At 56.9% G+C, this 115,343-nt stretch carries 101 protein-coding genes, 2 tRNA genes and 2 pseudogenes (2 of these 105 only partly in view); 62 read left to right on the forward strand and 43 right to left on the reverse strand.

Annotated elements, in window-relative coordinates; translation table 11 throughout:
- Together EDC27_RS11670 and EDC27_RS11675 are read right to left on the reverse strand one after the other, a co-directional pair.
- Nucleotides 1-56 carry the 5' end (the start) of an IMP cyclohydrolase gene (locus tag EDC27_RS11670; RefSeq protein ID WP_123290784.1) on the reverse strand. It extends 1,234 nt beyond the left edge of the window, so the window shows 56 of its 1,290 coding nt (coding positions 1-56); it begins with the start codon at nt 54-56; the stop codon falls past the left edge of the window.
- 41 nt (nt 57-97) lie between these two features.
- A complete protein-coding gene (locus tag EDC27_RS11675) occupies nt 98-1,087 on the reverse strand; it encodes a hypothetical protein (protein WP_123290785.1) in 990 nt (329 codons plus the stop codon).
- Nucleotides 1,088-1,237: 150 nt separating this feature from the next.
- Here EDC27_RS11675 and EDC27_RS11680 point away from each other — a divergent pair, with 150 nt between their 5' ends.
- Together EDC27_RS11680 and EDC27_RS11685 are read left to right on the forward strand one after the other, a co-directional pair.
- Nucleotides 1,238-2,302, forward strand: a complete 1,065-nt coding sequence (locus EDC27_RS11680) for a uroporphyrinogen decarboxylase/cobalamine-independent methonine synthase family protein (protein WP_148045748.1) — start codon at nt 1,238-1,240, stop codon at nt 2,300-2,302.
- A 527-nt stretch (nt 2,303-2,829) separates the two neighbouring features.
- Nucleotides 2,830-3,327 carry an AbrB/MazE/SpoVT family DNA-binding domain-containing protein gene (locus EDC27_RS11685; protein ID WP_123290787.1) on the forward strand — a complete coding sequence of 166 codons (498 nt, stop codon included), beginning with the start codon at nt 2,830-2,832 and terminating at the stop codon, nt 3,325-3,327.
- An 80-nt stretch (nt 3,328-3,407) separates the two neighbouring features.
- Here EDC27_RS11685 and EDC27_RS11690 read toward each other — a convergent pair whose 3' ends face one another.
- The 6 genes from EDC27_RS11690 to EDC27_RS11720 all read right to left on the reverse strand — a co-directional run bounded on the left by EDC27_RS11690 (nt 3,408) and on the right by EDC27_RS11720 (nt 9,377).
- Nucleotides 3,408-4,085: a CDP-alcohol phosphatidyltransferase family protein gene (locus tag EDC27_RS11690; RefSeq protein ID WP_123290788.1), complete on the reverse strand. Its 678-nt coding sequence runs from the start codon at nt 4,083-4,085 to the stop codon at nt 3,408-3,410.
- 385 nt (nt 4,086-4,470) lie between these two features.
- The gene (locus tag EDC27_RS11700) at nt 4,471-5,754 is read right to left on the reverse strand and encodes a molybdopterin molybdotransferase MoeA (RefSeq protein ID WP_123290790.1); all 1,284 of its coding nucleotides are present in this window, start codon (nt 5,752-5,754) and stop codon (nt 4,471-4,473) included.
- On the reverse strand, nt 5,751-6,380 hold the full coding sequence (gene mobA / locus EDC27_RS11705; protein WP_170161777.1) for a molybdenum cofactor guanylyltransferase: 630 nt from the start codon (nt 6,378-6,380) through the stop codon (nt 5,751-5,753). Before mobA ends, EDC27_RS11700 begins: the two co-directional genes overlap by 4 nt.
- Complete coding sequence (gene mobB, locus EDC27_RS11710; RefSeq protein ID WP_123290792.1) at nt 6,377-7,036, reverse strand: molybdopterin-guanine dinucleotide biosynthesis protein B; 660 nt, start codon at nt 7,034-7,036, stop codon at nt 6,377-6,379. The genes mobA and mobB overlap by 4 nt, the downstream gene beginning before the upstream one ends.
- A gap of 11 nt (nt 7,037-7,047) precedes the next feature.
- Nucleotides 7,048-8,550 (reverse strand): aldehyde dehydrogenase family protein, encoded by a 1,503-nt coding sequence (locus tag EDC27_RS11715; protein WP_123290793.1) that lies wholly within the window; start codon nt 8,548-8,550, stop codon nt 7,048-7,050.
- A gap of 149 nt (nt 8,551-8,699) precedes the next feature.
- Nucleotides 8,700-9,377, reverse strand: a complete 678-nt coding sequence (locus tag EDC27_RS11720) for a hypothetical protein (protein ID WP_123290794.1) — start codon at nt 9,375-9,377, stop codon at nt 8,700-8,702.
- 543 nt (nt 9,378-9,920) lie between these two features.
- Here EDC27_RS11720 and lgt point away from each other — a divergent pair.
- The 4 genes from lgt to EDC27_RS11740 all read left to right on the forward strand — a co-directional run bounded on the left by lgt (nt 9,921) and on the right by EDC27_RS11740 (nt 14,355).
- Nucleotides 9,921-10,730 carry a prolipoprotein diacylglyceryl transferase gene (lgt, locus tag EDC27_RS11725; RefSeq protein WP_123290795.1) on the forward strand — a complete coding sequence of 270 codons (810 nt, stop codon included), beginning with the start codon at nt 9,921-9,923 and terminating at the stop codon, nt 10,728-10,730.
- Nucleotides 10,731-10,735: 5 nt separating this feature from the next.
- Nucleotides 10,736-12,667, forward strand: coding sequence for a GNAT family N-acetyltransferase (locus EDC27_RS11730; RefSeq protein ID WP_123290796.1), 1,932 nt, complete (start codon nt 10,736-10,738; stop codon nt 12,665-12,667).
- Complete coding sequence (locus tag EDC27_RS11735) at nt 12,667-13,590, forward strand: hypothetical protein (RefSeq protein WP_123290797.1); 924 nt, start codon at nt 12,667-12,669, stop codon at nt 13,588-13,590. Before EDC27_RS11730 ends, EDC27_RS11735 begins: the two co-directional genes overlap by 1 nt.
- 78 nt (nt 13,591-13,668) lie before the next feature.
- Nucleotides 13,669-14,355 carry an MBL fold metallo-hydrolase gene (locus EDC27_RS11740; RefSeq protein ID WP_170161778.1) on the forward strand — a complete coding sequence of 229 codons (687 nt, stop codon included), beginning with the start codon at nt 13,669-13,671 and terminating at the stop codon, nt 14,353-14,355.
- A 144-nt stretch (nt 14,356-14,499) separates the two neighbouring features.
- Here the strand turns inward: EDC27_RS11740 and EDC27_RS11745 are convergent, their stop codons facing one another.
- Nucleotides 14,500-15,063 carry a hypothetical protein gene (locus EDC27_RS11745; RefSeq protein WP_123290799.1) on the reverse strand — a complete coding sequence of 188 codons (564 nt, stop codon included), beginning with the start codon at nt 15,061-15,063 and terminating at the stop codon, nt 14,500-14,502.
- Nucleotides 15,064-15,311: 248 nt separating this feature from the next.
- Between EDC27_RS11745 and EDC27_RS11750 the strand changes: the two genes are divergently transcribed.
- The 4 genes from EDC27_RS11750 (at nt 15,312) to EDC27_RS11765 (ending at nt 18,871) form a co-directional block, all read left to right on the forward strand.
- Complete coding sequence (locus EDC27_RS11750) at nt 15,312-16,634, forward strand: S41 family peptidase (RefSeq protein ID WP_123290800.1); 1,323 nt, start codon at nt 15,312-15,314, stop codon at nt 16,632-16,634.
- A 21-nt stretch (nt 16,635-16,655) separates the two neighbouring features.
- Nucleotides 16,656-17,801, forward strand: a complete 1,146-nt coding sequence (locus EDC27_RS11755) for a divergent polysaccharide deacetylase family protein (RefSeq protein WP_123290801.1) — start codon at nt 16,656-16,658, stop codon at nt 17,799-17,801.
- Between the two features lie 14 nt (nt 17,802-17,815).
- Nucleotides 17,816-18,094, forward strand: coding sequence for a DUF1573 domain-containing protein (locus EDC27_RS11760; RefSeq protein ID WP_123290802.1), 279 nt, complete (start codon nt 17,816-17,818; stop codon nt 18,092-18,094).
- Nucleotides 18,095-18,157: 63 nt separating this feature from the next.
- On the forward strand, nt 18,158-18,871 hold the full coding sequence (locus tag EDC27_RS11765) for a hypothetical protein (RefSeq protein WP_123290803.1): 714 nt from the start codon (nt 18,158-18,160) through the stop codon (nt 18,869-18,871).
- A gap of 135 nt (nt 18,872-19,006) precedes the next feature.
- Here the strand turns inward: EDC27_RS11765 and ahbD are convergent, their stop codons facing one another.
- Genes ahbD through EDC27_RS11785 form a run of 4 tightly spaced genes read right to left on the reverse strand, consistent with a single transcriptional unit; the run spans nt 19,007 to nt 24,118 of the window.
- The gene (gene ahbD / locus EDC27_RS11770) at nt 19,007-20,131 is read right to left on the reverse strand and encodes a heme b synthase (protein WP_123290804.1); all 1,125 of its coding nucleotides are present in this window, start codon (nt 20,129-20,131) and stop codon (nt 19,007-19,009) included.
- 13 nt (nt 20,132-20,144) lie between these two features.
- On the reverse strand, nt 20,145-21,119 hold the full coding sequence (hemB, locus tag EDC27_RS11775; RefSeq protein WP_123290805.1) for a porphobilinogen synthase: 975 nt from the start codon (nt 21,117-21,119) through the stop codon (nt 20,145-20,147).
- An 18-nt stretch (nt 21,120-21,137) separates the two neighbouring features.
- Nucleotides 21,138-22,328, reverse strand: coding sequence for a 12,18-didecarboxysiroheme deacetylase (ahbC, locus tag EDC27_RS11780; RefSeq protein ID WP_123290806.1), 1,191 nt, complete (start codon nt 22,326-22,328; stop codon nt 21,138-21,140).
- Complete coding sequence (locus tag EDC27_RS11785; protein WP_123290807.1) at nt 22,325-24,118, reverse strand: AAA family ATPase; 1,794 nt, start codon at nt 24,116-24,118, stop codon at nt 22,325-22,327. The genes ahbC and EDC27_RS11785 overlap by 4 nt, the downstream gene beginning before the upstream one ends.
- 292 nt (nt 24,119-24,410) lie before the next feature.
- Between EDC27_RS11785 and EDC27_RS16060 the strand changes: the two genes are divergently transcribed.
- From EDC27_RS16060 to holA, 6 genes are all read left to right on the forward strand, one after another.
- Complete coding sequence (locus EDC27_RS16060) at nt 24,411-24,833, forward strand: PilZ domain-containing protein (protein ID WP_170161779.1); 423 nt, start codon at nt 24,411-24,413, stop codon at nt 24,831-24,833.
- A 115-nt stretch (nt 24,834-24,948) separates the two neighbouring features.
- Nucleotides 24,949-25,413, forward strand: coding sequence for a hypothetical protein (locus EDC27_RS11795; protein ID WP_148045749.1), 465 nt, complete (start codon nt 24,949-24,951; stop codon nt 25,411-25,413).
- Nucleotides 25,410-26,354, forward strand: a complete 945-nt coding sequence (locus EDC27_RS11800; protein ID WP_123290810.1) for an AAA family ATPase — start codon at nt 25,410-25,412, stop codon at nt 26,352-26,354. The genes EDC27_RS11795 and EDC27_RS11800 overlap by 4 nt, the downstream gene beginning before the upstream one ends.
- 448 nt (nt 26,355-26,802) lie before the next feature.
- Entirely contained in the window at nt 26,803-29,292 is a 2,490-nt protein-coding gene (gene leuS / locus EDC27_RS11805) for a leucine--tRNA ligase (RefSeq protein WP_123290963.1), read from the forward strand.
- Nucleotides 29,293-29,316: 24 nt separating this feature from the next.
- Nucleotides 29,317-29,835 (forward strand): LPS assembly lipoprotein LptE, encoded by a 519-nt coding sequence (gene lptE / locus EDC27_RS11810; RefSeq protein WP_123290811.1) that lies wholly within the window; start codon nt 29,317-29,319, stop codon nt 29,833-29,835.
- A gap of 6 nt (nt 29,836-29,841) precedes the next feature.
- Complete coding sequence (gene holA, locus EDC27_RS11815; RefSeq protein WP_123290812.1) at nt 29,842-30,876, forward strand: DNA polymerase III subunit delta; 1,035 nt, start codon at nt 29,842-29,844, stop codon at nt 30,874-30,876.
- 58 nt (nt 30,877-30,934) lie between these two features.
- Here holA and rpsT read toward each other — a convergent pair whose 3' ends face one another.
- Both rpsT and greA read right to left on the reverse strand, forming a co-directional pair.
- Complete coding sequence (gene rpsT, locus EDC27_RS11820; RefSeq protein ID WP_123290813.1) at nt 30,935-31,213, reverse strand: 30S ribosomal protein S20; 279 nt, start codon at nt 31,211-31,213, stop codon at nt 30,935-30,937.
- A gap of 118 nt (nt 31,214-31,331) precedes the next feature.
- Nucleotides 31,332-31,802 carry a transcription elongation factor GreA gene (greA, locus tag EDC27_RS11825; RefSeq protein ID WP_123290814.1) on the reverse strand — a complete coding sequence of 157 codons (471 nt, stop codon included), beginning with the start codon at nt 31,800-31,802 and terminating at the stop codon, nt 31,332-31,334.
- A gap of 289 nt (nt 31,803-32,091) precedes the next feature.
- Between greA and EDC27_RS11830 the strand changes: the two genes are divergently transcribed.
- The 3 genes from EDC27_RS11830 (at nt 32,092) to EDC27_RS11840 (ending at nt 35,783) form a co-directional block, all read left to right on the forward strand.
- On the forward strand, nt 32,092-33,024 hold the full coding sequence (locus EDC27_RS11830; protein WP_123290815.1) for an aspartate carbamoyltransferase catalytic subunit: 933 nt from the start codon (nt 32,092-32,094) through the stop codon (nt 33,022-33,024).
- 68 nt (nt 33,025-33,092) lie between these two features.
- Nucleotides 33,093-34,349, forward strand: a complete 1,257-nt coding sequence (locus EDC27_RS11835; protein ID WP_123290816.1) for a dihydroorotase — start codon at nt 33,093-33,095, stop codon at nt 34,347-34,349.
- 15 nt (nt 34,350-34,364) lie between these two features.
- The gene (locus EDC27_RS11840) at nt 34,365-35,783 is read left to right on the forward strand and encodes a sigma-54-dependent transcriptional regulator (RefSeq protein WP_123290817.1); all 1,419 of its coding nucleotides are present in this window, start codon (nt 34,365-34,367) and stop codon (nt 35,781-35,783) included.
- Nucleotides 35,784-35,860: 77 nt separating this feature from the next.
- On the opposite strand, the gene EDC27_RS11845 is transcribed toward EDC27_RS11840, so the two are convergent.
- Nucleotides 35,861-36,802 (reverse strand): AEC family transporter, encoded by a 942-nt coding sequence (locus EDC27_RS11845; protein WP_123290818.1) that lies wholly within the window; start codon nt 36,800-36,802, stop codon nt 35,861-35,863.
- A gap of 128 nt (nt 36,803-36,930) precedes the next feature.
- On the opposite strand from EDC27_RS11845, the gene EDC27_RS11850 reads away from it, so the two are divergent.
- On the forward strand, nt 36,931-37,332 hold the full coding sequence (locus tag EDC27_RS11850) for a hypothetical protein (protein ID WP_123290819.1): 402 nt from the start codon (nt 36,931-36,933) through the stop codon (nt 37,330-37,332).
- Nucleotides 37,333-37,372: 40 nt separating this feature from the next.
- Here the strand turns inward: EDC27_RS11850 and EDC27_RS11855 are convergent, their stop codons facing one another.
- Complete coding sequence (locus EDC27_RS11855; protein WP_123290820.1) at nt 37,373-38,311, reverse strand: inositol monophosphatase family protein; 939 nt, start codon at nt 38,309-38,311, stop codon at nt 37,373-37,375.
- A gap of 25 nt (nt 38,312-38,336) precedes the next feature.
- Here EDC27_RS11855 and EDC27_RS11860 point away from each other — a divergent pair, with 25 nt between their 5' ends.
- Nucleotides 38,337-39,212 (forward strand): amidohydrolase family protein, encoded by an 876-nt coding sequence (locus tag EDC27_RS11860; RefSeq protein ID WP_123290821.1) that lies wholly within the window; start codon nt 38,337-38,339, stop codon nt 39,210-39,212.
- A gap of 346 nt (nt 39,213-39,558) precedes the next feature.
- On the opposite strand, the gene EDC27_RS11865 is transcribed toward EDC27_RS11860, so the two are convergent.
- Nucleotides 39,559-40,533: a sigma-70 family RNA polymerase sigma factor gene (locus tag EDC27_RS11865; RefSeq protein ID WP_123290822.1), complete on the reverse strand. Its 975-nt coding sequence runs from the start codon at nt 40,531-40,533 to the stop codon at nt 39,559-39,561.
- A 235-nt stretch (nt 40,534-40,768) separates the two neighbouring features.
- Between EDC27_RS11865 and hisC the strand changes: the two genes are divergently transcribed.
- The 4 genes from hisC to sppA all read left to right on the forward strand — a co-directional run bounded on the left by hisC (nt 40,769) and on the right by sppA (nt 45,413).
- On the forward strand, nt 40,769-41,875 hold the full coding sequence (gene hisC / locus EDC27_RS11870) for a histidinol-phosphate transaminase (protein ID WP_211334881.1): 1,107 nt from the start codon (nt 40,769-40,771) through the stop codon (nt 41,873-41,875).
- Complete coding sequence (cmk, locus tag EDC27_RS11875) at nt 41,872-42,543, forward strand: (d)CMP kinase (protein WP_123290823.1); 672 nt, start codon at nt 41,872-41,874, stop codon at nt 42,541-42,543. The genes hisC and cmk overlap by 4 nt, the downstream gene beginning before the upstream one ends.
- A 110-nt stretch (nt 42,544-42,653) precedes the next feature.
- A complete protein-coding gene (locus tag EDC27_RS11880) occupies nt 42,654-44,423 on the forward strand; it encodes a 30S ribosomal protein S1 (RefSeq protein ID WP_123290824.1) in 1,770 nt (589 codons plus the stop codon).
- A 105-nt stretch (nt 44,424-44,528) separates the two neighbouring features.
- On the forward strand, nt 44,529-45,413 hold the full coding sequence (sppA, locus tag EDC27_RS11885; protein WP_123290825.1) for a signal peptide peptidase SppA: 885 nt from the start codon (nt 44,529-44,531) through the stop codon (nt 45,411-45,413).
- 1 nt (nt 45,414) lies between these two features.
- On the opposite strand, the gene EDC27_RS11890 is transcribed toward sppA, so the two are convergent.
- A complete protein-coding gene (locus EDC27_RS11890) occupies nt 45,415-46,032 on the reverse strand; it encodes an L-threonylcarbamoyladenylate synthase (RefSeq protein ID WP_123290826.1) in 618 nt (205 codons plus the stop codon).
- Between the two features lie 115 nt (nt 46,033-46,147).
- Between EDC27_RS11890 and EDC27_RS11895 the strand changes: the two genes are divergently transcribed.
- The 10 genes from EDC27_RS11895 (at nt 46,148) to EDC27_RS11940 (ending at nt 59,139) form a co-directional block, all read left to right on the forward strand.
- Nucleotides 46,148-47,191 (forward strand): Ppx/GppA phosphatase family protein, encoded by a 1,044-nt coding sequence (locus EDC27_RS11895; RefSeq protein WP_123290827.1) that lies wholly within the window; start codon nt 46,148-46,150, stop codon nt 47,189-47,191.
- A 55-nt stretch (nt 47,192-47,246) separates the two neighbouring features.
- Nucleotides 47,247-48,725: an IMP dehydrogenase gene (guaB, locus tag EDC27_RS11900; protein WP_123290828.1), complete on the forward strand. Its 1,479-nt coding sequence runs from the start codon at nt 47,247-47,249 to the stop codon at nt 48,723-48,725.
- Nucleotides 48,726-48,740: 15 nt separating this feature from the next.
- Nucleotides 48,741-50,297 carry a glutamine-hydrolyzing GMP synthase gene (guaA, locus tag EDC27_RS11905; RefSeq protein ID WP_123290829.1) on the forward strand — a complete coding sequence of 519 codons (1,557 nt, stop codon included), beginning with the start codon at nt 48,741-48,743 and terminating at the stop codon, nt 50,295-50,297.
- A 1-nt stretch (nt 50,298) separates the two neighbouring features.
- Nucleotides 50,299-51,036: a UPF0280 family protein gene (locus EDC27_RS11910; RefSeq protein WP_123290830.1), complete on the forward strand. Its 738-nt coding sequence runs from the start codon at nt 50,299-50,301 to the stop codon at nt 51,034-51,036.
- Nucleotides 51,037-51,132: 96 nt separating this feature from the next.
- A complete protein-coding gene (locus tag EDC27_RS11915) occupies nt 51,133-51,609 on the forward strand; it encodes a metallophosphoesterase family protein (protein ID WP_148045750.1) in 477 nt (158 codons plus the stop codon).
- A gap of 10 nt (nt 51,610-51,619) precedes the next feature.
- On the forward strand, nt 51,620-52,120 hold the full coding sequence (locus EDC27_RS11920; protein ID WP_123290832.1) for an HIT family protein: 501 nt from the start codon (nt 51,620-51,622) through the stop codon (nt 52,118-52,120).
- Nucleotides 52,107-52,487, forward strand: a complete 381-nt coding sequence (locus tag EDC27_RS11925) for a hypothetical protein (protein ID WP_123290833.1) — start codon at nt 52,107-52,109, stop codon at nt 52,485-52,487. The genes EDC27_RS11920 and EDC27_RS11925 overlap by 14 nt, the downstream gene beginning before the upstream one ends.
- A gap of 27 nt (nt 52,488-52,514) precedes the next feature.
- Nucleotides 52,515-55,292, forward strand: a complete 2,778-nt coding sequence (mutS, locus tag EDC27_RS11930; RefSeq protein WP_123290965.1) for a DNA mismatch repair protein MutS — start codon at nt 52,515-52,517, stop codon at nt 55,290-55,292.
- On the forward strand, nt 55,289-57,118 hold the full coding sequence (locus tag EDC27_RS11935; RefSeq protein WP_123290834.1) for an N-acetylmuramoyl-L-alanine amidase: 1,830 nt from the start codon (nt 55,289-55,291) through the stop codon (nt 57,116-57,118). The genes mutS and EDC27_RS11935 overlap by 4 nt, the downstream gene beginning before the upstream one ends.
- On the forward strand, nt 57,115-59,139 hold the full coding sequence (locus EDC27_RS11940) for a ribonuclease catalytic domain-containing protein (protein WP_123290835.1): 2,025 nt from the start codon (nt 57,115-57,117) through the stop codon (nt 59,137-59,139). The genes EDC27_RS11935 and EDC27_RS11940 overlap by 4 nt, the downstream gene beginning before the upstream one ends.
- Nucleotides 59,140-59,406: 267 nt before the next feature.
- On the opposite strand, the gene prfB is transcribed toward EDC27_RS11940, so the two are convergent.
- The 7 genes from prfB to EDC27_RS11975 form a co-directional block, all read right to left on the reverse strand.
- Nucleotides 59,407-60,544 (reverse strand): peptide chain release factor 2 gene (gene prfB / locus EDC27_RS11945; protein ID WP_123290836.1). Its coding sequence is split into 2 segments (ribosomal slippage): nt 59,407-60,465 and nt 60,467-60,544, totalling 1,137 coding nucleotides; the frame shifts between segments, so codons are not numbered across the junction.
- A gap of 25 nt (nt 60,545-60,569) precedes the next feature.
- The gene (gene lnt, locus EDC27_RS11950) at nt 60,570-62,171 is read right to left on the reverse strand and encodes an apolipoprotein N-acyltransferase (protein WP_123290837.1); all 1,602 of its coding nucleotides are present in this window, start codon (nt 62,169-62,171) and stop codon (nt 60,570-60,572) included.
- 17 nt (nt 62,172-62,188) lie between these two features.
- On the reverse strand, nt 62,189-63,061 hold the full coding sequence (locus EDC27_RS11955; protein WP_245994511.1) for a hemolysin family protein: 873 nt from the start codon (nt 63,059-63,061) through the stop codon (nt 62,189-62,191).
- A 94-nt stretch (nt 63,062-63,155) separates the two neighbouring features.
- Nucleotides 63,156-64,070 (reverse strand): agmatinase, encoded by a 915-nt coding sequence (gene speB / locus EDC27_RS11960; RefSeq protein ID WP_123290838.1) that lies wholly within the window; start codon nt 64,068-64,070, stop codon nt 63,156-63,158.
- Nucleotides 64,071-64,076: 6 nt separating this feature from the next.
- A complete protein-coding gene (speD, locus tag EDC27_RS11965) occupies nt 64,077-64,526 on the reverse strand; it encodes an adenosylmethionine decarboxylase (protein WP_123290839.1) in 450 nt (149 codons plus the stop codon).
- Nucleotides 64,527-64,612: 86 nt separating this feature from the next.
- Nucleotides 64,613-65,164, reverse strand: a complete 552-nt coding sequence (locus EDC27_RS11970; protein ID WP_123290840.1) for a helix-turn-helix domain-containing protein — start codon at nt 65,162-65,164, stop codon at nt 64,613-64,615.
- Nucleotides 65,165-65,306: 142 nt separating this feature from the next.
- Nucleotides 65,307-66,281 (reverse strand): GGDEF domain-containing response regulator, encoded by a 975-nt coding sequence (locus EDC27_RS11975; protein ID WP_123290841.1) that lies wholly within the window; start codon nt 66,279-66,281, stop codon nt 65,307-65,309.
- Between the two features lie 135 nt (nt 66,282-66,416).
- Here EDC27_RS11975 and EDC27_RS11980 point away from each other — a divergent pair, with 135 nt between their 5' ends.
- On the forward strand, nt 66,417-67,262 hold the full coding sequence (locus EDC27_RS11980; protein WP_123290842.1) for an NAD(+)/NADH kinase: 846 nt from the start codon (nt 66,417-66,419) through the stop codon (nt 67,260-67,262).
- Between the two features lie 8 nt (nt 67,263-67,270).
- Here the strand turns inward: EDC27_RS11980 and EDC27_RS11985 are convergent, their stop codons facing one another.
- Nucleotides 67,271-68,149 carry a radical SAM protein gene (locus EDC27_RS11985; RefSeq protein ID WP_211334882.1) on the reverse strand — a complete coding sequence of 293 codons (879 nt, stop codon included), beginning with the start codon at nt 68,147-68,149 and terminating at the stop codon, nt 67,271-67,273.
- Nucleotides 68,150-68,281: 132 nt separating this feature from the next.
- On the opposite strand from EDC27_RS11985, the gene speE reads away from it, so the two are divergent.
- A complete protein-coding gene (gene speE / locus EDC27_RS11990) occupies nt 68,282-69,199 on the forward strand; it encodes a polyamine aminopropyltransferase (RefSeq protein WP_123290843.1) in 918 nt (305 codons plus the stop codon).
- 13 nt (nt 69,200-69,212) lie between these two features.
- Nucleotides 69,213-70,154 (forward strand): ATP-binding protein, encoded by a 942-nt coding sequence (locus tag EDC27_RS11995; protein ID WP_123290844.1) that lies wholly within the window; start codon nt 69,213-69,215, stop codon nt 70,152-70,154.
- Nucleotides 70,155-70,212: 58 nt separating this feature from the next.
- Here the strand turns inward: EDC27_RS11995 and EDC27_RS12000 are convergent, their stop codons facing one another.
- Together EDC27_RS12000 and upp are read right to left on the reverse strand one after the other, a co-directional pair.
- A complete protein-coding gene (locus EDC27_RS12000; RefSeq protein ID WP_123290968.1) occupies nt 70,213-71,463 on the reverse strand; it encodes a uracil-xanthine permease family protein in 1,251 nt (416 codons plus the stop codon).
- Between the two features lie 105 nt (nt 71,464-71,568).
- Entirely contained in the window at nt 71,569-72,195 is a 627-nt protein-coding gene (upp, locus tag EDC27_RS12005; RefSeq protein ID WP_123290845.1) for a uracil phosphoribosyltransferase, read from the reverse strand.
- 89 nt (nt 72,196-72,284) lie between these two features.
- Between upp and EDC27_RS12010 the strand changes: the two genes are divergently transcribed.
- Together EDC27_RS12010 and hisF are read left to right on the forward strand one after the other, a co-directional pair.
- Complete coding sequence (locus EDC27_RS12010) at nt 72,285-73,067, forward strand: glycerophosphodiester phosphodiesterase (protein WP_170161780.1); 783 nt, start codon at nt 72,285-72,287, stop codon at nt 73,065-73,067.
- A complete protein-coding gene (hisF, locus tag EDC27_RS12015) occupies nt 73,061-74,644 on the forward strand; it encodes an imidazole glycerol phosphate synthase subunit HisF (RefSeq protein ID WP_123290847.1) in 1,584 nt (527 codons plus the stop codon). The genes EDC27_RS12010 and hisF overlap by 7 nt, the downstream gene beginning before the upstream one ends.
- A gap of 241 nt (nt 74,645-74,885) precedes the next feature.
- Here the strand turns inward: hisF and EDC27_RS12020 are convergent, their stop codons facing one another.
- The 6 genes from EDC27_RS12020 to EDC27_RS12045 all read right to left on the reverse strand — a co-directional run bounded on the left by EDC27_RS12020 (nt 74,886) and on the right by EDC27_RS12045 (nt 83,729).
- The gene (locus EDC27_RS12020) at nt 74,886-75,716 is read right to left on the reverse strand and encodes a PEP-CTERM sorting domain-containing protein (protein WP_123290848.1); all 831 of its coding nucleotides are present in this window, start codon (nt 75,714-75,716) and stop codon (nt 74,886-74,888) included.
- Nucleotides 75,717-76,188: 472 nt separating this feature from the next.
- Nucleotides 76,189-77,442 carry an aldo/keto reductase gene (locus EDC27_RS12025; RefSeq protein WP_170161781.1) on the reverse strand — a complete coding sequence of 418 codons (1,254 nt, stop codon included), beginning with the start codon at nt 77,440-77,442 and terminating at the stop codon, nt 76,189-76,191.
- A gap of 44 nt (nt 77,443-77,486) precedes the next feature.
- Nucleotides 77,487-79,472, reverse strand: coding sequence for a 4Fe-4S binding protein (locus tag EDC27_RS12030; RefSeq protein ID WP_123290850.1), 1,986 nt, complete (start codon nt 79,470-79,472; stop codon nt 77,487-77,489).
- A gap of 236 nt (nt 79,473-79,708) precedes the next feature.
- On the reverse strand, nt 79,709-80,716 hold the full coding sequence (locus EDC27_RS12035; protein WP_170161782.1) for a DUF362 domain-containing protein: 1,008 nt from the start codon (nt 80,714-80,716) through the stop codon (nt 79,709-79,711).
- Between the two features lie 248 nt (nt 80,717-80,964).
- The gene (locus EDC27_RS12040) at nt 80,965-81,993 is read right to left on the reverse strand and encodes a DUF6599 family protein (RefSeq protein WP_123290852.1); all 1,029 of its coding nucleotides are present in this window, start codon (nt 81,991-81,993) and stop codon (nt 80,965-80,967) included.
- 20 nt (nt 81,994-82,013) lie between these two features.
- Entirely contained in the window at nt 82,014-83,729 is a 1,716-nt protein-coding gene (locus tag EDC27_RS12045) for a bifunctional sulfate adenylyltransferase/adenylylsulfate kinase (protein ID WP_123290969.1), read from the reverse strand.
- 539 nt (nt 83,730-84,268) lie between these two features.
- On the opposite strand from EDC27_RS12045, the gene EDC27_RS12050 reads away from it, so the two are divergent.
- Nucleotides 84,269-85,177, forward strand: coding sequence for a LysR family transcriptional regulator (locus EDC27_RS12050; protein ID WP_123290853.1), 909 nt, complete (start codon nt 84,269-84,271; stop codon nt 85,175-85,177).
- A 404-nt stretch (nt 85,178-85,581) separates the two neighbouring features.
- Here the strand turns inward: EDC27_RS12050 and EDC27_RS12055 are convergent, their stop codons facing one another.
- Nucleotides 85,582-86,607 (reverse strand): transposase, encoded by a 1,026-nt coding sequence (locus tag EDC27_RS12055; RefSeq protein ID WP_170161783.1) that lies wholly within the window; start codon nt 86,605-86,607, stop codon nt 85,582-85,584.
- A 493-nt stretch (nt 86,608-87,100) separates the two neighbouring features.
- Here EDC27_RS12055 and EDC27_RS12060 point away from each other — a divergent pair, with 493 nt between their 5' ends.
- The 3 genes and pseudogenes from EDC27_RS12060 to EDC27_RS12070 form a co-directional block, all read left to right on the forward strand.
- The gene (locus tag EDC27_RS12060; RefSeq protein WP_170161784.1) at nt 87,101-87,313 is read left to right on the forward strand and encodes a molecular chaperone TorD family protein; all 213 of its coding nucleotides are present in this window, start codon (nt 87,101-87,103) and stop codon (nt 87,311-87,313) included.
- 151 nt (nt 87,314-87,464) lie between these two features.
- Nucleotides 87,465-87,743, forward strand: coding sequence for a 4Fe-4S dicluster domain-containing protein (locus tag EDC27_RS12065; protein WP_123290856.1), 279 nt, complete (start codon nt 87,465-87,467; stop codon nt 87,741-87,743).
- A pseudogene (locus EDC27_RS12070) lies at nt 87,744-88,061 on the forward strand (4Fe-4S dicluster domain-containing protein); the annotation flags it as partial.
- Nucleotides 88,062-88,252: 191 nt separating this feature from the next.
- On the opposite strand, the gene EDC27_RS12075 reads toward EDC27_RS12070, so the two are convergent.
- The gene (locus tag EDC27_RS12075) at nt 88,253-89,047 is read right to left on the reverse strand and encodes a carbon-nitrogen hydrolase family protein (protein WP_170161785.1); all 795 of its coding nucleotides are present in this window, start codon (nt 89,045-89,047) and stop codon (nt 88,253-88,255) included.
- Between the two features lie 309 nt (nt 89,048-89,356).
- On the opposite strand from EDC27_RS12075, the gene EDC27_RS12080 reads away from it, so the two are divergent.
- The 5 genes from EDC27_RS12080 to EDC27_RS12100 all read left to right on the forward strand — a co-directional run bounded on the left by EDC27_RS12080 (nt 89,357) and on the right by EDC27_RS12100 (nt 94,048).
- Nucleotides 89,357-90,586 carry an ABC transporter substrate-binding protein gene (locus EDC27_RS12080; RefSeq protein ID WP_211334884.1) on the forward strand — a complete coding sequence of 410 codons (1,230 nt, stop codon included), beginning with the start codon at nt 89,357-89,359 and terminating at the stop codon, nt 90,584-90,586.
- 180 nt (nt 90,587-90,766) lie between these two features.
- Nucleotides 90,767-91,627 carry a branched-chain amino acid ABC transporter permease gene (locus tag EDC27_RS12085; protein ID WP_123290859.1) on the forward strand — a complete coding sequence of 287 codons (861 nt, stop codon included), beginning with the start codon at nt 90,767-90,769 and terminating at the stop codon, nt 91,625-91,627.
- 2 nt (nt 91,628-91,629) lie between these two features.
- On the forward strand, nt 91,630-92,592 hold the full coding sequence (locus EDC27_RS12090; RefSeq protein ID WP_123290860.1) for a branched-chain amino acid ABC transporter permease: 963 nt from the start codon (nt 91,630-91,632) through the stop codon (nt 92,590-92,592).
- On the forward strand, nt 92,593-93,357 hold the full coding sequence (locus EDC27_RS12095) for an ABC transporter ATP-binding protein (RefSeq protein WP_123290861.1): 765 nt from the start codon (nt 92,593-92,595) through the stop codon (nt 93,355-93,357).
- Nucleotides 93,347-94,048: an ABC transporter ATP-binding protein gene (locus EDC27_RS12100; protein ID WP_123290862.1), complete on the forward strand. Its 702-nt coding sequence runs from the start codon at nt 93,347-93,349 to the stop codon at nt 94,046-94,048. Before EDC27_RS12095 ends, EDC27_RS12100 begins: the two co-directional genes overlap by 11 nt.
- A gap of 494 nt (nt 94,049-94,542) precedes the next feature.
- Here the strand turns inward: EDC27_RS12100 and EDC27_RS12105 are convergent, their stop codons facing one another.
- From EDC27_RS12105 to EDC27_RS12120, 4 genes are all read right to left on the reverse strand, one after another.
- Nucleotides 94,543-94,728: a response regulator gene (locus EDC27_RS12105; protein WP_123290863.1), complete on the reverse strand. Its 186-nt coding sequence runs from the start codon at nt 94,726-94,728 to the stop codon at nt 94,543-94,545.
- Nucleotides 94,729-94,987: 259 nt separating this feature from the next.
- A tRNA-Lys gene (locus tag EDC27_RS12110) sits at nt 94,988-95,063 on the reverse strand.
- Between the two features lie 11 nt (nt 95,064-95,074).
- Nucleotides 95,075-95,151 (reverse strand) — tRNA-Arg (locus EDC27_RS12115).
- Nucleotides 95,152-95,491: 340 nt separating this feature from the next.
- Nucleotides 95,492-96,703, reverse strand: coding sequence for an MFS transporter (locus tag EDC27_RS12120; protein WP_123290864.1), 1,212 nt, complete (start codon nt 96,701-96,703; stop codon nt 95,492-95,494).
- A gap of 288 nt (nt 96,704-96,991) precedes the next feature.
- Between EDC27_RS12120 and EDC27_RS12125 the strand changes: the two genes are divergently transcribed.
- The 13 genes and pseudogenes from EDC27_RS12125 to EDC27_RS12175 all read left to right on the forward strand — a co-directional run bounded on the left by EDC27_RS12125 (nt 96,992) and on the right by EDC27_RS12175 (nt 110,813).
- A complete protein-coding gene (locus EDC27_RS12125; RefSeq protein ID WP_245994515.1) occupies nt 96,992-97,846 on the forward strand; it encodes an AAA family ATPase in 855 nt (284 codons plus the stop codon).
- 80 nt (nt 97,847-97,926) lie between these two features.
- The gene (locus EDC27_RS12130) at nt 97,927-99,126 is read left to right on the forward strand and encodes a VWA domain-containing protein (protein WP_123290865.1); all 1,200 of its coding nucleotides are present in this window, start codon (nt 97,927-97,929) and stop codon (nt 99,124-99,126) included.
- Nucleotides 99,127-99,128: 2 nt separating this feature from the next.
- The gene (locus tag EDC27_RS12135; RefSeq protein WP_123290866.1) at nt 99,129-99,938 is read left to right on the forward strand and encodes a tRNA lysidine(34) synthetase; all 810 of its coding nucleotides are present in this window, start codon (nt 99,129-99,131) and stop codon (nt 99,936-99,938) included.
- Complete coding sequence (polA, locus tag EDC27_RS12140) at nt 99,904-102,615, forward strand: DNA polymerase I (protein WP_211334885.1); 2,712 nt, start codon at nt 99,904-99,906, stop codon at nt 102,613-102,615. Before EDC27_RS12135 ends, polA begins: the two co-directional genes overlap by 35 nt.
- A 113-nt stretch (nt 102,616-102,728) precedes the next feature.
- On the forward strand, nt 102,729-104,066 hold the full coding sequence (locus EDC27_RS12145) for a KamA family radical SAM protein (protein ID WP_245994518.1): 1,338 nt from the start codon (nt 102,729-102,731) through the stop codon (nt 104,064-104,066).
- Nucleotides 104,067-104,079: 13 nt separating this feature from the next.
- Entirely contained in the window at nt 104,080-104,274 is a 195-nt protein-coding gene (locus EDC27_RS16315) for a hypothetical protein (RefSeq protein ID WP_211334886.1), read from the forward strand.
- 6 nt (nt 104,275-104,280) lie between these two features.
- Nucleotides 104,281-105,129: a D-alanine--D-alanine ligase family protein gene (locus tag EDC27_RS12150; RefSeq protein WP_211334887.1), complete on the forward strand. Its 849-nt coding sequence runs from the start codon at nt 104,281-104,283 to the stop codon at nt 105,127-105,129.
- Nucleotides 105,130-105,454: 325 nt separating this feature from the next.
- On the forward strand, nt 105,455-105,715 hold the full coding sequence (locus EDC27_RS12155) for a GNAT family N-acetyltransferase (RefSeq protein WP_123290867.1): 261 nt from the start codon (nt 105,455-105,457) through the stop codon (nt 105,713-105,715).
- A complete protein-coding gene (locus tag EDC27_RS16065) occupies nt 105,716-105,853 on the forward strand; it encodes a hypothetical protein (RefSeq protein ID WP_170161786.1) in 138 nt (45 codons plus the stop codon).
- A 75-nt stretch (nt 105,854-105,928) separates the two neighbouring features.
- A complete protein-coding gene (locus EDC27_RS12160; RefSeq protein ID WP_123290868.1) occupies nt 105,929-106,816 on the forward strand; it encodes a YitT family protein in 888 nt (295 codons plus the stop codon).
- Between the two features lie 127 nt (nt 106,817-106,943).
- Nucleotides 106,944-107,611 (forward strand): annotated as a pseudogene (locus EDC27_RS16935) (TerC family protein).
- A gap of 42 nt (nt 107,612-107,653) precedes the next feature.
- Nucleotides 107,654-110,233, forward strand: a complete 2,580-nt coding sequence (locus EDC27_RS16330; RefSeq protein ID WP_211334889.1) for a mechanosensitive ion channel family protein — start codon at nt 107,654-107,656, stop codon at nt 110,231-110,233.
- A 7-nt stretch (nt 110,234-110,240) separates the two neighbouring features.
- Nucleotides 110,241-110,813 carry a DUF2062 domain-containing protein gene (locus tag EDC27_RS12175; RefSeq protein ID WP_211334890.1) on the forward strand — a complete coding sequence of 191 codons (573 nt, stop codon included), beginning with the start codon at nt 110,241-110,243 and terminating at the stop codon, nt 110,811-110,813.
- 423 nt (nt 110,814-111,236) lie between these two features.
- Here EDC27_RS12175 and EDC27_RS12180 read toward each other — a convergent pair whose 3' ends face one another.
- Entirely contained in the window at nt 111,237-111,632 is a 396-nt protein-coding gene (locus EDC27_RS12180) for a hypothetical protein (protein WP_123290870.1), read from the reverse strand.
- Nucleotides 111,633-111,737: 105 nt separating this feature from the next.
- A protein-coding gene (locus EDC27_RS12185) for a translocation/assembly module TamB domain-containing protein (protein ID WP_123290871.1) crosses the window boundary here: on the reverse strand, nt 111,738-115,343 show its 3' portion. The gene runs 243 nt beyond the window's last position; 3,606 of the gene's 3,849 nt are visible here — the last part of the coding sequence; the start codon falls outside the window, past its right edge; its stop codon occupies nt 111,738-111,740.

Below are 115,343 nucleotides of genomic sequence, written 5' to 3' on the forward strand. Positions count from 1 at the left end.
TCCGGAAAATGATCGTCCATCACCGTGCGGTACATTTTCTTGAGATCCTGGCTCATGCGTTTTCTCCTTACGAAAACAGTGAACGTCGGGCCGGCTTTTAAGGCTCGCCATGGGGCAAAGGCGGGATGGGCGGTGCCTGAAGATCCTTGCGGTTCAAAAGCACCCTAGACTGGGAAGGGTGCCTGAGTTGCAGAGTTGAGCCGAGGTATCGCAAGGCTTCCAGGTCTTGAACGTTCACCTGATCCAGCGCCGAAAAGACCTCGGAAATGTTAAAGAACACGATGAGGTTGTGGGGCTGAAGCAGATCGATGTTCTCGATGAGGCGGTTGTGTCGCGTGTCGTAGACATGCACCATGCTTTCCAAAAATTTCAAAACGCGTCCCACACCCGTGCTTTGCCCATCGGGTCGAGGTTGGTCGGCGCGAGGTGGCAGTTCAATGCCGCGGCGGGCAAAGTATTCTCGAATCACCCCGTAGTGAATCTTCCACACGTTTTCCCCCGGCCGCACCAACCGAACTCCATAATAAGTGGTCTTTTGGACAGGTGTTTCGGCGGAAGCCGCGGGCATGGGTTTGGGAACATAGCCTCCAAGGGCGATTTTTTCGGCGCCGGGTTCTGTGGGCGCGCCGGATGACTGGGGACTTGGTAAAGCCTGGCCGGCCAGGCGCCGTTGAATCTCCTCCACGGTCCATTGCCGGCCGTGCGCGCTAAAGGGTTCTTGGGCTTGGACCACATGATCCACGCTGGTGTTGAGTCCAAAGGCTTCCTTGCGTTTCTGCTGCGAGGTCTTCGGGGAGACATCCGGGTAGGTAGAAGGGGCAGCTTCCACGGGTTTTGAGGCCGGCGGGACCGCCTCGGCCATGGGCATGGGTTTTCGCACCAGCTCGACGCCCGTGGAGCCGGCACCTTGAGGGGATTCGACAGACCTTTGCGCCGAGGGTGCAGGTCCCTTCAAGGAAAGCCGACCCATGTTCACCAGGACGTAAAGCGCGGCCCCCGTGAGAACGAGCAGCACGATGAGCAGGATCCACAGGAATTTCTTGTTTTCGGCCCTGCGCTGAGAACTTTGGTAAAGGCTTGACCCCATGGTGTCCTCCACAAGCTGCACAACCTTGATTGACGAGGATGCCGCACTGTGCTAGACGACGGGGTGAAGTAAAGACAAAGAAGGATGCCTGCAGCACCCACGGATCCTTAAAGATATACAACACATAAACCTTACACTGTTAGGAATGACATGGCAATGGAACTTTTTGAACCGGCAGGGCGAGCGACCCTCGTGGGGAGTATGCCGCACACGGACCCCGAAAGGGCCGTGAGAGTGGTTTTGGAGACTATGCCGGAAATTCCTGTCTGGCCTCAGTTGCCCAAGTATGCCGCCGAGCAAATGATGCTCCAGTACCTGGAAGGCCTTCCCGGCGTGCGACAAAAAGACGGTCGGGTGTGGGTGGACACGGAGAATTCGGACCAGGAGATTCTGGCGTTTTATGAAGACTATTTGGCGGTGGAAACCACGCCGTCCCTTGTGGATCATTCTCGGTTTGCCATGGGGGAGGCGACGGGGCGAACCTTTCGGCTGTTCTTGGACCGCCTGACCCAGAAACTCGACGCCGTGAAGGCCATCAAGGGACAGATCGTTGGCCCCTTGACGCTCTTGAGCGGCCTCACGGATCAGCACCGGCGCGCCCTGCTCTTTGACGACCGCCTTCGGGACATTGTGGTCAAGCATTTGGCCATGAAGGCCTTATGGCAGGTGCACCAGCTACGTCGGTGCGGTAAGCCCGTGATCCTTTTCCTGGATGAACCGGCGTTGGCGGGTTTTGGCACATCGGCCATGTTGACCGTCTCGGCGGACGACATCAAGAGCTTAATCACGCAGGTGGCGGAGCCATTGCGGCAGGCCGGAGCTTTGGTGGGCGTTCATGTGTGTGCCAACACGGACTGGGGCCTCATGTTTGAGTGCCCTCTGGACATTATTAATATGGATGCCTATCAATTTTTCGACCGTTTTGTTCTGTATCGCCAACAATGCCTTAAATTCCTAAACCAGGGCGGCATCGTGGCCTGGGGCATGGTGCCCACCTCGGAAGAGGCGCTCATCGACACGGTTTCGGCGGAATCTCTGGCCGAGCAGTGGAGAGACAACGTTCGGACCCTGTGCGGATCGGAGCTGTCGGAGGCATCGGTGTTGCGGCAAAGCTTGGTGACGCCGAGCTGCGGCTGCGGCACACTGAGCGAGCGGCATGCGGAGCAAGTGGCGGAGCTGACGCGGGATCTTTCACGAATCCTGCGGGGTTTGTGAAAAAAAGCGGATGAAACCACGTCCTCTGTTCTGAGAAGCCCTTTTCTTGTGCAGTAAAAAAAATTGGGCGCACAGTAGCTTGACATTAGTTTTTGTTATTGACCTTGGAGAGGGCTTCCCCTATAAGATCGCCCGCTGCGCGGCTCGGACGGAATGGCCTCGCGGTTTTTCAGTCGATGTATGATTGAAAAATTCCATGCGCAAGAAGGTTGATTCTTCGATGAGAGTCTGTTAGGAAGACACTGTCGTCTAGGCACTGTCGTCGCATCTCGAAAAATTCCCGACATTTGTGAGCTGACAACATATTTTCAGCGAATCCTTTCCCGGGGAAGGTTTCTGACATCAAAGGCGCCGCATAAGGGCAGAGCGCATCATGACATGGGGGTGTGCCCGCCCTATTCTATCCCCTCGAATACGGTTGAAGTCTGTTTAGGCGATGCGGCTATGAAGAGCGACGTATAGGTTTGTCCCAAAACTGTCCATGTGAGGAAAAGGAACCAAGGATGTTTAACAGAAAGGAACGTGCTATGGATGTCGAGTACAAGAACATTGATCCAAAACTGATCGTCAATGAGATTCGAAACGGCCGCTCCTTGGAGGCGGTGCAGAAGCTCTTTGGACTTCGAATGAAAAGCGAGGTTCAAGACTTGTATCTCAAGGGCCTGATGGAATTGGGCGAAATTCCGCAGATGGGTTTTGGTAAGAGCCGTGCTGCGGAGCCTGCGCCGAACCGCCACACGCGACCTGTGACACAGCCCCGCGTTCGAGAAAAGTTTCAGGAACGACCGGAACCCGAAGTCATCACCAAGCCCATGGTTCGGCGACGTCCCAAGCAGCCGGAAGTTCAGACGCCATCCGTGGTCATTAAGACCACGAACCATCGCACCATTGGACAGAGCGGAAGCATTACGCTGAATAAGGCCCTCCTCATCGATCAACTGGGGTTTTCCATTGGGGATTCGTTTGAAATCTATCGGGAAGATGATCGCGTCGTTTTGCGCAAACTTCCTGAACCGGTGCTTTAGCACGCGCTTTCGGGCACGGCGATGGCTCGGATGTGGCCGTTGGCCGTAGTCGGAAAGCGTCGCCTAGGGCGGCTCGCCGGCTAGGGCTTGATGTCGGTTGCGGAATTTGGCGCTGATTCCTGGCACAAAGCCTTGAAGACGTGCCAGAAGCGCCATAGGGCGGTCAGGTTTGTGCCGACGGCTAAAATAAAAAGCACGACTATTAGAAAAGCGTCTTCGGCGGAAGAGCTGAAAGGGATGCGGGCGAGTTTGTTAAAGGCCGGGTTAGCGATCCCGCCGATGCTGAGCAGAATGACGCGCTCCCCGCGCTGTAGCAAGCCGACCAGGCATTTTTGTCCAAGGCCTTCGGCGCGCGCCCGTGTGTAGCTCACCATTAGAGACCCGAACAGAATGCAGAGCGTGAGCAGGGAAAGCACGGGCTCTAAGGCGCCTTTGCGCCAGAAATAACCCCAGATGCCCAGATAAATAAAAAATTCTGAATAGCGATCTAGAACAGAATCCAAAAAGGCGCCGCTCTTGCAAGCTTGCCTGGTGCTGCGCGCCAGGCTACCGTCCAGGGTATCCACCAGCCCGGCCAGCAAAACGAGAATTCCGCCCCAAAAGGGCTGCATGAGAAAAGCCAGCCCTGCAGCTACGCTTAAGCCAAATCCCAAAACAGAGACCTGGTTGGGTCGAAGCTTGCACCGCACAAGAATGGGAACGAGAAAGGTCTGAAGGAGCTTGTAGTACTGCTTTTCCACATAGGTGCCTTTGAGCATGGACGGTATCCCCTCAGTGCTTGAGAAATTGAGCCCGAATCATACACGTTCTAACCGTTCTTGAATAGAGGTATGTGCACCCAAGGTTTTGGATTTCGAACCAAGCCACCCGAAAAGCACGTTTGGGGGCGAACGGCCCGATTTAATACCGGGCGAAACGTCTGCGCCATCGTGGCAAGGGCAACGATAAAGGCGGAGCAGGAAAGCTTTTCCGAAAAGCCTTTTTGTGGGAGCAGCATATGGCGCACCTTTATCGCGCCCTGCGGCACTCCTATAGGTTGCAAGGAGGGCGCTGCGAGACTGAGGGGAGGGTCACGACGGCGGAGGTTTTCACGGGCTGGCGAAGGCGCCCACGCCGATCAGAGCCACAACCGGCGCACAAGGGTCATTCTAAGGCGTGGTTCTGTGGGGTTTGGAAAGGATCCTGGATGTTCGAGTCCAAAAAAGTGCCCATGAGGCGCCGTGCACAGACCAAAGTTTCCGTCTCAAGGCCGCCTTGTGCAGGCACTAAAATGTAGGAATTGCTTGTGACCATAGCCGGCAGGGTCGAGGAGGATTCATGGGGATGCGGATCAAACCACAGGCCGTCGCGGCGGGATACTAGGCGCCCCGGAACCGCTCGAACCTCGCGCCCTTTTCCTGTGATGGAGCGGCTGAGCCTAGCCCACATTGGAGGAAACCAGGGTTCTTTCATCCCATAGCAACGGTGCAGCATGGGCAAGATAAGTTCGTGAAAAATCACCTGGGCGGCCCAGGGGGATCCAGGCAAAGCCCAATAGAGCACGCCTTTTCGATGCCCCAATGCCACGCTGCCTCCGGGTTTCATGGCAACCCCTTGAAAAACGGGAACAACGCCAAGATCGTTCCACACGTGAAAGATCAAGTCTTTGTTCCCTCCTCCGGTGCCTCCGGTGGTGATGACCACATCCCCTGCCGGCTTGTCGAGAGCGGCGGCGATGCGCGCGGCGTCGTCCGGAATGCATCCCATGTGCACAGGGACGGCACCGGCGCTGAGCACCAAGGCGGCCAAAAGGTATCGCGTGTCCGCGTAGGACATAGCCGACCTGAGAGGGGTTCCGGGATCTTGGATTTCGTCGCCGGTGCTGGCTAAGGCGACCCGACACCGAGCGGCCACGGGAACTATGCTGCAGCCTAAAGCGGCCGCGGCGGCGAGCCGAGCCGGTGTCAGGCGATGCCCGGATGGAACGGCGATGACGCCGCGGGGGATCCGTTCTCCCTGAGGACTCACCCACCGGCCTGGGCTTGTTTCCCTCAAGATACGCAGCGTTTTTTCCACCCTTTGCACGTCCTCGTCGGGCACCACGGCATCGGCCCCTCGAGGCAGCACGGCGCCGGTGAGAATGCGATACGCGGTTCCGGGTTCTACGATCACGGAAGGGTTTGTGCCCGCGGACAGGGTGGGCTCGAGGCACCGCAGGGTTCGGGGCTGTTTTGCCGTGGCCCCTTTGGTGTCATCAGCTCTTACGGCATAGCCGTCCATGCGCGATCGTGCTTCACCGGGTAGGGGAAAAGGGGCGATGAGATCCTGAGCTAGAATGCGATGAAGGGCTTGCGGCAGGGGCACCCATTCGACCGAAGCCGGCCGAATGAATCGAACGGCCAAAGAAGCCGCATCCTTGAGCGCTATGGCTTCACGTGGGGGCGTCATGTCTTGAAGGACTTCCCGCCGGAATGCGCTGATTCAGGCGGGTTTTTGAGTTCCAGCGTGCGTTGCCAATCCTCGGGCGTATTAATGTTCCAAAGACTCATGCCTTCGGGGTCATAAAGGCGCCATTGCGATTCTTCCACGGCATGAACCCGCACGCTTCGGTAAAAACTAATAACTTGTCGTCGATCTGTTTCCAAGCATCGCCGAATATGCGCAAGACAGCGCACATGGTAGAGGGCCATGAGGGGTTCGAAGTTTTCTCCCTTTTTGAGCACGATCACCTCCGCCTGGGGCGTGTGGGTCAAGGCAACCATGGCCTGGGCCAATGAGAGGTCCAGAAAGGGCATGTCCGTGGCCCGCACGAAAACCCAGGGATGAGGAGAAAAGTACAAAGCGGTGAAAATGCCGGCCAGGGGTCCGAAACGAGGCACCACATCGCGCACCAGAGGCACGTCCAGGTCCGCGTAGGGAATAAGATCATTGGCCACCACCATGACCGGATCGCAGAAGGTCGCCAGGTTGGCGATGGCCCGATCAATGAGGCGAACCCCCTGAAAAACCTCCAAGGCCTTGTTGCGTCCAAATCGGCGGCTTTCTCCGCCCGCCAAGACGGCTCCGGCAATCACGCATTGTCTCCCAAAGTAATGGTGACGCGAAGCTGCTTCGGACGCCTCCAACCCCGAAGCTGGCTCACCATGCCCACCAGACCTCCGGCGATAAAGTCCTGGACGAAATCTTTCATGGGCAGTTTTTTCCCGTCCAGTTGCACCAGTACGCGAGGGCGCTTTCGGTTCTTAAGGTAGCGCGATTCCAGGAAATCGGCGACACCTTCCACCTGGTCAAAGCCAAACCGAGGCACTTCCGTGTCCACGGGCGCGTCCGTGACCAGGGCGATGAGATTGTCGGAAGGGGAACACAAAGGCTGCGGCTCGATGGCCGACCGAAAGACTTCGATCTTTGGAAACATGGAGCGTTTGAACCCTTCAGCGAGCACCAGATCCTCGTCCCAGAAATAGCGGGAAACCACGTCTTCCAGGGGAAGTTCGTGAGGGACGGTGCGAATGGAGGCGACGCGCTCGGGGGAGGAAATGGCGATGGTTTGAGCCCCAGCTTGAGCGTGCCGCCAGGTGTCCTTGCCTTCCCGATCCATGTCAAAGCCGTGCACATCGTGCTTGACCGTGCCCACACGGTAACCACGCCGTGTCAGTGCGGGAATGAGCTTTTCCAGAAAGGTGGTTTTTCCAACGTTGGAAGCTCCGACGATACAGACGATGGGAACCATGGTCCGCCTTTCTAGGCATAGGCCAGGTAGAGGGTTTTCAATTCGGTAAAGGCTTCCACACCGAAGCGCGATTTTTCGCGTCCCAGCCCACTTTCCTTCATGCCGCCAAAGGGGGCTTCCGGCAGGGCCTGGTGTACGCCGTTGATCCATACACTGCCGGCTTCCAGCCTGTGAGCCAAGCGCAGTCCTTTGGCCAGGTTTTGGGTGAACACATAAGCCGCCAGGCCATAGGGAGACCGATTGGCTTCGACAATCGCCTGGGCTTCATCGTCAAAAGGGATGAGAAAAGTCACGGGACCGAAGATTTCTTCGTGGAGCTCGGGTGTCTGAGGTTCAATGTTTGTGATAACGGTTGGCGGAAAATAAAACCCTCGATGCAGTTCTTTCGGCAATGGCGCCTGAAAGACGGTGGCCCCTGCCTGCTGCAGCCTCCACACCTGTTCGCGCACGCGCCGGAGAATGCCCTGATGGTTGAGCGGCCCCAGCACGGTTTGGGGGTTTAAGGGATGTCCGACGCGAAGTTCCATCACCCGTGCCATGAATTCATCAAAAAAAGGCTTCCACACGTTTCGAGCCACATAGAAACGGGTGATGCGGTAGCAATACTGGCCTGAGTTTTTGTAGGCTTGCGCCACCATGTGAGGCAGGTGCGTGCGCCAGTCCGCGTCGTGGCATACGATGGCAGGGCACGAGCCGCCCAGTTCCAGAATGAGTCGTTTGACACTGCTGGCCGCCCGCCGTTGAATCTCCTTGCCCACCTCCGTACTGCCGGTAAAGGAAATGCCCCGAACGTTGGGATGATCCACCAGAGCAGCTCCGGTGACGGGCCCGGGTCCGGTCACCACTTGCAGCAGGCCCGAAGGAAGGCCGGCCTCGGTGAAAATCCTTGCTAAGGCCAGGGTGGACAGGGGTGTGTGCTCATCGGGCTTGGCCACCACGGCACAACCCACGGCCAAGGCCGAGGCCGCTTTGCAAGCCAGGGTGCTCAAGGGGTAGTTAAATGGCGTGATGGCGCCCACCACGCCCAGGGGTTCTCGCACAACCAAGGTGTGTCTTTGAGGATCCCCTAGGAGAGGGATAAGTCCTGAAAGGCGGTAGCCTTCTTCGGCGAAATAATCGATCAGGTGGGCTGTGTTGTCCACTTCCGCCACGGCCGCCTGCTTTGGCTTGCCGGTTTCTCGACCAAGAAGATGTGTCAGAGATTCCCGGTGGGTTCGAACCCGTTCGGCGAGGGATCGCAGCACATCGCGCCGATGCTGCGGCGCCGTCTCTTTCCAGAGCTTCTGGGCTTTGGATGCTCCCAGAACGGCTCGATCCACCCAGGCAGCATCGCACACGGGCACTGTGGCCATCGGCTCTTCCGACGCCGGATCCACAACGGCCATCCACGGCTCGGCCCATTGTTCGGCCCCGTCCACCCAAAACCCGAACTTTTCTTTGACGTCCTCGTGTGCCTGGTTGCCGCGCCAATCCACAGTATTTCGTCCCGCCGGGCCTGCGCCCAACCCGCTCACCCACCAGAAAAAGCCTTATCTTCTTCAACCCTTGAAAAAAAAGCTTCAACAGCGTTGACTCTATGCCATAGCGGTCCATGAGTGTCAACGCGCGCCAACTTGGACCGGTAGCCCGTTCCTGCAAAAAAAGGCCGGGTCAAGTTATCTGATCATGAACTCGCTTCCTTCCGTAACGGCACGATAAACCGGTCCTCCTCGACAAGATCGGGTTCGTTTCCATTGAGTTTCCACATGGACTGGATCATCGGCCCGGGCACTCCCATCCCAAAATGCTCGATATAGCCGTACCCACGGAGGATCTCTTTCAGGAGCTTGTTGCAAGCCACTCGAACCACACCCTCTTTCATCTTCTCCGCTGCAACTCCATTGATTTCGGTGTTCGGAAACGGTTTGATCTCGTAACGCGCACGACGAGCTGCCTGGTAGAGCTGTCCCTTCTCGTCGTGCGTTGCCTCTCGAGACCTCCTGCCCACGCGTATGTAGGTGACCCAGGCGTTCCCACGTCGTGCCTTGTAGGGGTTGCCTGGATTGTCTGCAGGGAATTCCAACACACTATTAATCTTGCCGTTTTCCATAGCCATAGAGGTGCAGACGTGGATGATGGCCGGCTGAAGGTTTTGCCGTGCGACGTTCGGCACCCGCATGGGGGCGTCCACCAAGGAACTGGTCAGGGCCGCAATCCGGTCATCATCCTCAACACCGAGCAGCATCACGCCTCGCTCGAGGTTAAGCCACACCGCCATCTCCTTTCTTATGTCTTCCCATTCGGCATGAAATACCCGCCATTCCTCGCCCCGTTCTTTCTCTAAGCAGTGAAGGATCGCCATGCGTGATTCCCGTACTGAACGCACGTCGGCGATGCCCTGATCCGCTCACCTGTAAATGCAGACTTCATTGGGGAGTGACAGAGCGGTTGCAGTTGGATCAGGTTTCGCCCCCATGCGCTTCGTTCCTCAGTGCTTCAGCGAGCGTGATTCACCAAAGCTGTATAAGACGAGAGGGAAAAAGGCTCGCCCTCCTAGGTGGCAAGTCCCCGGAACGAAAAGGACGGTGGGCCACACAAGAGAACCTACTATTGCTGTACTGAGGACGCCAGGCGGGGTCACGGCCACTGCGGGACACATTTGGAGCGGACCCTTTAGCCATGACGCGTTCGAATTCCACGGCGATTTCGTCGTCGTTCCAATCGATAATGTCATGGGAGCCGTTTCGGATGGTCCATAGAGTTCGATCGGTCAAGTGAAGACGTCGCCGTTTAGTCTTTTTAGGAAACCGACAAGGAATACTCAAAGCCCCTGAAAAGGCCACGTGACGTTGACGCTTGCAGCGCCCGTGTGTTTATATGAGGCTGAAAGAAGGAACGGCGCATCATGATCGACTATCCGCAGATTCGACCGGAAATCATTGCCATCGGGCCCATTCGGGTACGCTGGTACGGTTTGATGTACGTGCTGGGGTTCTTGACCACGTACTATCTAGCGCCAAGGCTTCCTAAGGCCAAGGCAATCGGCCTGACGTCCGAACGGATGCAGGACCTAATCGTTTACCTGGCCGTGGGGTTGGTGGTTGGAGCCCGACTGGGCTTTCTCATTTTTTACCAGTATGACAACTGGTCCTTTTACCTGAATCATCCCATAGAAATCATCGCGACATGGCACGGCGGCATGTCCTTTCACGGCGGTTTTATCGGCAGCGTTCTTGCCGGATGGATTTATTGCCGGCGAACCGGACTTCCTTTTTGGGGTGTGGGGGACTGTGTGGCCGTAACGGCTCCCATCGGCCTGGGGTTGGGGCGCCTGGGCAATTTCATCAACGGAGAATTATACGGAAGGCCCAGCACTGTGCCCTGGGCTATGATCTTTCCCGACGGCGGCCCCGTGCCTCGGCATCCCTCCCAGATCTATGAGGCTTTGGGGGAAGGGGCACTGCTTTTTGCCATTCTGTGGTGGATGTCTCGCCGCCCTCGCGAAAACGGAACGCTTGTCATGGCGTTTCTGTTTTTCTACGGAGCCATTCGGTTTGTCTTGGAGTTTTTTCGAGAACCCGATGAAAACCTGGGCTTTCTGTGGGGGCACTGGACCATGGGACAGGTTTTGTGTACAGCGATGATGGTTGTGGCCGCTTTTCTTTATCTGCAGCGTCGCATGCGGCGCACATTGTCGGTTGATGTGAGGAAATAAAGCCCATGAACGACACCCAGAACCATTTGGCGGAATCAGCCCCAAAGGCCACCGATGCCTGGCGGGAACGATGGCCAAAGAAAGTGAAAGACGCGCGCCGAGCCTTTCGAGCCGTGAAAAGAGGCCAGAGAATTTTCATTGGGTCGGCCTGCGGAGAACCTCAGCACTTGGTTCGAGCTCTGGAGGAAAATCTGCCCAACCTGGCAGACATGGAAATTCTTCACATCCTCAGCTTGGGAACCCACACGTTCTTGGAAGAAAACTACCATGGCAAGTGCCGCCTGAAATCATTCTTTGTGGCGGCCGCATCCCGCAAGGCGGTGGCCGAAGGGCGCGCTGACTACACGCCCATCAATCTGGGCGATGTCCCCGGGCTGTTTCGCAGTGGAGCGCTTCCCATTGATGTAGCCCTCATTCAGGTTTCCCCGCCGGACGAGCACGGTTTCTGTTCGCTGGGCATATCGGTGGATATTGTCAAGGCAGCTGCAGAGAGCGCCAAGACGGTCATCGCGCAAGTCAACAGCCACATGCCTCGCACTTTGGGTGATTCATTTATTCACGTGGATGAGATCGACGTGCTGATTCCATGGGATGAGCCGTTGTTGGAAATGCATCCATCGCCCATCACTCCCGAGGCTTCGGCCATCGGCGTCCAAGCGGCCAAGCTCATCGAAGACGGGTCCACCATCCGCGTCGGCGTGGGTTCTATTCCCAGCGCCGTCCTTTATGCCCTGGAAGACAAGAAAGACCTCGGCGTGCATACGGACATGCTCACCGATGCCTACCTGCATCTGGTGGAAAAAGGAGTCATTACCAACGCCAAAAAGACGCTGCACCCGGGAAAGATCGTCGCCAGCTTTTGCATCGGCACACGGGCTCTGTTTAATTTCGTCCACAACAATCCCATGGTGGCCCTGCATCCCGCGGAATATACCAACAACTACCTGGTCATTTCCCAAAACGACAGAATGGTGTCCGTCAATTCCGCCTTGGAAATCGATCTGACCGGCCAGGTGTGTTCGGATTCCATGGGCTATCGGATCTACAGCGGCGTGGGCGGGTCCGTGGATTTTCTGAGAGGTGCTCGAAATTCCAGGGGAGGCAAGACCATCACAGTGCTGACATCCTTGACGCAAGATGGCCGTTCTCGCATCGTCCCCACGCTTACTCCAGGCGGTGGCGTGGTGATCACTCGTGGAGGAGTGCAGTTTGTGGTGACCGAATACGGCATCGCTCAGCTTCAGGGCAAGAGCCTTCGAGAGAGGGCTTTGGCTCTCATCGGGATTGCGCATCCGGATTTTCGCGAAGAATTGACGCGCCATGCCTACAGCATTCAACTGCTCAAGAGAGAACAATTCGCCATTCGAGCCGCCAAAGCGATTTATCCCGAAGAATTGGAAATCACGCAGGTGTTTGACGAGACCACGAAAGTCTTTTTCCGGCCGGCTAAGCCGACGGACGAACGGATGCTTCGGGAGTTCTTTTATTCTCTACCCAAGGACGAAGCCTATATTCGGTTTCTTTCCACCATGAAAGTCTATCCTCAGGTGGACATTCATCGTCTGGTGAACATTGACTACGACAAGGAAATGACCTTGGTGGGCGTGGTGGGCCACATGGAGGAACAGAGGATTGTCGCGGTCGGTCGGTTCATCGCAGACGAGGAGTCCCCGGGGGCGGAAGTGGATTTTGCGGTGCACCCCGACTACGGTCGGCGGGGCATTGCCTCATTCATGATTCAATACCTTTCGGAAATTGCCATTAAAAGCGGTATCCGTCAGTTTCGGGCCTACATTCGACCAGGCAACGAAAGAGTCTTTGGCATCTTTCAACGGTTGGGATACTTCGTGGAGACTTCTAACATGGAAGGCTTCTACGAGATTCGCGTCCATTTTGACAAGCCTGTGGATGTGTGTCTCACCGAGGTGGCGTCGTAATGGGGGACAAGGAATGGGAAGCCATTCGCGAGCTCTCCGAGCGACTGGATCGGTTGCAACACGAACTCTGGGCCCTCAAAGCGTGCCAGGCCGGATGGGTGCACCCTGTGGAAAGGGCTTTGAGCCAGAGAGGGCTTCCCGTGGTGGCGCACGGGGACACGACCCAGGTGATGGTTCCTTCGGAGGCGCCCCAAGAGGCGGTGGACCGGTTTTATGACCTGATGCGCCGTTATTCCTTTCGGTTGTTTCTTCGGGATCTCATTCGCACGTCGCCGAAAGGATCGCTGGAACCCCTCACGCGCTATTGTTCGCTACCCACCGTGCGCCGTTACCTGAAGGAACTGCAACAGATGGGCCTTGTTCGCGTGGACGCTCACTGGCGCTGGCAATGGGTTCGATCTTCAGTGCCTAGTTTCGGGCCCACGCTGGAATGGTACGTGTGGCAGATTTTTCAAAGGGAATTCTTGGCGCCCGCTCTGTTCAACGTGCGGCTGGATCGCACGCGGCATGGCGGGGACTACGATGTGATCGCTCTGGTGAATCAGCGCCTGGTGGTGGTGGAAGTGAAGTCGTCTCCGCCGCGAGGTGTGGAAATGCCAGCTGTAAAGGCTTTCTTGAATCGATTGAAGGACCTGCAGCCGGACGTGGCCGTGTTTCTGGTGGACACCGAATTGCGCATGCGCGACAAGATCGCCGCCCTGTTTCAGGAAGCGCTCGCCGATTTCGGTGAGGCTTTGGGGGTTCGGGAGGTGTCTCGGCTGGTGCACGAACTGTTTCACATCGGCCACACGATTTATCTCATCAACAGCCGAAGAGGGCTCTACAGCAACTTGCGCGCGTGCCTTCGCGATGCCTTTCGATGGCATGCCCAATCCGGCCGATGGCCCGGCCGCCAAGGGCGTGAGCACGCGTTCGGAGTCTAGACAAAACGGATGGAATCGGGTCTTTGCAAGGGACCGTGGATCCGTTGCAGGGAAAGCAAACCGGAGGGTAAACGCCGCATGTCCGTACCGAAGAACTTGTACATCTATCCTTGGGAAAGTTATACGGAAAACAACTGCAACAGCTTCGTGATTGACGGTTCCGTAAGAATTCTCATCGATCCAGGGCACGCTCACCTGTTGCATCACCTGGAAGCTCGCATGGTTCGGGACGGATTCAGCCTCGAAGACATTCACGTCGCTCTGGCCACCCATCCCCATCCCGATCACTGTGAAGGACTGGTGAAACTCAAGGAATTGGGGGCACTCATCGCCATGCATGAGGAGGCTTTGGCGTTCCTGAGCCGTTTTCGTGCCCAATGGGAGCAGATGACCGGGCAGAGAATGCCCGACTTTCCCGTGGACTTTTTCATAAAGGAAGGCCGACTGGAACTCGGTTCAGAAGTGTTGCAGGTGCTGGAAACGCCGGGGCACGCGCCGGGGTCTGTCTGTTTTTACTGGCAGGAACCGGGGGTGCTCTTTTCCGGGGATGTGGTTTTTGTCCAGAGCGTAGGCCGCGTGGACCTGCCCGGCGGCCATGCGGGCTTGCTGGCCCGCAGCCTGGAGAAGATCATGTCTTTAGACAGTCAAGTTCTGTGCCCGGGACATGGGCCCGTGCTGGAAGGCCGTGGCGCCGTGAAAGAGAATTTTTATCTTATTCGCCAATACTTTTTCGCCCATCAGGCATCGCCGTCCTCGCCACAGTGACGTTGTGGCGCTCCCGGGTGAAGCGGCGAAGGGCATTCACCAACAAAGGGATCACTTTCCCGAATCGACCGAATTCATCGGCATGGCCTGCGCTGGCGTGTTTCCGCCAAAGCGTCCACGCCAAAGCGGGGACCAAGACATATTTCAGGATTCCTGGGAGCCAAGCGGTGCGGTTTCGGCAAGGGCGGCGAGCCACTGAGCCTTGAGGGCTTGGAGGGTATGGCCCGAGGCGCTGTAGGATTCCTGCCATTGAGGGTCCAGGGCGGGAGTCACGTGCACGGCGTCGCCGCGAACACCCTTTTCGGCAAGTTGAGCCAGAAGGCGCTGGCGTCGAGTCTCCCAACTCCGGTCGGCGTCGGCATGTTCGGCGGCAAGACGTTCCAGCCGATCGACAAAGGGAGCGTCCGCCGGGGACGCCAGGGCTCGAAAGGCGGAAAGGAACTTTTCCAAGGGTGTTTCCTCGCTCAAGAAGCCCAAAAGCCTTTGAAGCAGGCTTCGGCGCGCCTCTTCTCGATACGGTTCGGGGACGCTCCTCCAGGCTTCCATCATTTGGTCAAGCGTCCAGGCCCCGTCCACAAATCGCTGTACCATGCCCGGAACTTTTTCCAAGTGTTCCCGTTGTTCCATGGCGCGCCGTTCTTCGGGGGTGAGCACCAGATGCTTGGTCTTTTCCAAAACGATGTCCAGCGTGCTCTTGATTTCCGCCATGAGGTCTCCTCTTTTTTCGGTGCCGCATGCCGTTGTTGATCGGCAAACTTTATAGCGCCTTGACAGGACAGACGCAATCTCTTAAAGAGAAGCGGGTTCTTTAAGCGATATCAGATGGATAGACAATGATAAAAAAAGATTCTTCAAGCGCCGACTTCCTTTATAATGACAAAGGCTGAGGACGACCCCTTTAGGGCCCTCATGAGCGGTGGTCTCGATCCCAATTGGAGAGTGAGAAGGAAGAAACCATGCGAAAAGGGAGCAGAAAAGCGAAGTTGGTCATCATGACCGTGTGTGTGGCCTTGGCGGGATGGATGGCGTTGAGGGCCATGGCGACGGGGGCTGAAAAGGGTGTCTACGAGCAGTTGAGGCTCTTTAGCGATGTCCTGAACCTGGTGCAAGATCATTACGTGGAAGAGGTGGATTCCCAGAAGCTCATCTACGGGGCCATCAGCGGCATGTTGCGGGAACTGGACCCGCACTCGTCCTTTCTGCGGCCGGAAGACTACAAGGAGTTGGAAATTGAAACCAAGGGCAAGTTCGGCGGCATTGGCATTGAGATCACCATTCGCAACGGCGTGCTGACGGTGGTGGCGCCCTTGGAAGGCACACCGGCAGACAAGGCCGGCATTCAGGCCAACGATCAGATCATCAGGATCGATGGCGCACCCACCCAGGAAATGAGCCTCATGGAAGCCGTGCAAAAGATGCGGGGCCCCAAGGGCACTAAGGTCAAGCTCACCATCATGCGCGAAGGCCAGCGCAAGCCTCTGGAATTTGAGCTGACCCGGGATATCATTTCGGTCCAGAGTGTTCGAACCCGGTATCTGGAAAAGGGTTATGGGTATGTGCGCATTTCCAGTTTTCAGAGTGGCACAGGGCGGGATTTGCGCAAGGTGTTAGAGAAGCTGGAAACGGAAGAAAAACCGTTGCAGGGTTTGATTCTGGACCTGCGCAACAATCCTGGAGGCCTGCTGGATCAGGCCGTGGCCGTGGCGGATGAGTTCCTGGACTCGGGCCTCATCGTCTACACCGGCGGTCGTCGTGAAAATCAGCAAATGCGTTTCGAAGCCACGAAGAACGCCGTGCCTCACGCCTATCCCATCGTGGTTTTGGTGAACGGAGGTAGCGCCAGTGCATCGGAGATTGTTGCGGGAGCGCTTCAGGACCATCGCCGGGCGGTCGTGATGGGTGAGCCCACCTTTGGCAAAGGTTCCGTGCAGACCGTGATTCCTTTGAATGATGGATCGGCGGTGCGGCTCACCACGGCGCTGTATTACACGCCCAGCGGACGATCCATTCAGGCCAAGGGTATCACCCCGGACATCGTGGTCAAGCGGGTGGTGCCTAATCCGGAAAATGGCAACGAAGAGGTGACGCGACGGCTTCGCGAAAAGGATTTGCCTCGCCACATGGAGGCGCCTTCTGAAGGTTCCGAAGAGCAAGACAAGAGCGCACCGGAAATGCAGTCGACGGAAACGGAAAAATGGCTGGAGGCGGACAATCAGGTGCGCCATGCCTTGGAGTTGCTAAAAAGTTACCGCATCATGGCCGAGACGCGGTACAAGTAGCGTCAAAGGATCGGCATTCGAATGGCCTCAGCCCAAGGTAAGCGGCGATCGACACTGAAGAATCGCACGAGAAGCGGGTCGGGTCAAAGGCCGCGCACGGGCGCCTCTGCCGTCGGCTCTTCGGCTCGAAAGCCCGCTAGGGAAAGCGTCTTTGTTCCCCTGCTGACCGTGTGGATCGTGGCGTTGTTTCTTTTGGTGACCCTTATCCTGTGGGCCAAGGGCAATCCTTTTTACCGGTCCGACCGAAGTGGCAAGGAAACGCGAACGGCTGCGGTCTCCCTTCCTTCTTCCCAGGCGCCGGCTTTGCAAAAAAAAAAGCCTACAGTGTTGAATCGGCCTTCGAAAGAAGACAGATCAAAGCCCACTGGATTCCATGAGGGGGCGAAGGACGCCCCCGCGGTGGCGTCGGTGCCCAAAACTCCCCCCGGCCCTTTGTTACCTTCCCCTGTTCCGAAAAAGCCTGCCGTGGGCCGCGTCGCTTTGGTCATAGACGATTTCGGCCAAGATCTGGCCATGGCGCGAAAATTCATCAACCTCGCGGTGCCCGTGACATTTTCTGTTCTGCCCCATTTGCCACACACGCGTGAAGTGGCGGCTTTGGCGGCGGCCCATGGGCACGAGGTTTTACTGCATATGCCCATGGAACCTTATGGGTATCCAAAGATCAATCCAGGTCAAGGCACCCTGCTGGTGGCCATGACGCCGCAGCAAATAGTGACCGAAATCGACAAGGCTCTAAGGGAAAATCCCTACGCCCGCGGCATCAACAATCACATGGGGTCCAGGTTCACCGAGGACCCCGAGGCCATGAGGGTTGTGCTGCAGCATCTGAAATCAAAGGATTTTTACTTTCTGGACAGCTATACCAGTGGGCAGAGTGCGGCCCTGTCGGTGGCGCGGGAACTGGGCATGGCCTGTGCCCGGCGGGATATTTTTTTGGATCATGAACCGACTGAAGAGTTTGTGCGCCGGCAGGTGCTCAAAGTCATCCGACGCGCCAAGCTGCAAGGGCAGGCCGTGGCCATCGGCCATCCTCATGCCGTCACCTTAAAGGTATTGCAGCAGGAAGCGGACACCTTTGCCAAGGAAGGCCTCGAGGTGGTGCCGTTAAAAAAGCTTCTGGAAGAACCTTCCAGAGAGAACGGCGCCGAGTCGGGAGTGTCTTGAGCGGAATACAAACCATGAAACCGCAAGGCTGGGGGTCGCACCTTTTTTCAGCAGGGAACTTCGGTGGGGTTCTGGTTGCCGTGTTCGTGGTGTTAAAAGCAGCCACTGTCATAGCCGCTTCCGGTCCTTTGGCGGCGGACACGGCTAAGGAGCAGAATGCTCCTCGCATCGCTATTGAAAATCCAACCGTGGATGCCGGCGATGTGATGGAAAACGGCGTTGTTTCCCACGATTTTGTGGTGCGCAACGTTGGTTCGGCCCCCCTGTCCATCCAACAGGTTCGTCCGGGCTGAGGCTGCAGCGTGGCCCGTTTCGACCGGCTCATCCCTCCAGGCGGAGAGGGAAAAATCACATTAATGATCAACCTTACAGGACATCGGGGAAAAGTTACCAAGAGTGCCACCGTGTACTGCAATGATCCCCAAAACCCAAGGGTGGCTCTTGCCCTGAGTGTTAAGGTGGTTCCTTTCATTGATGTGCGGCCCTGGGATACGGTGGTCTTTCGAGGGTCGGCGGCGCAGATCAAGCCACAGGAAGTGGAACTGGAGAGTTCCAAGGTGCCGATGCAGATTGTGCGCGTGGAAAACGGCTTGGAAAAGGAAGTGCGCACTCGTGTGGAAACCCTGGCTAATGGCAAGCGGTACCGCGTGGTTCTCGAAAATCTGGCCGAACAGGGCAGTTACTCTGGCTACGTGCGTGTGATCACCGATCATCCGCAAAAACCCGAGGTGCTTCTTTCGGTACGAGGCATGGTGGAGGGCCCCATTGGGATTCGCCCCACAAGCCTATTGGTGGGAAAAATCAAAGGCAACCCTGAAATCCGCGTGGGCCGTGTGCTGGTGGTGCACCATGGCGGCGCGGCTTTTCGCATCACCAGGCTGGATTACGACGCGCAACTTTTGGAGGTGACGGCGAAACCTCAGGAAGGCCTGACCGGGTATGTGTTGGACGTGGCGGCCAAGCTGGACACCGTTGCGCTGGGGACACAAAAGCGCACGCCCTTAAAGATCGAGACGGACATTCGCCCCGAAGACCGGCTTGAGGTGCAGATTTTTGTGGTGCATCAGTAAATAACTGCCGGCTAGGCTTCCAAGCGCCGGTTCCCGAACGAATTTGCAAGGTGCCTTACTTGAAAAGCCGCTTGCGGTGCAAAGGGAAAATGATGGAAACGCCTACACTGTAGAAACCTCGGCGTTTCCATCACACTAGGTTGCGGATGAGGCTTTGGGTTCGTAAAGGCAAAGGGGCTCTTCGGCCATGTAGTTCCCGGTGGCTTCATAGGCTCGAGCGCGACATCCGCCGCAGACGCGCACGTATTCACAGCGGCCGCACTTTCCTTCCAGGGCTTTGAAGTTGCGAAGCTTCTGAAAGACCTCGGAATCTTTCCAGATTTTTGAAAAGCTTTCCTGTCGCACATTGCCGCAGTTGAGTTCCAGATATCCGCAGGGCTGCACCTGGCCCACGTGGGAGATGAAGCAAAAGCCTGTACCTCCTAGGCAGCCGCGCGTCATGGCGTCTAGGCCGAAGGTTTGCGTGTCCACGCAGCGGCCTTCCTGGCGAGCCCGCTGTCGAAGAATGCGGTAGTAGTGGGGAGCGCACGTGGCTTTGAGCTGCAGAGGAACCTTGTCCCGTTGTTCGTAGAACCAGTGCAGCGTTTGTTCGTATTGTTCCGCGTTGATGGCTTGTTCTTCTAAGTTTTTTCCGCGCCCTACGGGCACAAGAAGAAAGATGTGATGCGCCACGGCGCCGAGGTTCACGGCCAGTTCCTGAATGCGAGGCAGTTCTTTGAGGTTCAAAGCCGTGATGGTGGTGTTGATTTGAAAGGGGAGATCCGCTTCCTTGGCGTGGCGAATTCCCTTCAAGGCGCCTTCAAAGGCCCCCGGCACCTGGCGAAAGGCGTCATGGCTGGCCGCATCCGCTCCATCCAGGCTGATACTGATGCGCTGAATGCCGGCGTCTTTCATGCGCCGAGCCGCCTTCGGGGTCACCAGGGTGCCATTGGGTGCCATGGTCATGCGCAGACCTCGAGCGCGGCCATGGGCGGCCAAATCAAAGATATCCGGCCTGAGCAGGGGTTCTCCGCCGGTGAGAATGACGATGGGCGAGCCCAACGTGGCGATGGTGTCCAGAAGGTGAAGTCCTTCTTCCGTGGTGAGTTCATCGGCATAGGGCTTGTCCATGGCCGCCGCCCGGCAGTGCACACAAGAGAGGTTGCAGCTACGGGTGACTTCCCAGGCCACCAGGCGCAGAGGCCACGCGTGGCCTTCGGCTCGAGGATGCGTGGCGGCATGGAGTGCGCTGGCGGAGGCAGGAGGCAAAGAGCGATTCATGAAAAGTCCTTTCTTACGAGGCCAAAAGCCGTGCGGCATCCTTGGCGAAATAGGTGATGATCTGGTCCGCTCCGGCGCGGTGAATGGCGGTGAGCACTTCCAGCATGGCACGTCGTTCGTCCAGCCAGCCGTTGGCGGCGGCGGCCTTGATCATGGCATATTCTCCGCTCACGTTATAGGCGGCTACGGGCCAATCGAATTCTTCTTTTACACGACGAATGATGTCGAGATAGGCCAAGGCCGGTTTGACCATAACGATGTCGGCCCCTTCCTCGATGTCCAGTTGGATTTCGCGAAGCGCTTCACGGGCGTTGGGCGGATCCATCTGATAGGAGCGCCGGTCGCCGAATTGAGGGGCCGAATCCGCCGCTTCTCGAAAGGGGCCGTAAAAGGCAGAACAGTACTTGGCCGAATAGGCCATGATGGCCGTGTGGTGAAACCCTTCCTCGTCCAGACTTTCGCGTATGGCACCCACGCGGCCGTCCATCATGTCCGAAGGCGCTACCATGTCTGCTCCGGCCTGCGCATGGGAGACGGCGATGCGGGCAAGAACGCCGAGTGTGGGGTCGTTGTCCACCTCCTGACCATGCAGCACGCCGCAGTGGCCGTGGCTAGTGTATTCACAAAGGCACACATCCGTGATGACCACCAGGTCTGGACAGGCGTCCTTGATGGTTCGCACCGCTTCCTGCACCACGCCATGGGAAGCATAGGCTTCAGATCCCGTCTCGTCTTTCTTTTCCGGCAATCCAAACAAAATGACGGCGGGAATGCCCAGCCCCTGGACTTCTTTGACTTCCTGAACCAGTGTGTCTCGAGACCACTGAAAGACTCCGGGCATGGACGGCACGGCCTGCCGTAGACCTCGGCCGCTTCGCACAAACAGAGGATAAATGAACAGGTCCGGGCTCAGCCGTGTTTCCCGAACCAAACGTCGCAAATTTTCCATGCGTCTCAGCCGCCTCGGTCGGTATTCCGGAAACCACATGCGTTCAACCTCCTTGCCTCACGCGGATGCCAGGCCGATTTCTTCGTCCGTCAGGTAACAGGCGGGATCAGGAGCCCAAAGATCCCCCGTAGCCGCTTCGGCGCGCACGCGAAAGTTGCCGCCACACACGGACAGCCATCGGCATCGAGCGCACCGTCCCGTGACATAGTGTTTCTTGTCCTTGAGCCGGGCCATGAGGGGATTGGACAGATCGGTCCAGATGGAGCTGAAGGGGCGCTGCCGCACATTGCCAAAAGAATAGTGCCTCCAGAACTGGTCCGCATGCACCTCGCCATCCCAGCTCACACATCCGATGCCGCGGCCGGAATTGTTGCCTTCGTTCATTTCCAGAAGCTTGAGCACATCCGGGGCTCGAGGTGACCCTTCGCGCACCAGGCGCAGATACACATAGGGACCATCGGCGTGGTTGTCCACCGTGAGCACTTCCTTGGGTTTTGCGCGCCGGTGAAGATCGGCCGTGCGGTCGATGATGAGATCCACCGCTCGGCGCGTTTCTTCGTGGGAAAGATCATCTTCCATGAGTTTGGAGCCCCGGCCGGCATAGACCAGATGATAGAAGCAGACTCTAGGAATATCCCGGGCCTCCAGAAGATCAAAGATGGCGGGAATTTCCGACGCGTTTCGACGATTCATGGTAAATCGCAATCCCACCTTGATACCCGCTTCCTGGCATGCCGCAATGCCTTCCAAGGCTTTTTGAAACGCTCCCTTGACCCCTCGAAACCGGTCGTTGACCGATTCCATACCATCCAAGCTGATGCCCACGTAGGAAAGCCCGATTTGTTTTAATTCCTCAGCCATGCGGGGTGTGATCAGGGTGCCGTTGGTGGAGATGACAGCGCGCATGCCCTTGTGTACAGCATAAGCCGCCAATTCCACGAGATCGGGCCTCATGAGTGGTTCACCGCCCGAAAACAAAACCACAGGGCACCCAAAGGCCGCCAGGTCGTCCAGCAAGAGCTTTCCTTCAACCGTGGTCAGTTCATCGGGAAAAGACCGGTCCTGGGCGTGAGCGTAGCAGTGAACGCATTTGAGGTTGCACCGGCGGGTCACGTTCCAGACCACGACGGGTTTCTTGTCCTCAGAAAATTGCAAAAGGTGGGATGGAAGTTCCCCACTGCGGCGACCGTAGCGCAGGGCGTCCGAGGGCTCCACGGTGCCGCAGTAGAGTTTAGAGATGCCGATCATGTACTGGATCCTTTCTGCGATGGCAAGGCCTCAGAGGGCAGAGGGTGCTTGCGATAGGTGTCTCGAATGAGTTCATCCAGGTAGACTTCCGGATTTTCCACGGCGCCTTTGGGCAAAATGAACTGAATCTGTCCACTCCTCTCGGCCACCAGCCGAAACGCATAATCATAGTCCCGGGAAATGTCCCGGCACACGGCCGTGGCCGTCTTGTCCTCCGCCAGAGCCTTGAACATGATGGCCGTGATGGCGTGGTCGTCAAAGTGAATCTTAAAGCCCTGATGTTCGTAAAATTCTTCTTCAAAGACTTTGACCTGGTTGTAGAGCGTGATCAGGACGTCGAAGAGTCCTTCGATGGGTTCTCCGGTCTTCACGTGCTGTTCCACAAGCAGTTCCAGGCGTTCCGGTGTAAAGACAAAGGGGTAGTTGTGCACGTAGTGCTTCTTTTTCTTGAGTACCTGCTGGCGCACGGCCTCTTTTTCCTCGCGGACCATGCGTTCGTAGAGTTCCCTTTGCTGCGGCGATTCCGGATCCTTGAGAAGGCTTTCCAGGGTTTCGTGCGGATGCAGCACCAAATCCTTGGTCACCACCAAATGGCGAATGGAGGTGGAAGGCAGCCGTTTTTCAAATCCCATGAGCACCCTCTCGATGACACTGACCAGTCCCCGTGCTCCCGTCTTTTCTTCATAGGCCATGTGCGCCAGGGTCCACAGGGCCTCGTCCTGAAACTTGAGGTCGATACCGTAGCAGCGAAAATCTTCTTTCTTGGCTTGAATAACCGGACTGTTGGGATTCTTGAGAATGTGGTAGAGATCTTCCACTTCCAAAGGTTCCAGCACGGCGATGACGGGTATGCGGCCCACAAACTCGCTTTCAAACCCATACTGAATGAGATCTTCCGCCTTGACGTGTTGCAAAAATTTGTGGTCATCGACGCGGCTGTGCACCGCCGCCTTGAACCCCACACCCTGTTGCTGCAGGCGCTTTTTGACGATCTCGGCCAGACCGTTAAAGGCGCCGCTGACGATAAACAGAATGTCCTTGGTGTTGATCGTCTGTTTGTCGCGTTTACCCGTTCGGCGGTATTGTTCGATGGCCTGCATTTGCGAGACGGGATCATGAGGCACGCGCAGATCCACCTCCGTTTCTTCCATGGGTTTTAACAGCGCGCGCTGCACACCCGTTCGCGACACATCGGGTCCGACGAGGTGCGACGAGGAGGCGATCTTGTCGATTTCGTCGATGTAGATGATGCCGTACTGGGCCAGTTCCAGATCGTCATCGGCAGCGCGCACCAAATCGCGCACCAGATCTTCCACGTCCCCGCCCACATAACCCGTCTCACTGAACTTGGTGGCGTCGCCTTTGACGAAGGGAACGCCGATCTTCTGGGCAATGAGCTTGATGAGGTAGGTTTTGCCAACGCCGGTGGGGCCCATCAAGATGATGTTGTTCTTGATACGCCCGATGGAGTGGGCGTAGCGTTCACCCCGTTCCATGCGCCACTTGATGCGATGATAATGGGTGCAGATCTTGGTCGCCAAAATGGCCTTGGCCTGGTCCTGCTTGACCACGTATTGGTCCAGATAGGCTTCCAACTCCTCTGGTTTTATGTCAAACTGGATCTTACGCACCGAGTCCGAGGGCGACTTCTTGGATTCGGCTCCCTTGGGCTGGGCTACCATTAAAGGGGAAATGACCCGGACGGGGCGTCCGTATTTTTTAGAAAGGAACTCACTGAGTTCTCTTTCCAACTCTTCCTGATCGGGGAATTTTGGGGACTGATCATTCATAGGCCACCTAGCCTTCCGCATTGTCGAGTCGAGCCGTTTCTTGTCACGACACGAACAGATGATAAGCTGCCGTCGTCTCTTTTTCAAGAAACGCTCCGAGTTCACCCGGGCAAACCGGCCCGAAGCCACCCATTCAGGGCACCAAAACCGCTGCCATGCCTTCCAACGATTCATACCCAATGCGTGGATGCACGGGGTGGCAAAAATGTTTAATGGGGTGTGCAAAGATGCCGACTATAAAAGTGGTTGGAATGGCACAGGACAAGGCGACCTGGTCACGGAGGAACCTTCGATGGTGAGCAAGGACAATCTCTTGGAAGAACTTAAGGATTTGGAAGAAACGCTGGAACTAACCGGGGTTTTTGATGAGCAGGCAATGGTGCGCAAAACCTTTCGCGTTCCCGTCAACGAACAAACACCGGTAACCTTTTTGATCAACGGCGTTCCTTTTCGCGTGGTCAACATTAGTGAAGGTGGTGTTGGGTTTGTTGCGGATTCCGGCGATGTGGCGGAGGTGGGCCAAGTCCTGGAAGGCCTGGAACTGCACTTCGGAGGTAGGAGCTTTCAGGCCCAGGGTATCGTTCGCCACGTAACCCCGCTCGAAGATTCCGGGTTTTTGTACGGCCTTTCTTTGGAAATGTGCAGCGAAGACGATCGAGCTTTCATGATGGATTTCGTGCAAAAGCTCCGGGAACGGTTTTTTGAACAGCACTGAGGCTCAGGGCCGTGAAGCTCCTAAAGGTGCAAACTCTTTGAAGCTTCTATGGTGTACGAACATGGGTGAATCGTTGTGGGGATTCGAAACGCTGGGGTGTAGAGGAGGAATTTCGGTGGCGCCATCTCGAGATGAGGAACCGATGGACATTATGGGGGCCTTGCTCAAGGGGGAAGTCTCCAAGGTGACCACGGAAGAAAACGACATCGTTGAGCGGTTGGCTTTTTATTTAAGGCGCCTGGAACACCGCAATGCCAACATCGCACCCGAGGAGCGCCCCAGCGCGAGGACTCGGCCCAAGGACGCGCGGCCAAAAAAGAAGGTCACCTACTATTTGACCAAGCTCATCATTCATCACTTGGAAGACGCTCAGCAGGGCTTGCTCAAAGCCTCCGAGGGCGAGCCCAAGCCCAGGATTTCTAAATCCATGATTGTGGAGACGGCTCTTCGAATGGCTCTTCAGGAGTTGGACGCCAAGGGGCCAAAGAGTCGGCTGTTTCGAAGGGTTCATGAAATCTGCCATAAAACCACGAAGTCCCACCGTGTTTCTAAAACACCATCGGGAGAAGAAGTCCAATGATTATCATATGCCCAAGCTGCAATCGACAGCACAAGGTGGACGAAACGCGCCTTTCCGAAAAGGTGAAAGCGGCGAAGTGCGTTTTTTGCGGGCATCGGTTCCCCATATCCAGGCCAGGGGATACGGAATCGGAAGCGGCCAAGCCTGCAGAGGTGGTTCAGCCTGTTCATGGCAAGGAATGGCCTAGACGCCGCATTGCGGTTTCCTTGAGCAAAGGGGGCGTGGGCAAGACGACCACGTCTGTCAATCTCGCGGCCGGTTTAGCCTTGGCCGGCTTCAAGGTGCTCTTGGTGGACACGGATACCCAGGGGCAGGCGGCCTACATGCTGGGCGTGAAACCCAAAGCCGGCTTGACGGAACTGATGACCGGCGAAGTCATTGCCGAGCAATGCCTGGCTGAGGCGCGGGAGCGCCTATGGCTGTTGGCCGGCGGCCGTTCCTTGGCGGGTGTCAAGAGGCTCATCGCGCGCAAGGATTTTCGTGGAGAAATGACCTTGACCGAAGCCTTGACGCCCATTGACGGTCGATTTGATTACGTGATTGTGGACACGTCACCGGGCTGGGATGTGCTGACCATCAACGTGTTATTTTATGTGCAGGAAGTGCTGATTCCGGTGAGCCTTGAGGTGATGTCCATTCAGGGACTGTTGGAATTCAGCCGTAGCCTGGCCTCTGTCCAGAACTACCACAAGGATCTTGCGCTCAAGTACGTGGTGCCCACATTTTTTGACAAGCGGGTCAAGCAGTCAGAAGAGATTCTCAACCAGTTGAAAGCCCATTACAACAGCCGGCTGTGTCCTCCCATTCGCTACAATGTGCGCCTGTCCGAGGCGCCAGGCTACGGTAAGACCATCTACGAGTATGCTCCGGGATCCCCGGGAGCCAAGGACTATCGGGACTTGGTTCGCCGGGTGGCAGGAGATCAGACTCTTTTGAGCTGAGCGGGCGCGGGCCGTTGGAATGTCACGACACCCCCCTCGTGAACGCCCCGCCGATGGAATGCCCAGCCAAAGGGCTTTTGGGCAGAAACCAAGGGCCCTTGCGCCGTCGCATCCGGTGATCAGAATATTTTGGCCAAGCCTTTGTCATGGCGTGCCCACCTTTGCGCTTCCCTTCAACTGTTACCTTTCGGGCCTCCTGATGGGGCGCTGTAGGGAGGACGAGAGTCCTCATCTTTTGCATTTTTCGGCAGAATAACCACGGCGGGCTTTGCCTCGCACGCCGGAAAGCTCCCGGCTTCCATGATATGGTCGGGCTCCCCTAGCTTAGCATGGGCGTCGCCGATATGCCCCATTGCGAACGGTCAGCGCGTATGCTACAAGGCAAGCGCTTTGCTAAGGAAAGTTATCTCGGCGTGAGCCGGTTGAAATGGATGTGAGGAAGAGAGTCATGGACAGCCGATACAATCCCAAAAGCATCGAGAAAAAATGGCAAGAATACTGGGAGCGGGAACGACTTTTTGAAGTCTCTGAAGATCCTGCCAAGAAGAAATACTACCTTTTGGAAATGTTTCCCTACCCTTCAGGCCGCATTCACATGGGCCATGTGCGCAATTATGCCATCGGGGATGTGATGGCCAGATTCCTTTCCATGCGCGGCTATAACGTGCTGCATCCCATGGGATGGGATGCCTTCGGCATGCCGGCCGAAAATGCGGCCATCAAGGCCAAGACCCATCCGGCCAAGTGGACCTATGAAAACATTGATTACATGCGAAACCAACTCAAGCAGTTGGGCTTTTCGTACGACTGGTCTCGAGAATTTGCCACCTGTGATCCGTCTTACTACCGATGGGAACAACTGTTTTTCATTAAGATGTATGAGAGCGGACTGGCCTACAAGAAAAAGTCCTATGTGAATTGGTGCGACACCTGCCAGACGGTGCTGGCCAATGAACAGGTGGAAGACGGCGCGTGCTGGCGCTGCGATCAGCCTGTCGTGCAAAAGGAAATGGAGCAGTGGTTTTTTAAGATCACCCACTATGTGGAAGAGCTCCTGGAGTGGCTGGACAAACTTCCCGGGTGGCCCGAGCGGGTGCTGACCATGCAGCGCCATTGGATCGGCAAGAGCTTCGGCAGCACCATTCGATTTCCTCTGGCTTCGGGCCAAGGTTTTATCGACGTCTTTACCACACGGGCCGACACCTTGTTTGGGGCTACCTTCATGAGCTTGGCTCCGGAACATCCCATGGTGGCGACCCTATGCCGAGGTCATCATGAGGAACAGGCCGTCCTGGACTTTGTGGAAAAAGCTAAGCAGGCCAAGCGGGGCGAACGCGACGTGGGGCTTTTAGAAAAAGAAGGTGTCTTTACAGGATCCTACTGCATCAACCCCATGACCCAGGAGCCCATGCCCATCTATGTGGCCAATTTCGTGGTCATGGAATACGGCACGGGCGCCGTGATGGCGGTGCCGGCCCACGACCAAAGAGACTTTGAGTTTGCCCGCAAGTACGGCTTGCCCATCAAGGTGGTCATCAAGGAAAACGAGGGGGCCGACGTGTTGCATCCGGACCAGCTGACACACGCTTTTGAAGAGGACGGGGTGCTGGTCCATTCCGGCCCCTATTCGGGAATGAGTTCGGCTCAAGCCCGCGAGGCCATCACGCGGGATTTGGAAGCCAGAGGGCAGGGAAGCCTCACCGTCCAGTACCGGCTGCGGGACTGGGGTATTTCACGCCAGCGCTACTGGGGCGCGCCCATTCCCATTGTGTATTGTGATCGGTGCGGCACGGTTCCCGTCAAGGAGGAGGATCTTCCCGTCATTCTTCCCTTGGATTTGGAAATGCCGGAAAACGGCGCGTCACCTCTGCCCTTGAGTGAGGCCTTTGTTCAAACCACGTGCCCTCGATGCGGAGGACCGGGGCGGCGGGAAACGGACACCATGGACACCTTTGTGGAGTCGTCCTGGTATTTTGCAAGGTTTGCCTGCGCGGACTATACCGAAGGGCCTTTGGACCCCGACCGGGTGGACTATTGGATGCCTGTGGATCAATACATCGGGGGTATCGAACACGCCGTGTTGCATCTGCTCTATTCCCGATTTTTCACCAAGGTGCTTCGTGACATGGGGTACCTGCAGGTGGACGAGCCCTTCACGAACCTGCTCACGCAAGGCATGGTGATCAAAGACGGCGCCAAGATGAGCAAATCCAAAGGGAACGTGGTGGACCCTGACGAGATGATTCGCACCTATGGAGCCGATACGGTCCGTTTGTTCTGCCTGTTTGCGGCACCTCCGGAAAAGGAACTGGAATGGAGCGACCAGGGCGTGGAAGGGGCTTACCGGTTTCTAGGGCGCGTGTGGCGCCTTGTGGCGGAAAACCTGGAAAAACTTAAAACCGTCGCTCCCTATGACGGCCATGACCCTTTACCTCAGACCCTTCAAAGCCTGCATCGCAAGACCCACCAGACCATCAAGAAGGTGACCGAAGATATCCAGCAGAGGTTCCATTTCAACACGGCCATTGCCGCCATCATGGAATTGGTCAACGAAATTTACGGCTCTCTGGACAAGGCTAAGGAAGATAGGACGGCCTGGTCTGTGATTCGAGAAGCCATAGAGGCGGTCATTTTGATGCTTTCGCCCATGGCCCCTCATATTGCCGAGGAACTGTGGACTTCATTGGGCATGCCGGCCAGTGTGGCCAAAAGGCCATGGCCAACCTATCGGGAAGAGGCGCTGGCGACGGAAACCGTTCTCGTGGTGGTGCAGGTGAACGGCAAGTTGCGTAGTCGACTCGTGGTTCCGGCGGACATTTCTGAGGAAGCTTTGAAGGAGGCTGCTTTACAAGATGCTAAGATTCAAAGTTTTCTGGCCGGCAAGCCGGTTCGCAAGACCGTGGTGGTGCCCAAGAAATTGGTTAACATTGTGATATGAACGGTTTCGGAACAAGAATGGCTCATGGGCCGATGCCTTCGTAACCTTGTGGCATTAAGTTTTTTTCTGTGCGGTGGTGCGTGCGGGTATCATTTTTCCGGCGACGGTACGCAACTGGACCCGCGTCTTCAAACCGTGGCGGTTCCAGTCTTTGAAAACCTGACGGCGGAGCCAGGCATCGAAGCGGTTTTCACAGGCGCCTTGCGCCAGGAGTTTCTCACGAAGAGTCGGCTTCGCGTGGTCCCGGAATCCGAAGCGGACGCCGTCTTTATCGGTCAGATTCGACGGCTTTCGACCATCGCTGTGGCGCACCGCGAGGCGCAGGACACCGTCCTCACCCGCCTAACAGTCACTCTGGACGTGCGCTGTGTGGATAGAGAAACGGGCAAGATTCTGTGGCAAGATCGAGCCCTAACTTACTTTGAAGACTATGTACAAAACCCGCAGGCCATCGTCTCTTTTCAGAATCGTCAAGGCGCTCTTCAAAGGGCGGCGAAGGAAACGGCCGCCCGCATCTTTGATCGGTTCATGAGCCAATTTTAGCACGCCATGGACAGCCGCCTGTTTTTCAAACACCTGGGCGAGATTCCACCGAAAACTATCTATCTTTTTCGAGGTGACGAAGCGGCCCTTATGGACAAGGCGTGGGAAGCCTTGCTGAAGGCCGTGCGGGGCCTTGAAGGCCCATCGGTTCAGGGAGAAAGCCTGGATGCCAAGGACACGACCGTTCACGAGGTGGTGAACCGGGCGCGCACGGTGCCCATGTTCACTTCCCGTCGCGTACTGCGCGTGCGTCATGTGGATCTGTGGCCCAAAGAGCAGCGGGATGTGCTGGAGCGCTATGCGGCGAACCCGAACCCTCGAACCCATGTGGTCTTGACCCTGGGACTCAAAAAGAGCTGGAAGGGTCTGGAAAAGGCCGTGGAAGCTCATGGCGCCATCGTGGACTTTCAGCCTCTTCAGGAACGCCAGTTGCCGGCCTGGGCTCGAGAAAAGGCGGCGGCATGGGGCAAGACCCTGACCCCATCGGCCGCTTCTTTGCTCGTGGAAGCCGTGGGAACCGATCTGCATGCCCTGGAAAAGGAAATCGAAAAGCTGTGCCTCTACGTGGGGGACGCGTCACAGATTACGGCGGACGACGTGGAAGTTGCCTCCAGTTCCATACGGTCGGAGCATGTTTTCAAGCTCATGGACCATGTGGCCGAAGGCCGGTCCGCAGCCGCCTTTGCCGTTCTTCGACACGTGCTTCAAAGAGGGGATGCGCCGCTGGGGCTTCTTGCGCTGCTGGCGCGCCACGTGCGTTTGCTGTGGCAGGTCAAGGACGGATTGGCTCGAGGGGAGACGGTGTCGAGCTTGGCCAAGAAACTGAAACTTCCTCCCTTTGCCGTGGAAAAAACCGCCCGTTATGCCCACCACTTTTCCGAAGAAGCCCTCCTGCAGCTGCACGCGACCCTCATGGCCACGGACCTTTCCTTAAAGACCACAGCCTTGGATCCGGAAAGGGCCCTGGAGCTCATTCTGTATCGGATGGGTGTTTTCGGGGCGCAAAAGAAGGCGGCTACCCCTTTGGGCCCTCCTTCTTAAGTTTTTGGCAAGCAGGACGGTAAACAGCCGGTTGTCTTAAAAAGATCGAATGGTCACATCAGGCGCTTTGAGCGACCTTGAGCATGTTGACTTTCTTGGTCAGCCTGGAAATCTTGCGCGCTGCCGTGTTGCGGTGAATGGTACCCTTGGCGGCGGTTTTTGCAATGATCGACGTGGCTTCTCGAAGCCGCACCACGGCTTCATCCACAGCATTGGTGCGAATCGCTTCTTCCAGCTTCCTGATTGCCGTTTTCATGCGGCTCTTGCGCGCGCGGTTCCGCATGCGGCGCACTTCACTCTGCCTGGCTCTTTTCAGGGCGGATTTGTGATTGGCCAAAACCTATCCCTCCTTCTATCTTTAACCGTCATGAGGCCCCAAAAGCGCTTGCGGTGCCTTTTCAGAAGCCCCGTTTTTTACCCGCCTAGATGTTTTCTGTCAAGACGCTTTGCGCCTTTCAGGGGCGCACTTCTACGATTTCCAACTGGCGAAGCCCTTTGGGCGTTCGCACCGACACGGTGTCGCCTTCTTCCTTGCCGATCAAGGCCTTGCCCAAAGGCGAACTGACGGACAACGTGCCGGCCTGAATGTCCGCTTCGTAAGGGCCGACGAGCTTGTAGGTGAGTTCTTCGCCGTTGTCCAAGTCTTCCAGGACCACGGTGAATCCAAACATGACCCGTCCTCCGTTGGAGCCGTTGGTTTCCACTATTTCCGAATGGGCCAGTTTTTCCTGAATGTCCGCAATGCGCCCTTCGATGAGTGCCTGCTTTTCTTTGGCAGCTTCGTATTCGGCGTTTTCCGAAAGATCCCCGTGCCCTCGCGCTTCTTCAATGGCTTTGATCACCTTGGGGCGCTCTTCCTTTTGCAACCGCTGCAGTTCCTGGCGCAGCCTTTCATAACCTTCTCGAGTGATGGGAACCCTTTCCATGCCATGCCTCCAGTTCTAATAAGACCCCTTCAAAACCGTGTCGAGGAAATGAAAAAAGCACCCCCCACGCCCTTCGAAGGGCGCTGCGAAGGGCGTCCTCACCAGTCGAAATAATAGAAAGAACACACGGCTCTGAAGTGCCGTTTCATTTATAGGGATTGGCTCCTCGTGTCAAGGATCCTGTCTCCATCGTGGGCGACGGATTTTTTTTCTCACCTTTCCGTACGAATCATGGTAATTTTTTAAAAAAGTCGCATGGGGTCTTGGGAGAAGCATTGAGGATGGGCAGATGGCCTTTTCGAGAAAAGACTTGCTTGGCATGCGGGATTTGGAGGTGGATGAGATTGAAACCATTCTCGACACTGCCGAATCCCTGAAAGAAATCAACACAAGGTCCATCAAAAAGGTTCCCACCCTTCGAGGCAAGACGGTGGTGCATCTCTTTTATGAGCCCAGCACACGAACGCGCACCTCTTTTGACATCGCGGCCAAGAGGCTCAGCGCAGACACCTACAGCATTGCCACTTCCACTAGTTCCATGGTGAAAGGGGAAACCTTTTTGGACACGATCAAGAATCTGGAAGCCATGCGCCCGGATGTGTTCATCATTCGCCATTCGGCTTCGGGCACACCTCACCGCATCGCTCAACGCACCACGGCCTCCGTGATCAACGCCGGAGATGGCATGCATGAACATCCATCCCAAGCCCTCTTGGACATGTTGACCATTCGCCAACACAAAGGGCGGTTGGATGGTCTGACCGTGCTGATTGTGGGGGATATTGCCCACAGCCGGGTGGCTCGATCCAACATTTGGGGCCTGACGAAAATGGGGGCTCGTATTCTGGTCTGTGGCCCTCCCACCCTGCTACCCTCACATATAGAACAGTTTCCCGTGAGGGTGTCCCTCCGTTTGGAACCAGTGATTCCCCTAGCGGACGTCATCATGGTGCTGCGGCTTCAAAAGGAAAGGCAAGGTCAGGGGCTGTTGCCGTCCCTGCGCGAATACGCCACCTATTACGGCATCGATCGCCAAAAGCTAGCCCAGGCCAAACCGGATGTACTCATCATGCATCCAGGCCCCATGAATCGCGGCGTGGAAATCAGTCCGGAAGTGGCCGATGGCCCTCATTCGGTTATTTTGGATCAGGTGAACAACGGTGTGGCGGTGCGTATGGCCCTGCTGTATCTCTTGATGCAACGACATGAATCGGCCGTTTGAAAGGGCTGAAATACCTTAAGACGACATGGGAGGAAGCTGTGGAGATCGTCCTTCGTGGCGGTCGCCTTATGGATCCGCAACGGGGCATGGACAGGATCGGAGACCTGGTCCTTCGAGATGGTGTGATTCAGGATGTGATTTGGGAACCCCAAATTGCAGAGCCTTCTGCGGAACGCCGCGTCATCGATGTGATGGGGAAATGGGTAGTGCCCGCATGGGTGGACATGCACGTACATTTGCGGGAACCCGGCGAAGAATACAAAGAAACCATTGCCACGGGAACCGCCGCGGCGGTGGCTGGAGGATTCGGCGCCGTGGCCTGCATGCCCAACACCAAGCCGGTCAACGATTGTGCTGCGGTCACGCAATTCATTGTGCGGCGCGCTTCTGAAGAGGGCTACTGCCGCGTTTACCCCGTAGCGGCCATCAGCAAGGGACTTCGAGGCGAGGAATTGGCCGAGTTCGGAGAGCTTCGTGAAGCGGGGGCGGTGGCTGTTTCCGACGATGGCCGTCCCGTGATGAACGCGGCTTTAATGCGAAGAGCCCTGGAATACGCCAAGGCGTTTGACCTGCTGGTCATCACTCATGCCGAAGATCTGGCCTTGTCCCAAGGAGGCCACATGCACGAAGGGTTCGTATCCACGAAACTGGGACTGCAGGGCATTCCTGCGGCCGCAGAAGCCGCCATGATCGCCCGCGACGTGCTTTTGGCCGAACTGACGGGCGGCCGGTTGCATGTGGCCCACGTGAGCACGGAAGCTTCGGTGTGGATTCTTCGCGAAGCCAAGCGTCGGGGTATTCCTGTGACCTGTGAAACTGCGCCCCATTATTTCACCCTGACCGACGAGGCCGTGGAAGGCTTTGATACCGTGTACAAAGTGAACCCTCCTTTGAGGACGCGCCGCGATGTGGAAGCCATCAAGGAAGCTCTGGCCGACGGGACCATCGATGTCATTGCCACAGACCATGCGCCGCACAGCCTTCTGGAAAAGGAAACGGAGTTTCAGGACGCCGCCAATGGCATGATCGGCTTGGAATCGGCCCTGCCTCTGGTGCTGAACCTCATTCGAGAAGGGGTTGCCGATCCCTTAACCATTTTGGCCAAAGTCACCTGTAAGCCCATGAAAATCCTTGGTCTTCCCTTTGACGGTTTGGAGCCGGGTTCTCCGGCGAATGTCACGGTCATCGATCCCGATGCAGAGTGGGTCGTGGACCCCGAACGCTTTCAGTCCAAAGGGCGAAATTGCCCGTTTCGAGGGTGGTCGGTGAGAGGGCGGGCGATGATGACCGTGGTGGATGGCGTCGTGCGCTATTCCATGGCTTAAGGAGTGAAAAGCCGCATGCCACATTTTGCCGATGGGCGTCGAATCCTTGTGGTGGACGATGAGCGGAGCATGCGGGAGTTTCTGGAGATCATGCTTCAAAAAGATGGCTACGCCGTGCGCTGTGCGGCCAGCGGCACGGAAGCCTTGAATCTTCTTAGAGAACAGCCTTTTGATTTGGTCATCACCGACATTCGCATGAAACCCGTAGACGGCCTGGAAGTCCTCAGGCAATGCAAACAGCTGTCTCCTCGCACCGTGGTCATCATGATTTCTGCGTATGCCAGCACGGAAACCGCCGTGGCCGCCATGCGCGAAGGGGCCTACGACTATTTGCCCAAGCCCTTTAAAATCGATGAAATGCGCCGGGTCATTCAAAATGCCCTCAAGACTCGAGGCCACGAAGTGCCCCCCCATGTGCGTCAAGGTCCCTTGCATTTCGGATGCATGATTGGGGAAAGCCCGGCCATGAAGAAGATCTACGAACTCATTGAACGAGTGTCGGCCACCCCCAGCAATGTTTTGATCACCGGAGAAAGCGGGACGGGCAAGGAGCTGGTGGCCAAAGCCATTCACAGGAGGAGTCCACGAGCGGAAAAACCTTTTGTGGCCGTCAACTGCGCGGGTGTTCCCGAACCGCTCATCGAAAGTGAACTTTTCGGCTATCGTAAAGGAGCTTTTACGGGCGCCGCCGTGGACCGCAAGGGGCTCGTGGAGGCTGCCCAGGGAGGAACTCTTTTCCTGGACGAAATTGGCGAACTGTCACCCAGCCTGCAAGTGAAGTTGTTGCGCGTGGTGCAGGAAAAAACCATACGCATGCTGGGGGATACCGCTGACATTCCCGTGGATGTGCGCATCATTTCCGCCACCAATCGAGATCTCGAGCGCATGGTCATCGACCATGAGTTTCGGGAAGACTTGTATTATCGGCTCAACGTCATCCAGCTGCGAATACCGCCATTGAGGGAACGGCGGGAAGATATTCCGCTGCTTGCTGATTATTTTCTGGCCAAGTTTTCCAAGGCCTTCGGCAAGGACATTCAAAAGATTTCCTCGTATGCCATGGATATTTTGAAGCAATACGATTTTCCGGGAAATGTTCGGGAACTGGAAAACATCATTGAGCGAGGAGTGGCCCTGGAGTCTTCAAGTATCATTTTGCCAGAGAGTTTGACCATTGCCACGTCGCGTCGAAAGCGCCACGACGACCAAGAACCGCTCTGGCCCATTTTGCCTGCCCAAGGCATGAATCTTCCCAGCTACCTGGCCGGTCTGGAAAAGAATTTGCTCATGCAGGCTTTGGAACGGTCCGGAGGATCCAAATCCAAAGCTGCTCAACTTCTCGGGTTAACCTTGCGATCCTTTCGTTATAGGCTTTTCAAGCACGGCCTCGCCTCCGACGAAAGCGATGACCTGCCGGAACGCAAACCCCTTTGATGTCCGTGTCCAGCCCGGATCCGACCGCCTTTGACGGTTTTTTGGGGTTTCTTGTGACGGCCTCTGGGCCGTGCCTTTTATCCATGTAAGGAAAGCAGCACGGCGTAGGTGAAGCCGGAGAATAAAGTCAAAAAGGACGTGGCCGCGGCGGCCAGTTGTGTGTCGCCACCGAGTTCCGAAGCCATGATATAGGTGATGGTGGCTGGCGGGGCCGCCGTAAGAATGAGCACGGGCGTATGAAACGCTGAAGGCACATGCCACCAGCGCATGAGCCCGTAGGCGATTGAAGGGAAGATAAAAAGTTTGAGAAACCCGATGACGCTCATGGCCGAAAGCAGCTTGGTAAACGCCTGAAAGGAGAGAGAGGTGCCGATGAGCAGGAGGGCCAAAGGAAGCGCCATGCCGGAGAGAATTTTCAAAGACTGAGAAATGGCCGGATGAAGGGAAAGGGAAAGGTACGAAAAGGCGGTGGCCGCCGTGACCGAAACAATGATGGGATTGGTAGCGATGCGCTGCAGGGTATCCCGAAGATTAAAGCGGTCGGTCCCGACGGAGCCGCCATTTTTCGGCTTATAGTAGGCAAAGACGCAGACGGCTAGGAGGTTTTGCGCCACAATGAGAAAGCTGCTCAGAGTGGCGGTTTGCGCAAAGGATTTTTCTCCAAGGGCATAAAAGGCGATGGCATAGGCCATGTAGCCCAGATTGCCATGAAAGCTGCTGTGCACAAAAGTGGCCTTAAAGGACGTCGGGCGGGGGCTGAGGTGGGCCATGCAGAAGCCTGTGGCGGTCACCACGGCAAGCCCGGCCAGCATAGAAAGAACGGCACCTCCATGAAAGTTTTCGGAAAAGGACGAGCGTGCCACTTCGTGAAAAAGCATGGCAGGAACGGCCACGTAGTAGACGAGCCGATTGGCTGACGCGATGAAGTTCTCTTCGATAAATCGCCGGTGCATGAGCAGGTAACCGAGACCGATTATGGAAAAGACGGGCAAGATATGGGTGAGGAAAACCTTGAACATGGGCAACCTCCGGGCTAAGAACAGCGCTTCGAGCTTCACAAGGGAAAAGGCTTGACCTCCACACGACTCGGTTTTAATAGTCTCGTGACCTTACGGGGTAAAGCCCAGAACGACAGTGGAGAACGCCAATGGCCAAGGACATGGACAAAGACGAGTTGATGGAAAATTACGAAGATGACAGCCTAGATTTTGAAGGCGGTGGCGACTTGGATTTTGAGGACGAGGAGGACGGAATTCTCATCGAAGATGAGGACGATGTGATACCGTCCGTGCTTCTCAAGGGAACCCCAAAGCCCAAGACGGAAGACGATTGGCGCGCACGCCTTTTGGAAGCCAGCCGAGAAGGGGTTCCTGAGTACCAGATGACCGATGTGTACAAGGAAGGGGACTTGATTTGGCACCCCGTCTTTGGATTGGGTGTTGTGAGCCACGTGATCACGCCCAAGAAAATGGAAGTGGTGTACGAGACCAGCAAGAAACTAATGGCCATGGGCATGGTTCCTCCCTCTTCACAGGCCAGGGAGACCTAATCGCGCCGCCTAGACCGTTGGGCCAAGCACCTGTAATCTTTCATGGAACCCGCCGTTTTGGCGCCGTGTTGGAAGGCGGGGAAAGCGCCTCACGAAGGGGCGCGACGCTGTCCATGAGAAATCGGTGGACCATCGAAGATCCGGCAACAATATGCCCGTTTTCCAAGTACGCCGGTGAGCCCCAGAAATCCGTTACCACTCCCGCGGTTTCTTGAATGAGCAGGGCGGCGGCGGCCACGTCCCACGGTTTCAGTCCAGTTTCCCAAAATCCTTGAACGCGTCCGGCCGCCACGTAGGCAAGGTCCAAAGCGGCGGAACCGGCGCGCCGAATCCCGCTGACTTTTGAAAACACCGCCTTGAAAACTTCAAGGTACGGGTCCAGAAGATCTTTAGCGCGGAAAGGAAACCCTGTGGCCACAAGAGCTTCCTGCAAGGGCGTCGGGGCCATGGGCGGAAGCGGGCGATCGTTGCACCAGGCTCCAGCGCCTTTGTGCGCTTCAAAGAGTTCACGGCGTAGGGGATCGTAGACCCATCCCATGACCACGGTTCCTTGAATCGAAAAGGCGATGGAAATGGCAATCATGGGAAACCCATGAATGAAGTTGGTGGTGCCATCCAACGGGTCCACAATCCAGACGTGGGATGGAGAGTGGTTTTCCACGGGCCGTTCTTCGGACATCAACGTGTGGTCGGGAAAGGCGCTGCGAAGGCGGTGCAGAATGAGCTCTTCGCACCATCGATCCACTTCCGTGACATAATCAAAAGACCCTTTGCTTTCGACCAACAGGGCGGCCTGGGATTGGAATTTTTCTCGAATATAGGCCCCGGCTTCAAAGATGGCCAATCGAGCGGTGGTGCGGGCCAGGTGAGCTTCTCGGGGTGGAAGCAGTGAGGTTAGTGACGGGGTCTGCTGGGAATTTTTCACCATTGCCTCCTTGAAAGCGTCTGCGTTAATCTCTTGGGCCGTGATGATTGCCATGTCCTTATCTCTAAAGGGGCAGCCTATGACAATAGATTTTCATGTGCACACCTTTCCTTCGGAAATTGTGGCCGATCGGGAGCGCTACTTTGATGGCGAGCCGGCCTTTCGCGCGCTTTACGGCCATCCCAAGGCTCGCCTCGTGGACACGAAAGGGCTCCTTGAAGCCATGGATCAAAACGGCGTGCATGCTGCGGTGATTTTTGGATTTCCCTGGAAAGATGAGGATACGGCCCGCCGCCACAACGATTACGTGCTGGAATCGGCAGCGCGGGTGCCGCAGCGCCTGATCCCCTTGGCCTGTGTTGATCCCCTTGCTCCATGGGCCGAAAAGGAAGCCTCCCGATGCCTGGAACTCGGGGCGGCGGGGTTGGGAGAGTTGGCCGTCTACGAAGAGTGCGACGAAGGCCGAGCTGTGCAGGCCTATGAGGCGCTCATAGCGCTGTGCCGCTCGTCCAGAAGGCTTTTGCTTTTGCACGCCAATGAACCTGTCGGCCACGCCTATCCTGGAAAGGCTCCCTTTGGCTTGCGCTTCTATTACCAGCTTGCTGCCCTGTGCCGGGACCTGCCCCTTATTTTGGCCCATTGGGGTGGAGGCCTTTTCTTGTACGAATTGCTCAAAAAAGAAGCTCCGGAAACCCTGGCCCATGTCTTCTACGACACCGCTGCATCCCCTTTCCTGTATCGCAGCGCCGTGTACCGACAGGCCATCGACATCGTGGGCTGCGAGCGCATCCTTTTGGGCAGTGATTATCCATTGCTGCCCCCAAGCCGGTATGAAAAGGACATGGACGAGGCCGGGTTGAGCGCCGAAGAAAGAGCGGCCATTGCCGGGGGCAATGCAGCGCGGCTGCTAGCCCAAGGAGACCTTGTCTTGCCTTCGCAGTTTGGCTCGGTGTGAACAGTTCCAAAGGAATCTGTCGGCGGCATAGGCAAAGAGCCTTTTAGCCTGTTGTTTTCGGCGCTGCGTCATTTTGTGCGAAGGCCATCTGTCTTTTTGTCAAAGAGCCGCAAGGCTCAGTGCTCCTGGAATACCCGGCTGCCCAATGGTTAGCCTGCTTCGGCTTCGGGGCTTGCGCCGCTTCGACAGATTCCCCTTTCGTGAACCCTATCAATCGGGCGTGGCGTTTCCAGCGCGTAGGGACCGGCTTCTACCGGTCCGAAGGTTTGGGCGCGCGGGACTGTGTTCGGGCTGTCGGTGCCGATGGGTTTCCGGTGGGTCTCAAAGCGAGGCACCGGAAGGTGTGTCATGAAGCGTCGATGAGGCTTTCCTGAAGGAGTTCCAGGTCTTCCACTTCTTCTTCAAGGTACGCTTTAAGTTTTTTCTTCAAGCGGCTCTCGATCTGTCGAATCCGTTCTCGACTGATCCCGAATTGATCTCCGATCTCCTGCAGGGTCATGGGTTCATCGGTCAGCAGCCGATGATCGAAAATGGCGGCTTCTTTGTCCTTGAGGCCTTCTCGAAACCTTTTGAGCTTTTCCTGAAGAATGGCTTTGGCTTCCGCGTCGGCGAGCATGTCATCTACGGGAATGTCTCGAGACGGCAAGAAAGCCTTGTGCGTGTCTGTTGAATCGTGATCGACCGGGGCATCCAGGGAAATCTCGCCGCTGGTCAGGCGCATGTCCATTTCGGTCACTTCCGATTCTTTGACGTCCAGGCGTTGGCTGAGCAGCTTGGGGCTGGCCTCGATGCCTTGCGCTTCCAGGCGCTCCTTTTCTTTGCGCAGATTGAAAAAGAGCTTTCTTTGAGCCTGGGTTGTGCCGATCTTGACCAGCTTCCAGTTGTCCATGATGAACTTGATGATATAGGCCTTGATCCAAAAGGAGGCGTAGTAGGAAAACTTGTAGCCTCGGTAAGGGTCGAATTTTTTAACCGCCTGCATGAGGCCGATGTTGCCTTCCTGAATGAGGTCCATGAGGTTGTGCATCCAGTGCCTTTGAAAATCCATGGCGATTTTCACCACAAGGCGCAGATTGGATGTAACCAGTCTATAGGCTGCATCCAGATCGCCTTTTTCCTTGTACCGAATGGCCAGCTGGGTTTCCTCTTCCCGGCTTAGTAGAGGGTATCTCTTGATTTCCTCAAGGTAAGCCCGCAGAGGGTCATAGACCTGGGGCCAGTCCTTGCTGGGTGTCGCCACGGCCGACTCTTTTTCATGAAAGCTCTCGATTGGTAGGTCTTCCTCGAGCATCAGTTTTGAGCGTTCTTTTTTCTTGACCATCGCCTTGTCCGCCTCCCTTCTGTGCCGGCGTTCGGCGCCATCTGCTGGTTCCCTTCCCTCGTGAAAGGTAGACGAGGCGTCGGAACGCCCCCTCTCTTCTTCGAATGCCTTTTAAAACATATAACTAGAACCGCTTCAAGACGCCATAAAAGCTTGCGTTTCGGGCGTCTCTTTTTTATAAGGTCGAGCGTGCACGGTCCATCAGCCCACGAACTGTGAAAGGAGCCCGACCCTGTTGATCTCGCACCTGGTGCCTTCGCATATCGCTGCCATTATTCCGTACCCTCCCGGAAAGCCCATTGAAGAGCTGGAGCGAGAGCTCGGAATTACCGACTCCATCAAACTGGCCAGCAACGAAAATCCCCTAGGCCCTTCCCCGCGGGCTCTTGCCGCCATTCGAGAAAAGCTTGCTGGTTTGCACCGTTACCCGGACGGCAGTGCGTACTATTTGCGCCGAAGAATTGCCGAAAAGCTGAACGTTCCCATGGAAGGGGTGGTGCTGGGCAACGGATCCAACGAAATCATCGAGTTGGTCATTCGCACACTGATTCGATCCGGTCTTGAAGTGGTCATTCCAAACCCTTCCTTTTTGGTGTATGAGCTGGCTGTTCAAGCGGCCGGAGGCACCGTGGTTTCTGTGCCTTTGAAGGATTTTACCATAGATCTAGACGGCGTGCTGAGGGCGATCACCCATCGCACGCGCCTCATATTTATCAACAATCCCAACAACCCTACCGGCACTGTTTTGTCTGAAGAAGCTTTTCGAAGCTTCTTTCAACAACTGCCCCGCGATGTGGTGGTGGTTATCGACGAGGCCTACATCGAATTTGCTTCCCGGGACGCCACCTTTGCTGGTCTGGACTTCGTGGATTCCCAAGGGCCCTGGGTCGTCACGACGCGCACCTTTTCCAAGGCCTACGGCCTGGCGGGACTTCGCATAGGCTACGGTGTCATGGACCCTCAATTGGCATCCTTTCTGCACCGCGTGCGCCAACCTTTCAATGTGGGCACTTTGGCCCAAGCGGCGGCCCTGGCCGCTCTGGACGACGATGCGTTTCTGGAAAGAAGCCGTGCCGTGGTCCAGGAAGGCTTAGCCTTCTTGTATCGAGAATTGGATGCGCTCGGCGTTCGCTATCTACCCACTCACACCAACTTCTTTCTCATCGCCGTGCCCGTGGATGCCAAAAAGGTCTATGAAGCCATGCTGCGCGAAGGCGTGATTATTCGAGCCATGAACGCCTATGGGCTCGACCGTTACGTTCGCATTAGCGTGGGACTCCCGGAAGAAAACGAAAGATTTCTCAGGGCCTTTGCCAAGGTTTTGAGACAGTTGGACCGATGATCATTGCCATAGACGGGCCGGCAGGTTCCGGAAAGAGCACCATCGCTCGGAGTGTGGCCGAAAGGCTTGGGGGCGTCTATTTGGATTCGGGAGCCATGTACCGTGCCGTGGCGTGGGCTTTGAGCCAAGAAAAACTTCTGGATGCCGACGACACCGTTTTGGACCGTGCCCTGTCGAACCTGCCTCTTGAATTTATGGTGCACGATGCACGCCTGCTGATCCTCTGGCGCGGGGTTCCTTTAGGCTTGGAAATTCGCACTCCGCAAACCGCTCACGGCGCTTCCACCATCGCGCAAAAACCTGTCGTGCGCCGATTCCTCCTTCATCAGCAAAGGCGCTTAGCTCGGGGTGCTGTCGTGGTGGCCGAAGGCCGGGATATGGGCACCGTGGTTTTTCCCGACGCGGCGGTCAAAGTGTTTCTAACGGCAAGCCCTGAAGAAAGGGCTAGGCGGCGCATGGCCCAATACCGTGAGCAGGAAATGGAAGCCGATTTTGAGGCCGTGTTGCAGGCGTTGAAAGAGAGAGACCATGCCGATGCGAGTCGTTCCCTCGCGCCCCTGAAACCTGCAGACGGGGCGGTGGTGGTGGATACTTCGGACATGAGTATCTCACAGGTGGTCGAGGTGGTGATGAATCTCGTGGAGTCCGCGAGAAAAAAACAGGCTTAACCTTATAGGGTTCGTGCAGATTAGCATTGTCAAGGATTTGGGTGTCTGCTATGGTGCGCACCCAGTCAAGGCGGCGTGAGCCGAAATTTGGACAAGGGGGTAGTCGTATAATGATGGCGAAAGACAACTTGGAAAATTTAGAGATGCAGCGCCAAACTCATGAGGCCGATGCGGCACGAGAAGTCGACATAGACGATGCGGACGGCGACAGCTTCGAGAAGCTCTATGCCCAGAGTTTCGGCAACATTCAGGAAGGTGAAGTGGTTCGCGGACGTGTGGTCCAGATTTCGGACGATTATGTCATGGTCGATATCGGCTATAAGTCCGAAGGAGAGATTCCCATCTCCGAATTCAAGGATGAAAATGGGAATCTGGAAGTGGCCCTCGGCGACGAGGTGGACGTGCTTTTGGAATACCACGACGACGAAGAAGGAACTATCTTCCTTTCCAAGGAAAAGGCGGAAAAGATAAAGGTCTGGGACGATATCAGTCGGGTTTACAACGAAGACGGGGTTATTCGGGGCAAGGTGGTGTCCCGAGTCAAGGGGGGCTTATCAGTGGACATTGGCATACACGCCTTTGTGCCGGGTTCCCAGGTGGATCTGCGACCCGTGCGCAACCTGGATGCCCTCATCGGTAAGACTTTTGACTTCAAGATCCTCAAGTACAACAAGAAGCGCCGTAACGTGGTGCTGTCTCGACGCGTGCTTCTGGAAAAGGAACGGGAACGCCAAAAGGTTCAGACCTTGTCGATTTTGGAAGAAGGCAAGGTCATGGAAGGTGTGGTCAAGAACATCACGGATTACGGTGTCTTTGTGGACCTCGGAGGCATTGACGGTTTGCTGCACATCACCGACATGAGCTGGGGCCGAATCGGGCACCCATCAGAACTGTGCCAGATTGGGGACACCATCAAGGTCAAGGTGCTGCATTTTGACCGCGAAAACGAACGCGTCTCCTTGGGCCTCAAGCAGCTGCAACCCGATCCGTGGACCAACGCGGCCGAAAGGTATCCCGTGGGCACAAAGATTCAGGGCAAGGTGGTGAGCCTCACCGATTACGGCGCCTTCGTGGAAATTGAAGAAGGTATCGAAGGGCTCATTCATGTGTCTGAAATGTCCTGGACGCGCAAGATTCGGCATCCGTCCAAGATCTTGAGTGTCGGAGACAAGGTGGAAGCGGTGATTTTGAGCATCGATCCGGACCGCAAGCGCATCTCCCTAGGCATGAAGCAGTTGGAACCCAATCCGTGGAGTGTCATCGCCGAAAAGTATCCCGTGGGCACGATCATTTCCGGCAAAATCAAGAACATTACCGATTTCGGCATCTTCATCGGCATTGACGAAGGTATTGACGGCCTGGTGCACATTTCGGACATTTCCTGGATCAAGCGCATTCGGCATCCTTCAGAAATCTACAAGAAAGGCCAGGAGGTTCAGGCCATTGTTCTTAACATCGACAAAGAAAACGAGAGGTTTTCTTTGGGGATCAAGCAGTTGGAGCCGGATCCGTGGGAGAGTGTGGCCCAGCGCTATCCCGTAGGCAGCGTCATCACGGGACCGGTGACCAATGTGACGGACTTCGGCCTCTTCGTTGAGTTGGAAGAAGGCATCGAAGGGCTGGTGCACGTGTCGGAAATCGGCAAAGAAAAGGCCAAAGGCGCACCGGACGAATACAAGGTCGGGGATCAGGTGACGGCCAAGGTGATTAACATCTCGCCCAAGGACCGAAAGATCGGCTTGTCCATCAAGAAGGCCGAAGAACACGAGGAACGGACCGACTACAAGGAATACCTCAACAGTTCCAAAGCTGCCACCACGAACCTGAGAGAAGTGTTGGAAGCGGCGCGCCGGAACGCGGAAAATATGCAGGGCGAGTAGGACTCGGGAGGCATTTCCGGGGCCTGAGGGTCGTGTTCTCACCTTGAGGTCGTCAAACACCCGGCTGAGTGTGATGCCGGGTGTTTGTTTTTAAGGGATCGGTACATGTTCAAGAAAATCCTCAAACTTTTTCTGATGATCGCCTTCGTGGTGCTTGTGCCCTTTGCGGGGCTGTACTTATGGCTCCTGGCGCCGCAATGGGAATGGACTAAGGAACCCAACCGAATCGGCGTGGTGGAAATCCAAGGGCTTCTGAGCGATGCTCGCCCGGTTCTGGAGTCTTTGAGCGACTTTCGCCGGGATCCTTATGTCCGCGCCTTGGTCTTGCGGGTGGAATCTCCCGGCGGCGGCGTGGGCGCGAGCCAGGAAGTCTATCGAGAGGTTCGGCGAACGGCAATGGAAAAGCCCGTGGTGGCCTCGTTTGGAGGCATCGCCGCTTCGGGCGGCTATTATGCTGCGGCGGCAGCCACTTACATCATCGCCAATCCGGGAACCCTCACCGGAAGCATCGGAGTCGTGGCGCACCTGCCCAACTTGCAGGGCCTTTTTGACAAGGTGGGCTACCGCACTGTGACCATCAAGAGCGGTCAGTTCAAGGACGTGGGTAATCCGGGACGGCCCTTGACCGACGACGAAATGGCCTTGCTCCAGGAAACCATCGAGGGCATGCACGGGCAATTCATTCGCGACGTGGCCGAAGGGCGACGGCTGAGCCCGGACCAGATCCGGGCTATTTCGGACGGTCGAGTGCTCAGCGGCGAAAAAGCCTTGGACCTCAAGCTGGTGGATGCCTTGGGCAACTTCCAAGACGCCGTGAACAAGGCCAAAGAACTAGGTGGCATTGCGGGCGAACCGCGCCTCGTTTATGCCGAAAAGAAACGGCGCGGTTTGTTGCGGCTTCTTCTGGGAGCCACCGGGCTCAAGGTGCTGGATCAGGTGCTGGACCCGGTCTTGTGCCCGGTGCGCTATGAACTGGTCTTGGGGCACTAGTCTAAGGGGTTTGAAAGATTTCCACGTTCCCGCTGCCTTCTCGCAGCACTTCGGGAACGTCTTCGACGAGCGAAATCACGCTGGAGGGTCGTCCGGGAACGGGGCCGCCGTCCACGATGAGATCCAAGGAATGGCCCAGCACATCACGAATTTCTTGAGGCGTCTCCAAAATGTGGCCGGTTTCCGGATCCGTAGCGGTAGTGCTGATGACGGGATGTCCCAGTTCCTTGACGATGGCGATGCAAATGGGATGATCCGGGACGCGAATCCCCACGGCTTTTCGTCTGGTGAGCATGATGCGAGGCACAAGCCGAGACCCTTCTAAGATGAAGGTGTAGGGGCCTGGCAATAGCCGTTTCATGGTTTTGTAGGCGTAGTTGGTCACCTGAGCGTATTCGCTGATGTTTTTGAGGTCGCTGCAGATGAAGCTGAAGGGCTGATGAGGAGACCGCCGTTTGAGCTTGTAGATCTTTTCGATGGACGGCTTGTTGAACAGGTCGCACCCGATTCCGTAATAGGTGTCCGTGGGATAGGCGATGAGACCTCCCTTGGAAAGAATGTCTGCCACTTGTCGAATCTTGCGCGGTTGCGGATTGCGGGGGTTGATTTCCAAGATCATAGGCATCCCTCTCCTTCTTGTGGTGAAGTGCGCTGGAAGCCCTCTGGCGGATATCGTGCCACTCGGCCGATGTCCCTGAAAATTAAGTAAACACAAAGGAAGAAAAAAAACAACGATGTCCCTTGGCTTTTACGCTTTTAATGCTGATGAGACGCCGTTGGGCCTGTACGGCGCCGTGGACATCGGATCTCATACCGTTCGCCTGCTGGTGGCGGAATGGCATGCGGACGGCCGGGTGTGCCCTGTGCACCATGAACGGCATGTGACGCGACTGGCTCAGGGGTTTAAAGACCGTGGGATGCTCGCCACAGAGGCCATGGAGCGAACGGAGGCTGCTTTGTGCAGCATGGCTTCGCGCTTGCGGGCGTTGGCTCCACGGGCAGTGCGCTGCGGCGCCACAGGCGTGGTGCGCAAGGCGGCCAATGGCCCTGACTTTATTCAGCGAGTCCAGGACATGGCCCCGTGGAAGGTATCCATCCTTTCAGAAGCCGAGGAGGCCGCGCTGTCTCTGCGGGGCATGCTTAGTGTTTTGGAACCTGCCCATGACTTGGTGGTGTGTTTCGACCTTGGAGGAAGCTCCACGGAACTGGCCCTCGTCCATCGGCACAACCCTTCGCCTTTGTGGATGGGCAGTGTGTTTGTGGGGGCTGCCACCCTAACGGAGGCCTACCTTCAGAACGCTCCCACGTTCCCTGATCAGTTGCGGCGAGCCGCTCAACATGCACGTCGTGTGTTGAGGCCAGCCGTTGAATCCATTGGCCATGTGTTGCGTCGCCATGCCGGGGCTGCCACGGGGTTCACGGTGGCCGGAACCGCCGGCACCGTCTCCACTCTGGCGGCCATAGAAAGTCGCATGGATCGTTATGTGCCCTACCGCATCGACAACCGAACCCTGACCAAGGCATGGATTGCCGAAACACTTCGGTCCTTGGCGGCCATGGGGCTTGAAGAGCGGCGGGCTATCGTGGGGCTGGAGCCAGGCCGTGAGGACATTATCGTGGGTGGTGCTGTCATTGTGGAAGAGATCTTGAACTGTTTCGGCGTCTCCACACTGCTTGTTTCCGATGCGGGTCTGCTGGAAGGGCTTCTTTGGGATGGCATGCAAAGTCTCGCGGCCCGATGGGGTGTTCCATGGAAATGGAGCGGCCCATGTGCGTAAGGATCGACAACGGCGTTCACGCGCTCGGTGAATGCCCAGGATAGGGAGAGAGTTAATGGACGAAAAAATGATGCACGACATTCCCGAAGCTCTGACCTTTGACGATATCCTCATCGTCCCTGCCTATTCGGAGGTGCTGCCGGCGGAAACGGACGTGAGCACCGTCTTAACGGCTGGTATAACCATGCGCATTCCTCTGCTCAGTGCCGCCATGGATACAGTCACTGAGGCGGAAACGGCTATTAGCATGGCGCGAGAGGGTGGGATCGGGATCATCCATCGAAACATGAGTATCGAGCGCCAGGCTCGGGAGGTGGACAAGGTCAAAAAGTCGGAAAGCGGCATGATTGTCGATCCCATCACGGTCCATCCCGATCAGCCCATTGGCGATGTCATGGAGCTTATGGCGCAATACCGCATTTCCGGCGTTCCCGTGGTCAAAGGCGATCAGTTGGTGGGAATCATCACGAACCGGGACCTGCGCTTTGAAACGGATAAGACCCGGCCGGTCTCCGAACTCATGACCAAGGACAATCTGGTGACGGCGCCCATGGGCATTTCCCTGGAAGATTCCAAAAAGCTTTTGCAGGAAAGGCGCATCGAAAAGCTGCTCGTGGTGGATGACACCGGACGGCTTCGCGGCTTGATTACCATTAAAGACATCATGAAAGTGAAGAAGTACCCCAATTCTTGCAAGGATCATCTGGGCCGACTACGTGTGGGAGCCGCCGTAGGAGCCGGATCGGATACGCCGGACCGGGTTCGAGCTTTGGTCAAGGCAGGTGTGGATGTCATTGTGGTGGACAGTGCGCACGGCCATTCCAAAAACGTTCTGCGCACCGTCCAATGGATCAAGACCGAATACCCTCAGGTGCCGGTGGTGGCCGGAAACGTGGCCACGGCCAGCGGGGCCGAAAGCCTCATTGAAGCGGGTGCCGATGCGGTCAAGGTGGGCGTGGGGCCTGGGTCCATCTGCACCACTCGCGTCATTGCCGGCGTGGGGGTGCCTCAGGTCACTGCCATCATGGATTGTGCTCGCGTGGCTCGGCCGCGCGGGATTCCCGTCATCGCCGACGGCGGCATCAAATACAGCGGCGATATCGTCAAGGCTTTGGTCGCCGGAGCCGACTCGGTCATGATCGGAAGCCTCTTTGCCGGAACCGACGAAAGCCCCGGCGAGACGGTGCTCTACCAAGGCCGCAGCTACAAGGTGTATCGAGGCATGGGATCCTTGGGCGCCATGAGGGAAGGAAGCCGGGATCGGTACTTTCAGGATCAGGTGCAGGAAGCCACCAAACTGGTGCCGGAAGGCATTGAAGGCATGGTGCCTTACCGAGGCCCTCTGGCGTCCACGATTCATCAGTTGGTTGGAGGCCTTCGGGCTGGCATGGGCTATGCCGGATGTCGCACGTTGGAGGAACTGCGCACCAAGGCGCAAGTGGTGCGTATCACCAGTGCGGGGTTAAAGGAAAGCCATGTGCACGACGTGATCATCACCAAGGAAGCGCCCAACTACCAAGTTGATTTGAAATAGAGAAACGGAGCCTACATGGACTGGCATTCTCTGCATCCGGACCGGGTGCTCATCCTGGATTTTGGATCCCAATACACGCAGCTGATCGCCCGCAGAGTGCGGGAAAGCCACGTGTATTGCGAGATTCATCCCTATGCCATGGACCTGGACGCGGTGAGGAGCTACGCCCCCAAGGGCATCATCTTGTCCGGGGGCCCTTCCAGTGTCCATGATGCGGACGCTCCCCTTGCACCTCGGGCCCTTTTTCAGCTGGGCATTCCGGTGCTCGGCGTCTGCTACGGCATGCAGCTCATGGCCCATCTGCTGGGCGGTGAGGTGGAGCGGGCCGAAAACCGGGAATACGGGCCGGCTCTACTGGATGTGGTGGATTCGGCGGCGCTCTTTCAGGACATCGAGGCCACGGATGTGCGGGTGTGGATGAGTCATGGGGACCGCATCGTGCATATGCCCCCGGGTTTTCGCGTTCTGGCCCGCAGCGCCAATTCCCCGGTGGCGGCCATGGCCGATCCGGCTCGAAAACTCTACGGCGTGCAGTTTCACCCGGAAGTGGCCCACACGCCATGCGGTCGCACGCTATTGGACAATTTTTTGTTTCACATTTGTGGCTGCAAGCCCACCTGGACCATGAAGAGTTTTGTGGAATCGGCCATCACGGCCATTCGGGAAAAGGTGGGATCTGATCGAGTGCTGTGCGCCTTGAGCGGCGGCGTGGATTCTTCGGTGGTGGCGGTGCTGTTGCACAAGGCCGTCGGTGAGCAGCTTCAGTGCATCTTTGTCAACAACGGCCTGTTGCGCAAAGGTGAGGCCGAGACCGTGGAACGGGTGTTTCGAGACCATTTTGAAATGCCATTGGTATCCATCAATGCCACGGATCTCTTTCTTAGCCGCCTCAAAGGAGTGACAGACCCTGAGCAGAAACGCAAGATCATCGGTAACCTTTTTATCGAAATCTTTGAACGGGAAGCTTCCAAACTACAGGGCACCCGGTACCTGGCTCAGGGAACCCTTTATCCCGACGTCATCGAAAGTGTGTCCTTTAAAGGGCCGTCGGCGACGATCAAGACCCATCACAACGTGGGCGGCCTTCCCGAACGCATGAAACTGGAACTCATTGAACCGCTGCGAGAACTCTTCAAGGATGAAGTGCGTCAGCTGGGGCGTGAATTGGGATTGCCGGAACGCATCGTTATGCGGCATCCGTTTCCCGGACCGGGTTTGGCCATTCGTATCCTCGGGGAAGTGACCCCTGAAAACCTGCGCATTCTTCGCCAGGCCGACGCCATCGTTTTGGAAGAACTGGAAGCGGCCAATTGGGACAATCGCGTTTGGCAGGCCTTTGCCGTTCTGTTGCCCGTGCGTTCCGTGGGAGTTATGGGCGATGAGCGCACCTACGAGCAGGTGGTGGCCATTCGCGCCGTGGAAAGCGTGGACGCCATGACCGCCGATTGGGCCCGCATGCCCTACCAGCTCTTGGCTCGCCTTTCCAACCGCATCATCAATGAAGTGTCCGGGGTGAATCGGGTGGTCTACGATATTTCTTCCAAACCGCCCAGCACCATTGAATGGGAATAAGATGGACGCCGTCGGTTCGGTGCATCGGTTCTATCGTGAACACCATAGGCCGGGCCCCGGGCACGCCTTTCATGTCCAGGTGGAACAAACGGATCTGTGGGTGCGGGCCGATGCGGACCTTTCGCGCCAAACTCACGATTTGGTGTTGACCTTTCGGCGTCAGATTCTTCAGTACGGGCGTACGTTCCCCGATTTTTTGACGTCCTTGATGCCTCTGCCTGAGGATCCTCTGGCCCCCGAGATTGTGCGCCGAATGTTGCGGGCCGGCCTTCAGGTGGGCGTGGGTCCCATGGCCGCCGTGGCCGGAGCCATCGCCCAAGCCGTGGCCGAAGGGCTGTTGCCTTGGACCACGTCTGTGATCGTCGAAAACGGCGGGGACTGCTACGCAGTGGCCCAAGAAGCCCTGGTGGTGGCCGTGTACCCGGGAAAAAACTCCCCCTTCCGAGACCGATTGGCTCTGAAACTGGCCGCCGAAGACCTGCCCATGGCCGTGTGCACCTCGTCGGGCAGCCTGGGCCATTCCCTGAGTTTCGGTCGAGCGGACGCCGCCACAGTGCTGTCGAAAGACGCCGCTTTGGCCGATGCCTGTGCCACGGCCCTGGGAAACCGCATTCAACACCCCGATGACCTGGAACCGGCTCTGACCTGGATTCAATCCATTCCCGGCGTATTGGGCGCCCTGGCCATCATGCATGATCGGTTGGCTGCCTGGGGGCACATCGCTTTAACGTCACCGTGAAACCTAAAAAGGCCTTGTGTTTCCTTAGTGCGGCTGGTATATGCTCGAATAACCCTTGAAATTAAAAGCATTTTTTATAACGAGCGGGCAAAGGTCATGAACATTGTGGTGCTTTCCGACACGCATCTCACCCGCGTGACGCAGGAACTGCAAGCTGTATGTGCGCACTACTGCGATGCGGCGGACCTGGTGGTGCATCTCGGGGACTGGACGGCGGGGTGTGTGTTGGACTACTTCGAGCAGTACCGTTTGGAAGCGGTCTGCGGCAATATGGACGAGGCGTCGGTGCGTTTGAGGCTGCCCACGAAAAAGACGTTTCGCGTGGGTTCCATTACCATTGGGCTGACCCATGGGTGGGGATACGGTGGGGACGTAACGGCGCAGCTGCTAGAAAAATTTGACGGGGTGGACGTGATTCTTTTTGGGCACACGCATCGGCCTCTTGTGGAAAAAGTGGACGGGCGGTTGCTGATAAATCCGGGTTCGGTGTTTTCGGGTCGAGGTCCCCAGGGGCGAACGCTGGCCGTGTTGAAGATTGGCCCATCGCTGCACGCGAACATCATCGAGCTGTAGGGGCAGAATCATGCGGAATCTGTGGGCGCCGTGGCGTATGGAATACATTTTGGGAAAGAGGGAACCCTACTGCATTTTTTGTCCGGAAGGTGGCGGACTGAGTGATGCGGAACGCCTGATTCTTTATCGGGGCCAATGGACCATGGTGATGATGAACAAGTATCCTTACAATAATGGTCACCTTCTGGTGGCACCGTGGCGTCACGTGGCCGGTCTGGAAGATCTTACGGAAGAGGAAATGACCGACCTCATGAAGAAAATGAAAATGTGTGTGAACATTGTGCGGCGTCTCATGCGTCCCGACGGCTTCAATGTGGGGCTCAATCTGGGAGCGGCGGCCGGCGCCGGGGTAGAAAGCCATTTGCACTTTCACGTGGTGCCACGCTGGGAAGGGGACACCAATTTCATGACGGTTTTTGCCGACGTGCGCAGCATTCCCGAACATCTGAGACAAACCTACGATAAGTTGCGTCCGCATTTCGACAAGGAGAAGGCCCATGAAGCTCTTTAGGCTCGTGACCACCCTGTTGCTTGTGGCCGTGATCGTGCTTTTTGTGCGCCAAAACATGACCACCTTTCAAAGGGATCTAGACTTCAGTCTCTATCTATTCATTCGAGAAGACGTGCGCTGGACTCTCAAGGTGTCCACCGTGATCTTCCTTGCCGGTTTTGTGGGTCTTCTGGTGGGTGTGGTCTTCATGTTTCGACCTTTCTATCATACGCGTAAGGCCTTACAGGCGGAACGGTCCGAAAAGGAAAGGCTGTTGGCGGAAAGAGCCATGACCCTGGACGACAAGCCGGCGCAGCAACTCAACGACCTACAGGCTCAGGCGCGGCCTTTGTCCGAGCCCCAGCCCGACACGGATGCGCCCGCCTAAGGAGCCTTTCTTCGACTGTGGATGTTCATGAACAAGCTCACCCCCATGATGAAACAGTATCTGGAAATCAAGGCGCAGCATCCTGAGGCCTTGCTACTCTACCGCATGGGGGACTTCTACGAGCTCTTCTTTGACGATGCCGTCACGGCATCACGCCTTCTAGACATTGCCCTCACATCCCGGGACAAGAACGCGGTAAACCCCGTGCCCATGTGCGGCGTTCCTTATCATGCCGCCGAAAGCTACATTGCTCGGCTGGTGCAGGCGGGCCACAAGGTGGCCGTCTGTGACCAGGTGGAAGATCCCAAGAAGGCCAGGGGATTGGTCAAGCGGCAGGTGACGCGCGTCATCACGCCGGGATTGGTGCTGGAAAGCCAGAACCTCTCCGCCAAGGACCCCAATTATCTGGCGGCGGTGGCTCGAAAAGGGGACCGGTACGGTCTGGCCTATGTGGATGTTTCCACAGGGGATTTTCAGGTAGTGGAAGTGGAGGGGCGTGAGGCGCTATGGCGGGAACTTTCGCGGGTGAGCCCCAAAGAGGTTCTCGTGGCTGACGAACACGAAACCACGTGGATGTCTCAGGGAATGTCCGGTGTAGCGTTCACGGTGTTGGATGAATCGGCCTTTGATGCGGCTCGATGCCGGGAGAGGCTGCTGGATCATTTTCGCGTGCATTCCCTGGAAAGCTTTGGCATTAAGGACAATCCTTTGATTATTCGAGCTGCGGGAGCCATTTTGGATTACCTGCGGACCAATCACCTGGACGCCTGCGCACATCTTCAAAAAATCACGCCGTATCAACCCGACGATTACATGGCCTTGGACGAAGCCACTCTTAAGAATTTGGACGTCCTTCAGGCCGCTTCCACTCAGAGTCGCAAGGGTTCGCTGCTGCACGCGCTCGATGAGACCCTAACGCCCATGGGCGCTCGGTTGCTTCAGAAATGGGTGCGCTATCCTTTGGTGGATGTTTCGACCATCGTACAGAGGCAGGACGCCGTCTCCGAACTCCTGGACAAGGGCAGCACGCGGGCGCAGCTTCGGGAAATCTTTGGCAACATGGCCGACATGGAGCGTATTGTCGCTCGCGTGAGTGTGGGAACGGCGGGGCCGAGGGATCTTGCGGCGCTACGCCGATCTATGGACCTGTTGCCGACGGTGAAGGAACATCTTGGAAGTCTGTCGTGCCCATTTTTCTCCGACCTCGCGTCCGATTGGGATTCCCTGGAAGATGTGGCGCAACGCATTGCGCACACTCTGGTGGACGATCCCCCTCATGCCTTGAATTCCGGCGGGGTGATTCGCTCCGGCGTCGATGCGGCGCTGGACCATTACACACGCCTAGCTCTGGATGCCAAGGGTTGGATCGCGGAATATGAAGTGAAGGAACGGGCCCGCACCGGCATCAGTTCCCTGAAGGTTCGCTACAACAAAGTCTTCGGGTATTATATCGAAGTGTCCAAAGCTAATCTGGGTCTGGTGCCGAACGATTACATGCGCCGTCAGACCTTGGTCAATGCGGAACGGTTCATCACCGAAGAGCTCAAGAACTTCGAAGACCAGGTGCTGCATGCGGATGAAAAGCGCCGCGAACTGGAAGGACAGCTCTATGAAGCCCTGCGGAGCTGGGTGGCGCAGCATGCCGAAAGGATTCTCAAGGCGGCTTGGCACATCGCGCATCTGGATGTGGTCGCTTCCCTGGCGGAAACGGCAGGCCGCTGGGGGTACTGTCGGCCAGTGGTGGATGACGGCGGCGTGATCGATATTCGAGAGGGCCGGCATCCCGTGGTGGAACGTTTCTTGCCCGACGGCGCTTTCGTGCCCAATGATGTGCACCTGGATTCTCGAGACCACCAGATTCTCGTGATCACCGGGCCCAACATGGCCGGAAAATCCACCATTCTGCGCCAGACGGCTCTCTTGGTGCTCATGGCCCAAACCGGCTCCTTCATTCCGGCTTCCGAAGCGCGCATCGGCATCGTGGATCGCATCTTCACACGCGTGGGGGCATCCGATGACCTGGCTCGAGGTCGATCCACCTTTATGGTGGAAATGCAGGAGACGGCCAACATTTTGCACCAGGCCACACCACGAAGCCTCATCATTTTGGATGAAATCGGCCGCGGCACGTCCACCTTTGACGGCATGAGTCTGGCCTGGGCCGTGGCGGAATACCTTCACGACCTGCACGGCGTGGGCGTCAAGACGCTGTTTGCCACCCATTATCATGAATTGACGGAGTTGGCGGAACGACTGCCTCGCATTAAGAACTACAACGTGGCCGTCAAAGAATTTGAAAGCGACATTGTCTTCTTTCATCGTCTGGTTCCCGGAGGGACGAACAAGAGTTACGGCATTCATGTGGCGCGGCTGGCCGGGCTTCCCAAGGACGTCATCGTGCGGGCTCAAGAGATCCTAAGCCAACTGGAGGCGGGAAGCCATCGTCCTCCCGAGCGGCTAAAAGATGCGGCGCGCCCGACGCCCCGACGCAAATCCCAAACCGGGTTTCAGATGAGTCTGTTTCCACAGGGCGAAGCCTGGCTTCAGGACGCCATCATGGCTCTAGACCTGGACCGCATGACCCCTCTGGCGGCCCTCAAGACCCTCTACGGACTTCAAGAACAAATCAAAGGGCGCCGTGCTGTAGGGCTGCCCAGAAGCAAAGAGACACAGAATAAAATAAGGTCTTTGAACCAACCAACTTTGACGGACGGGCAGGGCCGAGGTCTCCGATTTCAAAGCGAGAAAGATGCCGCGGTTCTGCGCCATGATGCATCTCAGCGGAGTGGTGGAGAAGCACCGTGAGAAAATGGGCTTTGAGAGCCAAAGGCCTTTGGAGTGTGTTGGTTTTAGCGGGAATTTTAGGCGTGATCGGCCCTTTGGCCCATGGAGCGGCGATACCAGATCTGGAAAGCCGCTACGGCGAAGCGCGCCGACAGTACCAGGGGCTGCTCAGCCGTTTGAAGGATTCTCAAGGGCAAGCGCTCTTTCGAAAAAACATCGAAAGATTTCAGGAGATTCTACGCCAAGATGTCAAGCAGCAGCTGGCCGACCGCTGTCTTTTTATGATTGCCCGCTCCTACCACCACCTTCACGATGCGCTCAGAGCCGAACAAGACTACAAAAAGGCTCTCGCCTATTACAAACAGGTGGCCCTTCGTTTCCCCCAGAGCCCTTTGGCGGATGACGCCCTGTTTCTTTCGGGAATTCTTCTAGAAGCCAGGGAGCCTTCGGAAGCCTATCTGGAATTTTTAAGGGTGTGCGTCCTGTTTCCTCAAGGGGATATGACCACAAGGGCTCGGCAGAAAGCCAAAGCCTTAGCCAAGAGGTTGAGTGGAACGGCTTCCGCGGGCCCTATAGCTCAGTCTGTCGTGGCGGAGGACAGTAAGGAAGAGCCAAAAGCCAACGAAGAGAGCCCGGACAAAGGATTCAAGGCTGCATCGAGTGCCTCCGCGGCGCCTCTGTCCCCGCAAGAACCCAGGGTGAGCGTGGAAAAAATCCGGCATTGGTCTGCAGACGAATACACGCGCGTCGTGATCTATCTCAGTGGTCCTGTGCGTTACGGTCGCAGCGAGCGGCCGGCCGACCCGGAAAGAAATCTACCGCAGCGCATTGTTCTTGAACTGAAACGCTGTGTTGTGGGGCCCGACGTCAACTCCACGGTTCCCATCATGGACGGATTGTTACAAGGTGTTCGCCTCAAAGCTTCTTCTGAGGATAAAACCCAGGTCATTCTGGACCTTCAGTCGGTAGAGTTCTATCGCGTTTTTTCGCTGGCTGATCCGTTCCGCGTGGTTATCGACGTGAAGGGTCAGAAGAAGCGACCGTCCCAAGTTGTCGCGCCGCCCAGCCCGACATCTGCCGCACCGCCTGCCGTCCAGGCCAAACCGATCCTTAAAAAAGGTATGCCCAGCGTTATCGAACAGCTTGGCCTTACGGTTCGACGCATCGTGATCGATCCTGGACACGGCGGCAAAGACAAGGGAGCCATCGGACCCGGCGGCGTCTACGAAAAGGACATCACCCTGGCCGTAGCCAAGGAGCTGAAAAAGATTCTGGAAAAGGAAGGCGGCTATGAAGTGATTCTTACGCGAAACACCGACCGGTACTTAAGCCTGGAAGAACGCACGGCCATCGCCAACACCAAGAAAGCCGATCTTTTCATTTCCATTCACACCAACGCCCACGAAGACCGAAATCTGGGTGGCATCGAAACCTATTTTCTAAATTTTTCCAAGGACAAAGAGTCTGCGCGTTTGGCTGCCCTGGAAAATGCCACCTCAGCCAAGCATATCAGCGACCTGGAGGCTATCTTGAACGAGCTGTTGCACAACACCAAGATCAACGAATCGTCGCGCCTGGCCCGTGAGATTCACCAGGGGATGATGCGCAGTCTGAAAGCACACCGAAACCTGCGTGACCTGGGCGTGAAACAGGCACCCTTTTATGTGCTTTTAGGTGCGCAAATGCCCAGTGTCCTGATCGAAGCCTGCTTTATTTCTAACCCTCAGGAAGAGCAGCTGCTCAAGCAAGCCCAGTTCCAGCGTGCTTTGGCCAAAGCCATCTCCAAAGGGATTCGCTCTTACAGGGACCGCCTTGCTCAAGTCAGCCGTTTAGGGGAAGGCGCATGAGTCCGTTCGAGCTAAGTAAAGTGAGTCCTGGAACGGTTGTGGAATTTTTTGAAGCTAAGGAATTGCTGCTCGGCGTCTGCCTGACCGTCAAGGATCAAAAGCTTCATGTGCTCACGGAAGCCAACCGGGAAATGAGCCTGGTGCTTCGGCGCGTGGTGTCGGCTTCGCCCAACAAATTGAATCCGGCTCAGAGCCGCGACGATCTAGTGCGGGCACTCAAAAGCCTTCGAAACGTGCGCGAGACCCTGGCCGCTCAGGTGAACGTGGCGGAATTGTGGTCGGTTCTGGAAGGCGAATCGGAAGCCTATGGCCCGAAGGATTTGGCCGACCTGGTTTTTGCTTCTGGAGTGACCGATGACCATGTGGCGGCCGTGCAAAGGGCCTTGCTGGCGGACCGATTATACTTTCAGTTCAAAGACGGGCTCTTTGCCGCACGAACAGCGGAACAGGTGGAACGCCGCCGCGAAGAAATGGCTCGGGAAGCGGAAAGGGTGCGTCTCTTGGAGGAGGGCGCTCAGTGGGCGCGTCGAGTGTGGCAGGCAAAGTCGGGGGGGCGACACGACATTGTTGATCCAAAGGTTCTAGAAAAGATCAAGGATTTTGGCATCTTTGGGCAGGAATCAGAAAGCGCTGCTTTTGTTAAGGAACTTTTCGGCCGAGCGGGCATTCCCGTGCAACCTGCCAGTGCCTTTCGCCTGCTGGTGCGCTTGGGTGTGTGGTCCGAAGACGAAAATCTCTATTTGCACCAGCAGGGTTTGAGCCTGGAGTTTCCTGAAAAAGCCCTGGATGCGGCCGAGCGGGCCAAGAAGCTTGCGGAGCGGATTTGGACGGGAGAAGATCGCAGCGACTTTCGATCCCTAGACGTTTTCACCATTGACAGTGCGTCCACACGGGACTTTGACGACGCTTTGAGTTTTCGCCCTTTGGGCCAAGGGCTTTGGGAAGTGGGAGTTCACATTGCCGATGCCGCCCATTTTGTGGACCTTCATGATGTGCTGGACCAAGAGGCCGCCTCACGGGTGACGTCCATCTATCTGCCGGATCGGCGCATTCCCATGCTGCCGTCGGCCTTGTCCGAAGAAGCCTGCAGTTTGTGCCTGGGCAAGGATCGAGCGACCCTGAGCTTTATCATGGAAGTGGATGCGGCGGGACAGATCCATCGATGCTCTATTCGGCCCGGGATCGTTCGAGTGACCCGCCGTTTGACCTATGAGCAGGTGGACGGCTTGGTGGAAACCGAGGAGGCATTCAAGGTTCTGTGGCACTTGAGCGAGCGGCTTCGGGAACAACGCCGAGAAAGAGGGGCCGTGCTCTTGCCGTTGCCGGAAATCCACATCAGCGTCAACGACCACGGCATGATTCAGCTGATTCGGTACGATAAGGAACGCCCCAGCCAGATCATCGTCTCGGAATGGATGATCGCGGCCAACGCTCGCGCCGCCGCGTACCTGGCGGAACACAATGTTCCCGCCATTTATCGGTGCCAGGCGGAATGCCGTCCTGAGACCGATCAAGTGCAAAGCGACTACCCCATTTTTCATATCTACCGGCAGCGCCGTCTCTTTGCGCGGGCCGAGCTGGAAACCAGACCAGGTCCCCACTGCAGCCTGGGCACGAACCCTTACACCACCGTCACGTCTCCCATACGCCGTTACATCGACCTGGTGGTGCAGCGCCAGATCAAAGCCGCCCTTTGCGATGGACGACCCGTCTATGGAGAAGAAGATCTGGAAAAGATACTCACCCATGTGCGGGTTCAGCTAAGCAAGATCGCCTTTGTCCAGCGCAAATGGACCCGGTACTGGATTCTTCGATACCTGGAACAGGAAGACATTCAAACGGTGCACGCCATTGTGCTGGACAAGAACGCCAAATTCGCCTACCTGCTTCTACCCGATTTTCTCTTGGAAGTGCAGGCACCTCTGCCTTCCGACCATCCCGTTGGTGCCGGGGAAATGGTGCGCTTGAAGATCGAGCGCCTGCATCCTCGAGACGACGTGCTGCGCGTGCAGATCGTGTGAGCCCCTCGCGCGCGGCAAGGGCATCAAAGGATCGGGGCCGTCGTGGCGTTTGGGTTTGTGAGCGCGGCGTTTTTTAAGCCTCTGCGCCCGCGGGCTTCGACCTTGGCGGGGAGCGCGATGGCGCGATCTTCCTTTTGGCATGGCAGACGGCCGTGATTCCCTCCCTTAGAAAGACGGCGCCCAGAGCGTTCCAGCTCAGACACATTGCCCGCCCCAAGGAAAGAGGGCACGGCGGCGTTTGTTGAAGCGCCTGCCCTGCTGAAGGACTTAGGACGAGGCGGCGGGTGTGGGGGATTGCGCTTGAAGCTCATGGAAGAGAAAGGCTTCCACGAAATCGTCCAGATCGCCATCCAGAACACTGTCCACATGACCTTTTTCCACCTGAGTTCGGTGGTCTTTGACCAGGCGGTAAGGCTGCAGCACATAAGAGCGAATCTGATTTCCCCAGGCGATTTCATCCAGGTTGTCGTGCAGCTCCTGCATTTCCGCTTGCTTTTTCTGCATTTCCCTTTCGTAAAGCCGAGCCCTTAGCACCTTCATGGCGATGTCACGGTTTCGATGCTGGGAGCGTTCGTTCTGGCACTGGACCACGATGCCGGTGGGAAGGTGCGTGATGCGCACGGCCGAGCTGGTCTTGTTAACGTGCTGGCCCCCCGCGCCGCTGGAACGAAAGGTTTCCACCTGAAGGTCCGAAGGCTTGATGTCGATGACGATGGAATCGTCCACCTCCGGATACACACATACGGCGGCAAAGGATGTGTGGCGGCGTCCGCTGGCATCAAAGGGGGAAATCCTCACCAAGCGATGCACGCCGGATTCTCCTTTGAGCAACCCGTAGGCGTAAGGGCCGTTGACCGTGAAGGTGGCGCTCTTAATGCCCGCTTCTTCACCTTCCAAAAGATCCACCACTTCCGTTTGAAACCCGCGGCGTTCACACCAGCGCAAATACATGCGAAGAAGCATTTCCGCCCAATCCTGGGCTTCCGTACCGCCAGCCCCCGCATTGATGCTCACGATGGCGTTGCGCACATCGTTTTCTCCGGCCAACATCTGACGCACTTCCAAGGCCTTGATCTTTTTTCGGATTTCCTTGACCTTGCGGGCCACGTCGTGGATTGTGTCGCCGTCGCCTTCTTCAAGGGCCAAATCGAGAAGCAGCTCGTTGTCTTCCAGTTCGCTTTTCAAACCGTCGAAGTCCACAATGATTTCCGAAAGCTGGGCTCTTTCCTTGAGCACGGTCTTGGACTTCTCGGGGTCATCCCAAAAATCCTGCCGAGCCATCACGCGATCCAGTTCCTGAAGCCGCTGGCGTTTTCCCGCAATGTCAAAGATAGCCTCCCAGCGTGTCCACCCTTTGGTGCAGCTCTTTTAGTGTACTTCGCAGTTCTGTGGTTTCGATGACCATGATGTCTTCCTCCTTACAGACCGTCTTACAACGGCATCTTTTTCTTGAACCATACCATACCGGACGGCGGCTTCCCAAGAAAATGGCAAGAGGGGTTTTTGAAGAGGCGGCGCCGTCGAGCCTGCTCCCCATACACGACACACAGCAGTGCCGTCAAGGTGCAGCCCCAGGCAAAAACATCCCCGTAACGCACATAGAAAGAAGGCGTATTCGATCCGACAAAAACGGTGGCTTTGGTGGTGGCGGCCACGTTCAGGGGCAAGGACGTCAGGGTTTTCCCCGTAGGATCAAAAATGGCGCTGATTCCCGTGTTGGCGCAGCGCACCAGAGGCACGCGGTTTTCCACGGCACGCCAACGAGCGATGTCCAGATGCTGATATGGGGCGGCAGTGCGGCCGAACCAGGCGTCGTTGGTCAGATTCACAAGCACTCGAGCGCCATGGCGCACGGCATCCCGAGCCAATTCCGGAAAGATGGCTTCGTAGCAGATGAGAAGCCCAAGAAAGGTGTCCTTAAAAGGAAACACCGATGGGCCCCTTCCAGGAACGAAATCCCCGGCGGCGGCCACGAGTTTTTCCACAAAGAAGAGTACGCGCTTCAGGGGCACGTATTCTCCAAAAGGCACCAGATGACGTTTGGCATAGAAAGCCACGATGCCCTGGTCGTGATGGAGCAGCACGGCGCGGTTTTGCAATCGCGGGGATGCGCCATCGGGAATGACCCAGGGAATGCCCAACAGGATGGGAACCTGGACGGAAGCCGCAATGTCATGAAGCCTTCGCGTGGGTGTGTCTTCGTAGCCGTAGAAAAAGGGGGCCGCCGTTTCAGGCCACACCAAAAGGTCCACGGGCTTTTCCTCTAGAGCCGCCTGGGAAAGATTCCAATAAATGTTCAGCGTCGCCTCTTGATATTCCGGGTCCCATTTGACGGACTGGTCGATGTTACCTTGAATCAAGGCCACATGTAGGGGGTGCGCGGCGTTCTGATGGGGATTTTCAAAGGATTTTTCGCGCCACAGGCCGTAGGCCACAAAGAGCGCGGCGCATAGAGCAGCGGCGCACACGTGGCGGAGGCCAACGCGCCCTTTCACAAGTCTTGCGAGCACAGTGTTGCCGAGGACCACTAGCCAGCCCACGCCGTAGACACCGGCCAGATCGGCCGTTTGCACAAGAGGGGTCACCGTCGTTTGCGTGTAACCCACATTGGTCCAGGGAAAACCCGTCAGCAGATGGGCGCGGCCCCATTCCAGGGCAATCCAAAGGCACGGCAGTCCCCAGATGGCCAGCCCTTGAGACCCTTGCCAGCGCTGAGCCACGGCAAAAAAGATGGCAGGGTAAAGGGCGAGATAGGCGCACAAAAGACACAGCACCGCCGCGGCCACGGTCAAGGGCAGGTTGCCATAGTGGGTCACCACATAGGTGATCCAGGAAAGCGTTGTCAGGTGATGGATAAACCCTGCGAGAAAACCCAGGGAAAATGCCGTGCCAAGGGAGAGCTTAGCCACGTGGACCAGAAGGGGAACCAGAGCGATCCAGCCGGCGGGGGCATAATGCCATAAAGGAAAGCCTGCGGTAAGCAGCAGGCCCGTGGCGCAAGCGGCCGTCCAGGGGGAGGTGAGCAGGCCCATCAAGGAAGGGATTCCTCTCAATGGGAGGATTCCGATTCCGCCGAAGCATTTTCCAGAACACCTTGTAGGCGGCGGATGCGAACCTTTTGCACCTTGCGGCTGTCGGCGGCTTCCACGATCATTTCCACATTCTTGAAGACCACCTTTTCGCGCACGGCGGGGACTCTACCCAGCCGGCTAATAATAAAGCCTCCAACGGATTCAAACTTGCCCTCGGGAAACTGCATGTCTAAATAATCCTCAAGCTCTTCCACATCAAGCCGAGCATCCACCAGAATGGAGCCGTCTTCTTGTTCCACCAGCCAATTTTCCTCCGCGTCGTACTCATCCATAATGTCGCCGATGATTTCCTCGATGATGTCTTCCATGGTGAGGACGCCCGCGGTGCCGCCGTATTCGTCGATGACGATGGCCATGTGGGACTTGCGGTGCCGAAGATCTCGCAGCACTTCGCTGATTTTCTTGGATTCGGGAATGAAATAGGGCGCTCGAAGAATCTCTCGCAGATCCAGGTCCGTCTTGCCCCAGTGCTGCAACAGATCCTTGGCATGCAAGATGCCGATGATGTTGTCGATGGAATTCTGGTAGATGGGAATGCGCGAGTGGCCCGATTCCACAATGTGGGCGATGAGAGATTCCACGGTGGATTCCTGGGGCGCGGCGACGGTATCAGTGCGAGGCACCATGATCTCGCGAGCCACCGTGTCCCGAAAAGAAAAGATCCCTTGGATCATTTCCCCTTCGTCTTCAGAGATGAGCCCGCGCTCTTCGCCCTCATCAATGAGCTGCTGGATCTGCTTCTCCAGATCCTTGGGTTTGTCGATCCGCGAGAGGCGGCGCAGAGCCTTTTTCAGCCAGCGCGCCAGGCCTTTGGCAGATTCCTCTTCCAAATCGTTCCCTCAATCTTGCGACGAGGCCACGACAGCCGAAGCCCTTGAAGGACCGGCAGCCGCCCATGATCCTACAAAAATCTAACAAGCTCCGTCAAACCTTGTCTACAAAAATATGGGCGAGAATCTTGTGAACAAGGCGTGCAGCAAGAAAATCGGGGGCGACCATGCCCGGAATGGGGCACAGTTCCATGACATCGAAGCCCACCACACGCCTTTGGGCTGTCACGGCTCGAATCACAGACATGAGGTCGTACCAGCCCAGGCCTCCCGGCTCCGGGGTGCCGACGGCCGGCATAATGGACGGATCCAAGACATCCAAATCGATGGTCACATATACCCAAGGGCCCAGGGCATCCACAATTTGGGACACTGCATTGGAGTCCCGAATCACTGGTTCGGCGAAAAAGGCCGGAATTCTCTTGTGCCGAATTAGGTCGTGTTCTTCCCGGGTCATGGAACGCAGACCCACCTGAACCACATCGGCCATGTTCAACACATGGCGCATGACACAGGCGTTGCTGAACGAAGTTTCTTGGTAGGATTCTCGAAGATCTGGATGCGCGTCCAGATGCAAAACCGTCAAAGGGCCAAAGTGTTCGCAGGCCGCCCGAATCATGCCCAGCGACATGAGGTGTTCGCCGCCAAGCAGCACCGGAATCTTTTCCGCCTTAAACAGGGCCGCGGCCACCGCTCGCACTCTTTCAACCATGTCTCGAGGAGAAGCGGCCGTCACTCGAAGTTCTCCAAGTGTGGCGATGCCGTGCCGGTAAGGTTCCGTGCCGGTGTCCTCTTCGTAGCACTCCAGTTCTCGCGACGCCGCCAGGATGGCTCGAGGCCCCTCGCGCGTGCCGGATCGAAAGGTTGTGGTCCCATCGTAGGGCGCTGCGACAATTACCGCTCGCGCCGCCTCCACAGAGGCGCTGTATTCGGGCAAGCCCAGAAAAGACAAACAGGGACCGAGGTACTGCATCACCTCGGTCCCCAGTACGTGTGTCGCTCTCTTCATGAATGATCAGCGCCTTCGGTGGCGCAGCATGCGGTCCATGCGCACCACCTGCGTGGAATCTTCAATGGTGTTGGGAAATTCCTGTCCCCGATCCAACACGTTGATCTCGCATTTTTGAATGCGAAACCGTTCCTTGACAACCGCCACCGCTTTGTCAGTATCGAAAGGCTTGCAGGAAAACATGTCCAAGCTGAGATACCTCTTTTCGGGGAAGGTATGAATGCTGATATGGCTTTCCGCAATGAGCACAAAGCCGGAAATGCCCCAATCCTCAGGGACCGCCCCATTGTATCGAAAGACATACGGGGGCATGATCTTGGTCATTTCCATCTCTTGAGGATACTCGTCCAAGAAGTTGTAAATCACATTGATGTCCTGCAAAACTTCAGGATCGCATCCGTAGCCGTCCAGCATCAGATGGACCCCAAAGCCGAATTCCGGTTTTTTCATGTTCATCTCTGGCACCTCCCGACCATTCGATGGATCGACCCGAAAGCTCAAAGCTGCCGGTGACGGCCTCCCTGAATCATGCCTCGGAAAGCTCAAAACCGGGACTGGCTCACCACCCACAACAGATGCGCTTCCCCCCGGCCGGAATTTTCCACCCAATGCCGCGTCGAACTCTTGAAGTAAAAACAATCGCCCACGTTGAGCCGATGGGGCTTGTTGTCAAACCATAGCGTGACCGATCCCTTGATAACAAAGCCGAACTCTTCCCCCTCATGAGGGGAATGTTCCACGGTTCGGCCCCCTTTTTGCATCTGCACGATCACCGGGTCCATGATTCGACCCAAGGCCTTCGGCAGCAGAAAATAAATGGCGCACTCCTCCGTCGATTCGGAACTGAGCACGCGCGCTCTTTTGCGAGCCACCACCGTCGGGCTCGGCATGTCCTGAAAAAACTCGGCCAAATCCACTCCCAGCACGTCCAAAATGCTTTTCAAGGTGGCGATGGACGGGGAGGTCAGATCCCGTTCCAGCTGGGAAATGAATCCCTTGGTCAAATAGGCCCGATTGGCCAGTTCCTCCTGGGTCAGGCCGTTTTCCATACGAAGCCGTCGGAGCTTGTCTCCGATCCTGAGGCCGTCCTCCATGGTTTACCTATATTAAACAGAAAGTTTAAAAAAGCGCGCTTTGTATAAGGGCCTGGACCAGCAATGTCAAGAAAAAATTCACGGCTTTTGGGAGAGCGCCTTTGGCGTTGTTTGGGAGGCTGAGCGGACTAAAAGGCGGCCCTTAGCGAACGGATTGAAGCGATTCGGGACAAGAGACGCCAAAGGCTTCCAATGAACCGTTGGTGTCTCCTTCCAGGCACAGACGGTTGCCGCCCAATTCCTTCTTGGCGCGATACTGGGCCATGTCGGCCCTTTGAATCATATCCTCGATGCTTCTTTCCACATTGCCATCCAGGTATCGGAACTGGGCGGCCCCGATGGACAAGCTGGTAGGCGTGGCATCCAAGGCGGCGTAGCGCTTCTGAATGCGCTCCACCACCATGCGGACTTGGTCGGCGTTGAGGTGTGGCAGCACCACGGTGAATTCGTCCCCGCCGTAACGGAAAGCCGAATCCACATGCTCACGAATGGACTGCTGTAATATGGCTCCCAACTCTACCAGCAGCAAATCTCCTGCCTGATGGCCTTCTTTATCGTTGTATTGCTTGAACAAATCAATATCGATAAAAAGCAGAAAGAGCGAATGGCCGTAACGCACTGCACGGACCGCTTCCTGAAGCAAAATGGTGCGAAAATGACGCCGGTTAAAGAGCCCTGTCAGGGGATCTCGAATGGCCAACTCTTCCAGTTGGCTGCGCAAATACCGTTCGCGCAGCAGCCGTCGAATCTTGGCTTCCAGCTTGTCCAGCCCAAAAGGCTTGGTGATGAAGTCCGCCGCTCCGGCTCGAATCACATCCACGTATTTATACCTTGTGGCATGTCCCGTGATGGCGATGGAGTCTGTGTGGGGATAGTGTTGTCTTATGTGGTGTATGAGTTCCATGCCGTCCATGCGGGGCATGTCCATATCGGTGATGACGATGTCATAGGTGTTGGTTTTGAGCTTTTCGCAGGCGTCTAGGCCGTCGGCGGCCAGATCCACCTGGTGGCCGATGTAACTCAAACTTTCCGAGACCAACTCCCGCACGCTCACTTCATCATCCACGACGAGAATGCGCTGCGGGCCGAAATGTTCTTCTCGAAAGGGCGTTGTCATGTGCCGTTTTTCCCAAGAATCGTTTGCGCAGAATGAGGAAATACAATACGGTGTCTTGATCTTTTTGGCAATGGGTTTTCGGAACGGTTTTCAGGGAAAAGAGTTCCCTGCGAACGGCAACGAGGCTAGTGAAGCATGGAACGTCTCTTGATTATCTATAAAAAGGGTCGAAACGACGCCGCGGTGCTCGCTCAGGAACTGGTGGCCTGGCTTAACGCCAAAGGCTACGCCGCAAAGGCGCGAGAAAACCTTTCAGACACGAAAACCCTTACGCCGCCGCCACCTTTGCCCATGGATGCCGATGCCGTGGTGGTTCTTGGCGGCGACGGCACCTTACTCAGCGTGGCCCGCCAGGTGGCGGACCGGGACATCCCCATCGTGGGGGTGAACCTAGGCGGGTTGGGTTTTCTCACGGAAATCAGTCGAGAGCACTGTTTTCAGGACTTGGACCGCGTGTTGTCCGGAGCCTACGACATTGAAGAGCGCATGCGGCTCCGCGTAGCCTTGGAGCGTCAGGGTCGAGAGGTTTTTGTCCAGACGGTTTTGAACGATGCGGTGATCAACAAGGGAGCTCTGGCCCGCATCGTGGACCTGGACACCCATATCGACGGCCGCTACCTCACCCACTACCGAGCCGACGGCCTCATTGTGGCCACGCCTACGGGTTCCACGGCCTACAACCTTTCAGCCGGAGGGCCCATTGTCTATCCCACCGCGCAAGCGGTCATTTTGACACCCATCTGCCCTTTTGCCCTAAGCAATCGCCCTATTATTCTGCCGGCTTCCTCTCGTATTCAGGTCCAGCTGGACGACAAAGCTCAAGACGTGACCTTGACCTGCGACGGTCAGGTGGGCCAGCGCCTGGCCCCCAACGACACCATTGCCGTGGTCATGTCCCCCCATAGCCTCAAACTCATCAAACCCGCCAGCACCGACTACTTTGACATTCTGCGCACCAAACTCAAATGGGGCCAGACCTGAAGGGTGACTCACAGAGCCCGCATCCATTCAGGTCTGAGCGGCACCTGTTGGTTTATGGCGGCATCGATCATCGCCAGGCCCTTTGCTTTGTCCGTAGGCATTTTGACTTTAATGGGCAAGTAATTGGACGCGTGGTTGGACATAAACAAGCCCCGGGACATGTGCGTGTGGGCCAGCATCTCGCGCAGTTCGGCCAGCAGTTCCAGGGGCGTGAGCGGCGAAAAGGTTCCGCGACGCACCTGATCTCCCAGTTCCGTGTTGGGCAGCACCATCAAGGTCAGGGCGCCCACATAATGTGGATCCATGGCCGTGAGCAGGGATCCTGTGGCTTGCGCATGCGCCAGAGATTGCTCCCGACCCGCAATACCCAAAAGGACGGTGACCGACAACTTCAGACCGGCTTCGCGAACCCTTTGACCCGCTTCGATCAATCTCTCCCGCGAAACCCCCTTGCGGATGGCGCGTAAGGTTTCCGGGTGGCCGGTTTCCACGCCCAGATAAACGATCCCCAGACCCAGATCTCTCAGTTCCGCCAGTTCCTGAGGGGTCTTGCGCAGAATGCTCTTGGCGTTGCCGTACAGGCCTACTCTTTGAATCCACGGCATAGCCCGGCGGATTTTTTGTAAAATGTCGACAAGTCTGGGCTGCGGCACGATGAGAGCGTCGCCGTCGGTGAGGAACACGCGGCGCAGGAAAGGAAAATGCCTCGCCGCATAGGCGATGTCCTGGTCAATGATGTCCTGGTCCTTGATGCGAAAACGCACGCCTTTGTACGTGCCACAGAATGTGCACTTGTTATGGCTGCACCCGATGGTGACCTGCAAAAGAATGCTGTCCGCTTCACTGGGTGGCCGAATGATCATGCCTTCGTAATGCATGCCGTCCATCTGTGCGCGTCTCCACCCTTGCATGTTTTGCCGAAACGGCGCGTCAAAGACGCCTCATTCGGCCTTTGAGATTTGCAAACGATTCCTCTATAGTGAGCCGCTCAGAAATTTTCAAGTTAGGAGGCTCTGTTGATGACAGAACAAGGCATGACTCTATATGAACCGTTCACCGCCACCATGGGACGCCGGTTCAAAATCCACCGCGTGATTCACGCGCAAAAGACCCCCTTTCAGCTCGTGGAAGTGGTAGACAGTCCCGATTTCGGCGTCACTCTTTTTCTGGATCGCCGCTTTCAAACCTCCGAACAAGACGAGTTTTTTTACCACGAATCCTTGGTCCATCCGGCCATGATGCTGCATCCCGACCCACAGCGCGTGCTCATCATCGGGGGCGGGGACGGAGGCACCCTGGAGGAGGTGTTAAAGCACCCGTCGGTGAAGGCCGTGACGATGGTGGAACTGGACGGGGAAGTGGTGGTGATTGCCAAGGCCTATCTTCGCAGCATCTGCGGCGAGGCTTTTGAGGACCCTCGCGTGCGACTCCTCATTGGGGACGGACGCCGGTTCGTGGAGGAGACGGCGGAAACCTTTGACGTCGTCTTGCTGGACCTCACCGATCCCATGGAACCGTCCAAATATGTGTACACCCGAGAATTCTACGCGCTGTGTGCCAAGCGGCTGCGGCCTGGGGGCATTCTGGGGTTGCACAACGACTCCCCGTTTTTCTTTCCAGAAGCCTACAACGTTATCACCAAGACGCTGGATGCCGTGTTTCCTCATCGGCGCCAATACACCGCCTACATCGTGGGCTATATGCTGGACTTTGCCTTTTCCGTGTGTGCCGTGGACGATGTGTTGAACGTGGAGGAAAGCGAGCTGGCACGGCGATCGGCCGAGCGCGGCCTTCAAGGCCTTTTGTTCTATACGCCCCAGCTACTGGAACGGTTCCGCACCCTGCCCGGGTATATGCAGCGGATTTTGGATCAGCCCTGTGCCGTGTCGACGGATGCGGCACCTTTTGTCATTCACACGGAACCTTTCGAGGATTAAAAAGTCAGAAGCCATGAGACACTTTGAAGAAAACAGACCGCTTCCTTCATCAGCCAAGTGCACGCGATGCCGGCAGCGGGCCGTCATCGCTCTGCCCAGCCATCATGCCAATTTTTGCGAAGCCTGCTTTGTCTTCTTCTTTCGCCGAGCGGTCCTTCGGGCCATGAAAAAATTTCCCTTGAAAGCCCAAGACCCCATCCTGGTGGCCGTGTCGGGAGGCAAGGATTCCCTGACCGTCTGGTCGGTCCTTCAGGATCTTGGGTATTCCACTAAGGGCATTCACCTGAACCTGGGAATCCCCTCCTTTTCGGAAGCTTCCCACGAGGCCATCGCCGCCTTTGCGCGCCAGAGACAGCTGCCTTGGACAAGCTATACTCTTAAGGACCTCATCGGCTATTCCATTGAAGAAATCCGTCAAAAGACCCGCCGGCCCATCTGTTCCGTGTGCGGCATGATCAAGCGGCGGCTTCTCAACCGTATGGCGCTCCAGGAAGGGTATCGCATCATCGCCACGGGCCATAATCTGGACGACGAAGCTGGAAGGCTTTTGGGAAATCTTGTGCGAAACCGCCGGGAATACATCGACAAGCATTACCCTTATCTGCCCTCGGCGCATCCTCGGCTTCCGGAAAAGATCAAGCCCCTGTACCGAGTCTCGGCCCATGAAATCCGCACCTACTGCCGCGTGGAAGGCATTCAATACGTGGAAGGGGCGTGCCCTTTGTCCCGTGGTGCCACAAGCCACATGTTCAAGGAAGCTCTGAACATGCTAGAACGCAAAATGCCTGGCACAAAAAGGGATTTCCTGTTCGCCTACATTGAGGCGCGCTCAGCGCCGAAACCCGTGGATGACTTCGGCACATGCGATCGCTGCGGAGAACCGTGTTACGGAACCCGGTGCAGTGTGTGCACCTTGTTGGAACGGCTGCAGAACCCGCCCCGAAAACAGTCCTGAAGGCCTTTGCGCGCCGACGCGTCAAGGCCTTTTTAAGGTGTTCATGGGCCTGGCGTGCCTAAAGTATTTTTTTCCGTCCGGGAAGAAGAAGGTTCAGCGCCACGCCGCAGATGCCCGCCAACCCAATGCCTTTGATAGTGAATTCACCCGCCGAAAAGGCCATGCCGCCAATGGCGAAAACCACCACCACGGCCACAATGGTCAAGTTTCGGGGTTCCATGAGGTCTTCTCCGGCGCGCACCAGCGTGTTCATTCCCACCACGGTGATGGCGCCAAAGAGCAGTATGAGAATGCCTCCCATGACCGGGACGGGTATGGTTTGCAGAAAGGCACCCAGTTTCCCGACGAAGGCCAGGGCGATGGCGCACAGGGACGCCAGGGTCATGATGGCCGGGTTGAATACCTTGGTCAGCGCCACGGCGCCGGTGACTTCCGAATATGTGGTGTTGGGCGGGCCACCCAGGAAAGAGGCAAGACTTGTGGCCAAACCATCGCCCAAAAGGGTTCGATGAATGCCCGGATCTTTGAGGTAGTCTTTTCCGGTAACGGACCCGATGGCCAGAATGTCCCCGAAGTGCTCGATGGCCGGAGCGATGGCCACCGGTGCGATGAAAAGCACCGCTTGCCAGTTCCATTCCGGAAACACGAAGGCCGGCACGGCCATCCACGGGGCTTTGGTTACAGGAGAAAAATTCACCAAGCCCAACAAAAGGCTCAGAACATAGCCGACCACGATGCCGGAAAGAATGGGCACAAGCCGCAGCATGCCGCGTCCTTTGAGCGACACCAGAATGGTGGTGGCCAAGGAGACCATGGAAACGATCAGAGCCGTTTTTTTGGGAACCAGCACGACGGCGCCGTCACCCGACTTGCCCAGAGCCATGTTCACGGCCACGGGCGCCAGGATCAATCCGATGACCATAATCACCGGGCCGATAACCACGGGTGGAAGAATGGCATCGAGCATGCGGGATCCGCGCCACCGAATGATGAGGCTGAAAAGAACATAGACCACGCCCGCGGAAGCCAACCCACACAGGGTTCCGGGAATGCCCCACGTCTTCACCCCGTAGATGATGGGCGCAATGAAGGCGAAGGATGACGCCAAAAAGACCGGTATTTTTCCCCGTGTGATAACTTGAAACAGCAAAGTGCCGGCGCCGGCGGTGAAAAGGGCCACGTTGGGATCCAAGCCCGTCAGAAGCGGCACCAGAACCAAAGCGCCAAAAGCCACAAAAAGCATTTGGGCTCCGAGAACCACGTCCCGCACCCGCAACCGATACTCCGTGGAATGAACATGGTGTTCCATGGGATTCCTCGTTTTTTCTTCGACAGAGCCTATTTCGATCCTCAAGGGAATGTGCGCCATGGGCGTGCATCATTCATGGCGGCATGTGCCGGCACGTCGAGCCGGCTACTTGGTCCCGAAAATCTTGTCGCCCGCATCCCCCAGTCCAGGAAGAATGTAGCCGTCGGCGTTGAGCTTCTCGTCCACGGCCGCCACATAGACGTCCACGTCCGGATGGGTCGCCTCTAGGCGCCGAATGCCTTCGGGAGCTGCCACGAGAAAAATGCCGCGAATGTTTTGGCACCCGGCTTCCTTCAAGAGATCGATGGTCATGACCAAAGTGCCGCCGGTAGCCAACATGGGGTCGAGGATCAGAGAGATCCTTTCGTGCATGTTTCCGGCCAGCTTGAGGTAATAGCGCACGGGTTCCAGCGTGCTTTCGTTGCGGTAAAGCCCCACCACGCTGACTTTGGCGCTGGGAATTAGGTCCAGAACACCGTCCATCATCCCTAGGCCCGCTCGAAGAATGGGGACCACCGTGATCTTTTTTCCCTTAATCCGCTCCACCTCCACCGGGCCGCTCCAGCCCTGAATGATCCTCTTTTCCGTTTCCAGGTCCTTGGTGGCTTCATAGGTCAAAAGGCGAGCGAGTTCCGATGCGAGTTCCCGAAAATCCTTGGTGCTGATATTATGCTTGCGCATGAGGCCCAGTTTGTGGCGGACCAGTGGATGACTCACGATATGTACGGGCACGGATGGCTCCTTTCTGCACTACGAGATGTGGGGTTGTCACCTTGGGCGGAGCCTATAGAGGAAAGCTACAGGGGTGTCAAGAAGGCGCCATGGTGGTGTGGAAGGATCTGGTGGAATTCCAAGGGTTGTGGATAGGGGCGCATCGAGGCGGAGCGGCTCTGGGGCCGGAAAACACGCTGGAAACGGCCATGCTGGGTTTTCAAGCCGGAGCTCATTTTTGGGAACTGGATGTGCAGTTGTCCGCAGACGGCGTGCCCGTGGTCATCCACGACGAGACCCTTGCAAGGACCACCGATGCACCGGTGCTGTACCCTCAACGGCGCCCCTGGTCCGTATGGGACTTTACGCAGGCGGAACTGGAGACCTTTGCCGCAATACCTGGTGTGTGGCGCATTCCCACATTGCGGGAAGCTTTGGCCGTGACCCGCCGGCTTCAATGGTTGGTCAATGTGGAAATCAAGGGAAGAGCCGAACACCATGACCGGCTGGTTCGAGAAACCTTGGCTCTGATCACCGAACTGGACATGGTACCTCGCGTACTTCTATCCTCCTTTCATCTGGGTGTGCTTCGACGATGTCGCGAAATGCATCAAGAGGTGAAGCTCGGTGTCGTGGTCAAGGAGGCTGTGAAGGATCCCGTGCGGCTGGTCCAAGATGTGAAAGCCTTTTCCTTTCATCCTGCCCAAAGGCATCTGCGCCGTGAGACCGTGCGGCGGTGCCGAGAAGCGGGGGTTCCCGTCATTGCCTGGACGGTCAACGATGCGGCCAGTGCCCAGAAGCTTCATGGCTGGGGCGTTTCCGCCGTCATTTCGGATCGGCCGCACGAACTCATCGAACAAGAAACATCAAAGGAGGACGCTTCGTCATGGTGACCCTTTTGGATTACGGCGCGGGAAATGTGCGCAGTGTGGTCAACGCCATCAAGAGCCTTGGATATTCCGTGCGCTTTGTGGAACGTCCCGAAGACATTATGGCTTCGGAAAAGCTCATTTTTCCCGGCGTGGGCGCCTTTGGATCCATGATGCGAGTGCTGCGCCAAAAGGGATGGGTGGAGCCGCTTCGCCGTTACCTGGAAGCGGATCGGCCCTTTCTCGGCATCTGCTTAGGGCTGCAGGCGCTGTTTCAAGCCAGTGATGAAGCGCTTGGCGAAGAGGGCCTTGGGTTCTTGAAAGGCGCGGTGCGCCGGTTTCAGGTGAATCTGGCCGTGCCCCATATCGGCTGGAATGGCATCAAGCCTCGAAAACCTTCCGCCCTTTTTCAGGGTTTAGACGGTGATGAAAAGTTCTATTTCGTACATTCATACCATGTGGATCCCGAAGACCCCGATGTGGTGCTCACCACCACCGATTACGGCGTCGAATTTGTGAGCGCCGTGCAAAAAGGGCGCGTGGTGGCCGTGCAGTTTCACCCGGAAAAGAGCGGTCCAACGGGGTTGAATATTCTTAAAAATTTCTTGGAAGGCGTTGAGGCGCCGGGCGTGCTTCCGCCCAAATCGCCGGCGCGAACGCATCTGGCCAAGCGCATCATCGCGTGCCTGGATGTGCGCACCAACGACCAGGGTGATCTGGTGGTGACCAAAGGAGATCAGTACGACGTGCGGGAAAAGGGCGCCGTACGCAACCTGGGAAAACCCGTGGATTTGGCCCGCCGCTACTACGAAGAAGGGGCCGACGAAATTACTTTTCTCAACATCACGGGCTTTCGCGATTTTCCCCTAAAAGACCTTCCCATGCTGGAAGTGCTTGAAAGAACCTCGGAAAACGTTTTTGTTCCGCTGACCATAGGAGGCGGCATTCGAGACTACGTGGACAAGGACGGAACCTTTTACAGCGCCCTGGACGTGGCGGCGGCCTACTTTCGTTCCGGAGCCGACAAGGTTTCCATCGGAAGCGATGCCGTGCTCATCGTGGAAGACGTGCTGCGCACGGGAAAAGCGACGGGCCGAAGCGCCATTGAAACCATATCGCGCATCTACGGAAGCCAGGCCGTGGTCATTTCCATCGATCCGCGAAGGGTCTATGTGCCGTCGCCGGAGGCGGTGCCTCATCGCATCATCGAAACGGCGTTTCCGGGCCCTCAAGGAGAACGCTACTGCTGGTATGAATGCACCATCAAAGGGGGGCGTGAAGGCCGCCCTGTGGACGCCGTGACGCTGGCCCGCGTGTGCCAAGATCTGGGCGCCGGAGAAATCCTTCTCAATTGCATTGACCGAGATGGCACCAACTCGGGCTTCGACCTAGAACTCATCAATGCGGTCAAGGAAGCCGTAACCATTCCCGTCATTGCTTCCAGTGGTGCCGGCTGCGCCGAACACTTTTTGGACGTCTTTACGCACACGCGGGCGGAATCGGCCCTGGCCGCCGGCATCTTTCACCGAAACGAAGTCCCCATCGGCGCCGTCAAAGCCTTCCTGGACGGCAAAGTGCCCATTCGGCCACTGCGCTCCTAACCATACGGGCACCAACGACGCGACACCATCGTGCCTAAAAGCGTACCCAAGAACGCAACATTTTGCCATTCATGGGTTGTTAACTTATGGTCATGCCATAAAGGCACAGGCCAAAAACGACATTCTCAGGCAATCTGCTGGGAGGCTGTTTGAGTAGGGTGCATTTCGGGCCTGTTGGGGCCGTAACGCACTCAAACGACGCGACCAAAACAGCGACATGCAAGCCTTCGGACAATCTCTTTTAGGTCTTCTGACCTTTTCTACGGGAGCGTAGGCGCATAAATCCGGCAAGACTCACCAGGCCGCTGCCCATAAGAAGCATGGACGCCGGCTCAGGAGTGATGTGGTGTGGGGGCGCATCCCAGCTCACCGTTTCATAGAGGACGTCGTTGGCGCAGTTAACCGTAAATCCCAACGTGAGTGCGTATTGATTATTGACCAAGGGGAGCGCCAAGGGTGATGTGAAGTTAAAGGTTAAGGTTGTTGTTCCCCACCCGTCGAAATTGACGGTGCCGACAGGCTCGGGTATTGACGATTCCCATATGACGCCGATGGGATGGTCGTCGCGAATGAGGTAACCGCTCCAATATCCCGAGTTGTCCGTTCCCGACATCTCATAGGAATAGGACAACGTCTGTGGCAAAGCATACACATCCCATGAATTGGAAATCTCTGGTGTCCCTCGAGTGTTGCCGTTCATAGGTAGTTTGGAGTTTGGATTGTAAACCACGTAGTCCCATAGCTCATCCTGGTCCACGTCCAGGAAAAGATCACCGGGGGCAAGTATTGACCACGCCGGTTCCGTTTCCCATGACAATAAGTTCAGCACGATGGTTTCCAGCTCATAATCATCGTTGAGCTCGACCGTGCCCCCTGTGAAATCCGGAATCCCGATGGTGTCCAAATCGTTGTCCCATCCTGGCCAGTAGTCTTTGTCTGTATTGTCATATCCAGGCCAATAGATCTGTGAATCGCCGAACGGAAGAGTCAAGGGCGTCGCAAGTGCGCAAAAGGGTCCTACAGCAAGAGCACACGCCATAGCCAGAAGCCAAAGGAACAGAGACCGCTTCATACCAAGCTCCCTTCAAGAATGAACACGAAATCCACATTCCATATGTTCTGATAACATCCCTGTTTCTAGATGTCGTGCTCAATGAGCAAGGAGCATGCCAGGCGTTCGAAAGCCAAAGCCCATGGTGAATCGACAAAATTTCGCTGAGAAATTAAAGAGATGTCCATCTAAAGAAGAGTTTCGATTCAACTAGTGCCGTCCCGGGCTTGAAGAGTGTGCAAAACACTGCCACAAAATGTGTGCAATGTCTTGCACAGGGTGGCCGTTGCTTTCACACAGGGGTTGAGAAGGACTGAAAGCGGCACTCTTTGCTGTTGCAAAACCTCGATCAAGTAAGGAACAGATGGACTCCGCAAGAACCTTCCAATGTCCCCTTGAAGGGAAAACCGGCAGAGCACGATTGCTGCTCAGCCCTCTTTCACAGAGGCTCAGATGGAGATCGAGGGCTGAACTTTTTGAGTCCTTTTCGCACCTAGGTTGTCCAGCTTCGGGCAAGGGTTGCGGCATCGGCCACGAGGCGTCGCAGGGGAAGGCCTTGAGGGCAGCGCTGTTCGGCTTCCCTCAGCCGCGCCTCATCCAGATGGTGAAAGGTGCCCGATTGCGCAAGGGGTGCCAGCACATCGCGGGCGGCCGTCATGTCCCCGTAGTCTCGAGCGTACATGAGACTTCGCAAAATGTCGGCGAGGGGTGCTTGAGCCGCCTGGCCACATATGGCGGCGCAGCCGGCGCAATAGCTTTGGCGAGTTTCTTGAGCGTATCGCTCGAGCCCGACTTTTTCGTCGAGGCTTAGGCTGGTCTGATCCAAGGCGGCCGCCACGTTGCTCATGAGGATGGTCATGGTGGGCATTTGAGAACAGAGGCTCGCGATGCGCGCATCTTCCCAGACGGCTTTGAGCTTGGCCTGCTTGTCTGTAAACCCGCGCGCCAGAAGTTTCTCGGCAAGATCTCCTTCGGCGGAAGTGTCCGGTCGATACGGGCCACCTCCCTGCGTTTTCATGGCCGTGAGGCCAATGCCTGCCGCCACACACCGGTCAATGGCCCGCTTGAGGGCCTCGTCGTGAATGAGCCGGAAATTGTAGGTGAACATAATGCCGTCAACCCAGCCCAGCCGAGCCGCTCCGTCCAGGCATCGGGCCATGTTGGCGTGCGTGCTGAAGCCGAAAAGGCGTATCTTTCCGGAAGCCTTGTTTTTTTCCGCCCATCGGCGTACCTCCGGGCTTAGTTCGTCGATGTGATTCACGGCGTGCAAAAAGTAGAGATCGATCCAGTCCGTTTTCATACGTTCCAGACTGCGGTTGAGAAGCTTGGTCATGCCGGCCGGATCTCGAGCGTCGGATTTGGTGACCAGAAACACCTCTTTTCGCGTTTCGGGAAACCGGCTAAAAAAAGCGCCAATCCCTTCTTCGCTGCGGCCCCCTCCGTAGCAGTCCGCCGTATCCCAATACGTCACGCCCCAGCGCAGCGCCTGACGGAGCAGCACCTGGTTGGATCCCGTATCAAACATGCCGCCCAAGGACAAAATGGACACGGGAATCTTGGACGCACCAAAAGGCCGCACGGGCACTCTTTGGGGTGGGGAAATCTTCTGCGCTCTGCCGAGGGGTGTTGCCATCAGAGACGGCGCCGTGGTTGCCGCCAGGCCCATGAAGGCGGCCGCCTTGAAAAACTGTCGGCGCGACGAAGAGTCCACGGGGTGTGGGGTGGTTAGATCTTTTTTTCGGTCCATGGTGTGTCCTCCAGGTCTGGGTTCCGATGGGTCACGCCGAGCCATCAGAATGTGCCCGACGGCTGCCGTGCCATGAGGGATCGTTCCGGATGGCGCGTTTCGTTTTCCGGAGTCACGCGAATGGCCGGAACGCCCCGAACCGGACATTCATGTTCACAAATGCCGCAGCCCACGCAGCGCGCGTGGTCCACCAGGGGCCGTTTGAGTTTGACGGCCAGAAAGACGGCGCCTTCCGGTTTTTCAATCGTGGCGGCGTGGCCATGGCCTTTTGGGTCAGTGTAAGACACCTCGATCCACCCGTCACCCCAATCGCGAATGGGCCACTGGAATGAAGGATTCCCAAAGTCTTTGACCAGCCACAGGCTTTCCAAAGGCGCACGATGTTCCACAGGACGAAAGCCGTCCACGATCCAACGGTTGTCTTCACGAGCGGTGACGCGCAGAGGCGGCATCGGCAGTTTGTCCAAGGTTTCCATAGTCTGAATGGCCTTGGGACTCACAGGGCAATTTTCTTCGCATACGATGCACGGCTTGCCGAACGCCCAGGGAAGGCATCGATTGCGATCCACGAAAGCCGCTCCCAGGCGCACGGGGCCGCGGTCCGCAAAGGCTCCGGTGCCGTGTTTTTCATCCACGGTGAGTCGCCGAATGGCCGCTGTGGGGCAGATGCGGCTACAGGCGACGCATTGATACTGGCACCCGCTGGTCCCTGCTCGAAAATCCAACACCGGTGTCCACAGACCTTCCAGACCCGCTTCCCACAAGGCGGGCTGAAGGACGTTGGTGGGGCAGATGCGCAGGCACTGGCCGCATTTGATGCAGCGGCGCAGAAACTCCGGTTCCGCCAGGGATCCCGGAGGCCGTATCACGTTCGGTGGAAAGCGATGCTGCGACAAGCCGTCCAATCGGATCACGGGCGCGGCAAAAAGCCCCGCCCCTAAGGCGACCAAGACCTGGCGCCGTGAAAGGTCCACGGCGCCGGGCGCGGCCGCCTTGGCCGGTAAAGGCGCTCGGCAGTAGGTGATGGCTTTTTCTGGGCAGACCACGAGGCAGTTGCCGCACAGAGTGCATTCCCCAGATAGAATTTCCATAGACGGGCGGCATGCCGCATCGCACACCGTCTCGCACCGTTTGCAATCGGTGCAGCGATCCGTGATGCGTGTCATGCGCCACAAAGAGTGCCGTCCCACGAGGTGCATCAGAGCTCCCGCCGGGCAGAGGTATCGGCAGTAGAATCTTGGCTTGACCAGATTGAGGCCCAAGGCGGCGAGAAACACGGCCCCGAGAAGCCAGGCCCCTTGAGTCCATCGGTTGCCGGCGAGCCCTTCTGGCTGAAAGAGTCCAAAAGCGGGAAAGAGCACCTGGTTGAGCGACCTTTGGAGCAAGGCGATGGGGTCCAGAAGACCCGTCTGAAGGGATCCCACGGCCACAGGGAACCGTGCCAAGGTCAGACCGAAAAGGAAGACGGCGGCCCCGGTCAGTCCGTCTTCGAGCCGAGATGGCCTTTTTCCGGACTCCGCATTTCCTTGGGATGCCGTTCCCAGGACGAGAGCCGCTGCGGCCGTAAAAAGCCCCAGGGTTTTGGCAGCCGAGCTCCACGATGTCCAGCGGTCTGGAGTCCACAGAGGGCCGCAGGCCATGCCGAACACCATGAAGAGGAAAATGAATTTCAAACGGTGCGCCGAATGATAGGCGTTGGCGGCCACTCGCTGCGAAAAGCTCTTGCGCCGCATGCCAAGCCATCCCAGGACGTGCTGAAGGGTTCCGAAAGGGCACACCCAGCCGCAAAAGAACCGGCCCAAAAGAAGGGTCGCGGAAAGTGTCACCAGGCCCCACAGAAGGCCGGCGAAAAGGGTGCCCGTGCCCAGGGCGGTGCCGACGGCCGACAGCGGATTCAGTTGAAGAAACCAATTGACAGGCCAGGCGCGAATTTGGGTCCATTCTGTACCCAGGCGAGTTACGGCGCAGAGGAACACAAAAAGAATCAGGAAGTAGGTCTGGCTAAGGCGTCGCACGTGATGGATGCGCATGATAGGCCCTTTGTACTTTTGGTGTCTATTCAGCGTTCCAATGCTGTTTGTCGATCGTCGCCCTTTGAAAACTCGAGCCTTAGGCCCGTCGTGAACAGGGAGAAAGCCTACATTTAAGGTGAGCTATGGAAGCGACGCCCGCCACGAAACTCTATGGTGCCTTAAGGTGCTTCCCAGGTCCGACAAAGGTGCACTGCAGCATCGACGAAGCCATGGGAATCCTCCCGACCGCGCCCCTAGAGTGTCGCTCGGTGAATGGCGACGGCCTCGAGGTTTAAGGTTCCTGCGCCCAACCGCTGTGCGTGCTGCAAATAGGGCAGCTTGTGTGGGTCGATGTTCAGCAGGGAAGCGCCCAGGGCATCCGCGGCCACAGGATCGGGGCTCACAATCAGGGTTTGTGTCTCCTTCAGGTCGGCCAACGACCCACCCGTTGGGCCGTTGGTCATCATGGTCGTGATACCGTCCAGCACCGCCAAAGTGGGTCGAAACAAAGCCGCCAATTCTCCGATGACCTCATGGACATGCTGATGAAACAGGTTGCGCGGACCGCCCAAAAGCCCGTACCAATTCTTGCAGATCATGGAAGCTCCCGCCCGGTGGTGATGCTTGACCGGGGCCAGGTTGATGACCTTGTCGGCGAGCAAAAAAGGTGCGGTCCACGAAGGCCATTGATGCAGATACTGCCCGTCGGGAAGGGTCACCGGCTGAAAATGGCGCGATTCAGGAAACCACACCTTTGCCCCGGCTCGGCGAACCGCATCGGCGATCCCCGTCAACCGAAAGCAACTGGCGGGGTCGTTGATGGGGTTGTCCGAAACGACCACTTGGGCCGCGCCGGCGTCCACGCAGTGGCGAACCACGGCTTCCACCAGTTCAGGATGCGATGTGGCGCCAAGGGATGGCGGGCTGGCAAAGGCCGCATTGACCTTCACGAAAACACGATCCCCCGAAGCGATAAACCGGGGCATGCCGCCAAGAGCTTTCATGGCCTCGGCAAAACACGCTGCACGATGGGAACCCGTCACCACCGCGACAGCCTTTGGCGCGTTGGGAACGGACCAATCAAAGGGGCCGCTGAGGCTCTTGGAACGGTCGTGGGCGCCCGTGGGCCCGATCCAGTCGCTCAGGCTCAAACCCAGAGTCCACAAGGCCGTCAAGCCCAGACCGTAGCGCAGGGCAGAGCCTAAAAACCGTCGCCGCACCGGTGAATCGAGAGAAGGCAATGGGCCTTTGGTCTCTTCCATAAGGACGGCTCCATGAAGGATAGCGTCGGAGTCAAAACCCACTCGGCATCGCATTTAAAAATTTCATCAGTTCGCCGAAAATTTCTATAGGGCCGTGCCTTGTGCCTGAGGGTTCTTGTAGGGGCAGGCCTTGTCCATGCCCCTACAAGGGCAGTCGCTCCGTGCCGGCTGTCGTCAATTGCCCGCAGACCTCATTCCTGCGCCTACGGGAGGGCGTCATGGTTGAAGCACCCTGGTGAGGGGCGCCCCTACATTGGCCGTTGGCTGGCGGAGTTTTTCAGGTGCTCTCGAAGATCCAGGGCTGCGCCTTCCGCCGCCTCTCGACGCTCGGCCTCGTGCACGCCGGCCACCCAATCTTCATGGGAAAAGACCACTTCCACAAAACCATAAAAATCCAAAACCACTAGTTCGTGCTCGGGATCTGCACCCGAAACGCGCCGTGCGCCGCTTTCTTCCAAAAACCTGGCGTAGGCTTCCGCGGCTTGGCGCCCGCCGAAACCTTCTCGAGCTTTGGCCACAAAGGCCGTCATGGGCAATCCGTCCCGGGTCACCGGCACGGCATAGGTTTCTTGAAATCCGTCATAACCAAAAGCGCTACCGAGATAAAGAACCGCCCGCTCATGGGCCTGAAAGGATTTAGGAAATCGTTGCAGTTCCCGCACGATGTCCGTGAGCGTTCCCATGGGCTTAAGGAGTGCGCGCACCGTCGTAGACAAGGCCTCAAGGAGCGGTGCCTCTTCCGAGGATGCGATCCCTTCCACGTAGTAGGGACCTGCTGCGGCGCACACGGCGTTGGCAGCTCGATATCCGAAGGTAACCTCGGGCAGAGGTGTCGCCGCCGAGCGTCTCTGTTGGCTGAAGACGGCAAAGGCGCTTTGAGGGCTGCGCATGGTGAAAAGAAAGAATTCGGCCCACAGCTGAGGGTTTTCCTTGAGGGTCACCCTCTGCGTTCGCAGGGACGTAAAACCCGCTTCCAGATAAAGTTCCGCCTTACCGTCGATTTTGTCCGCCAGTGTCTGGGCATCAAAGGTCTCCGAGGGTCCGGCGGCTTCGAGTGCCTCGTCCAAAACGGTGGACACATCCGGCAAAAGGGTTTCCGGCGCTGGGCCCTGAGCCATGGGCTTATCCAAGGGAGCCGTGCCCGCCGTTCCTGAAAGAAACGGGTCTTGCCGAAAAGACACGATGACCACTCCCGCCGTGATTGCCCCCAATAGGCCGAGCAGTACCCAGGACAGCCGGCGTTCACCGGGGCTCGGTAGTGGGCGTCGTTTGGCCATCGTGTCACTCCCCATGGGCTTTATTTGATGTATCCGGCCCGCTCCAGATAAAGCAGGACTTCTTGAGCGGCTTCATCGGGGGTGAGTTCCGTGGTGTCGATGAGGACCTCAGGGGCGGAAGGGGGCTCATAAGGGTCGTCAATGCCGGTAAAACCCTTGATAAGGCCTGCGCGAGCCTTGGCGTAAAGACCCTTGCGGTCGCGGCTTTCACATACTTCTAGAGGCGTGGCCACGTAGACTTCCACGAATCCTCCATACTTTTCAATGAGGCTGCGAATCTGGCGGCGAGTGGCGGCATAGGGGGCGATGGGAGCGCAGATGGCGATGCCGCGGTTCTTGGTAATTTCACTGGCCACAAAGCCGATGCGGCGAACGTTGATGTCCCGGTGTTCTTTGGAAAATCCCAGTTCGCTGGAAAGATTGCGTCGCACCACGTCTCCGTCCAGCAAAGTCACCGGACGACCGCCCATTTCCAGAAGGCGTGCGTAGAGAATGCGGGCGATGGTGGATTTGCCTGCGCCGGAAAGTCCCGTGCAAAAGATGGTGAAGCCCTGCTTGTGCCGTGGTGGATATCCCCTTTGCAGTTCCTCGATGACCTCGGGAAAACTGAACCATTCCGGCACGCGCTTGCCTTCTCGAAGCCTGCGGTGAAATTCTTCCAATGACATCGTCTTGATCGTGCTCTGTGGGGGCACTTCGCGAGCCGGCATGTAGGCGTCTTCTTCATAAACGTAGACCATTTCTTCTTCAAAAGGAACGATTTCAATGCCCAAGGCTTCTTGATGTTCCAGAGCCGTTTGCACGGCCGCTTCCGGATCGTAAAACCGGCGGCCGTCTGGTGTCACACCCGGGCTAGCGTGATCGCGACCCACAATGAAGTGGGTGCAGCCATAATTTTTGCGAATGAGCGCATGCAAAAGGGCCTCTCGAGGCCCGGCCAGGCGCATGGCCAAAGGAAGCAGGCTCAGAAGCATCATATTGGGCGGATAATAGCGGCTCACCGCCTGATAGCAGCGGATTCTCGTGTAATAGTCAATGTCTCCTGGCATGGCTCGGCGCGCCACGGGATGCAGCAGAAGGTTTGCCTTGGCCCGATCCATGGCTCGAAGGGTCATTTCAAACTGGGCTCGGTGCACGGGGTTGCGCGTCTGAAAGCCCACGATGCGGCGCCAGCCCAGCTTCTTGAAAAGGGCGCGCATTTCATGAGGGGTGTGGCGCAGGCGCTTGAACGCGAAATGCAGCGGCAGTTGTACCCCTTCTACGGTGCCGCCCACATAATGGGTGCCCGTGCCGTGAAAGAGCGCATCCACGCCGGGGTGAGCTGTGTCCGTGGTGCCGTAAATGATTTCCGCTTCCCGCAACTTGTCGATAGGCCAAATGTCTTCCACATGAAGCACGGCGAGCATGAAACCTTCCACATCGCGCAAGGCCACCGATTGCCCTGCGTCCAACGAGCGCGCTTCGGCTTCCGAAACGTCCAAGCAAATGGGTAAAGGCCACAGAAGGCCGTTTTGCAACTGCATGCGATCCAGCACCGATTCGTAGTCGGCATTGGTCATAAAGCCGCGAAGGGGGGAAAATGCGCCGTTCAGCAAAAGCTCCAGGTCGGAGAGTTGGCGAGCGTTGAGGGTGAGGCTGGGAAGGGTTCGGCTGAGGTCTCGAAGCATCTGCGCTCGCGCTTCATCCACTACCAGATTGACCAGTTCGCCGCCGTGTGCTGCAAGTATCCTGTCCATCATCAAGGCTTTCGCTCCGCTGGTAGGGTCCTGTGCAATAGGTTCGATCGATCTTTTCGGACAGACCTCGATTCCGTAATGGGTTTTTAGCATGTCACGTGTTTTCTTAAAACGCAAAAGGTCATGGGGTTTCCACAACGCATGGAGAGGTCAATTTCAGGTTCCAAACGAACCCGAAGCCATTCAAGCCGTTAAGGCTTCAAGGCCATAGCACTCCATGCATGAAGATCCGCGGCGCTTCGCTGAATCTGCCGCCTCCAGCGTATCCAGTCCTTGCGATCGATGATGGGTTTTCACAATTACCCTTGAAATGGGAACAGACATTTTGGTAGATAATTCACAACAAGTGAGATCCTGCCTGTTGCAAATGCACGCAATGAAAGCGGTTCATGCTGCCACACGCCAATGGGATTCGCAGCGCTCCTTTTGAGTGAAGCCGGAAGGGACTCCGCGAAATCGTTCATGACCTAGCAGACTCGTCGCTGCGCACTACGCCTCAATGCCGCCCGATGCATCGGACGTAAAGTTGAGGTTTCGGCATGAAATGGAATCTTTTTACCTTAAAGGTCTTTGCGGAAGTCGCTCGTCAAAAGAGTTTCACAAAAGCGGGAAGGATTCTCGGGCTGACCCAACCGGCGGTGAGTTTTCAAGTGCAAAATCTGGAAAAACAAATCGGCTGCCCACTCATGGTTCGAAACAGAAGGGGCACAGTGGAGCTCACCAAAACCGGTGAAGTGCTCTATCACCATATCCAAAAAATTTATGAATTCCTTCAAGACCTGGAGGCACAGCTTTACCCCTTGACACGGCATTCAAACCGGCAGGTGGTCGTGGGATGCTGTTGTATTGCCGGAGAACATGTGGTGCTTGCTTATGGCGGCGCATCCATGCACAGGTGGTCTCAGGTGATCGTCCATTGGCATGTGGGGCGCTGCGCCGATAACTTCACACGCTTGGTGGAAGGATCCCTGGATGTGGCCATTGCCTGCATTCCCCCCGAGGACTCTCGCCTTGCACACCACGCCTTCGTGCGGATACCGTTGTGCTGCTTTGAAGCCTCACGAGCCGCTGCTCGACACTTGTCGATCAAGGACTTAGTCTCGGAACCCTTAATTCTGGGTGAAGGGGGGGCGGGAACGCGCCGAGCCTTGGTCCGATTCCTTCGGAAGCACGGCCTATCTCTGGACCGATGCTCCGTCGTGGTCACTTCGGAATGCATCGAAGCCGTCAAGGAAATGGTGGCCAAAGACTTGGGCTGGTCCATCGTGCCTCGTATGGTGATTCAAGAGGAATTGAGCCAGAGGCGGCTGAGCCCCATCGAACTTAAGGAAGGAAGGCCTGTTCAGGAATTTTTTGTGGTCTACCGAAAACAAGGACTGATGAGTGATCAGCTGAACGACTTCATTCAGTTCCTCCTTCAGACATCCCCGGAATTGCCCGCCCAATAATCGTCATTCCCCATGTCTTATAACATGCACTTATAACCTAATCTGAGCGATTCTGGAGCAAGACAGAGCCGACGATGGGCTGCCTGACCACCGAAGAGCCAAGTTTGGCACCCTGATGGCCATCTTTATGCTATTGACTGTGGTTTTTTTGTGAATGAGCCCTGATGTTTAGTATGTCGTCAACTTTACGCGATTTTGGAGACACCTCTTCACTTGTAGGTGATTTCTTCGGTGCTGCACGTCATTTACCCCCAGCAATGTCTGGGCGGCGCTCCGCTTTTGTACCAAAGCCTCTCAAAGTGGAGGGCCTCAAAGGTTGCCGTCGTCACTTTCAGCACCACACGGCGGCCGTGACGCACAATCTTGGCGGCCATGTCCATCACCCTACGGCGCAGCGTGGTGGCCTAGCCAACGGGCTCGACCACCGGCGCGCAGACGTCGTGCTTGAAGCTCTCGTAGAGAAAAAAGGCCACCAGCATCGTGTCGAAGAAGGTGGCATTGGGGGCAAAGCGCTTGAAAGGCAGCTGCTCGAAGCCGAAATCCTTCAGCGCTCGATGTACCAGCTCCTCACTGCCCCGGCCGTGGTCACCGGCGATGATCCCTTGCCCTTGAAGCCATTGATCATGTCCAGCCTTGGTGAGCGCTACATCGATGGCCTGTCCCATACCCAGGTTGGTGACCACCACCGTGTCGGGCCGGGCAAAAGGCAGCACCATCTGGGCATCTTGATACAGCGGACGGCAAAACAGCGCTCGACGAAACGACTTCCACCGACCGCACCTTGTGCCAAGCTCCAGGTATTGCCAGACCTGGCTCCCTTGCTTGTAGCGGCCCCAGGCGGCCTGGCTCCTCTGGCTTTGGGCCACAAATTCCTTGACCGGCTCATACAGCTTGCCGCCACAGATGTAGCCAATGCTCAAATCTTCAAAAGCCTCGAAAAGCTTCTGGTCAAAAAGTTCGCTGTCCATGCGAACGATGATAGCCACGTCGGCTCGATAGGGCTTGCGGATTCTGGCCACCATATGGCGTACCATTCGCTCCATCGTATTGCCATTGTTGCTGTGGGCATCTCCGCGACGAAAGACCGCATCGATGATGTGGTTTTGCCATGTCATCTGCAGCGGCTGAAATCCTTTGACACGCTTGTAGGCGGGCTTGACGCCGTGGACCCGGGCCTCGTCGTTGTCCATAACCATGGTGTCCATGCCCAAAACCATCAGATCGGGCTCTTGCAGCTTAAGACGCCACAAAAACAGCCGCTGCAAAAGGTGGCGGTACAAGTCAATGCGCGGCCACCAAAAAGAGCAGAAGAACCTTTTGACGGCGTGGGAGGAAAGCATGCGACCTGGATCACACTCGATGGCGGCGGCATAGCCCGCGTCCTTGGCTAGGGCATCGAAGTCAACCAGGTGCCGGCTCGTGCCGTCCATAAAAAAACACAGTAGCTGCTTGAAAATCTCGAGGATCGGCTGCCCCTTGCGGCGACGACGCATGGAGCCAAAGAAAGTATCGATCTGCTAAAAAATCTGGATGTTGCCAAGATAGCGAAAAAACAAAATCAAACCGCCGCGGCCTGTAAGCGTATCGGGGGGCACCTCAACGCCGTCAATTCTTGCTTTGCTATTTGTCGTGGTTGTGGCACGTCCCATTGTGAAGTCCCCACCTTTTGGGTTATGGTTACGCGGTATGTGATACGTCCGATCTCGCTACGATTCCACCTCATTAGCCCATTAGGTGGGATTTTTTTGCGCTTAAATCGCTCAGTTCAGGTGGAACATTCCGCTCCCCGGGCCATTGGCTGGCTTCCGCGCAGCCCCTCTTGGAAGAGTGGTAGATCCTCTGGATGAAAGCGCCGGAAACGGTCCTAAAGCCCATCAGGTGAAATACATGTGGCTGTTTGTGGTGCGCTGAGGCGGTGTGCCTGTGCCCCCTCAGGCATCTTGGCATCTGAGCCGCGAGACCGATCAAGGGGAAGCCGCGGAAAGGGCCGTGGAGTTTCATGAGCGAACGGGTTGGGTGTGGCGGGAAGCGGAGTTTCGAGAACCCTTCGATCATCTGGCCGTGGCATTGGAAATTCTGGAGATGGTGTGTCAGGCCGCGGCGGAACGCGAGGCCCATCGTGATCAAGAAAATTAGCCGCCCGTGCGCTCTGGCATGATTTTCTACGGCACCACCTCGATCTTTGGGTGCCTCGATGCGCAGGGGGCCATGGAACGGCACACCGGCGCGCTGGTCTACAGGATTTTGGATTAGTGTTTGCGGCATTTGTGCAAGGGAGAATGAGGTTATGAAAAACGTCGCTCGAGATCGCTACGTCATGATCTGCAACGTGGATCTTTGTCTCGGCTGTGCTGCCTGCAGTGTGGAGTGCCGCCGTTATGACGGCTTGGACGAAAAGGGAAGTTTTCGCATGCGCGTGCATACCCAGGAAACCTGCACTTTTCCCGACGTAACCTTGGAACACGTGCGGGTATCGAGCGCCCATTGCGTCAAAGCGGAATGCATCAAGGATTTCCCCACGGGAGCCACCCTTCGGGCCGAGGAGGGCTTTGTGTTCATCACGTAGGAACGCTGCATGGAATGTGGCGCCTGTGTGGATGCGTGCCCCTACGGTGCCCGTTACATGCGCCAATTTGGCCAGATGCTCAAGGCCAACAAGTGCGCGTGGTGTTATGCTCGAGTCTACGAAGGGCACAAGCCGGTGTGCGTGGAAAAGTGCATCACCGGAGCACTTGTCTTTGGGTTGTTTTCGAATCTGGCCATCAAGGCCGCATTGGCAGCCCATGACGTGGACGTCTATCATCCGGAAGACAACACCAAGCCGCAACTTCACCGAAAAGCCATGCGCCCTCGCCCAAAAGACCTCAGGGTGTTGGCCCGGTGACCGCAACCGCTGGCCTGAGGGTTCAGCATCGCCTTGACAAGGGGCCTCATGGCGGAACCCTGGGGAAGCGGTGCAACGGGCAATGCGGTGTCGCGGCTTGCGCGGCTCCTCCAGGTTGCGTGAAAGGACGGCCCTTTTGTGACACACGGCTTGGTGGTGCCAAATCGGGCACGAAGCCCGTGAAGCTGCTTTTACCACACATCCCTTCGGCGGTTTTCGAGGCAAGGAAGCTTTTTCCGCACCGATTGAACCCGTGTGATCGAAATGTTCGCGACAACACAATCCTCCCCTTCAGCGGCCGAAGCCACGCACACCCCAAAGGGGTCAAAGACGCTGCTTCGGCCGCAAAAGGCGCTACCGATCAGGTTGCATCCCGCCACATAGAACGTGTTTTCAATGGCGCGGGCTCGAAGCAGCGTCAGCCAATGGTCTTCCTTGAAAGAACCTTGATACCACGCGGAAAGAACCAGCACCAGCTCGGCCTCTTGGTCGGCGAGATAACGAAAGATTTCCGGAAACCTTAAATCATAACAGACGGTCACGCCCACTCGCAGCCCGCGGATCGAAACCACGGAAGGTGGTGAATCCCCCGGACGCATGGTGTCCGATTCACGAACGTTTAGAGCGTCAAAGAGGTGCAGTTTTCGGTACGTGGTGAGCCTTTCCCCGTGAGGACTCAAGACCACGGCCGTGTTGTAGGCGAGCTGAGGATCTGGCGACGCCTCCCATCCTCCGGCCGCCATGGCGATGCCCCATGCCTTGGCGACGGCGCCGAGCTGCGTGAAAAACTCGGCCCCGATCTGGCGCACAAAGTGCATCGGCGGACGCCCTGAGCCCGGCAACCCCATGAACATCTCGGGAAACACAAGAAGATGCGCGCCTCTTTGAACGGCAACCTCTGCATACCGGTGCGCCGTCTCCAGATTGCGCTCCGGATCGGTGCTGCCCTCCACCTGCGCCAGAGCCACGGTGAGTGTCCCATCCATGTCTCTTTGCCCCCTCTTCAAAATTTTAAGGCCTTCCCCAATCCAGCCGCAAGGCGGTTTCGGTCTCGTGGTGAGCTTTGAACCGACTTGACTCATAGCAAACGTGATTGGACAATAACGAAAATTTTGCATTTTGGCGACAACCGCCCTTTCGGTTACACTTGGGCCCCAAACCCTTCATTGAGATGACCTATGTGGAGGCAGCGCCACGGTGTTTCGACCTCTGCTTTGTTCGGAGTCCTTTGCCCTTGATGGATTTAAACGGCATGGGCTGAGCGTCGGGTTCATTAAAAGCAAGGAGGTGCGATCATGAAAAGGTGGCATGGAATGTGGTTCTTGTGTGTGGTGGCAGTTTTGGGACTGGTTATGGCACCGGCCATAGGACAGGCGTCGAATCCCATCAAGGTGGGATTTGTCTACATCATGTCCGGACCGTTTGCCACCTACGGCCAGTTCGCTAAACAGGGAGCCGAGATGGCCGTGGAAGAGATCAATGCCGCCGGGGGTATTATGGGGCGTCCGGTGGAAGCCATCTTTGAGGACTCCACGGGAAAACCCGACGTGGCGGTGCGAGTTATCCGCAGACTTGTGTACCAGGAGGGGGTGGCGTGTGTGATAGGCCTTGATTCCAGCGGTGTGGCCAACACGGTCGTGCCGCTCATGCCCGAGCTGAAGACGCCGCTTATAGTAACCCACGCCGCCACACCGGATGTGACGGGAAACTTGTGTAACAGGTACACCTTTCGTATTTCCGTAAGCCTGGATCAAAACGTGAAAGCTGCAGCTCTGGTGGCGTCTGAGACCAAGGCCAAGGTGTGGACCACGGTGGGACCAGACTATGCCTTTGGCCATCAATCCTGGGAATATTTTCAGAAGTACTTGAAGGCGCTCCGTCCTGACGTGAGCTTTATGCCCTCAGATCAGACCGCCTTCGCCCCGATAAAGACCACCGATTTCAGTGCCTACATCACCAAGATCATGCAAGCCAAGCCCGAAGGTGTGCTCATTTCCCTCTGGGGCGGCAACCTGATCGACTTTGTTCGACAAGCCTCCGAGATGGGCTTTTTCAAGGGGAACTGGGAGGTGCTCATGACCCTTGGGGGCGCCACCGAAGTCCTCTATGCCTTGGGGGACAAAATGCCCGAAGGCTTGTGGGTAGGAACCCGCTACTGGTTCCTGGCCAACGACACGCCGCAAAACGTAGCCTTTCGCGACAACTACAAGAAACGCTACGGGCAGTTCCCTTCCTACAATGCCCATGGAGCTTATGCGGCACTGTATGCCTTAAAAGCTGCGGCGGAAAAGGCTAAGTCGGTAGACAAGGAAGCGATCATCGAAGCCTTGGAGGGGCTGACACTGGAGCTTCCCGTGGGTACTGTGACCTTGAGGCCCGGGGATCATCAGGCCCTGACCAACGCCACATGGGGGAAAACGGCTTCGGATCCCAACTATCCTCTTCGCATCTTGAAGCCCATTCGAATCTTTCCGGCACAGACCGTCACGCCACCTTTGGAGGAAACGGGCTGCCGCATGAAGTAAAGAGCCCAGTTCGAGGGTGGGATTTGTCGTTTGCAGGGGAGGCTGTTGCAGAACTTTCGGGATTGGTTGGTACTCTCGAGCAAGAGTCCTCTCACGCCCGAAGTTTAATTGGTTTTGGGGTGGAGCTGAGGGGGTTCGGGGACGTCTGAGGGTTCTGCGACAGCCGGAGAAAGGTTTTCAATGGAAGCCATGGTGGTCAATGTCCTAAACGGCTTGAGTTGGGGCATGCTGCTCTTTCTCATTTCCGTGGGACTGACGACGATTTTCGGCGTTCTGGGCGTGCTCAACTTTGCTCATGGTTCCCTTTTTATGCTGGGTGCCTACGGGACCATGTCCCTGATGCGATTCTTCCCATCGTTTTGGGCTGGCGTGGTCATCGCTCCCCTGCTGACGGCCCTTTTGGGCATGGGCGTGGAGATAACGCTGCTTCGGCGTGTCTACCTTCGCGACGTCAGTTATCAGCTACTGCTCACCTTTGCCGTGTTATTGGTTTTGGATGACGCGGTGCGCATCCTTTGGGGAGCGGCCTACCATGTGGTGGATCCGCCGGCCTCTCTGGCGGGGACCGTGGGCCTTTTTTCTCATTCCTATCCCATCTACCGACTGTTTCTTATCGTGGTGGGTCCGGTTCTGGGGCTGGGGTTATGGGGTTTTTTTACCCGCACACGGTGGGGAAAGATGATTCGGGCAGCGGCACAAGACCGGCAGATGGCCGAGGGGGTGGGGATTCGCGTGCCGTTGCTGTTCACCTTGGTTTTTGGATTGGGAGCATGGCTCGCGGCTCTGGGAGGAGCTTTGGCTGCCCCTCATCAGAGCGTTGGGCCTGCCATGGGGGAAAGGATCATCATTGAGAGCTTCATCGTCGTCGTGGTGGGAGGGTTGGGAAGTTTTCCCGGAGCATTTGTGGGGGCCATTCTTCTTGGGCTGTTGGATGCTTTTGGAACCCTTTTTGCCGGTCGAGTCCAAATGGCGTTACCTTATGTGGTCTTGGCCTTCGTGCTTCTCGTTAGGCCGCGAGGGCTTCTGGGCAGGGAGGGGTAAACATGGAACGGAGGTTTCTGCTCGGAATGCCTGTTGCCCTCGGACTGGCGCTGCTCCTCTCGCTGTTTCCCCTGATCGTGCCCATCTATTGGGTCATGTTGGCCACCGAGATTCTCATCATGGGCCTCTTTGCCATGAGTTTCAACCTGCTCTTTGGCTACGCGGGATTGCTATCCTTCGGACACGGAGGCTTCTTGGGAGTCGGCGCTTACGTGACCGCTCTTTTTCTGATCCATGGATCATGGTCCCTGTGGTTCATTCTCCTGGCCAGCATCCTTTCGGCGAGTCTTGCCGCTTTCCTCGTGGGCTTCCTGTGTGTTCGCCGGGATGAGATCTTTTTTGCCATGCTATCCCTGGCCCTTGGCATGATGCTTTTTGCCGTGGCGCATAACTGGCGGGAAGTGACAGGAGGCAGTGACGGCTTGCCCGTTTTTGCCGTCCCGCCACTGTCTTTAGGACTCTGGAAGCTTTCCCTGTTTGCCCCGTCGTCGATGTATTATTTCACGCTCTTTTGGTTTGCCACGAGTGCCTTGTTCTTGTGGACTGTCGTCCGTTCGCCTTTTGGGCTCATGCTGCAAGCGGTGCGGGAAAACAAGCTGCGACTATCTTTTTCGGGGACCGATGTCAGGCTGGTTCGACTGGCGGCCTTTGTCATCGCCGGAGGGCTCGCGGGTCTGGCGGGGTTTCTGTTGTGCCTTTTCAACAGAATGGCCGCTCCGGACATGCTGCATTGGAGCTTTTCCGCACGACCGGTGCTTATGACTATTCTCGGGGGTGCGGGAACCTTTTGGGGACCAGCGGTCGGTTCGGCTATTTTTTTCATTCTCGAACACTGGGTCACGGCATTTACGGAAAACTGGATGATTGTTTTGGGAAGTCTTCTCATTTTAGTGGTGCTCTTTTTCCCGGATGGCATCTGGGGCACGCTAAGCAAAGCCACGGGTGAACGCAAGGAACAAGTCTGAATGGCGCAGCGGATGATTTTGAGCGTGGAAGACGTACATCAGTATTTCGGAAGGTTTGCAGCCCTTTCTGGCGTGAGCCTTCAGGTGCCCGAAGGGCGGCTCACGGCCCTTATCGGACCAAACGGCGCCGGCAAGACGACCTTATACAATGTGGTTTCAGGCCGCTACAGACCGACCTCGGGCAAGGTCATCTTTCAAGGACGGGACGTGACCGGACTTCCCGCTCACCGGCTCTGCGCCATGGGTTTGGGCCGTTCTTTTCAAATCACCAATGTCTTTTCCCAGTTGACGGTCTTGGAAAACGTTCTGGTTCCCTTGGTCATTAAGGGCGGCGGCGCGTTTTGTTTTTGGCGACCACTGAAGCGGGATCGAGCTTTGGAACAGACCGCCATGAAGGTCCTGGCCATGGTGGGTCTTGCGGAAAAAGCCCATGTAGGGGTTCATCAGCTGCCCTATGGAGACAAACGCCTTGTGGAAATAGCCATCGCTCTCGCGCCGGCGCCTCGCATGGTTCTCCTGGACGAGCCAACGGCGGGAATGAATCCCGAAGAAACCGAGCATATGATTCAATTGATCAAGAGCTTGGCCGAAACGTCTGGGACCACTTTTTTTATTACCGAGCACGACATGAAGGTGGTCTTTTCCGTGGCTGACTACATCTATGTGCTTCATCAGGGAACGCTTCTTGCCCAAGGAACGCCAGAAGAGATTCGAGCCGATCAAAGGGTCAAAGAGGCCTATTTGGGAGGGAGCCTTGAGCCTTGAAGTCCGGGACATTCACGTCTATTACGGCGACAGCTACATACTTCAGGGAATGAGTTTGGAGGTTCAGGAAAAGGAAATTGTCTGCCTTTTGGGCCGCAATGGGGCCGGAAAGACGACGACCCTGCGCAGCATCATGGGTTATGCGCCACCAAGGCGAGGTGAAATTCGTTTCCATGGTCGAGTGATCAGCGGGAAGCCTGTGCATGAGATCGTGCGTGCAGGCATCGGGTATGTTCCCGAAGACAGACGCATCTTTGCTGGCCTCACAGTGGAAGAGAATCTGGAAGTGGCCATGTTGCCGGCCCGAGCTGGCAAAAGGGCATGGACGCCCCAGCGCATCTTTGAAGAATTTCCCCTGCTGGAAAGGCTTCGAAAAAAGCGAGGTGGTGAACTGAGCGGCGGTGAACAGCAATTGTTGGCCATCGCTCGAGCGCTCATGGGCAATCCTGTCCTGCTGCTATTGGACGAACCCTGTGAGGGGTTGGCTCCGGTGGTCGTGGAATTCCTGGGAGAGATCATTTTAGGGCTTAAACGGGACACGCCCATCTTGTTGGCCGAACAGAATGCTCGTTTTGCGCTTTCCATTGCGGATCGGGGCTACGTCATCGAAAAGGGCCGTGTCCAGTGCCACGGTCCTGTGGAGAAGCTTCGAGAAGACAAAGACATTCAGCAACAATGTCTGGCTGTTTGAGGCGTGCGGCCGAGCCGCACGGCCCGTTGCTATGAGTGCTGGGCATGGTGCAAGGCTGCCCCCCCTTTGAACACTGCGGAGGGGTAAGGCGATTCGGGAGGCCCCATGAGACCCATGAATTCACCCGTCAGGTGATGGACCGACAAGAAAACCGTTCTGAGCCGTCTCGAGAGCTGGGCAAGGCAGACCGCTGCCTAAAGACCTAAAGTGCTGCAAAGCGAAGTTTTTGGCTCTTTGGTTCGGAACCACTGGGGCGAGCGAAGCGACCTGGCTCTTATCATCGAAGTGGAGAAAGCGGGCGGGCTCTCTGCGCGGCGAGGCTCTGCTTAGGGCACCACCGACCTGCCCGTTCCGGTGGATTTGTTGTTCTATACCCTGAAGGAGTGGCGCGGCATGGATCCCCCTTTGCGTTTTACTCGAACGGTACCCGTGGCGGCACTCTGGATGTTCCATCGCCATCCACCACCGTCGTAAAGAACGGTGTTCGAAGGACTTTATCGGCCGTTGTCCCCAGGCTCGCCCTGGGCTAGAGGGGCAAGCACCTCAGGCCGTGTGGTTTGCAAGGCCTGGTGCGTCTGCCAGTGGTTCATTTCCGGCATAACCAAGTCCAGAATGAGCCGTTGATTTCTGGTAATCATTTCCATGGTCTCGACAACTTCAACGCCGTTTAGCGCTTCCATGATCTAGTATCCAAAATGCCGCGTGGGTTGGATCATTGCCTGCTGTTGTTGAGCCATGACGTAGAGCGTCGCCAAACCCCGGCCTCTTCCCCGCCCCATTGCCTCTGTGGAAAAAAACAGATCAAAAATCCGCTGGAGCGTTGTGGAATGCATGCCTGCGCGCGCTCAAATGGTCCTCAAATGCACGCCACACCTTCGGGGATGGGCATGCGGAAATAAAAAAGGGCTGGAACAATGGCGTTCCAACCCTTTTTTCTCGTGGTGGGCCGTCAGGGACTCGAACCCCGAACCTCCTGATTAAGAGTCAGCTGCTCTACCAATTGAGCTAACGGCCCTGGATACCCTGTGGTACGCCCGGCAGGATTCGAACCTGCGACCTGCGGATTCGAAGTCCGACGCTCTATCCAGCTGAGCTACGGGCGCATGACCACTGTGACGAACGAAGTTTTTACTAGCCCAGGGGGGTGGAAGTGTCAAGCACCTTTTTCCACAGTTGCGAGTTTCAGGCGGGGGCGCTTCTTGCAACTGATTTGAAGGGGTGGCTTTTTGAGATCGAAGCATCTGGATTTTTTCGCCTGCACCTCTAGGAGCCTGTCGCAAAATGCATTTTTTTTATGATTTTATAATAGCGCCGCACGTCGATTTAAGGATTTGAGGTTGGCACGCTCCTTCAAATGGAATTTTCGGACAACCTCTAATAGGCCATGGATTCGATTCTATTGGCATAAATCGAGATGTGACCCCCCAGACATGGGAGGAAACATCAGCGGGTCGATTTCATGAAGAGGCCAAACAAAATAAGGCACATCGCCGTGAACGCCGCTGCGGCGGCGAAAGCGAAGAAATAGCCTTCCCATGTGATGACGGCGCCCATGACGGCGGAGGCGGCCATGATCCCCATGTAGATGGCGGTATTGTAGCCGCCCATAGCCAGGCCTCGCGACCGAGGATTGGACACGGCGGCGATCAGTGCCCCAACGGAAGTGAAGGCCAGAGCCAGACCTGCGCCCAGCACAGCTGCCCACACCAGAAATTGCCACAGCTCATGGGCGGCGCCAAAGCCTACCATGGCACCTGCCGTGCCCAAGGACCCCAGACCCACCAGCCGCCTGCGGTCCTTCGTTCGATCGCTCCAATGCCCGAAGGGAATGCGCGACACGGCGTTGGAAATGCCTTGAACCATAAAAATGAGCCCGATGGAGGCCACGGGAATGGCGCTTTGTCGAGCATGCAGCGGAATGAAGGTGACAAACATGCCCAGTCCAAAGCACAGACCCAGGGTGATGAGCCAGCAGCCCCATAGGGGGCGCGAGTGGAGAACCTCTGTGGCCAGTTGACCCAAGGGCGGTTTGCCATCGGCCTTAGCGGTCGCCTGCGGTGCCGGCAAGAAGACGGCCAGCACGAAGAGCAATCCGGCCGTGAGCACTCCCGAGGCCACGAAGACGTCTTGAAAACCGAACCGCTCCGCAATCCAGGCGCCAATGGCAGGGCCGACGCTCATGCCCACATACAGCGAGGTGGTGTACCACCCGTAGGAACGCCCCAGATGGGTCAGGGGTGAAACGTCGGCGACGTAGCTCATCATGGTAGGTCCGTACGCCGAAAGGCCGATGCCGAAAAAGAAGTAGATGACCATAAGTTGGGCCGGAGTGCCCGCCCAGACCAAGGCAAAGCAGGTCAAGCTGACGATGAAGATTCCCGCCAAGGCCAGCCGCTTGCGTCCCCATCGATCCGAGAGCAGCCCCACCGGCAGGGAAAGGCATCCGGCGGTGAGGAAAAAGACGGAATTGATCCAACCCACGGTGGCCGTGTTTGCCCCGAGGCTCTTGGCATACAAAGGCACAACGGGAATGCGCATGTAGGAGGCGGTGTAAAATCCAAAGGTGAGTGCGCAGGCAAGGAAAAGACTCATTCGAAAAGACGGCGCTGGCCGCCCGGCCCACACATTGAGGGATGCCATGGAGGAGCGTTTCACCGCCTGGTTCGCCTCCCGTGCGCCTGGAGTTCCTATGGGTTCGATGCGTGCCTAAAGCGGCTCATGAAGACGCGCTTGATTGCCAAATACCGTCGTTCACCGAAAGCCTATAGCACAGGGTGCCGGCCTTCAAAAGGCTTTCGTGGCCGAAGGTTTTTCGTGGCCTTGAAAAAAGCCCATCGCCTCATCGTTCTTCAAGACGCGGGCAAAATGCTTTATGATGCTTGGGGTCGAAACGATTCCACGCGGGGCGCGCGGCGCTTGAAGCCCCATGCAAGGAGGTTCATCGTGCACAAGAGTTCGGCATCCATGTCCCTTCGCTTTGAGGGAACAGATCGGTACTATTTGAATCCGGAGCTGCGAGAGATCGTCAACATCGCCATAGCCATGGAAAAGCCACTGCTCCTTACGGGAGAAGCAGGCACGGGAAAGACCCAGCTCGCCTTTGAAATCGCTCGAGCGCTCCAGCTACGCATGGAGGAGGCTCGATGCAAGTCCACCTTCAAGGGCGAAGAATTGTGCTACGTCTACGACACGGTGTTGCGCCTCAACGATTCCCGCTTCGGCTCGGGGGACACGGGCCGGGATGTCAACAACATCTGGGACTATATTCGTTTCGGTCCCATCGGCCGGGCGTTCACCTGCGAGGACCGTCGAGTGCTTCTGTTGGATGAAATCGACAAGACGGATTCGGACACCCAGGACAATCTGCTGGATGTTCTGGAAGACGGCGCGTTCATTATCCGCGAGATCAATCACAAGATTCGAGCTAAAAAGCGCCCGATTATCATCATCACAAGCAATGCCAAACGGGAACTTTCGGATCCCTTTCTACGCCGGTGCTTTTGCCATTACATTCCCTTTCCCGGTCCCGAAGAGATGATCAAGATTGTGCGGCTCCATTATCCAGACATTCCCGACGCCTTCCTGCGTGCCTCCCTGGAAACCTTTTACCGTTTGCGCGAAGAAGGCTTTGAAAAGCCGCCCGCCACCGCTGAACTTTTGGACTGGATTGGTGCCATGCGAGCCAGCGGCGTGCGCGGTCCCGGGGCCGGGAAAGACGTGGCCCATATCGGCACGCTGCTCAAAAGAACCCAGGACATTTTGAAGTTCAAAGGGGTTCGCAAGAGCCTTCGCTTTTGAGAAGGGCCCATTGCTGGCCGAAGTATAGCCTTGGAGCGCCACAATCGATGAACTTGAGGTCCATGGGAAAAGGACAGGGTATGGTGGATTTCATTTATGGCCTGATGCGCGCCGGGATTCCGATCAGTGTGCATTATATCCTGGAATTTTATCGAGGTTTGCGCGCCGGCGTGGCCCCCGACCTGGATCGCCTGTTTCTGTTTGCGCGCCTGGTGTTCGTCAAGAGGGTGGAACACTACGATGCTTTTGAACAGGTTTTTCGCCAAACTTTTTTGGGGGACCCTTCCGTGTCCCCCGAGGATTGGGAAAACCTCTTGAGGGGCAAGCCTTTTGAGGAATGGCTGCGGCGCGAAGTGGAAAGCGGCCGGCTTCCGCCGGAAGCCTTGCGCGAATTCGACAGCGAGGAGCTTCTGGAACGGTTTCGGCGCACGGTCATGGCGCAGGACGGCGAACACCACGGTGGAAACACCTGGGTCGGCACAGGCGGGCGATCCCCTTACGGCCATAGCGGCCGACATGGAGGCGGGCTGCGCGTTCAAGGCGAAAGTGTTCACGGCACGGCGCAAAAGGTCATCGGTGCGCGCCGGTATATTCATTACAGCGACGACACCCCGCTTCGCAGCGAAAACCTGCGCCAGGTTCTTTCCACCTTAAAAAGTCTGCGCCCGCTGGGTCCGGAAAGTGAACTGGACGTGGACCAAACCATCGAGCGCACGGCCAAAAATGGTGGCGAAATCGAATTGGTCTTTCAAAGGGAGCTGAGAAACCGCGTGGAACTCATCGTCCTTGTGGACAACGGCGGCTATTCCATGCTTCCCTACGTGGACTTGGTCAAGACGGTGTTCAACAAGATTCGCGACAGCTTTCGCGATGTGCGGTTCTTTTACTTTCACAACTGCATCTACGGCACCGTGTACGCCGATCCGCAGCGGCGCCAACCTGTGGCGTGGGACAAATTGTGTGCCGCGGGCAAAAAGACGCGTCTGATCATCATCGGCGACGCCAACATGGCTCCGGCGGAACTCATGGCTTCCTACGGGTCCATTGACCCGGCCACGGCCATTCGCAAGCCGGGTTTTGTGTGGCTTCGAGAGTTGAGGGAAGCTTTTCCGGTCAGTGTGTGGCTGAACCCCATTCCTCGGGAGCATTGGGCGCTAAACAGTTCCACCATCGCTCGTATTGGGCAGATCTTTCACATGGAGGATTTGACCCTGGGTGGCATCAAGAACGCCACGGCGTACCTCAATGTGCAGGGCCAAGCCGTGGATCAGGCGGCATAGGTGTGGCTTACATAGACAAAGAAGTGCGCAAACTGGTGGGCAAGGCGGTCCACCATTACGGTTTGATCGACCCCGGCGATCGCATTGCCGTGGCCGTCTCGGGCGGCAAGGACAGCGTGCTGCTGCTGTGGCTGCTACGAGAACGATTGCGGCGCGTGCCTATTCATTATGAGCTTGTGGCCGTTCATGTGGATTTAGGGTTTACGCCGAGCACGGCGGAACCCCTGGAAACTTTTTTCCGAGCGGAAGGGTTCGATTACCGAATACTTCGCACCGATTACGGGCTGCATGCGCACAGTCCACAGAATCGAGAAAATCCGTGCTTTCTCTGCGCGCGAAGGCGCCGTGCCGCCATCTTTCGCGAAGCCCGAGCCTTGGGATGTTCCAAGGTGGCCTTGGCCCACAATCAGGACGACTTCATCGAAACGTTTTTCGTCAACATTTGCTACGGAGCCCAGACGGCGAGCATGGTGCCACGGCAAAGTTTTTTCGGTGGAACTCTGGTGGTCATTCGCCCTTTGGCTCTGGTGGACAGCCATAAGGTGGACCGTCTCGTGCGCCGCCTGGGTCTTCCCACCATGGACAACCCGTGCCCGTCAGCCAGCCGCAATGCCCGCCGTCGAATTCGAGAGTTCCTTTTTGACCTGTACCGGTCCAATCGAAAGATTCGGGGGAACATTTTTCATGCCATGAGCCATGTGAACCTGGAGTATCTGCCGCCTGCACTGCCCCGGCGGCCGGGTTCGACTCGCGGGACGCCACGAGGAGCCGCACAGCATGATGGAAAAGAAACCGACCCTTTATCTCATTGATGCCAGTTCCTACATGTACCGCGCCTTTTATGCCTTGGGCCGACGCCTGACGGCTCCGGACGGCACGCCCACCCAGGCGGTTTTCGGGTTTCATCAAATGCTCCAAAAGGTCTTGAGGGAAAAACAGCCAGAAATGCTGTGCGTGGTCTATGACCCGCCGGCTCCCACCTTTCGCCACGCCTTATACCCTCAATACAAGGCCACGCGGGATCGCATGCCGGAAGATCTGGTGGTGCAGGTGCCCCTCATCAAGACCATGGTGGATCTCATGGGGATCCCATCCCTGGAAGTTCCCGGCTACGAAGCCGACGACGTCATGGCCACTCTGGTTCGCCAGGCGACCGAGAAAGGCTACGCCGTGGTGATTGTGTCCGGAGATAAGGACCTGCATCAGCTGGTGAATGAACCGCTGGTGCTTCAATGGGATCCACAAAAGGACGAACTGTACACGGCGGAAGAAGTGGTGAAAAGGCTGGGTGTGCGCCCGCACCAGGTTCGAGACCTTTTGGCGCTCATGGGCGACAGCACCGACAACGTGCCCGGCGTGCCCGGTGTGGGCGAAAAGACGGCCCGGGAACTGCTGCGGCTGTTTGGAAGCTTGGATGAAGTGCTGCGCAGGGTTCATGAGATTCCCAGCGCATCCGTGCGCAAGAAGATGGAATCAGCCCAAGAGGCGGCGCTGCTTTCCAGGCAGCTGGTGAGCCTAAGGGAGGATGCTCCGGTGAACTTCGTGGTGGCGGAATGTCGCCGTCGCCCCGCCGACGTGGCGGGTCTTAGAGCATTGTATGAACGGTTGGGATTGCGCCGTTTTCTGGCCGATCTTGCCAAGAATCTTCCGTCCCAAACGGCGGCCGAAATGGCCGCGCCGCCTGCCCGCCGCGATGTCATTGTTCGAAACGAACCGGCCTTTCGCCGGGTTCTGGAGGAGATGCGGCAGGCGAGCGTTCTTTCCATCGATTTGGAAACCACGTCCCAGGATGCCATGCTGGCCGACATCGTGGGGGTGGCCTTAAGCTGGCGGGACCATGAAGCCGTCTATATTCCCATCGGCCACGAAACCAGGGATTCGGAATCTCAGCTGCCTTTGGCTGTTGTGCTGGAAGGACTTCGACCCCTCTTGGAAGCCGAAACGCCCAAGAAAGTAGGGCAGAACATTAAGTACGAATGGGTGATTTTAAAACGGCACGGCATCGAGCTGCACGGCATCGATTTCGACACCATGGTGGCCAGTTACCTCTTGGATCCGGGCAACCCGTCCCATCGTCTTGAACGCATCGTGGCCGAACATCTCGGGGAAGCCAAGGCCACCTATGGCGATGTGGCCGGCGTTGGCGCCAAGCAGGTGCCTTTTGCTCACGTGCCCGTGACCAAGGCGGCTGCCTATGCGTGCAGCGATGCGGAAACGACCTTGCGGCTCGTGCCCATTTTACGAAAAAAGCTGGAACAAGCCGGCCTCTCGCCCCTCATGGACACTCTGGAACGGCCGCTCATTGCCGTCCTGGCCCGCATGGAAATGCGAGGGGTGCGCGTGGATACGGAAAAACTTGAGGCTTTGTCCAGGATCTTAGAAGAAGGCCTGCGAAGGGAGGAACAGACCATCTACGCCATTGCGGGCGGGCCGTTCAACATCCAGTCTCCCGTGCAGCTCAGAGATATTCTCTTTGGCAAGCTGCAGCTTCCCGTGATTAAGAAAACCAAGACGGGTCCTTCCACGGACATGAGCGTTCTGGAGGAGCTGGCGGCGCATCACCCCATCGCCCAACACATCGTGGCGTATCGCAGTCTGGCCAAGCTGAAAAACACTTACGTGGACACCCTGCCCCTTCTGGTGCATCCCCACACCGGTCGCATTCATACCAGTTACAACCAAACCGTCACCGCCACGGGGCGTCTCAGCAGTTCGGAGCCCAATCTGCAAAACATTCCCGTGCGCACCGAGGAAGGGCGCCGCATTCGAGAAGCCTTTGTGGCCGATCCCGGCTATGGGCTCTTGGCGGCGGATTATTCTCAGATCGAACTGCGCATCTTTGCCCACTACAGCGGGGACAGCCGGCTTCTGGCCGCCTTTGAGGCGGGAGACGATGTTCATCGGCGCACGGCGGCGGAAATCTTCAATGTATCGCCGCAGGACGTCACGGCGGAGATGCGGCGCCAAGCCAAGACCGTTAATTTCGGCATCATTTATGGCATGGGTCCCTATGGACTCGCCAAGCAGCTCAAGATTTCCCAGAGCCAGGCCAAGGAAATGATCGAGCGTTATTTTGCAAGGTACCAGGGGGTGAAGCGCTGGATCGAGCGAGTGATTGCCCAGGCCCACAAGCGAGGCTATGCGGAAACCCTGTTGGGCCGACGCCGTTTCATTCCCGAACTGCAGAGCCGCAACCGCTCCATGCGCCAGCTTGGGGAAAGACTGGCCGTCAACACCACCATTCAGGGCTCGGCCGCCGACATTATCAAAAAGGCCATGATCGACATCGATCAAGAGATGCAAGGGTGCGGTTGCCGAAGCGCCATGATTCTTCAGGTCCACGACGAGCTGGTTTTTGAAGTGGCGGAAGAGGAAGCGGGCTGGATGCGGGCGATGGTCAAGGAACGCATGGAAAGCGTGGTCACGTTGCGCATTCCTCTGGTCGTGGACATGGGCTATGGAAAAAACTGGGCAGAAGCCCATTCGTGAACCCGTAAAAAAAGGTCTTTTCTTTCTAAGCAGTTCGGGTAAATGGTGCGTGCGACGGCAAGGTTTGTCGCCTTCAATGCAGAGGACTTTTCAAGCACAAGAAAGGGAGCCCCATGGAAAACACCGATGGTCAATGGCGACAGGAGACCTCTTCAGTGATGGAGGAGTCTTCGGAGGCGGAGGAGCCTCCAAGCGAGCCTCCGGGTTCAGAAACCAACGATGCCTCAGCGTCCCTGCGGCGGATCCCTCGAGGCTCATCACGCCGATCCGCCTCCACGCCCCTCAGCGACAACGCCAAGTCCTTCAAAAAAAAGCATTTTCCCAGCGTTAGCCTTGCCTTATGGAACGACTGGCATTGGCAGGTGCAGCATCGGTTTCGATCGTGGAACGGACTGCGCCGCATCATGCACTTGACCGACGCGGAACAAGCCGCTCTTCAAATCCCCTCGGGTCGGTTTCCTGTGGCCGTCACACCTTATTATGCCAGTCTGTTGGATTCGGAGAACGGCCAGGATCCATTGCGGCGTTCGGTGTTACCGCTTTCCGAAGAGTGGGTGCGGCATCCCGAGGAATCCACGGATCCCCTTGGGGAAGACAAGGATTCACCGGTACCCGGACTGGTGCATCGCTATCCAGACCGGGTTCTCTTCCTGGTGACGGGTTTTTGTTCCACTTACTGCCGCTATTGCACGCGCTCTTGGCTCGTTGGGCGCCATGGATCCGGAGGCCATGCCAGTCGACGGTTATGGGAAAGGGCCTTGGCCTATATTCAAGCGACGCCTGCCGTGCGCGACGTGCTCATCTCCGGTGGCGACCCACTCACCTTGGCCGATGACGCCTTGGGATGGCTTTTGGATCGGCTTCGAGCCATAAGGCATGTGGAAGTCCTTCGCATCGGAACCAAGGTGCCTGCGGTTTTGCCGCAGCGCATAACCCGCGACCTGGTTTGGCTCTTACGCCGGGACCATCCCTTGTGGATGAGCTTGCATTTTACGCACCCAAAGGAATTGACTCCGGAGACGGCCGAGGCGTGCGCTCGGCTGGCGGATGCCGGCATTCCTCTGGGCAGCCAAACGGTGCTGCTCAAAGGGATCAACGACGACGTGACGACCCTGCGGGCTCTCTTTCAAGGCCTTCTGCGCCTTCGCGTGCGCCCCTATTACCTCTATCAGTGCGACCCCATCAACGGCTCGCCCCACTTTCGAACGACCATTGCTCGAGGTCTGGAAATCATGGACGGGTTGCGCGGCCACACGTCTGGGTATGCCGTGCCATCCTACGTGGTGGACGCGCCGGGAGGCGGCGGCAAGATTCCTCTCCTTCCCGACTATGTTCAGGGCGTGGACGGGGAGGATTTGATCCTTCGAAACTATGAACATCGCCTTTTTCGGTATCCCAAGGCCTTTGAGGTTGTTTCGGGGCCGGGGCGAGTGGTTCACAAGGCGTTCTGATGGGGGAAAGCCAATGAAGATCGGACTGACATACGACCTTCGGGATGTCTATCTTGCGGAGGGTTTCACAGAAGAAGAGACGGCCGAATTGGACCGTGCAGACGCCATTGAGGCTCTCGAGGCGGAAATTCGCGCCTTGGGTCATGTACCCGACCGTATCGGGCGCCTTAAGGATTTGGTGCAGCGGCTGGCTTCGGGTGATGGCTGAGATCTGGTGTTCAACATCGCCGAAGGACTCTGGGGATCGGGTCGGGAGGCGCAAGTGCCCGCCCTTTTGAATGCCTACGGAATCCCTTACACCTTTTCTGATCCTCTCGTTCTGTGCGTGACCCTGGACAAGGCGGTGGCCAAGCTTATGGTGCAGGACGCCGGTTTGGCCACGGCGCCTTTTGTGGTGATCAGGGACCTGGAAGAAGTCCCGCGCGTGGCGCTTCCCTGGCCCCTTTTTGCCAAGCCTGTGCGCGAAGGTACGGGCAAGGGGATTACGGCGGCATCCAAGATTCACTCTGGGGAGCAATTGGAAAAAGTTTGCGAGTTCCTCCTACGGACCTATGACCAGCCGGTCTTGGTGGAAACCTTTTTGCCCGGTCGGGAGTTCACCGTGGGGCTTTTGGGTTCGGGAAAGTCCGCGCGAGCTCTCGGCGTCATGGAGGTGGTGCTTCGAGAAAACGCGGATGCCGAGGTCTACTCTTACGACAACAAAGAGTGCTGTGAGGAACGGGTCTTTTACTGGTTGGTGGATGACGAGGAAGCTCGGGAGGCGGCTCGTGTGGCGGTGGAATTCTGGAAAGTGTTAGGATGCCGAGATGTCGGCCGCATCGACCTTCGCTCCGACGCGGCGGGACGCCCCCATTTTCTCGAAGCGAACCCTTTGGCGGGACTCCATCCCCATCATTCCGACTTGCCCATCATCTGCACGCTGCTCGGCATGCCTTACCGTGATCTCATCAGCGCCATCCTGGAGGAGGCCAAGCAAAGGGTTTTTAAAACACGCGAAAGGTTGGAAAGGTTTTCCGAAAAGAGGACCCTTTCTCCGCAAACGTTCAAGGAAGGGCGCCTTTGATGCGGGTTGTGGTCCTTCATTCGGCCGTGGCTCCCGAGGCTCCACCCGATGAACAGGACGTTCTGATGCAGGCGAGCTGCATCGGCGAAGCCCTCACGAGGTTGGGCTGCCAGGTGAGCTTTCTTCCCTTTGTCTCCAATCTGGAGGCCGTGCGCTGCGGTCTTCGAGGCCTTCGTCCGGACCTGGTCTTTAACCTTGTCGAAACGGTTCGGGGCACGGGGCGACTCATCCACCTGGCACCCGGCTTGCTGGATGTGGAAGGCCTGCCATACACGGGTTGTCCCACAGAGGCGCTGTTTTGCACGTCTCATAAGGTCTTAGCCAAGTGGAAGAGATTTTCGTGGCCAACGACTTGGCCCACCAAAGTCTTAACCTGGGGCCGGAATCCGGCTATTTTTTCATCATTGCGGAAATTTCAGGTCAGGTGGTGGGCTACACCTGTTACGGGCCCATTGTGGGAACGGCCGGCCGATTCGACCTTTATTGGATCGTGGTGCATCCGGCCTATCAGGGCCGCGGTATCGGACGAAGGCTTCTTGAAGAGACCGAAAGGGCCATCTGGAATGCCGGAGGCCGACGGGTGTAGGTGGAAACGTCGTCGCGCACCATCTATGAACCGACCCGGCGGTTTTACCTGCGTGCCGGCTACTCCTACGTGGCCTCCCTTCCCGACTTCTATGGTCCTGAAGATCACAAAATCATCTATGGTAAAAATCTTCACTGAGGGCATGGCCATGGCGCGGTGCGTAAGACGGGGCGATGTTATCAAAGATGTCGCCGATCGAAGGAGGGCTTCTTCATGAAAGCGTTGGTCACGTTTTTCCGCCGCAGATCCGGTCAAGACTGGAAATCGCTCGGCGTCAATCTCGGCTTGATTGCAGCCGGAAGCGGGATCTACGTTTTGGGCCTCAATGCCGTGCTCATTCCCCAGAAACTGCTCAGCGGCGGTGTGGTGGGTGTCGCCGTCATTTTGCACTATCTGTACCCGTCCGTGGACGTGGGGCACTTTTACCTGCTGTGTAACATTCCGCTCATGGTCTTGGGATGGTTTTCCATCAGCCGTCGGTTCATGGGATACACCCTGTTTGGCATGGTGTTTTTTTCCGTGGCCGCTTCCTGGATCAAGGTTCCTGCCGTGACCTTGAGTGATCCTCTGCTGTCGGCGGTGCTGGCCGGAGTCTTGTGCGGGGTGGGCGGAGGCATCGTGCTGCGTTCCCTTGGATCGGCCGGAGGTTTGGACATCTTGGTCATTTATTTGAATACGCGCTGGGGCCTTCGTGTGGGCGTGGTTTACATGGCGGCCAACGCCCTGATTCTCGGCGTGGGAGCCTTTTTTTTCGGCCTGGAGAGAGCCCTTTTGTCCGTAGTTTACGTGTATGCGAGCAGTCGTGTGGTGGATACCGTTTTGGTGGGATTCAATCGTCGTAAGATGGCCCTGATCATCACATCCAAGGTGGATGAAGTGGCTGATTTTATTTTGTACACTATACGACGTGGTGTGACGTTTCTCAAGGGCAGGGGAGGATTTTCCGGACAGGATCGAGAAGTGATTCTGACGGTCACAACCCTTACGGAACTGCCCAAACTTAAAGAATCCGTTTTCCGCATGGACCCCCAGGCCTTTGTCATCATCAACGACACCCTGGAAGTACTGGGAAAACGCCACGGCCACCTGAAGATCTATTGATGGGAGTCCTCGGGCTCAGGGGCCTTCAAAACCCGAAGACGCGAAACGTGGACAACGAGGCCACAGCCTTAAGCTCGAAGACCTTTTCACCTTGGAAAATGCTGCGGCTTTGGTCACTCTGACCGCCATGGAACTGGTTCTAGGCGTCGACAACATCGTTTTTATCGCCATTGTAACGGGACGGCTTGCCAAAGAGCAGCAAGAGCGGGCGCGGCGGCTGGGGCTCTTGGGAGCCATGTTCCTGCGCATCGGCTTGCTTCTGGCCATCACGGCCATCATGCGGCTGACCACATCCCTTTTTTCCGTTGCTCTCGCACCCCGTTTCAGGGCGCGATCTGATCCTACTCGTGGGAGGACTGTTTTCTTATCGGCAAGGCGACTCACGAGATTCACAACAAACTGGAAGGCCCCGCCAAGACGCTGCCCAAACACGGAAGACGCCATGCCAACTTCGGGTCCGTTCTGTTTCAGATTCTTCTGTTGGATATGGTGTTTTCCCTGGACTCCATCATCACCGCCGTGGGCATGGCCCGCCAAGTGCCCATCATGATTGCGGCCATTGTTCTTGCCGTAGGCGCCATGATGCTTTTTGCGGGACTGGTCGGTGCCTTTATTGATCAACACCCCACCTTGAAAATGTTGGCCCTCAGCTTTCTTCTGCTCATCGGAGTCATGTTGGTGGCCGAAGGGTTTGGCAAGCATATGGAAAGGGGCTACATCTATTTCGCCATGGGCTTTTCCGCTTTTGTGGAAGTTTTGAACCTTCGAGTGCGCAAGCATGCGCAAGGGGCGTGAGGGTTCGAGGTGGTTTTTCGTTGGATTTTGAGGTGTGAGGCGATGACGGCAAGGGAACGTATGTGGCGTTGTGTGTGGATCCTGTGGCTGGCCGTTTTAGCGAGTCCGGGCCTGCTTCAAGCGCAGACCCCGCCGGCCATGGTCTCTGAGCCCCAAGACCAATACGTCGAGCTTTCGTCCTCCCTGGAAAAGGCGATTCAAGCAGAAAAGCTGGATCTGGAAAAGCTCGGCAAAGATCTTGAGGACATCAAGAAGGAGCAAACCGCCTGGTCCAGAGAACTCCATGCCGCTCGATTGCAACTTTCCGCCGTGGCCGATCTCATGTCCCTCTCTTCTCTTTCCCTGGAAGACTTGAACAAGGCTTTGGGTTCGCTGAAGCAAACGGTGGACGAGGCGGCGGCTCGAGTCAAAGACTTGCAGGAAAAACAGACCCAGCTCACGGCCCAATTGAATGCCTTGGCCGAACAGAGAGCCGCCAATCAAAACCGCCTGGAAACCTTGAAAACCCGCCGGGACGACCTTCCCATCGCCCGCACCCTGGCAGCGCAGCTCAAAGAAGCCGATGATCTCCTTCGACAAAAAGAAAAACGACTAAAGGACTTTCTGGACACTTACCAGAAGCTTGCGGGCGATTGGAACGCCCTCAAGGAAGAAGCGGCGGCCCTGCTAGAGCGATTGAACACACGCATCGCCAAACGGAAGCGAGAAGATCTGTTCCGCCGAACCCGAAACCCTCTGTTGGGGATGAGTGTGGCGGAGGTCCGGCGGGATCTGGAGACCGTGGCAACGCTCATCGCCCAGGGACTGCAGACCAGCTTTTGGACGGAACGAATTCAACGATTGTGGAAAGTCGGAGGGCTCCTTTCGGTCACATCGCTTCTGGCCTTTGTTGTTGTGGAATGGCTGTGTTTTCGTTATCGACGATTGTGCCTTGCCCTGCTGTCCCACCAGGACAGGCATGGCAAACCTTGGTTTGCACTGGCCCTAAATCTTCTCAACCGTTCCCTTCCCCTTTTGGGGGCGACCGTCTTCGCCTACGCTTACACCTCCGCACGCGATCTCTACGACACGTCCGTTTTTCTGAGAAGCCTGTGCCAGATTCTGGTCCTGTGGCTGCTTAGCTCCTGGGGGATTCATTTCCTTCAAGCCCTCAAGGAAAACTTTCGATTCGATCGGTTTGCCTTCGTGGTGCGCCGAATTCGCGTCGTGATATCCCTTGGACGTTGGCTGCTCATGGCCTACGTGATCCTTCAGGAAAGCTTGGGGCGTTCCAGTGCTCTGCTGCTCCTCTATCGCTTCACTCTGGAAGTGGCCTTTTTGGCCTGGAATGCGGTGTTTTGGAGGGAACTGAAACGAAAGATGGGCGAGGCCGCTCCGACCTGGATGGTCGGAAGGTCTTGGGTGCTGCATCTTTTCATGGGAGGAAGCTATGGCGTGGCCATGGTGGGCGTTCTGCTGGAACTGGCCGGCTATGCCTTGTTGGCGACTTTTTGGTACGTGAGCTGGGGACGAAGTCTGATTGTGGGCCTGTGGTTGTTTCTGTTCTACAAGAGCTTGACAGAATGGGAACAGACCATGGATACAGCTGCAGCCTTTGCTCCGAAGGCCGAAGAGGATACCAAGGGTTCTTTGCGATGGCTGAGCGTCAAAGCCCTCTGGCTGGTCTGGCTGTTTGGTGGAACGCTTGGCCTGCTGCTGGCCTGGGGTGCCAAACAGGCGCTCATCGTGGCCTTCTTTGACCTGCTCAACACGCCCCTGCCCCTGGGCAATTTGAATTTTAGACTCCTGGGCATCATCCATGCCGGGGCCATCCTGGCCTTGACCCACGTGGGCGCCCGATGGCTAAAGCACTTTCTCAAGAATCGCATCTTACGCGATAGTGGGCTTGAACGGGGGCTGCAGGCATCCATCGTGTCCGTGACCGGATATGTGCTATGGTCTATTGGCATTCTTGCGGTCCTCAATGCCCTGGGCTTTTCTGGTACTTCCCTCACCGTGGCTTTTGGAGCTTTGGGCGTGGGCTTGGGTTTTGGCCTTCAAAACGTTTTCAATAACTTTATCAGCGGCTTGATTCTGCTCTTTGAAAGGCCGATTCAGGTGGGCGATCGCATCGAGATTGATGGCACGTGGGGTGAAGTGCGCAAAATCAATGTGCGTTCCACCATTATTCAAACGCTGGACAATGCGTCCATGATTATTCCCAATTCGGAATTCATCAGTGGACGGGTGGTCAATTGGAGCTTCAAGGACCTGAGAATTCGCCGAAACATCAACGTGGGTGTAGCGTACGGATCCGACGTGGAACAGGTACGAGACACCTTGTTGGAAATCGCCGCCAACCACTCCCTCGTTCATAAAGAGCCGAAGCCCAGCGTGCTTTTCGTGGATTTCGGAGACAGCGCCCTGATCTTTCGACTTCGTGTGTGGACCACCGTTCCCGTGTGCCTTCAAGTGGAAACGGATCTTCGGTTTGCCATTTATCGAGTGTTTCAAGAACGAGGGATCGAGATTGCGTTTCCGCAACTGGATGTGCATCTCAAGACCGGCTTCGAGTCAACTGCCAACACCCCGCCGGCTGAGGGAAAGCCTTCTGAAGGTACCACGATGGATGACAAGGCCTAGGAGCGTCGTGGGACATTTGGGAAAGGGGAAGGATGGCGGGTTTGAAGTGAAGTCCAAGGGCCTGGAACGACTGCGCCGGTTTTACGACCGCTTCGTGAGCATGCGGGGAAACCCCAAGGAAATTGCCCTGGGGTTTGCTCTCGGCCTTTTCGTCGGCATGTCTCCGACCTTGGGATTTCAGATGGCTCTCGCCGTTGTTAGCGCGGCATTGCTGGGCTGGAACAAATGGAGCGCCGCCGCGGGCGTGTGGATTACTAATCCTATAACGGCCCCTTTTGTGTATGGGATCAATTACTGGGTGGGTTCAAAGCTGATTCTATGGGTTTTTCCTGAGGCGACGGCCCATGGGCAAGCGATGCTCAGTCGCATGGGCCCTATTGTCCAAAAGACACCCATGGTCATGGCTTCCTTGATCCTGGGTGGTGTGGTTCTTGGCGTGCCCGTGGCCTGTGCGGGCTACTGGCTGGCTCTGTGGGCCGTGACGCGCTACCGCCTCCGGGTGAAAGCCCAAATGGAACGCGCTCGCCAACGGCTGCGGGAAGAACGGGCTCGGCGCCGCCGTCACACCAAGGCGTCGTGAACGGCTGGCTTGCGACGTTTTGGCCATGGTCGTGGGGATTGTCTGACCAAAACGGCACGCGAACGGGTTCAGGCCATCCCCTCTGACTCGGCAGTCCCGGGGAAAACGCATCATCCTGCCTTCCCGTGCTAGCCAAGAGAGAAGATTCAAGAGGGCGTGGATTTTCTCCCTATTTCCTCGTAAGTTTTGAGGAGTTTGTGCGAAAAACAACCCCGGAAACGCCGCCCGCCACGACACGGTCTGGCGCCGCGCGGCGCTTCCGGGGATTCGACCTGAATGGGGGGGACGCGGACGAGCTTCTAACAGCGTGCCCAAGAATGTTTTCCCCCGGGAACGCGGGCGTTTCGCCTGTCTTGTTTGCGGGCCGGAGGTCCGTGCTCCCAGGAGGCGTCTTCCCCTTCTGAGCAGGTCTGGGACAGATGACTAGTGCTGTTTCTCCGCCTTGGGTTCGGGCTTGTGTTCCGCAGCGGGCGAGGGCTTGGTTGCGGCCGGCGCTTGAGCTTGCTTCATGGCTGGAGGTGGCACGCTCGCCTTGGGCTTATGCACTTCGGCCTTTTCGGCAACGACCCATTCGTTGCCTTTTTTCACTAACGAAAGCACCGACTTGACTTTAATGGTTCCCGTCACCGAAACCTTGGCGCTGTCCTCCGTCTGTTCCACCACCTGGTATTTCAGCTTGGACGTGTCCAACTGAAAACCTTTGTGTTTGGCGATTTGTTCATTCACATAGGCTTTGGCCACATCCGGAGGCTCTTTCTTGGCGCAGCCAAAGGACACCACGAAACCCAAGGCCATCAAAACAAAAAGAAACCGTCGCATACGCCCTCCTTTGTTTTTGAGTTAAAAGAAGTAGGGATGCCTCACCGTGTGCGTGGGTTTTTATACATGATTCAAGCGGGAAGCGGAAGAGGTGATGCAGGTGGGTCAGTAGTCGTATTTCCAAAACACACCGGCGCCGGTGCGCGACTGCGTACCCGCCTCGGTTTCCACAGTGATGTTGGGGGTGACTTCTACTTCCACCTTGAGGGATACATCGCCTTGTTCCAGGCGTTGATCCACATCCACGCGAAGGTTTTCGCCCAGGTATTTTCCCAGGCCAATGCCCAGGCCTTCGCCCAGGCCTGTGCCGAGAAGTTTCAGTTGATCCAGGCCCAAAAAATCTTGGGTTTTTCCCAGCACGTTCCGGGAAGGGCCTCCACGGTTCCTGAGGGCCTGAAGAGCGTTGGCGAGGCGAATGGCCTGAAGGGGAGTTAAGGTGGTGGCGCTTCGACCAAAGAGAATCTGGGCCAGGATTTCTTCCTGAGGTCTTTCGGGTGACGATTCCAGGGCGAGTTCCAGGTCGGAGGCTCGGCCCGAGAGGCGTACTCGAGCCGTCATATCGCGCACCGCAGTCTCGCCCAAAACAAGAATCGCCGGATTCGGCGGCGTCTCGCCATAGAAGATCACATGACCTTCTGCGAGCCGAAAGCGCCGGTGCAAGAAGTCCAGACTTCCTCGGGTCGTGTCCAGCCGTCCCGTAAGGCGCGGGTGGGGTAGTCTTCCGGTGATTTTCACGGCGCCTCGCCATTCCGATTCCAGTCCCCAGCCCGATACGGTGGTCATGCCCGGAAATTCCACAGCAAGCTCGAAAGAGAGGCGATGAGGTGATTCACTGGGTCCTTTGGGTCTCGGTGACCCAGAGGGTTTGGACGGAGGTGGGGTCTCCTCCACGTCCAATTCCACAATGTTTGGGGGAAGCCGCTTGGGAAGCTCGACCTTCAGAGGGCGGACTCTGAGGGTTCCACCGAGCGTGGTTTCTTGAAAATTTCCCTGAATGGTCAGGGTGCCGTTGAGGTTTCCCGAAATATCGTCGCGGTGCAGTGGTGAAACGTCCTCAAAGGTCACCTGGGCTTGGTAAGGAAAGAGGGCGCTGGAATCCAGCCGCCATCGACCGCTGCCGCGAAGGAAGCCTTTTTTGCCGTCGAAGGCTTTGAGTTCCCGCAAAAAAAGGGTATCTTTTGCCGCCTTCACTGTGGCTGTCACGTCCTGAAGCACAATCCCCCAATCTTCGTGTTCGTAGCGCCCCTTGGTGAGAAGCAGCTCCCCACCGAGCAGGGGGCGGTGCAGCGAGCCGTCGAGGTTCACCTGTCCCTTGAGGCTTCCTTGGATTTTGTGTTCGTCCAACTCAAGGAGGCTTCCGATTCGCTCCAGCGCCACGGCAAGGGAAAAGGTTCCCGATAGGGGTCCCTCTGGGAGCATCTGCACATCGAGGGGTTTCATCTGAAAATGAATGGGCATGGAGACCTTTGCGCGGCTGGGTTCATCCCCCAAACCGAAAAGGACGGCGTTCAGATGCAGGGTGGAGGCGTCGGCCCGGGCCGCCGCCTCCACAGATAGGGTTTCTCCGAAAGGCCAACCAGGATGACGAAGTGCGTCGATTTTCAAGTTCACCATGGCACTTGGGTTGTTTTCTACCCCGTGCAGCACCGCGTTGCCGCTGAGAATTCCTTCCAAGGATGGACCTCCCAGAAACTCAACCATGCTCAACGGCAGGTTTTCCATTTTCACCGAAGCCGATGGATTCTCTGCGTTCCACTGGGCGCCGGCGGTCACTCGCCCTGATTCCACACGCAGCGCCATGGGAGTCAGTGTCCATCCCCTGGGATCAATTCCTATCTGGGCAGGGCCTTCCAGTTGAAGGTCGTAGGGGCCTGCATGGGCGACAAGGGTTTCCAGGCGAATGCCTGTGCTGGAACCATTTCGGCGCACTGATCCCGTGGTAGTGAGCGTAAAGGGTTCGTGAAAGGTTCCTTGAAACTGCGAGGAAAAGGTCATGCCTTCGGGGTTGCCTTCCACCTTTACCTGGGCTTGCGCGACCGTGAGAGGATCTTTTTCAAGTTCTTTCACAGAAACGGTCACAGTGCCTAAAGGAGATGGGGACAGGGTCTTGACCTGCGCCGACACATTCAAGGCCTCGATAAAGATGTCGTTGAAGGTGCCAGAGCCCACCGTGAGCGTCGCTTCAATACTTTGCCGGCCGCCTGTGTTTGACAGGAGCACCCTGCCCTGGAGGTTTCCACCGATCTTTTGAGGCCATAGGCCCTGAAGCATGTCGAGCCGTGGAATGGAGACGTCAAGGTAGCCGTTGGAAAGGAACGTATCCAGGTCGGTTTGCAAGGATCCGATCACCGTGGCGTCCTGGCATTGAAAAGTCCATCGAGGCACTCGAAGTTCGGTGCCTTTTTTGGCAAAATCCACGTCCAGATGCCAGGAGCCTTGGCCGTAGACGGCGCGGCAGCGAATTGTTCCGGTGGGGTTTTCAGGAAGCCCCGTGCCGGCTACGTCAAGACTCCAAGCGCTCCATTGCGCCTCACCGTAGGCAAACCGCTCGCCGTGCAGGCTGGTCTGAACGGTCATGTTGTCCCAGGGGCCGGAAAAAGCCACCTGCCCGTGACCATCCCCTTCGATGGGCTGCGGCGTCAGAAAAGAGATGAAAGAAAGATCAGAAAAATCCACGACGCCGCGACCCTGAGCCCTGCGCTGCGGCATATCCACGATCCCGCTCAGTTCTGCGGCTCCCACGTCGGGTACTTCAAGGCGCACCCTTTCGATGGCCACCCTGCCCTCGCGGGTCAACTGTGCCGAAGCGTCCACATGGACGTTTTTCAGGGCTAGCGCGGTGGTTTGGGTCGTTTCAAAAGAGGCGGTTTGTGCCAGGATTTTCAAAACAACTTCGGGCATGGCTGATGAGGAGTCCCGGGCCAGGGTCCACGCCCATCGCATTTCCCCGTTCGAGAGCTTCCAGGAAGCCTGCTCAAGAGTGTTCAGCCGCAGGGTAAGTTCCCCCTCCAACCGGCCCAGACGCCCCTCGACGCGCCCTTCCGCTGTGCCGTGACCTCGAAGCGCAACGCCGGCCAAGGCCCCCAGCGGTTCGAAATCTTCCACGACCACAGTGTAGGATGTGGGATGCACCACACCGGACGCCGTCTGAAAACCCCCGTGAGCGGAGAGACTGAAAGGGCGCGTCTGCACTCTTAGAGCATCGACCCAGATAGTGCCCAGAGGGTCCTCTGATGGGTCCAGTCGAAGCTGCATTTCGGCCTGCAAGGTACCGAAATGTTTCAGGGCGAGCCGGCTGGACACCCAGCCGTTTTCTTGTTCGAAAAAGGTGAGGACTCCCAGGAGTCGAGGGGATTTGGGCTGCAGGACGGCCTCTAGGGTCAGGAACGATTCCCGTTGCGCATGGTTGGCCACTATTCTAAGGCGCGCTTTCTGGGTGTGCTCCTTGAAGTCAAAGGTCACAGACCCTTCAAGGGCCGTCGTGAGCAGCATCCCCGTCACGGGGGCTTCGAGCGTCACCTGATGCAGAAAAAATTTGTCCACAATCAGCGGCATGGGAAGATCGGGTATGATCAACGGTTGGGGACTCGCGGTGTCCTGTGAAGGGGGCGATGAGGCAGGGCGACGCACCACTTGCGCTTGCCGAGCGCTCACCCATTCCACATGAAGGCGGCCGCGAAGCAGCGCCGTGGGGTGCCAACGCATAGAAAG

The organism is Desulfosoma caldarium, assembly GCF_003751385.1.
In the GTDB taxonomy this organism is placed as follows: domain Bacteria; phylum Desulfobacterota; class Syntrophobacteria; order Syntrophobacterales; family DSM-9756; genus Desulfosoma; species Desulfosoma caldarium.

Coding starts and splice junctions, on each gene's coding strand:
- EDC27_RS11745 (WP_123290799.1), bottom strand. CDS start 15,063: ATGGCGGAAATCAAGAGCACGCTGGACATCGTTTTGGAAAAGACCAAG.
- EDC27_RS11785 (WP_123290807.1), bottom strand. CDS start 24,118: ATGAATGATCAGTCCCCAAAATTCCCCGATCAGGAAGAGTTGGAAAGA.
- EDC27_RS12105 (WP_123290863.1), bottom strand. CDS start 94,728: ATGGAAGCGCTAAACGGCGTTGAAGTTGTCGAGACCATGGAAATGATT.
- EDC27_RS11690 (WP_123290788.1), bottom strand. CDS start 4,085: ATGCTCAAAGGCACCTATGTGGAAAAGCAGTACTACAAGCTCCTTCAG.
- EDC27_RS12130 (WP_123290865.1), top strand. CDS start 97,927: ATGGTGGATTTCATTTATGGCCTGATGCGCGCCGGGATTCCGATCAGT.
- holA (WP_123290812.1), top strand. CDS start 29,842: ATGGACAGCCGCCTGTTTTTCAAACACCTGGGCGAGATTCCACCGAAA.
- EDC27_RS11755 (WP_123290801.1), top strand. CDS start 16,656: ATGGCCTCAGCCCAAGGTAAGCGGCGATCGACACTGAAGAATCGCACG.
- EDC27_RS11865 (WP_123290822.1), bottom strand. CDS start 40,533: ATGGTCAAGAAAAAAGAACGCTCAAAACTGATGCTCGAGGAAGACCTA.
- EDC27_RS11920 (WP_123290832.1), top strand. CDS start 51,620: ATGCGGAATCTGTGGGCGCCGTGGCGTATGGAATACATTTTGGGAAAG.
- EDC27_RS12025 (WP_170161781.1), bottom strand. CDS start 77,442: ATGGACCGAAAAAAAGATCTAACCACCCCACACCCCGTGGACTCTTCG.
- EDC27_RS11675 (WP_123290785.1), bottom strand. CDS start 1,087: ATGGGGTCAAGCCTTTACCAAAGTTCTCAGCGCAGGGCCGAAAACAAG.
- EDC27_RS12075 (WP_170161785.1), bottom strand. CDS start 89,047: ATGGATGGGACACTCACCGTGGCTCTGGCGCAGGTGGAGGGCAGCACC.
- lgt (WP_123290795.1), top strand. CDS start 9,921: ATGATCGACTATCCGCAGATTCGACCGGAAATCATTGCCATCGGGCCC.
- EDC27_RS11720 (WP_123290794.1), bottom strand. CDS start 9,377: ATGGCGATCCTTCACTGCTTAGAGAAAGAACGGGGCGAGGAATGGCGG.
- EDC27_RS11685 (WP_123290787.1), top strand. CDS start 2,830: ATGGATGTCGAGTACAAGAACATTGATCCAAAACTGATCGTCAATGAG.
- speD (WP_123290839.1), bottom strand. CDS start 64,526: ATGAACATGAAAAAACCGGAATTCGGCTTTGGGGTCCATCTGATGCTG.
- EDC27_RS11895 (WP_123290827.1), top strand. CDS start 46,148: ATGTCCCTTGGCTTTTACGCTTTTAATGCTGATGAGACGCCGTTGGGC.
- ahbD (WP_123290804.1), bottom strand. CDS start 20,131: ATGAATCGCTCTTTGCCTCCTGCCTCCGCCAGCGCACTCCATGCCGCC.
- speB (WP_123290838.1), bottom strand. CDS start 64,070: ATGAAGAGAGCGACACACGTACTGGGGACCGAGGTGATGCAGTACCTC.
- EDC27_RS11835 (WP_123290816.1), top strand. CDS start 33,093: ATGGATCCGCAACGGGGCATGGACAGGATCGGAGACCTGGTCCTTCGA.
- EDC27_RS11975 (WP_123290841.1), bottom strand. CDS start 66,281: ATGACAACGCCCTTTCGAGAAGAACATTTCGGCCCGCAGCGCATTCTC.
- EDC27_RS11995 (WP_123290844.1), top strand. CDS start 69,213: ATGAGACACTTTGAAGAAAACAGACCGCTTCCTTCATCAGCCAAGTGC.
- EDC27_RS12090 (WP_123290860.1), top strand. CDS start 91,630: ATGGAACGGAGGTTTCTGCTCGGAATGCCTGTTGCCCTCGGACTGGCG.
- EDC27_RS11750 (WP_123290800.1), top strand. CDS start 15,312: ATGCGAAAAGGGAGCAGAAAAGCGAAGTTGGTCATCATGACCGTGTGT.
- EDC27_RS16060 (WP_170161779.1), top strand. CDS start 24,411: ATGGTGAGCAAGGACAATCTCTTGGAAGAACTTAAGGATTTGGAAGAA.
- EDC27_RS12160 (WP_123290868.1), top strand. CDS start 105,929: ATGAAAGCGTTGGTCACGTTTTTCCGCCGCAGATCCGGTCAAGACTGG.
- mutS (WP_123290965.1), top strand. CDS start 52,515: ATGAACAAGCTCACCCCCATGATGAAACAGTATCTGGAAATCAAGGCG.
- EDC27_RS11840 (WP_123290817.1), top strand. CDS start 34,365: ATGCCACATTTTGCCGATGGGCGTCGAATCCTTGTGGTGGACGATGAG.
- guaA (WP_123290829.1), top strand. CDS start 48,741: ATGGACTGGCATTCTCTGCATCCGGACCGGGTGCTCATCCTGGATTTT.
- EDC27_RS11760 (WP_123290802.1), top strand. CDS start 17,816: ATGAAACCGCAAGGCTGGGGGTCGCACCTTTTTTCAGCAGGGAACTTC.
- EDC27_RS12085 (WP_123290859.1), top strand. CDS start 90,767: ATGGAAGCCATGGTGGTCAATGTCCTAAACGGCTTGAGTTGGGGCATG.
- sppA (WP_123290825.1), top strand. CDS start 44,529: ATGTTCAAGAAAATCCTCAAACTTTTTCTGATGATCGCCTTCGTGGTG.
- EDC27_RS12035 (WP_170161782.1), bottom strand. CDS start 80,716: ATGGAAGAGACCAAAGGCCCATTGCCTTCTCTCGATTCACCGGTGCGG.
- EDC27_RS11980 (WP_123290842.1), top strand. CDS start 66,417: ATGGAACGTCTCTTGATTATCTATAAAAAGGGTCGAAACGACGCCGCG.
- EDC27_RS12080 (WP_211334884.1), top strand. CDS start 89,357: ATGAAAAGGTGGCATGGAATGTGGTTCTTGTGTGTGGTGGCAGTTTTG.
- EDC27_RS12045 (WP_123290969.1), bottom strand. CDS start 83,729: ATGGACAGGATACTTGCAGCACACGGCGGCGAACTGGTCAATCTGGTA.
- ahbC (WP_123290806.1), bottom strand. CDS start 22,328: ATGATCGGCATCTCTAAACTCTACTGCGGCACCGTGGAGCCCTCGGAC.
- hisF (WP_123290847.1), top strand. CDS start 73,061: ATGGTGACCCTTTTGGATTACGGCGCGGGAAATGTGCGCAGTGTGGTC.
- EDC27_RS11970 (WP_123290840.1), bottom strand. CDS start 65,164: ATGGAGGACGGCCTCAGGATCGGAGACAAGCTCCGACGGCTTCGTATG.
- EDC27_RS11940 (WP_123290835.1), top strand. CDS start 57,115: ATGAGTCCGTTCGAGCTAAGTAAAGTGAGTCCTGGAACGGTTGTGGAA.
- guaB (WP_123290828.1), top strand. CDS start 47,247: ATGGACGAAAAAATGATGCACGACATTCCCGAAGCTCTGACCTTTGAC.
- EDC27_RS11910 (WP_123290830.1), top strand. CDS start 50,299: ATGGACGCCGTCGGTTCGGTGCATCGGTTCTATCGTGAACACCATAGG.
- hemB (WP_123290805.1), bottom strand. CDS start 21,119: ATGTGGTTTCCGGAATACCGACCGAGGCGGCTGAGACGCATGGAAAAT.
- EDC27_RS11890 (WP_123290826.1), bottom strand. CDS start 46,032: ATGATCTTGGAAATCAACCCCCGCAATCCGCAACCGCGCAAGATTCGA.
- EDC27_RS12065 (WP_123290856.1), top strand. CDS start 87,465: ATGAAAAACGTCGCTCGAGATCGCTACGTCATGATCTGCAACGTGGAT.
- EDC27_RS11845 (WP_123290818.1), bottom strand. CDS start 36,802: ATGTTCAAGGTTTTCCTCACCCATATCTTGCCCGTCTTTTCCATAATC.
- leuS (WP_123290963.1), top strand. CDS start 26,803: ATGGACAGCCGATACAATCCCAAAAGCATCGAGAAAAAATGGCAAGAA.
- EDC27_RS12055 (WP_170161783.1), bottom strand. CDS start 86,607: ATGGACGGCACGAGCCGGCACCTGGTTGACTTCGATGCCCTAGCCAAG.
- EDC27_RS11855 (WP_123290820.1), bottom strand. CDS start 38,311: ATGGCAATCATCACGGCCCAAGAGATTAACGCAGACGCTTTCAAGGAG.
- polA (WP_211334885.1), top strand. CDS start 99,904: ATGATGGAAAAGAAACCGACCCTTTATCTCATTGATGCCAGTTCCTAC.
- EDC27_RS11830 (WP_123290815.1), top strand. CDS start 32,092: ATGGCCTTTTCGAGAAAAGACTTGCTTGGCATGCGGGATTTGGAGGTG.
- EDC27_RS11880 (WP_123290824.1), top strand. CDS start 42,654: ATGATGGCGAAAGACAACTTGGAAAATTTAGAGATGCAGCGCCAAACT.
- EDC27_RS11730 (WP_123290796.1), top strand. CDS start 10,736: ATGAACGACACCCAGAACCATTTGGCGGAATCAGCCCCAAAGGCCACC.
- EDC27_RS16315 (WP_211334886.1), top strand. CDS start 104,080: ATGAAGATCGGACTGACATACGACCTTCGGGATGTCTATCTTGCGGAG.
- greA (WP_123290814.1), bottom strand. CDS start 31,802: ATGGAAAGGGTTCCCATCACTCGAGAAGGTTATGAAAGGCTGCGCCAG.
- EDC27_RS12030 (WP_123290850.1), bottom strand. CDS start 79,472: ATGCGCATCCATCACGTGCGACGCCTTAGCCAGACCTACTTCCTGATT.
- EDC27_RS11740 (WP_170161778.1), top strand. CDS start 13,669: ATGTCCGTACCGAAGAACTTGTACATCTATCCTTGGGAAAGTTATACG.
- EDC27_RS12000 (WP_123290968.1), bottom strand. CDS start 71,463: ATGGAACACCATGTTCATTCCACGGAGTATCGGTTGCGGGTGCGGGAC.
- EDC27_RS12020 (WP_123290848.1), bottom strand. CDS start 75,716: ATGAAGCGGTCTCTGTTCCTTTGGCTTCTGGCTATGGCGTGTGCTCTT.
- EDC27_RS12010 (WP_170161780.1), top strand. CDS start 72,285: ATGGTGGTGTGGAAGGATCTGGTGGAATTCCAAGGGTTGTGGATAGGG.
- EDC27_RS11680 (WP_148045748.1), top strand. CDS start 1,238: ATGGCAATGGAACTTTTTGAACCGGCAGGGCGAGCGACCCTCGTGGGG.
- mobB (WP_123290792.1), bottom strand. CDS start 7,036: ATGGTTCCCATCGTCTGTATCGTCGGAGCTTCCAACGTTGGAAAAACC.
- EDC27_RS11915 (WP_148045750.1), top strand. CDS start 51,133: ATGAACATTGTGGTGCTTTCCGACACGCATCTCACCCGCGTGACGCAG.
- EDC27_RS11860 (WP_123290821.1), top strand. CDS start 38,337: ATGACAATAGATTTTCATGTGCACACCTTTCCTTCGGAAATTGTGGCC.
- EDC27_RS12145 (WP_245994518.1), top strand. CDS start 102,729: ATGGAAAACACCGATGGTCAATGGCGACAGGAGACCTCTTCAGTGATG.
- EDC27_RS11765 (WP_123290803.1), top strand. CDS start 18,158: ATGATCAACCTTACAGGACATCGGGGAAAAGTTACCAAGAGTGCCACC.
- EDC27_RS12050 (WP_123290853.1), top strand. CDS start 84,269: ATGAAATGGAATCTTTTTACCTTAAAGGTCTTTGCGGAAGTCGCTCGT.
- speE (WP_123290843.1), top strand. CDS start 68,282: ATGACAGAACAAGGCATGACTCTATATGAACCGTTCACCGCCACCATG.
- EDC27_RS16330 (WP_211334889.1), top strand. CDS start 107,654: ATGACGGCAAGGGAACGTATGTGGCGTTGTGTGTGGATCCTGTGGCTG.
- EDC27_RS11985 (WP_211334882.1), bottom strand. CDS start 68,149: ATGGACGGCATGCATTACGAAGGCATGATCATTCGGCCACCCAGTGAA.
- cmk (WP_123290823.1), top strand. CDS start 41,872: ATGATCATTGCCATAGACGGGCCGGCAGGTTCCGGAAAGAGCACCATC.
- EDC27_RS12180 (WP_123290870.1), bottom strand. CDS start 111,632: ATGCGACGGTTTCTTTTTGTTTTGATGGCCTTGGGTTTCGTGGTGTCC.
- lptE (WP_123290811.1), top strand. CDS start 29,317: ATGGGCCGATGCCTTCGTAACCTTGTGGCATTAAGTTTTTTTCTGTGC.
- EDC27_RS11800 (WP_123290810.1), top strand. CDS start 25,410: ATGATTATCATATGCCCAAGCTGCAATCGACAGCACAAGGTGGACGAA.
- EDC27_RS12095 (WP_123290861.1), top strand. CDS start 92,593: ATGGCGCAGCGGATGATTTTGAGCGTGGAAGACGTACATCAGTATTTC.
- EDC27_RS11925 (WP_123290833.1), top strand. CDS start 52,107: ATGAAGCTCTTTAGGCTCGTGACCACCCTGTTGCTTGTGGCCGTGATC.
- EDC27_RS11735 (WP_123290797.1), top strand. CDS start 12,667: ATGGGGGACAAGGAATGGGAAGCCATTCGCGAGCTCTCCGAGCGACTG.
- lnt (WP_123290837.1), bottom strand. CDS start 62,171: ATGGGCCTGCTCACCTCCCCCTGGACGGCCGCTTGCGCCACGGGCCTG.
- EDC27_RS12040 (WP_123290852.1), bottom strand. CDS start 81,993: ATGGCCAAACGACGCCCACTACCGAGCCCCGGTGAACGCCGGCTGTCC.
- EDC27_RS11850 (WP_123290819.1), top strand. CDS start 36,931: ATGGCCAAGGACATGGACAAAGACGAGTTGATGGAAAATTACGAAGAT.
- EDC27_RS11700 (WP_123290790.1), bottom strand. CDS start 5,754: ATGACGCCCCCACGTGAAGCCATAGCGCTCAAGGATGCGGCTTCTTTG.